Genomic DNA, 100,535 nt, shown 5'->3' with positions numbered 1-100,535 from the left:
GCGGCGGCCGGTCCGGTGGACCGGGCGGCCCCCGGAAGGGCGAAGCCCCGGCCCATCGGGCGGGGGCGAACCGCTGAAAGCGGCGGCCGGTCGGATCGAAAACCGACTCGGCCCTGCGATCACCACAGCCAACAAAAGCCGCGGGTCGTGGAAAACCGCATCCGTTGCGCTGGGCAACGGCAAAGTCCAAATGTTTTCCATTCTCTGACTTGTCACGAAAAAGAAGAACGAATGTTCTGTTCATGCGGCTGACAAGGGGCAACATTGTCAGCCAGCGGCCTTGCGCGAACAGGCGCCATGCCAGAATGCGCCCGGCGCGAAAATCAATCTTGGCTCAGCCGGCCTTGGCGGGGGCGCTTGGCTTGTCTTTGCCTGCGACGGCGGCGACATGGCGATCATCCCGATCCTGTAATCTGCAAGGAAACGATCATGAAACGCATCGCAACCGCCATAACAGCGCTTATCTTGATGACTGGTACGGCTTGGGCCAATCTTGGCCCGCTGGTGACGACGGCCGATCTGACGGGCGCGCTCCAGACCGATCCGCCCATCATCCTCGACATCCGCGCGCCGCGCGCCGCCGAGGGCAAGCCCAATGTCGAAACCTACACCGCCGGCCATATTCCCGGCGCGATCAACGCGCCCTATGGCCGCTTCCGTGGCCCGGCCGAAAACCCCGGCCAGCCGCCCTCCGAGGCAGATCTGACCACGCTGTTGCGGGAATTGGGGCTTGAGGCCGACAGCCGCGTCGTCATTGTCCATCAGGGCAAGGACGAAACCGATTTCGGCGCCGCCGCCCGGGTTTACTGGACCCTGAAATCAAGCGGGCTCACGCAGCTTTCCATCCTCAACGGCGGGCTGAACGCCTGGGTCGCGGCCGGTCAGCCGCTGTCGACCGACGGCGCGACAGCCCAGCCCAGCACGATCAGCGTCGCCTTTTCGGACCAGTGGACGGCCAGCGCCGACGACATCCGCGCCATTCTGGCCGGTCAGGATCAGGCCCTGTTGCTCGATGCCCGCCCCGAGGCCTTCTGGTCGGGCGAAACCAGCCATGCCGCCGCCGCCCGCCCCGGCACCTTGCCGCAGTCGCGCTATTTCGAACATGCAGGCTGGTTCGGCAATGGCCCGGCGATCATCGATGCCACGGCGGCGCGCGCTCTGGCCGAGGCGCAAGGCTTCAGCACGCAAGAACAGCTGGTCAGCTTTTGCAACACCGGGCATTGGGCCGCGACCAACTGGTTCGCCTTGTCGGAGCTTGCCGGTCTGGAAAATGTGAAGCTTTACCCGGAATCGATGGTCGGCTGGTCGAATGCGGGCGGTGAGATGGCCAATGTGCCCGGACCGATCCGCAACCTCTGGATCCAGATCAAGAATATCTTCTGATGTTGATCGCAGCACAAACGCCGGCCCGCGCCGGCATCGCAACCCGCGCCGCCCTGATAGGGGCGGCGCTTGTCTTGGCATTGGCCGTGGCGGCACTTGCGGGTGCGCGCTACGGCTTGTTGCTGCTGGTGGGTCTTGGCTTTGGGATCGCTCTGGAAGGTCTGCGGTTCGGCTTTGCCGGGCCTTGGCGGGCGATGATCCTGCGCCGCGAGGGGGGTGGGATCTTGGCCCAGCTTCTGGCCATCGCGCTGGTGGCGGTGGTGGCCTTTCCGCTGCTGGCGTCCTTTCCCGATGAGATCTTGGGCGCGCATGCCCCGGTTGGCTTTGCCATGATCGGCGGGGCCTTTGTCTTTGGCGCGGCGATGCAGATCGTGCTGGGCTGTGGCTCGGGCACGCTGGTCAACGCAGGCTCGGGCAATGCGGTCAGCCTTGTGGCCTTGCCGTTTTTCGCCATCGGCTCGTTTCTGGGCGCAAGCCACCTGTTCTGGTGGACAGGGCTTGGCAGCTTGCCTGTCGTGGCCCTGGCCGGGGGATCGGGTCTTGGCGTGACGCTGGCCGGGCTTGCGGGTCTGGCCGCTTTGGTCTGGTGGCGCGCGACACCCGAGGGTCGGGTGCTGCCGCGGCGTCTGATGCTGGCGGCACTGGCCGTGGCGGGGCTTGCCGTCTTGAACCTGATGATCGCTGGCCAACCCTGGGGCGTGGTCTATGGGCTTGGGCTTTGGGTCGCCAAGGGCGCAAGCCTTGTGGGCGCCGATCTGGCCGCAAACCCCTTTTGGGGCGCGGCGGGCAATCAGGCGCGTCTGGCCCAAAGCCTTTTGACGGATGTGACATCGCTGACCAATATCGGCATCATCGGCGGGGCCTTTCTGGTGACGGTCTGGCGCGGTGGGCTGTCGCAGCCCTTGCAACGATTGCCGCGACGGGCGTGGGTCGCCGCCGTGATCGCGGGGCTTGCGCTGGGCTATGCGTCACGGCTGGCGTTCGGCTGCAACGTGGGCGCGTTCTTCAGCGGCATATCGACAGGCAGCCTGCATGGCTGGGTATGGTTCGCGGCGGCGTTCCTGGGCTCGGTGGTGGGTGTGCGACTGCGGCGATCCTTGGGCTTTGAAGGGTGATGGCATGCTGACCAGACGACTGACCGCCACCGCCACACTGGCGCTGATCACCGCGATCATCATCGCCGATCTGGCGACCAGCCTGCCGCTTGATCCGTTCCGGGCCCCCCCCGCGATTGCGCTTGGCTCGGGGCAGGCCGCCAGCGGGGCGCATTGCGCGGCCCTGCCGGGGCGCTGATCTGCGGGCGGCACACAGACACAAGCCATGGGCCCCACGGGCGGCCCATGAGCCCACCCTAGCGCATCGGCGCAAACAGCGCGTCGCGCAGGCGGCAATCACGCGCCACATCGGGGGCGCAATCGCGCGGTTCCAACGCGCGGGTCAGGCAGATGCGCACCTCCTGCACCCGGCCCTCGCGGCAGGTGACGGTCAGCATGGGATGCGTCAGATCGGGGTTTTCCTCAAGAAAGGCCTCTTCGACCATGGCGGCAGACAGCCGGACCACCCGGTCGATCTGGCGCAAGATCGCGGGTTGCTGCACCCGCTGATAGGCCCGCCGCGACAGGTCGAAATACGCCCCGGCCGAAAGCCCCGAACAGGTGCCGTGCTTGCGCCACTGATGCCAGGCCAGGCCCGATGACCCCATGATGTCGACCATACCGGCGGTCATCGCACGCGACGGCGGGCGCGCTGTGGTCGGGCAGAAACTGGGCCAACCCTCCTCGTATTGCGGCCATAGCCCATGCAGGGTGAACCCATATCCCTGTCGTGGCTCACATTGTGGCGCGGCGCGCGCATCGCCTTCCAGCGCACACCATGTGGGCGTCCAGCTCAAGGCCAGCACATAATAGTCAAAATCGCCCGATCGCTGGCCCTGGGCCGATGCCATGCCCGCCAGCCAGATCATGCAAAGCACCAAAACCCGCATTTCCTCTTCCCTCAGCGGCCATGGGCGCCTATATACCCCGCAACTTCCCCGAAATCGAGGAATGGCGGACTGGCTCCGCCGCCGGCCCGCCCGGCAGGGGATGAGGCGTATCTGAAGGACGGATGACGATGAACAAACCGATCATGGCCAAGGCCACCGCTGTCTGGCTGGTGGACAATACCACGCTCAGCTTCAAGCAGATCGGCGATTTCTGCGGCCTGCACGAGCTGGAGGTTCAGGGCATCGCCGATGGCGACGTGGCGCAAGGCGTCAAGGGCTTCGACCCGATCGTGAACAACCAACTGACCCAAGACGAGGTCACAAAGGCCGAAGCAGACCCTTCCCATATCCTGAAACTCAAGTTCAACGCTGCCGCCGTAGGCGAGGAAAAGCGCCGCGGCCCGCGCTACACGCCGCTCTCCAAGCGGCAGGACCGCCCGGCGTCGATCTTGTGGCTGGTGAAATTCCACCCCGAGCTGACGGATGGTCAGATCTCCAGTCTGGTGGGCACCACCAAGCCCACGATCCAGACGATCCGCGAGCGCACGCATTGGAACATCTCCAACATCCAGCCCATCGACCCGGTGGCGCTTGGGCTGTGCCGCCAGTCGGAATTGGACGCCGCCGTTCAAAAAGCCAATGCGCGCAAGACCAAGGATGGTCGCGTGATGACCGATGATGAGCGCATGAAGCTTGTGTCGACCGAAACGAGCCTTGGCATGGATACCGAACCGCGCTTGCCCGGCAAGCTTGCAGGTCTGGAAAGCTTTACCCTGTCGCGTGATGACGAGGATGAACCGCGCCCGCGCCGCGATCTGGACGCAAGCAACCTCTTCAACCTTCCTGCCGCCGACGAAGACGACGAGGACGAGGACAACGACAAGCCCCGCCGCCGCTGATCCGCACAGCACAGCGACGATCCCCCCGGAATGACACAGGCCCCGACCGCAAGGATCGGGGCCTGTGTCTGTCATGCCAGCCCAGGCCGCACCCCGGTCAATGCGCGGGTGCCGCGACCGGGTCCAACAGGCTGCGGCCGCCATCAACGGTGATGATCTCGCCCGTGACAAATCCAGCCCCTTCGGAAGCAAGGAATTGCACCGCGCCCGTCACCTCGCGGGCGGCGGCGATGCGGCCCATGGGCGTGCGGTTGCGGATTTCGTCGCGCAGGCCATCGGTCTCGGCCAGCGCCGTCTTGAGGCTGTTGGACATGACCGAGCCAAAGCTGACCCCGTTCACCCGGATCCGGTGCGGCGCCAGCGCCAGCGCCAAGCTGCGCGTGGCCTGCTCAAGGGCGGCGGCGGCGATGGAATAGCCCATCAGATCGGGATGGCTGCGAGGCGTCGCGATGGTCGAGATATTGATGATCGACCCGATTGCACCATCGCCCGCGCGGCCCTCGGCCTCGGCACGCGCGATCATCCGCCGCGCAACCGCTTGGCTCAAGCGCAGCGCGGTCATCATGTTTTGCTCCAACAGCGTTTCGACAGAGCTGTCGGCCGCATCCAGCGGATCGGTCGGCAAAAGCTGGCGGCTGGCGTTGACCAGAATATCGATCCCGTCAAAGGCATCGACCGTGGCGGAAACCAGATTTTCAACCGTCAGTTTCTGGCGCAGATCGCCCGAGAACCAGCAGATCTGCCCCTGATCCTCCCTGATTTCGCCGCATTCATCGGCCAGCCGCGCCTTGTCGCGGTCGGCAAACATCACATTGGCGCCCCGGTCGATGAAATGGCGCGCGATGGCAAGGCCGACGCCATTGGCCGCACCCGTCACAATCGCGGTCTTGCCCTGAATGGAAAGGGTCATCTGTCGTATCCGGCCCCCAGCTATCGGCGTTCAGCGCTTCGGCTTTGCCGCCTCGTATATCTTGTAACCTTCCAACTCGCCCAAAAGCCGACCGGTCCCAAAGGCAGCCTTCAGAGCGTCTTCATAGGGCAGATGGCGGTTTGCGACCATGAAAAATCGCCCCCTTGGGCTGAGCATGCGCGCCGCTGCCGCGATAAAGCCGCGCCCCAACGCCGGATCGGCCTGTCGCCCGATGTGAAAGGGCGGGTTTGACACGATGGCGTCATAGGCCGCTTCGGGCTGAAACAGCGTTACATCGGCCCAATGAAACCGCGCGCGGGGATCGTCAATATTGGCCACCGCCGCCTCCAGCATGGCGTGATCGGCTTCGATCAGGTCAAGGGTGTTGATCCCCGCCTGCTCGGCCAGAAGTTCGCCCGCGACATAGCCCCATCCCGCACCCAGATCGGCCACCCGCCCCGTCAACGGCGGCACGAGCGCCACCAGCAACTCCGACCCGCGATCCGGGCCATCGGCGGAAAAGCCGCCCGGCACGGTCACATAGCCCTCTTCGGTTTCAAAGGGCGCGGCCAACCAGCCCAGCACCGCTTCGGGCAACGCCGCGGGGCGGATGAGCCAGATCAGCTTGCCATGCGATTTTGAAAAGCTGCCCGCGATGTCAAACGCGGCGCGCAGCAGCTTTTGGATTGCGTCGATGCCTTCATCCTTTTGACCATCGACCATCAAAAGCCCGCCGGGACGCAGCGCACCCAGCGCGTCGACAATGGCCCCCATCGTGCCAGCCTTGGCCTTGACGATCTGCACCAGGGCTGCTGCGTAGCTTTCGCCCTCGGGCAGATCGGGGGCCACGGGCAGACCGCGCGCGGCCAAGCGGTCGTGATCGGGGGCAAATCCCTGGATGCACTGCACCGCCCCCAGGGCTGCGAAATCCGCATCGCCGCGCGCGCCCATCACCAAAACAGCACCATCCGGCAGGCTTATGTCACCCGCCTCAAGCGCAAGGGTCCAACGATCAGGGGTCATGGCATGGTGCGAGAACGATCTAGTCCTCTTTCTCCATCGTGCATTGCAGGGGGTGCTGGTTGCGCCGGGCGAAATCCATCACCTGCGCGACCTTGGTTTCCGCGATCTCATAGGAAAACACGCCGACCACGGCCACACCCTTTTTGTGGACGGTCAGCATGATCTCGACCGCGTGGCTGTGGCTGATGCCAAAGAAGCGCTCAAGCACCAGCACGACGAATTCCATCGGCGTATAGTCGTCGTTGAGCAGCAGCACCTTATAGAGGGGCGGGCGCTGGGTCTTTGGTTTGGTCTTGGTGATGACAGTGGCGTCGCCCTCGGTCTTGGGCTTGTCCGCCATCATCTGCCAGCGGTCGATCTGCATCGCGTCTCCATTCCGCTTCGGTCTGCCGGCTGTCCCTTGCATGGCTGCACTATATAAGGCGCAAGGCGATTCCGCAAAGAGGGGGTTTAAGCGATGGCAGCCCATTTGACCACCATCGGCTTTGATGCCGATGACACGCTGTGGCAGAATGAAAGCTTTTATCGGCTGACACAGGACCGCTTCAGCGGCTTGCTGGCCGATTATGCCGACCGCACCGCGCTTGAGGCGCGGCTGCTCGAAGCCGAGCGGCGCAACCTTGGCCAGTACGGCTACGGCATCAAGGGTTTCGTCTTGTCGATGATCGAAACCGCCATCGAGGTGACAGATCGCAAGGTTCCCGCCACAGTCATCGCCGAACTGCTGGCCGCAGGTCAGGACATGCTGCGCCATCCCATCGAGCTTTTGCCCCATGCGGCCGAGGTTGTGGCCGAACTTGCATCGCGTCACCGCCTGGTGCTGATCACCAAGGGCGATCTTTTGGATCAGGAACGCAAACTGGCACAGTCGGGTTTGGGCGATCTGTTCCATGCAGTCGAAATCGTCTCGGACAAGAGGCGCGACACCTATGCGGATGCCTTTTGCCGGCATGGCGATGGGCCTGAGCGTGCCATGATGGTGGGCAATTCGATGAAATCCGATGTGCGCCCGGCCCTTGATGCGGGGGCCTGGGGGGTGTTTGTGCCTCATGGCTTGAGCTGGGCCTTGGAACATGCCGAACCGCCCACGGGGCATGTGCGGTTCCGCGAACTGCCCGATCTGGGCGGGCTGCCCGCGCTGGTGGCCGATCTTGCACGCTGACGACCAGATGCGCAGCAAGCGATTGACCCGCCGGGGCACAGGCACCAAAGCTGTCGCATGATCGACGCCGCCCTTTTGCCTTTGCAGCGCCGGCTGCTTGCACCGCCCGGCCGGTTTCTGGCCGCGCGCGGGGTGCGTGCCGATCAGATCACGCTTGCGGGCTGTGTGATCGGGCTGGCGGCGGCGGGGGCGGCGGCGCTGGGGCTTTACGGGTTGGCACTTTTGGGGCTGATCATCAACCGGCTGGCCGATGGGCTGGACGGGGCCGTGGCGCGCATCAGCGGTCCGACCGACCGTGGCGCATTTCTGGATATCGCGCTTGATTTCGTGTTCTACGCGGCCTTTCCGCTGGGCTTCGTTCTGGCCGATCCGGGGGCCAACGCGCTGGCAGGCGCGGTCTTGATCGCCAGCTTCATCTTGTCGGGCACATCGTTTCTGGCCTTCGCCACGGTGGCGGCCAAGCGCGGGATGGTGGCACCGGCCTATCCCTCCAAGGGCATCCACTATCTTGGCGGCCTGACCGAAGGGGCCGAGACCGTCGCCCTTTTCGCGCTGTTTTGCCTGTTTCCGCAGACCTTCCCGGTTCTGGCGCTGATCTTTGCCGCCGCCTGTACGGTCACCGGCGTGACACGGCTGATCGCAGGCTGGCAGAGCTTTGGGCGCGAGCCGGTTTCCACACAGACGGCGGGCGGGAAAACGCAAGTTTTCCCGGATGAAAACCGATAGGTTTTCCGTGCGGAAATCTTGAGATTTCCGCCCCCGCCCCTCAGCGCCGCCAACGCCCCGGCAGATCGGCGGGCGCGGCACCCGGCGCCTTGATGCGGGCGGCCAGCCAGTCCGGGCCAGCCATCAGCGGACCCAGGATCTTGCTGTCGCGAAGCGCCTTTTTCGCGCGCTCGATCTGCATCACGTCATCGATCCGGCGATCCAGAAAGGCCCAGCTTGCACCATGACCCATCGATTGATCACCCAGCCAATAGAGCACCGTGGCCGAATACACCCCTGAAAGCGTCGCGCGTTTGGTGTACCAGTTCAAATCATCGGATGTGTCGCCCAGCGCGGTCCAGATGGCATCGGCCGTCTGCCACAGGGCCTTGGCCCCATCGGCCGCATGCAGGGGCAGCGCAAACAACGTCACGCCCCGGCGCACCGCTTCCTTGTCGTGTTCCACCAATTCCAGCCGGGTGCGAATCGCAAAGGCCACCCGGTCGGAATAGCGCAGCGCGCCCAGATCGGACTGGGCCAAGCGGACCAGCATGGCGGCATCGCCTTGCGCATGAAAGGCCAGCGCCAGATCGACCGCCCCACGCGGACAGAGCGCGCGCGCCTCGGGCAGGGTGAGCCCCGCATCGGCAGCCGCCGCACGAAAACTGGTCTCTGACCAGCCATCAAAGGGCACATGCATCAAGGCGGCCGCGATCAGCCGGGTCTTTGGATCAGTGCTGTCAGACATGAGATGGGCCTTTTCTGGCGGTCGTTTCGGGAGCGATGGACAAGATAGGGGGGATTTGCTAATGGGCCAGTTCCTGCACTCAAACGCAACTCTAACTTAGGAAGGTGGTGACACCAGAATGCAGGTCAGTGTTCGCGACAACAATGTCGATCAGGCGCTCCGGGCTCTGAAGAAAAAACTTCAGCGCGAAGGCGTTTTCCGTGAAATGAAGCTCAAGCAGCATTACGAAAAACCTTCGATCAAGAAAGCACGCGAGAAGGCTGAAGCCGTCCGCCGCGCCCGTAAGCTGGCGCGTAAGAAGGCGCAGCGCGAAGGCATGCTTTAACGGCCTGTCCGATCGGTAACGCGATCCATAAGAAACGAACCCCCGCGGCCTGGCCACGGGGGTTTTGTTTTTGGGGGGCTTGTTTTGGGACTGTCGTCTGCCGGCGGTATCGCGCGCTCAGTTGGTCGCGGCCACCTGTTCGGCCGCACGCTGGCGGCCCAATTCGGCCCGGGCCTGGGCTTGCAACAGTTCCAGATTGTCGTCTGCGTCGTCATCATAGATCCGGCTTTCGCGCACACCGGGCAGCCGGGCGAAGCGCTGCATCATGCGGGCCGGAAACAGGTTCGTGCCGATCGCCTCGAAGCCGGGCGTGGCAGCAAGAACCCGGCTGATCGAAAAGGCGCAGCGCGCGGGTGGTACCGGGCCCGCGCGTTCGACCGCAGCGATCAGGCTGGCGGCCACCTCGGGGGTGACATCCACCGCCTGCACGACGATGTGAAAGGTCTCGCGGGCGTGGTAATCATTGTAAAATCCCAAAAACGGCTCCCGCATGCCGTAAAGCACGTCGTTTCGCTCGGGGATCATCGGGTGAAACCAGCTGCCCGCCGGATCGAACAAAACCCGTTCGGCCCCGTCGATCATGAGGGCCGAATGACCGCCTGTCCCGTTGGTGTTCGAGATCATGGTCATCAGCGTCACGGTGGTGGGCCCGCCGGGGCTATAGCTCGCGGCGCTGACGGCTGTGTCAGGCGCCCAGACCTCTTGGGCGACGCAACCGCCCAGCGCGCTGACCACTGCCAGCGCGCCCGCGATGCGCCGCAAGGCATTCATCGCGCGAAAATTGCCAGAAAGACAACGATGCCGATGCTGATCAGGGCAATGTTCACGCTCCAGCGCATGAACCCGTCAAAGGTCTTTTGCTGTTCGGTGATGTCCATATCGCCATGCTTGTGCTGCTTGTCGGCCATGTCGTTTCCCTCCGGTTCGGGTCTGTCTGTGCTTTGATCGGGCCATAGCGCATTCCGCCTGTGCTGTCAGCCCTTTGGGCATCGGGCACGGCGCCGCAGGTCAGCGCGCCAGATGATAGGCCCAAGCCCCATCCGCGCGACGCACCCGCGCGACCGCGCCTTGCGCCAAAAGATGGTTCAGATGCGCCACCGCCTCGACCAGGGCAAGGCCATAGCTGCTTTCGTCGATCTCGCGCTTGAAGAGCGGTGCGAAACATTCGACCGCGCTGAACGGCCCGTTCGCCAGATGATCGCAAAGCCGTTGCAGCGCGCCATGATGATTGTCGATCAAGTGGCGCAACCGGTCGGGCAGGCCGGTAAAGGGCAGCTTGTGACCCGGCAAGACCAGATGATCCGCTCGCGCCAAGGGCTGAAAGCCTGCGCAGCTTTCCAACCATTCGCCCACCGGATCGGCGCCGGGTTCGGTCGCATAAACGCCCAGATTGGGGGAAATCGTGGCCAAAAGCTGATCGCCCCCGATCACCAGATGATCGTCGCGGCTCCAGAATGTGGCGTGATCGGGGGCGTGACCCTGGCCAAAGCGGATGTCCCAGTCGCGCCCGCCCATGCGGATGGAACCGCCATCGTGCAGCCGGGTGAACCCCAGCGGCAAGGGGTGGACCACATCGCAGAAATTGAACGGCCGCTCGGCCCGGCGTTTGTCCAAAAGCGCCGGGTCCATCCCCGCCCCTTGCCAATGGGCCAGCGTTTCGGCGGACGGCAGGGGCTGTTCATCAAGCACCAGCATCCGCGCCATCAACCACGCGGTGCGCGGCATGCACACTTCCGCCCCGCGCGCCTGAAACCAGCCCGCCAGCCCGACATGATCGGGATGGTGATGGGTCACGATCATCCGCCGCACCGGCAGCCCGGCCAAGGGTCCGGCCAGCGCCGCCTCCCACAAGGCGCGGGTGCGGCCGGTGTCAAGCCCGGTGTCGATCAGCGTCCAGCCATCCGCGTCGCGCAGCGCATAGGCATTCACATGGTTCAGCACCATGGGCAGCGGCACCCTGAACCACAGCACATCCTCGGCGATACGGGTGGCGTGCCCCGGTTCGGGCGGGGTGTCATGGGGGGTGTGGATCATGCCGACAGATCGTCGGGCGACAGGTCATAAAGCCCGGCCGCCCCCTGCTGCGCCTGAGCCAACAAGCCGCCTGCCTCGGGCAAGAGCCGGTCGATGTAGACGCGTGCCAAAGCCACGCGGGGGGCATCGCCCACCGCCGCCGCGCGCAAATGGTAAAGCCCGCCCAGACTCCGCGCAAAACCCATCAGATAGGGCACGGCGCCCCCGAAGCGGTCGTTGAGGTCCATCGCCAGCATCGCGGCCGTTGCCCGGCGCAAGGCCTCCGCCATCTGCGCCAGTGGCGCGCCCATGGCATGAGCGCGGGCCTCATGTTCCACCGCATCGATCAGCGCATGGATCGCCGCGCCGCCATCGGCCATCTTGCGGCCCACCAGATCCATCGCCTGAATGCCATTGGTGCCTTCGTAAATCGCCGAGACGCGCACATCACGGGCGAATTGCGCCACCCCGGTGTCTTCGATAAAGCCCATGCCGCCATGCACCTGAATGCCCAGATTGGCCAGCTTGATCCCCGTTTCGGTGCAAAACGCCTTGGCGATGGGGGTCAACAGGGCGGCGCGCGCCGCCTGATCGGCATCGCCCGCATGGCCCAGATCGATCGACATTGCCAGATCCAGCGCCAGCGCCCGCGCGGCAAGCGTTTCGGCCTTCATCTCTGCCAGCATCCGCCGCACATCGGCATGATCGATGATCATGCCCGTGCCACCCGCGATCAGGGGCTGGCCCTGTCGGCGGGCCGCCGCATAGGCGACGGCAGCCTGCGTTGCAGCATCAGCGATCGACACACCATGCAGCGCCACACCCAGCCGGGCATTGTTCATCATCGTGAACATCGCGGCCATCCCCCGATGAGGTTCCCCCACCAGCCAGCCCGTGGCCGCCTCATACTGCATCACACAGGTGGGCGAGCCATGCAGCCCCAGCTTGTGCTCAAGGCTTACCACCCTCAGGCTGTTGGCCCGTCCGGGATTGCCATCGGCATCGGGAATGCGCTTGGGCACCAGAAACAGCGATATCCCCCTTGTGCCACCGGGCGCATCCGGCAGACGGGCCAACACCAAGTGCACCACGTTTTCGGTGAAATCATTATCGCCCCAGGAGATGTAGATCTTTTGCCCTGTCACGGCATGGCTGCCATCGCCATTGGGCACCGCCCGGGTGCTCAATGCCCCCACATCCGAGCCCGCCTGTGGTTCGGTCAGGTTCATCGTGCCGCACCACTCGCCGCTGGCAAGCTTGGGCAGATAGAGCGCCTTGATCGCATCCGACCCGTGATGGGCCAGCGCCTCGATCTGGCCCTGGGTCATCAACGGGTTCATCTGCAACGCCAGACAGGCCGCGCCGGTCATGTCGTTGACACAGGCCGCCACCGTCTGCGGCAGACCCAGACCGCCATGGGCCGGATCGGCCGACATCGCGGTCATCCCCGCCTCGGCCATGGCGCGATAGCCCGCGGCAAAGCCCGGCGGCGTGCGCACCACCCCGTTTTCCAGCCGCGCGGGGTGACGGTCGCCCACCCGGTTGAGCGGCGCCAGAACCTCCTGGCTGATGCGCCCCGCCTCGGTCAGGATCGCGCGCACGACATCGGGCGTTGCCTCGGCATGGGCGGGGGTGGCGCGCAGGCGCTCGAAACCCACCACATGGGTCAAGAGAAACTCGAATTCTTGCACGGGCGCCTGATAGGGCATGGGCCGGCTCTCCGTCGTGATGGTGTTGCCATGTGATTGCATGGGCGCGCCCTTCGCGCTACCCCCACACAGCTAGGCGCCGCGCCCGGCCCGGATCAACCCCAACGTCACGTCAAAGCGATGCCCGCCGCAGACCTTCTTTTGCCAGACGCCACCGGCATCGCCCGCGCCGCAGCCCTGTTGCGCGCGGGCCAACTTGTCGCGCTGCCCAGCGAAACGGTCTATGGGCTGGCCGCCGACGCCACGCAAGACGCCGCTGTGGCGGGCATCTACACCGCCAAGGGGCGGCCCGAATTCAACCCGCTGATCGTGCATCTGCCCGATCTGGCCAGTGCCATGGCAATCGCCGATTTTTCCGGCCCCGCGCTGGCGCTGGCCCGTGCCTTCTGGCCCGGCCCGATGACGCTGGTCTTGCCGCTGAAACCGGGCCATGGGCTGTCGCCACGCGTGACGGCGGGGCTGAGCACGGTCGCGATCCGCCTGCCCGCCCATCCGGTGATGCAGGCGGTGTTGCGCGCCACGGGCCGCCCGCTTGCCGCACCCTCGGCCAATCCGTCGGGCCAGATCAGCGCCACGACGGCCGAGCATGTGCGCGCGGGGCTGGGCCATCGCATCGCCGCGATCCTTGATGGCGGCCCGACCATGGTGGGGGTCGAATCCACCATCCTCGCCCCATCCGATACCGGCACCCGCCTGCTGCGCGAAGGCGGCCTTCCACGCGAGGCGATCGAGCCTGTCACCGGCCCGCTCATCGCCGACACCACGCCCGGTGCCCGCATCGAAGCGCCCGGCCAGCTTGCCAGCCACTACGCTCCGCAAACGCCCCTTCATCTGGGCGGTGCGCCCCGCCAGGGCGAGATCGTGATCGGCTTTGGCGCCAACACGCCGGGCGATCTGACGCTGTCGGCCAGCGGCGATCTGACCGAGGCCGCAAATCGCCTGTTTGCCACCCTCCACGCCGCCGACGCCCTGGCCCAGGCGCGCCATGCCCCCGCGATCCGCATCGCAGACATCCCCGACACGGGCCTTGGCCGCGCGATCAACGACCGGCTCCGCCGCGCCGCGGCCCCGCGCGACTGATCGCTTCATCTTTCCCAAATACGCATGCCGCGCAGTCGCGCGGTTCAGTCGGGACAGATCAGCGCTCCATCTCGGCGCGCACTTGCTGGCGCAACACATCGATCGGCACGGTCTGCCCCTCACGGCGGAAATGCCAATAGGTCCAGCCGTTGCAGGATGGCGCGCCTTCCAGCATCGCGCCCACCTGATGGATCGATCCCTTGACCGCATCGGCGATCAAGGTGCCATCCACCCGCACCTTGGCCATCTGACCACGCGCATTGACCAGCATCTCGCCCGGGCGCAGCATCCCGCGCTCGATCAACTGCCCAAAGGGCACGCGCGGTTCGGCCCGTTTCGACCCCACAACCTCCAAGGCGCTGCGATCAAAGCGGCGCACCTTGGCCAACCGCGCTTCGGCAATCGCGCGGTAGCTGTCCTCGCGCTCGATGCCGATGAAATCGCGCCCCAGCATCTTGGCCACGGCCCCGGTCGTGCCGGTGCCAAAAAACGGGTCCAGCACCACATCGCCGGGATTGGTCGATCCGACCAGAATCCGGTGCAACAGCGCTTCGGGCTTTTGCGTCGGATGGGCCTTGTCGCCGTGGTCATCCTTCAGCCGCTCGCCACCGTTGCAGATCGGGATCACCCAATCCGACCGCATCTGCACGCCGTCATTCAGCGCCTTGAGCGCCTCGTAGTTGAAGGTGTATTTGCCACCCTCGCCCTTTGAGGCCCAGATCATCGTCTCATGCGCATTGGTCAGCCGCTTGCCCCGGAAATTCGGCATCGGGTTCGCCTTGCGCCAGACCACATCGTTGAGGATCCAGTAGCCCTGATTTTGCAATTCGGCCCCGACGCGAAAGATGTTGTGATAGCTGCCGATCACCCAGATCGCCCCATCGGGCTTGAGCAGACGCCGCGCCGCCGCCAGCCAGTCACGGGTAAAGGCGTCATAGGCGGCAAAACTCGCGAACTGATCCCAATGGTCGTCACAGGCATCGACCAGCGTGTTGTCGGGCCGGTGCAGGCTGCCCTTGAGTTGCAGGTTGTAGGGCGGATCGGCAAAGATCAGATCGACCGACGCCTCGGGAAGCCCGCGCATCACCTCGATGCAATCGCCGGCCAGAATCGTGTTGAGCGGCAGCAGGGCTGCCTCGGGATTTGTCTTGGTTTTCATCTCTGCCTCTGTTCCGCGCCTCTGACGGGCGTTCGCGGTGTTCGCGGGCAGAATCGCCTAAAGGTGATTCGCAGTCAATTTATTTTTTGGAATCAAGGATTTGCAAGCCACCCGATTGCAAGATGTTGTGTACCGGACGGAACGAACGTCTATGGTGGGGTGTTACCCCCATATCTTGTAGGGCGGCCAGATGGGCCGCCGTTGGGTAGCCTTGATTGACCTCCCAGCCATAGCCGGGATGCGCCCGGGCCAGCCCCGCCATCAGCCGATCACGCGCCACCTTGGCAATGATCGAGGCCGCCGCCACCGACAGGCTTTTGGCATCGCCCTTGATCAAGGTGACCCCGGGGCAGGGCAGACCCTCGGGGCAGGCATTGCCATCGATCAGCGCGGCATCGGGAACAAACCCCAACCCCAGAACCGCGCGCTGCATCGCCAACAGCGATGCGGCCCGAATGTTGAGCGCATCAATCTCTGCCACGCTGGCCCAGCCAAGACCAACATGGGCTGTGGCATGGATCACATCGAACAACGCGGCCCGCCGCGCGGCCGACAACACCTTGGAATCATTGAGCCCGTCGGGTATGCGGGCCAGATCCAGCACCACCGCTGCCGCCGCCACCGGTCCTGCCAAGGGGCCACGCCCCGCCTCATCCACCCCCGCCACACGGGTGCCAAGGGCCATTTCATGGGTCAGATCAGGGGTGGGTCGGGTCATGATGCCACCATCCCATGGCGTGGCGGTGCATACAAGATCGGGCGGGGTGAACCGGTTCAACGTCTCTGTTTCAAACCTGTCCCCGCCAGAGGCACAGACCCTGAGCCGGGCCCGCAGGGGGCCGGCGAGGCAAAGAAAACGCGCGGAACGCGCACCTTTGGATCACGGATCAATCGGCGCGCGTCTCGTCCTTGGCGGGGATCAGCCCATAGCGCGCGGCGACCCGCCAGACATGCGACGGCACCATGTTCTTGACCCGCGCGGGATGGGCGCGGCGCAGATGCACAATCGTCTCGATCGCCTTCATCTCGATGCGCGCACGGGCAAACTCGAGCCCCCTTGGACCGATCCGGGGCTGCAGGAAGCTCACGATGGGGCGCAGCCAATCGGGCATGGCACGCAAGGGCATGCCGCCCGCGGCGCGCAGGGTATTGGCCATGAAGCCCTTGACCGCGCCCTCGCGCTTGCCGCGATCGGTCAAGGGCCGTTCCGCCAGACGCCCCGCAAGTCCCGCCAGCATCTCGGCGCCGCGATGGTTGCGGGTGATCACCCATTGATCACCGTCACCGCCCATGTAGCCCACCGTGATATCGGCCAGCCGGTTGGTGTAATCCACACAGGTCTTGCAGGTGATCGGAAAGAAATCGGGCCGCAGTTTTGAAATCGGCAGCTTCAGGAACGGCACGACCCGCGCGGGCCGCCCGTCATCGAACCGCAATTCGACACGGTAATCGGCACGAAACTCCAGATAGGACACCGTCTGAGGTGCCGTATCGAGCAAGGCCAGGAACTCATGAAAGTTTTCTGTCGTGGTGTTGTCGGAACATGGCGTTCCGATGACATAAATGCGCGCAAATCCAAGCTCTGCCTCGATTGCGCGCAAAGCGTAGACCTGACAGGGAATGCCGATGACCGCGATGCGCTTGTGGCCCGCCGCTGCCGCCGGTTCCAGCGCGGCCAGCGTCGGCGCATAGCCCATGCGCATGCCGCGGCATTGGGCCAATTCGGCCGGGTCGGTCACGATCACGGGTTCCGGTCGCCAGCGATCCTCGGGATGGGCGCGCACGGCCAAAACCGCATCGACCCGTCCGCTTTCCAGCAGTGCGGCCGCCAAAGCGGTTGTGATCCCGCTCCACTGCGCGCCGGGGGCGGGGGGCGACAGCCGCAGGCGCTGCATTGCCAATGTGACCCCAAAAAACGCCTCATCGCCCAGATCGGGGTCGGCCACCCGGCCATGGACGCGATGCTCGGCCGTCTCGTAATCGGGTTGGATGAATTGACAGGCCCGCCCACAGGCCCGACCATCGCCGATCCGGCTGATGCCGCAATCGGTGCAAAGCCCGGGTCGCGCGGCGCCCGTGATCACGGGCACGTTCAGGCCAGGCAGGGAATGATCCTTGGGCATAGGAATGGGTCCGATCCACAGACACCCGTCACTATCTGACGCGCCATTCAAGCTGTCAATTTAAGTTTACACACTTTGGAGCGGCGGCTGCCCTTCACCTCGCCCATTGCATCCCGGACCAGACCCGGCCAAAGCTTGTCCCGGAACAAACATCGCAGCGGAAAGCGGATGAAGCACCAGCAGCCATCACTCGATCTGTCGCCCAAGACCGGCGACAGCATCGCCAAGACGACCTGTTACATGTGCGCCTGCCGTTGCGGCGTCGATGTGCACCTCAAGGATGGGCGCGTCGCCTATATCGAAGGCAATCGCGATCACCCGGTCAACAAGGGCGTGCTGTGCGCCAAGGGGTCGGCGGGGATCATGCAGGTCACCGCCCCCTCACGCCTGCGTGCGCCCCTGCGCCGCGTGGGCCCGCGCGGATCGGGCCAGTTCGAAGAAATCAGCTGGGACGACGCGTTGGCGACAGCGACAGGCTGGATGGCCCCCCTGCGGGCCCATGCACCTGAAAAGCTGGCCTTTTTCACAGGGCGCGACCAGTCGCAATCGCTCACCAGCTGGTGGGCGCAACAATTCGGCACGCCCAATTACGCCGCCCATGGCGGCTTCTGCTCGGTCAATATGGCAGCGGCGGGCATCTACACGATGGGCGGCGCGTTCTGGGAATTCGGCCAGCCCGATTGGGATCGAACCAAGCTTTTGTTGATCTTCGGCGTGGCCGAAGATCATGACAGCAACCCCATCAAGATCGGGCTGGGTCGGCTCAAGGCGCGCGGGGCGCGCGTGGTCGGCATCAATCCCATCCGGTCAGGCTACAACGCCGTCGCTGATGATTGGATCGGCATCACGCCGGGCAGCGACGGGCTTTTGATCTTGTCGCTGATCCATTGCCTTCTGCAGGCGGGCAAGATTGATCTCGACTATCTGGCGCGCTTCACCAATGCGCCCGTTCTGGTGAACGAAGACCCCGCCTCGCCCGAATGCGGGCTGTTCTTGCGCGATGCGGCTGGCAAGCCCCTGGTGATCGACCGCGCGACAGGCCAGCCGGTGGCCTATGACGCGCCCGGCATCCTGCCCGATCTGGCCCATGGCCTGCGCCGCGCGGGGATCACCCACCGCCCGGTGTTCCAGCTTCTGGCCGAGCGCTATCTTGACCCCGCCCATGCCCCGGAAGCCGTGGCCGAGCGCTGCGGCATCCCAGCCAGACGCATCCATGCACTGGCCGCCGAACTGGCCCGCGTGGCCTTTGACGAGGCGATCGAGATCAACCAGCCCTGGACCGATTTCCGCGGTGTGCGGCACGAAAAGATGGTGGGCCGCCCCGTCGCCATGCATGCGATGCGCGGCATCTCGGCCCATTCCAACGGCTTTCAGACCGCCCGCGCGCTGCATGTGTTGCAGATCCTGCTCGGCACGGTCGAAACGCCGGGCGGTTTCCGCTTCAAGCCGCCCTATCCCAAACCGCCCGAGGCCCACCCAAAACCCCATGCCACCGCCACCCCCGGCCAGCCGCTCAAGGGGCCGCATCTGGGCTATCCGCTGGGCCCCGAACATCTGGCGCTGACGCCCGAAGGCACACCCGCCCGCATCGACAAGGCCTTTTCGTGGGAAAACCCGCTTTCGGCGCATGGGCTGATGCATATGGTCATCGCCAATGCCCATGCAGGCGACCCCTACCGGATCGACACGCTGTTCTTGTACATGGCGAACATGGCGTGGAATTCCTCGATGGGCACGGGCCGCGTGATCGAGATGCTCACCGACACCGACCCCGAGACGGGGGAATATGTCATTCCGCGCATCATCTATTCCGATGCCTACGCCTCCGAAATGGTGGCCTATGCCGATCTGATCCTGCCCGACACGACCTATCTGGAACGCCACGACTGCATCTCGATGCTCGACCGCCCGATATCCGAGGCCGATGCCGCCGCCGATGCCATCCGATGGCCGGTCGTGGCGCCCGATCGCCCCGGCCATGAGGGCGTGCGCGGCTTTCAATCGGTGCTGATCGATCTGGGGGCGCGCCTGGGCCTGCCGGGTTTCGTGACCGCCGATGGCAGCCCCGCCTATGCCGATTACGCCGATTACATCCAGCGCCATGAACGCCGTCCGGGCATCGGCCCGCTGATGGGCTTTCGCGGCGACGGCACCCAGACCGGCCGCGGCGCCCCCAACGCGGAGCAGATTGCCCGCTATATCGGGAATGGCGGGTTTTTCACCCACCACATCCCCGAAGCAGCACAATACTTCAAACCCTGGAACACCGCCTATCAGGATTGGGCGGTTGATCTTGGGCTCTACGACAGCCCCCAGCCCTATGTCTTCAACCTCTATCTCGAACCCTTGCGCCGCTTCCAGCTGGCGGCCGAAGGGCATGGGGCACAGCAGCCGCCCGACCATCTGCGCGACCGCATCCGCGCCACGATGGACCCGCTGCCGATCTGGTACCCGCCCTTGGGCGACGCCCTGTCAGAGCAGGCGGCCTTTCCGCTGCATGCCCTTACGCAACGCCCCATGGCGATGTATCACAGCTGGGGCAGCCAGAACGCGTGGCTGCGCCAGATCCATGGCCACAACCCGCTCTATGTGCCGACCAATATCTGGCAAGATCACGGCTTTGCCCAAGGCGACTGGGCACGCGTAAGCTCGCCGCATGGCACGATCACCGTGCCGGTGGCGCATATGGCCGCACTCAACCCCAACACGGTCTGGACATGGAATGCGATCGGCAAGCGCAAGGGCGCCTGGGCGCTGGCCCCCGATGCCCCCGAGGCGACCAAGGGCTTCTTGCTGAACCACCTGATCCACGAGCTTCTGCCGGCGCGCGGCGACGGGCATCGCTGGTCGAACTCCGACCCGATCACCGGGCAGGCGGCATGGTTCGATCTGCGCGTGCGCATCGAAAAGGCCCCCGCCCCGGCAGAGGTTCAGCCAAATTTTCCACCCCTGCGTTCCCCATGGCCGATCACGCAACGATGACCCGGAGCCGCCCCATCTTTGCTTTCGAAATACTCTCGGGGGAGCGCGAGGGGGCAGACAGCCCCCTCGCACCGGTCGCCTGCGCCAGCGGGCGAAATCCCTGTCACGGCGAAAAGCCACGCCCATGACCACCGGCTTTGTCCCCTCCACCGATGGCACCGCCATCGCCTATCGCAGCGCCGGCAATCCGGCGCATCCGCCGATCGTGCTGATCCATGGCTGGGCCCAGGCTGGCATCTGCTGGGAGCCGCTGATCGACCGGCTGTCGGATCGCTTTCACCTTGTGGCCATGGATTTGCGCGGCCATGGCGCATCGGGCAAACCCGATGACGCCGCCGCCTATACCGACACCGCGCTTTGGGGCGCAGACGTGGCTGCGGTCATCGCCGCGCAAGCGCTGGACCGCCCCACCCTTGTCGGCTGGTCCTACGGGTCGCGCGTGATCGCGGCGTATCTTGCATGCCATGGCGACGCAGATCTGGCGGGCGTGGTTCTGGCCGGGGGCATTCTGGCCATCGGCGCCCTGCGCGAGGATTGGATGGTCGGCCCCGCCTCACCCGGGCGTGACCGCGATCTCTATACCGAGGATCTGGCCCGCCGCCTGCAAGCCACGGCGCGCTTTGTCGATGCCTGCACCCGCCACCCGCTGCCGCGCGCGCAGTATGGCGCGATGGTAGGGGCCAACATGCTGTGCCCCGCCCCTGTCCGCCGCGCACTGTTCGGCGCCGATCTCGATTTGCGGCCCAGCTATGCGGCCATGACTTGCCCGGGGCTGGTGATTCATGGAACCGAGGATGCCGTCGTCACCCCCGCAACCGGCGCGGCCGCCGCGGCGCTGATGCGTGATGGCCGCCACCTTGCCTATCGCGACATCGGCCATGCCCCCTTTCTTGAGGAGCCCGACCGCTTTGCCGGCGATCTGGCCGACTTTGTGACCACCTGCCGGAGCGTGCGCAGATGACCAGCCTTCCCACCCATACGGACCGCAAGCTTGGCCTTGTGATCGATCTTGATACCTGTGTCGGCTGTCATGCCTGCGTGATCGCCTGCAAGGGCTGGAACACCGAGCATTACGGCGCGCCCCTGTCCGATCAGGACGCCTATGGCGCGGCGCCTTCGGGAACCTTTCTCAACCGCGTCCATTCCTACGAAATCACCCCCGAAGCCGGCCCCGCACAGCTGGTCCATTTCCCCAAATCCTGCCTGCATTGCGAAGATGCGCCCTGCGTCACCGTCTGCCCCACCGGGGCCTCCTACAAGCGGGTCGAGGATGGGATCGTTCTGGTCAATGAGGCCGATTGCATCGGCTGCGGGCTGTGCGCCTGGGCCTGTCCCTATGGCGCGCGCGAAATGGATCTGACCGCGCGCGTGATGAAGAAATGCACGCTCTGCATCGACCGCATCTACAATGAAAATCTGCCCGAACAAGACCGCATGCCGGCCTGTGTGCGCACCTGCCCGTCGGGCGCGCGCCATTTTGGCGATCTGGGCGACCCTGACAGCGACGTCAGCCAATTGGTGGCCAGCCGCGGCGGCTTTGATCTGATGCCCGATCTGGGCACCAGGCCGGTCAACAAATACCTTCCCCCCCGGCCCAAGGATCAATGGGACGACACCGATATTCTTGCGCCGTTTCTCGAACCCGTCGCCCAGACACCGCAAGGGTTCCTCGGCTGGCTCGACCGCGCGCTGGAGCGTTTGTGATGCATCCCGCGCCGTCGGTCATCCTGTTTACCACACTCTCGGGATTGGGCTTTGGGCTCATGATCTTTCTGGGCCTGGGGTTTCCGCCAGTCACGGGCTGGGTGGCGTTCTGGTTCTTTGCATTCGCCTTTGGTCTGTCGGTGGGCGGGCTTTTGGCCTCGACCTTTCATCTGGGCCACCCCGAACGCGCGCTGAAAGCCTTCAGCCAGTGGCGCACAAGCTGGCTCAGCCGCGAGGCAATCGCGGCGGTGGCGGCACTTGTCGTCATGGGGATTTATGCCGTTGGGGCGGTGTTCATGGGCACAAGGATCACGGCGCTGGGCTGGATCAGCGCGGCCTTGTCGCTGGCGACCGTGATCACGACCGCGATGATCTACGCGCAGCTCAAATCCGTGCCCCGCTGGAACCAGATCGCCACGCCGCTGCATCTGGTCTCGGTCAGCCTTGCGGGGGGTGCGCTTCTGGCGGGACAGATCAGCGCGGCGCAAGTGCTGCTGCTGGTGGCCGGCGTGATCCAGATCGGCCATTGGTGGGTGGGCGACACACGCTTTGCCGAAGCGGGCCAATCCATCGCCAGCGCCACGGGTCTGGGCCGGCCCGGCCATGTCCGCGCCTTTGAAGCGCCCCATACCGGAACCAACTACCTGTTGCGTGAAATGGTCCATGTCGTGGGCCGCAAACATGCGCGGCGGCTAAGACGCATCGCCTTTGTGTCGGGATATGCGCTGCCGCTGTGCCTGATCTTGATCCCCGGTGCCGCGCATGGGCTGGGCGGGCTTGCGGTGGTCAGCCATGTTGTGGGGATCGCGGTGTCGCGCTGGCTGTTTTTCGCCCAAGCCGAGCATGTGGTGGGCCTCTATTACGGCGCGCGCGGATAAACCCCGCGCGCGCCCGGCCCGTGGGCGCGATTACTGCGCGTCCTTCCACGCCTTGTAGCGTGCCTTGGTGTCATCGTTCATCGGGTAAAGACCGGGCAACGCCACGCCACGATCGACCTCGGTCATGATCCAGGCCTCCATCCGCTCCTGCTCGGGGGCTTCGGCCACGACCTCGGCAAGAAACGCCTGCGGGATCAGCACCGCGCCGTCATCATCGACCACGATGACATCATCGGGAAACACCGCCACCCCGCCGCAGGCAATGGGTTCTTGCCAGCTGACAAAGGTCAGGCCCGCGACCGAAGGCGGCGCGGCCACACCCCGGCACCAGATCGGCAGACCGGTCGACAAGACGCCCGCCGCATCGCGCACCACCCCATCGGTGATCAGGGCCGCGACCTTGCGTTGCACCATGCGGTTGCACAAGATGTCGCCGAAGATGCCCGCATCCGTGATGCCCATCGCATCGGCCACCGCGATGCAGCCCTCGGGCATGGCCTCGATCGCGGCGCGGGTCGAAATCGGCGCCCCCCAGCTGGCGGGCGTGGCCAGATCTTCGCGCGCGGGCACGAAGCGCAGCGTAAAGGCACGGCCCACAAGACGCGGCTGTCCCGGGCGGATCGGCATGGTACCGCGCAGCCAGACATTGCGCAGACCTTTCTTCAAAAGGATGGTGGTCAGCGTTGCCGTGGATACGCCTTGAAGCGTCTTGATGAGGCTGGCGTCCAATGTCATGTCGTTTCCTCCTGTGCATGACGATCGCAATCGCGCCATCAGGGCGGCCGACATCATGCGACATCCACCCCTGTGCAAGGACGCAAATGCCACCTGTTCGGCGCCATGGCTGACTGGAATTTCTGGTCGGAGTGAGAGGATTCGAACCTCCGACCCCTGCCTCCCGAAGACAGTGCTCTACCAGGCTGAGCTACACTCCGACCGTGAGGGGCGGCTTACCCAAGGGCCAATGGCTTTGCAAGGGCCAATGGCTTTGCAAAGGGTCATCTGCGGCTACGACGGGTCGCGCGGCACGCCGGGATCCTTGGGCGCGTCGGGGGGTAGCGTGGTCATCGGCGGCACCGCTGATGACGCCGCGCGCGTCCGGCTGCGCAAAACCGGCATGGTGGCCGAACGCCCGCCCCGATCCTCGCGGAACACGATGTAAAGACCCGATGCGATGATCACCGCCGTGCCAAGAGCAGTGCTGCCATCGAGCGATTCGTTGAAAAACAACACACCAAACACGGCGGCCCAGATGATCTGGGAATACTGCATCGGCGCCACCATGGCGGCGGGCGCCAGCCGATAGGCAACGATCAAAAGCCATGTTGCGATCAAGGCGAATGCGGCGATGATGGCAGCGGCCAACAGATCAAGCCCCGGCATGGGCTTGTAGACAAACGGCAAAACCGCCCCCATCACCACGACATTGGCCATCATCGGATAAAGCAACAGCACCACCGACCGCTCGGCCCCGCCGATCTTGCGCATGATGACAGCGTTCAGCGCACCGCAAACCGCCGCCACCAGCGCCGCCAGATGCCCAAGGCTGAAATCCGTCACCCCCGGTTGCAGCACGACGATCACGCCGCACAATCCAACCAGCACCGCCCCCCCACGTCTCAGGCCGACCCGTTCGCCCAATATGGGGATCGCCAACAGCGTGATCAGCAAGGGCGCGGCAAACAAGATCGCGTAGGTCTGTGCCAGCGGCAGCACCGAAAAGGCATAAAAGGCCGTCGCGGCATTGACCACGATGATCGCCGTGCGCAGCGCCGTCCAGACCGGAAAGACAGGCTTGAGCGATGACCCCTTGCCATCGCGCATCATCAACAATGTCACCAGCGGAAAGCCGAAGAGCACACTGAAGAACACGATCTGAAACGGTGAATAGATGCCGCCCAGATATTTGATCAGCACGTCATGGGTGGCATAGATGGCAAAAGATGCCAGCGCCAGGGCAACGCCGCGCAAATGGGTCGCTTTTTCCGATGCCATGGCCTGTCTCTGCCGTCACGGGGTGTGGTGAGCGATATCAGCCCTGCGCCTTCGCGCAAGGGGGGTTGGCGGCAATCTAGCCGCCGGGCGAAACCCTCAGCCGCGCCGCAGCGCCGGAAGACCCACACCCGTGGCCTCGAACCCGCCATCGACGGCCAGCGTCTGGCCTGTGATGTAGCTGGCGCGATCCGAGCACAGAAAGGTGATCGCCTCGGCGATCTCGCGCTCTGATCCATAGCGGTTGAGCGGGATCGCATCGTGATAGGCGTCGATGATGTCTTGGGTGTGGACCGCCATGGCCAGCTTGGTGCGCACGGGGCCCGGGCAGACGCAATTGGCGCGGATGCCATGCGCGCCCAGTTCCACCGCCTGTTGCTGGGTCAACTGGATCACCCCCGCCTTTGACGTGCCATAGGCCACCCTCAGCGTCGAGGCGCGCAGCCCCGAAATCGACGCGATGTTGACGATCGCACCCCGCCCCGCCCGAAGCGCGGGAATGGCCGCCTGGCTCATCAGGAACACACCATCAAGATTTGTTTCCATCACACGCCGCCAGCGGGCAAAATCGGTCTGCTCGATCGGGCCGAAATCGGCCACGCCGGCATTGTTGACCAGCGCGTGCAGCCCATCAGCCAGCACGGGCGCCGTCATCACCTGTGCCACCTGATCGGGGATGGCCACATCGGCGGTGATCGCCACAGCATCCGAAACGCCCGCCGCCGCCTGTGTCAACTCGGGCGCGTCACGGTCGACCATGACCACCCGCCAGCCCTGCTGGGCGAACAATTGCGCCGTGGCAAGCCCGATACCGCGTGCGGCGCCGGTGACGAGCGCCGTCTTCATGTTCAGACGCCTGCCGCCAGCTTGGCCACGATGGCATCGCCCATCTGAGCGGTCGAAATAGGCTGGCCGCCGTCAGGGCCCATAAGATCAGCGGTGCGCAGACCATCGGCCAGAACCGCATTGACGGCATGTTCCAGCCGCTCGGCCTCGGCGCCCAGATCGAAGGAATAGCGCAACGCCATGGCAAAGCTCAGGATACAGGCGATGGGGTTGGCCTTGCCCTGGCCCGCGATGTCGGGGGCCGAACCATGCACCGGCTCGTAAAGCGCCTTGGGCCGCCCGTTTTCCATCGGCGCGCCAAGGCTGGCCGAAGGCAGCATGCCCAGCGATCCGGTCAGCATCGCCGCCAGATCGGACAACAGGTCGCCAAACAGATTGTCGGTCACGATCACGTCGAACTGCTTGGGCCAGCGGGTCAGCTGCATCGCGCCCGCGTCGGCATACATGTGCGACAGCACCACATCGGGGTATTCGGCATCGTGGATTTCCTGAACCACGTCGCGCCACAGCACGCCCGATTCCATCACATTGGCCTTTTCCATCGAACAGACCTTGTTGCCGCGCTTGCGCGCCAGCTCGAACGCCGACCGGGCCACCCGGGCGATTTCCGATTCCGTGTAGCGCTGGGTGTTGATGCCCACGCGCTCATTGCCTTCCTTGAAGATGCCGCGCGGCTCGCCGAAATAGACACCGCTGGTCAATTCGCGGATGATCATGATGTCGAGCCCCGCCACCACGTCCTTTTTCAGCGATGAGAAATCGGCCAGCGCGTCAAAGCATTGAGCCGGGCGCAGGTTGGCGTAAAGGTCCATCTCCTTGCGCAGGCGCAGCAAACCGCGCTCGGGCTTCACGCTGAAATCGAGGCTGTCGTATTTCGGCCCGCCGACAGCGCCCAGCAGCACGGCATCGACCGCCTGCGCCTTGGCCATGGTGGCATCGGTCAGGGGCGTGCCATGCACATCATAGGCGCAACCGCCCACCAGATCCTCGGAGACCTCGAACGTGATGCCGCGCGTGCCGAACCAGTCGATGACTTTGCGCACCTCGGCCATGACTTCGGGGCCGATCCCGTCGCCGGGAAGGATTAGCAAACTACGAGTGGTCATGGGTCTTGTCCCTCTGGAAATGCGTTGCGCACCGCCTATCCCGCGGCCCGGACAGCGTCAAGAAAGCAAAGGCGTCAGACCGCGGTCGAGCGCATCCCACACGGCTGCTATCCGGGGCTGGTGCCGCAGGCCCGGATGCGCCGTCAGCCAGACCGGCAGAACCGGAAGCCGAAGATCGGGCAGGATACGCCGAATGCCCGGCGTCCGGTCGGCCACCACCGCCTGCCCCACGCCGATGCCGCAGCCCGCCGCAACGAAGTTCCAATAGGCGACCTGGTCGTCGGTGCAGGTGGCGAACCAGTCGCGCGTCACCTCGAACCCCATCTCGCGCATTCCGCGCAACAGCTGCTCGTTGCGGTCGTAGCCCACCATCCGGTGCGCACGCAGATCCCCCGCAGTGGCCGGCGCGCCATGCCGCGTAAGGTAGCTTTCGGACGCATAAAGGCCCAGTGGCAGGTCGCCCAGATGCCGTGTCACCATGTCCAGCTGCGTCGGCCGGTACATCCGCAGCGCAAGGTCGGCCTCGTGGAACAGCAGGTTCTCGGTGGTGTCGCTGGCCACGACATCCACGTCGATCGCCGGATGGCTTTGCTGCAACCCGACCAGGATGTCGGGCAGGATAAGCGCCGTCACGAAGACCGACGCCGTCAGCCGCACGCGCCCCGCGGCAGAGTGCGATGTGCCCGCCACCTGCAACGACAGCCGCTGAACCGCGTGCCGCATGTCACGTGCCATCGGCAGGATCGTCTCGCAGAAGGGCGTGGGCCGCAGGCCGTGCGCATGGCGCTGGAACAGTGGCTGGCCCAGCAGGTCCTCAGCGCCGCGCACGTAGCGGCCCACCGTCGGCTGGCTCTGGCCCAACACGCGCGCCGCGCCCGAAAGTGACCCCGCCTCGGCCACTGCCAACACGCTGCGCAACAAGGTCCAGTCCAGATCGTGGGCAATATCCATTCATTATTAAATATCAGATGTCCGAATTTCCTCAATGCCCTTTCGATACTGAATGGATCAAGAACCGGGTCATCAACCTTGAAAGGATGCCGCGATGCCCCGCACCGCCCTTGTTCTCGGCGCGCATGGCCGTTTCGGCCGGAGCGCCGCCGCCGCGCTCGAGACCGCCCGCTGGCAGGTCCGCCGTTTCGACCGCCAGCGCGACGACCTCACCAGCGCCGCTGCCGGCGCCGCCCTGATCGTGAACGCATGGAACCCGCCATATTCGCGATGGGCGGCCGAGGTGCCGCGCCTCACCGGTTCGGTGATCGCGGCCGCGCGGGCCAGCGGGGCCGCCGTGGCGATCCCGGGCAATGTCTATGTCTACGGCACCGACCTGCCCCCGGTCCTGTCGCCCGACACGCCGCATCGCGCGACCAACCCCCTCGGCCGCATCCGGCGCGAGATGGAAGGCGCCTATCGCGAGGCAGGCGTGAAGACCTTTGTGCTTCGCGCGGGCGATTTCCTCGACACCGAGGCCTCGGGCAACTGGTTCGACCGCATCCTCGCAGCCAGGATCGCGCGCGGCCGCTTCGTCTATCCCGGCCCACCCGACATCCCCCATGCCTGGGCCTTCCTGCCCGATCTAGCCGGGGCGCTCGCCCGTGTCGCCGACCGGCTCGACGATCTGCCCCGTTTCTCCGAGTTCACCTTCGAGGGACACACCGCGGCCGGGCGGCAGATGGCCGAAGGGATCGCGCGCGTCACCGGGAGGCCGATCGCGCTGAAACGCATGTCCTGGCTCCCGATCCATCTCGCCTGGCCTGTCTGGCCCGAGGCCCGGCAGCTTCTCGAAATGCGCTTTCTCTGGAGCCGTCCGCACCGGATCGACGGCTCGGCCCTTGCCGCCCTGATCGGCCCACCCGCCGACAGGTCGCTCGATGACGTCCTGCGAGCCGCCATCGCGCCGCTGGGTCAGAACGCCAGGTCAACCCAAACCAGCCGGTGATCCGAGGCCTCAGCGGCCTCCTGGGGCGACACGCCCATCAGCAGCGCGTCCTCCGGCCAGAGCACCCCTGCGCCCCGCACCTCCAGCCCTGCCGCGGGCAGGATGTAGTCGACCCGCAGATCGCCCGGGGCCGGCTCGGCCCAGTCGGCGGTTTCGGTGCCACCACCGGGGCGCCGGGGGACGGGATCTTGCAGCCGCGGATGATCGAGCAGGGCGCGCAAGCCCACGCGCCGCCCTTGGCCCCGGTCGGGATCGACATTCAGCGTGCCCATCAGCGCAAAACGGTCCGCGTCAAAGGGCGGCCCCTCGGGGGACCAGCCATCGAGGTAAAGCTGCCAGAACCGCAGTTCATCTGCATTCCGAAACCCGTTGCGGTCTTCGGGGCCGTCGAAAACCGGAGGGCCCGCATGCAAGGTCAGGATATGGAACCGGCCATGCGGCGTCTCGATCGCCACATCCCAGGCGGCGACCGTGGCCAGCCGCAGCACCGCCAAAGCCTCGGGGCTCAAGACGCCAGGGGCCGCACTGCCCGGCAGGTCGGCCCAGAGAAACCGGCTGAAATCGCGGACCGGACCGATGGGGTGGCGCGACAAGATCGCCATGCCGCCCTGCCCGTTGAACAGGCCATAGCCATGCGCATCGCGCGCCCGGTGGCTCCGGCCATCACCATCGACATCGACCCCGGTGGGCCATCCGGTATTGGGGCGCAGCGCAAGTCGATGGGGATAGGGCGCGCCCGCCTGGGCCAGCGCCGCGGCCAGCGCATCAAGCGCGGCGGCGCGCGCATCGTAATCGATATCTTGCAACACCACCACATCGGCCCGTGCGGCCGCGATCACGGCGATGCTGGCCGCAATCGCGCGATCCTCGCCGCGCAAGATGTCGCGCAGCAATAGACCCGGCCCATCGCGGCTGAGTTGGGTGTGAAAATTGGCCAGACGAAAGGGCTCGGCCCCCACGGGCAGCGCCAGCCACAAAGCCACTGCTGCACCGATCACCCGCGCCGCGCAGCGACGCGCGCCGCACGGCACAACACCAAAGCAAGGCCCAAGACGATCCACCGTGCCACCCCCCGCCCGCGTCCACAGCGACAGGGCCGATTGCGCCCGCCGACGCGGCATCGGCCCCGGGCCCGTTAGCGGATCGTTAAGGGCGCAAATCCTAAGATTGCGTTAACGCGCGCGACGCCATGGCGGGCGAAATGCAGGCCGGGGCAGGGATCAGACCCAGGGGCGGGCTTGCGCGGCCTGCTCCTCGAAGCTTTGGATGGCTGCGGATTTTTCCAGCGTCAGACCGATGTCGTCGAGCCCGTGGAGCAGACAATGCTTGCGAAAGGCATCCACCTCAAAGCTGATGGCGCTGCCGTCCGGGCGCGTGATGGTCTGAGACTCCAGATCGACACTCAGCGTTGCATTGGCCCCGTTTTGGGCATCATCCATCAACAGATCGACCTGATCTTGGGGCAAGACGATGGGCAAGATGCCGTTCTTGAAGCAGTTGTTGTAGAAAATATCGGCAAAGGACGGCGCGATCACGCAGCGGATGCCAAAATCGAGCAACGCCCATGGCGCATGTTCCCGCGACGAACCGCAACCGAAATTTTCGGCGCCGACAAGCATCTGCGCCCTGCGATAGGCGGGTTTGTTCAGCACGAAATCGGCAATTTCCGCGCCGCTGTCATCATAGCGCATCTCATCGAACAGGTTCTTGCCCAAGCCCGAACGCTGGATGGTTTTCAGAAACTGCTTGGGGATGATCATGTCGGTATCGACATTGATCAGCGGCAACGGCGCCGCGATGCCGCTCAGCGTGGTGAACTTGTCCATCGGTCGTCTCCTCGAACCATCGGAGGTGCTTTAGCCCCTCGGCCCGCTGGCGGCAAGATGCGGGCCGCTTATCGCGGCACGCCAAAGGTCATGTTGGCCCAAAGCGTGCGCCATTCGGCGTCGCCTGCGGCTTGTGGCGTCATCGGTTCCAGCACGACCGCGTCGATCATGTAGCGATGCCCGGGCGCCACGGGCAACCGCACGATGCCCTGCCCATCGGTGCGGTGCAGCGTCACCTCGACCGCGCCGTCGGGGGCCTTGGCGAACATCTCGACCTGCACATTGGCGCGCGGGGCATCGCCCAGCCACAATTGCACGCCAAATCCACTGCTCAGATCATCGACATAGGGATTGGCCAAGGCCACGAATTCCGTGCGAAGACCAAACCGCGCGTCCGCGCCCGCACCCGGCCCCACCGCGACCAGCGACTTCGCATAGCGGATATAGACCTCGGCCACCCCCTCCTGATCGAGCCCGCGGGCGGCCTGCATCATGGCCACATCGCCCAGATCCTTGTGGTCGGCAAAAGCCACAAACCGCGCCCATTCCGACCATGTCAGGCTTTGGCCCGCCGTTTCATGCAAGATGATCGCCAATCCTTCGGCCAGCCCCCCCATGGCAAGGGCGGGAATGTCACCCAGACGCCCCTCGACCGGGTGCACCATGCCTTGCGCCATCACCTCAAAGCGCGCAAAGCCTTGGGGCAGATAGGGCATGGGGGCGCCGCGATAGGCCTCGCCCACCCGCAGATTGGCGACAACCGCCTGATCGCCCGCCACCATGAAGTCCACCGGATCGATCCAGAACTCATGCGCCAAGACCCCCTTGCCCCCGGCGGCAAATGCCACAAGTGTCATGGCCAGTGTGGTGATTTTCATCTGGTGGAGCTCCTGGTTATGGTCTTTCCAATGCTGGGTCGCGCGCTCGCGCTGTCAATGGCGCTGATGGTTACGTTTGCTGCCGATCTGCGCGCCCATGAAATCCGGCCGACCATCGCCGATATCGACATCGGCCCCGATGAGGTGACGCTGACGCTGCGGATCACGCTGGAAACGCTCTTGGCGGGGATCGATCTGGACCGGGTGCAAGACACGAATGACGCGCCCGAGGCCGCGATCTACGACAGCCTGCGCGCGATGGATCAGGGCCCGCTCGAGGCGGCGCTGCGCGCCGACTGGCCGCGCCTGTCGCAGGGGTTCTTGATCGAGGTCGAAGGCCAGCGCCTGTCGCCGGAAATCGCGGGCGTGTCGATCCCCGCGCCCGGCGAGATCGAGCTGCCGCGCGACAGCATTCTGACGATCCGGGCCGCCTTGCCGCCCGGCGAGGCAGGCGTGCGGCTTGGATTGGCGCCCGGTTACGGCAGCTTTATCCCCCGCCAGATCGGCGGCGGCGCCGATGCCTATGAGGGGTTCTTGAACGGTGGCGAGATGACACCGGAATTGCCACGGGGGGGCATCTTGACCGAAGCGGCGGGGGCCGTGTTCTTGCGCTACATCGTTGTGGGATTTGAACATATCGTGCCGCTGGGGCTCGATCACATCCTGTTTGTGCTGGGTCTGTATTTCTTTGCCAGCCGCGCGGGTGCGCTTTTGTGGCAGGTTTCGGCCTTTACGCTGGCGCATACGATCACGCTGGCCCTGGCCGCGACGGGGGTGGTCAAGATACCCGCCAGCATCGTCGAGCCGATGATCGCGGCCTCGATCGTCTATGTTGGCGTCGAAAACATTCTGGGTCGCGGCACCATGCGGGGTCGGACCGCGCTGGTGTTCGGGTTCGGGCTTTTGCATGGCTTGGGCTTTGCCAGCGTGCTGGGCGATTACGGCATCGCCTCGGGGCGCTTCGTGCCGGCGCTTTTGGGCTTCAACATCGGGGTCGAGATCGGGCAGTTGGCCGTGATCGCCATCGCCTTTGCCGTGACCGGATGGTTCATCGCGCGGCCCTGGTATCGCCGGGCTATCGCCATCCCGGCATCGCTCGGAATTTCCTTGATCGGCGCCTATTGGGTCGTGGAACGCACGCTTTTGTGACCGCCAAGGCCGGGTGTCACTGACCCGGCCCTGTCCTGTCCTGTCCGATCGCGCGCGCCTGCGCGCTTGGGCCCTGCCGCACCAAGACGTGCCGCGTGACAAGCGCACCGCGCAAGATCATCGGGCCGGGTTCAACCCCGCAACCGCGCCTTGATCTTGCGCAAGAAGAAGGCCAGAACGACCAACCCGATGCCATTGAAGATCAGTTCGATCCCCAGCAGCACGCCCAGCAGCCCCGGCGCGACTTCGAAGAAATTGGCGCCGATGTAGCCGACCAGCAGAAGTGTCAGCGCACCCGAAATCAGCATCGGCCAAAAGAATGCGGTGGCGCGCATCTGGAACGATGTGATCAGCCGCGCGATGCCGGATGCCGCGAACAAGATCGTCACCAAAAGCGTCAGCGAAAACACCCCCTCAAGCGGGTTGAAGATCAGCGAAACGCCCAGCAGCAGCATGAAAAGCCCGATCCCAAGACCGACCAGCCTGGACCAAACCCCCGCATCGCTGAACCCGACGAGCATCTGGAAACCGCCCGCTGCGGCAAAGAGGATACCCGCCATGATCGTGACCGACACCGAGGCCGCAACCGGATTGGCCAGAACAAAGAGGCCAAAGGCGACCGATAGAATGCCAAGAACAAGCCACTTGACCCACGCCTTCATCACATTCTCCAAAGTTTGTTTTTTCTCATCTTAAGAGTTGATGTGTCTCTATATGGGAATTTTCCATCCAGCCAGAGGTTCCGTGGCCGGGAGATGAAAAAGCCCGCCCCTCGGGGCTGAAATGGCCCGGATCCGGCGTCATGGGCTGGCCATCCAGTGACACCGCGCGCATGTCTAGGCGCCGCGTGTGACCACCATCGGCGCCGCGGTCAGGGGTCAGGGGTCAGGCCATGGCGCGGCTGCAGGGTACATGGGCATGGCGATCCGGGTCTGGCTGGCGGATGCCGCAATCGGGGCGTATGGGATGGCGAACCGCATCTTTCCGTGATGGCCCCCGATGCTGAGCTTTCTGGCTGATAACAGGCGCTGGCTGGCAACAGGCGTTTTGCTCGCGCTTGGTGCCTGTCTTGGACACACATGGTTCATCGCGCTGTTCGCGGGCGAAATCCGGGCAGAATACGGGCTGAGCGACGGGCAATGGGGGCTGCTTTACACAGCCGCGACCTTGAGTTCGGCGGCGCTTTTGTTCGGGCGCGGCTCATGGGCAGATACGGTGCCGCTATCGCGGCTTGCCCCGATGGTGGCCGTCGTCTTTGCCGCAGCGGCGGTGCTGATGGCGCTTGGCCATGCGATCTGGACCCTTGGGGTCGCGGTTTTCTTGCTGCGCTTTTGTGGGCAGGGCATGTTCAGCCATATCCAGCAAACGGCCATGGCGCGCTGGTTTGTGGCCACGCGGGGCCGCGCCATGGCCATCGCCAATCTGGGCTACACGACAGGACAGATGCTTTTGCCCCTGCCCGCGGTATTGCTGATGGGCTGGATCGGGTGGCGCGCAAGCTGGCTGGTTGTGGCGGCCGTCTTGTTGCTGTTCATCTTGCCGCTGCTTGTGGGGTTGCTGAAACAAGACCGCACGCCCCAACACAGCCTTGGCGGGACGGTCGGGGCACCCGGGCTTGGCGGGCGACATTGGCACCGGCGCGAGGCCATGCGCCATTGGCTGTTCTGGGCGCTGGTGCCCTTGATGCTGACGCCCGGCTATGTCGGAACAGTGGTGTTTTTCCATCAGGTCCATATCGCCGAGATCAAGGGCTGGACGCTGGTGGCGATGGCCCCGGCCTATCCGGCCTGGGCCCTGTCCGAGGTCGCGGCGGCCTTTGTCGCGGGCTTTGTCGCGGATCGCTTCGGGCCGGCACGGTTGTTGCCGGTGGCGCTCCTGCCGATGGGTGTGGGCATCGCGATGATCGGCATGGCCGAGACGCCGCTGGCGTGGATCATCGGCATCGGGCTGATCGGCGTCACCCAGGGGCTGACGAATACGGTCTGGGGCACGCTTCTGCCCGCGACCTATGGCACCGACCACATCGGGTCGGTGCGCGCGGTCGCCAGTGCGGTGCTGGTCGTCTCGACCGCGCTGGGTCCGGGCGTGGGGGGCGTGATCATCGACGCCGGCCTCCCGGTGCCAGATCAGGCCGGGGTGATGGCGATCTGGTGTCTGGGGCTGTCGCTGGCGATGTGGCCCGTGATGCGTCGCATGCTGCGCGCGCCCTGAGACGCCACGGGCGCCCCAAGGGGCGCCCGGTTCGGCCGGTTCACATCAGGTCGCGCACATCCGTCAGGCGGCCGGTGACAGCCGCCGCCGCCGCCATCGCGGGGCTCATCAGATGGGTGCGCCCGCCACGGCCCTGACGGCCTTCGAAATTGCGGTTCGATGTCGCCGCGCAGCGTTCGCCGGGCGAAAGCTGGTCGGGGTTCATCGCCAGGCACATGGAACAGCCCGCAAGGCGCCATTCGAAACCGGCATCCTTGAAGATGTCGGCCAGACCCTCTTCTTCGGCCTGAAGCCGCACAAGGCCCGATCCCGGCACGACCATGGCGCGGAGGCCGTCCTTGATCTTCTTGCCCTTCAAGATCGCGGCCGCCGCGCGCAGATCCTCGATCCGCCCATTGGTGCAAGAACCGATGAAGACCGTGTCGATCTCGACATCTTGCAGCCGCGTGCCGGGCTTGAGCCCCATGTATTCCAGCGACCGCCGGGCGGCATCGACCTTGCCACCCTTGAAATCCGCCGGGTCGGGCACGGTCGCGGTGATCGGCAGCACATCCTCGGGCGAGGTGCCCCAGGTGACGACGGGGGCGATATCCTGGCCGCGGATGGTGACGACCTTGTCCCAATGGGCATCCTCATCGGAATAAAGCGTCTTCCACCACGCGAGCGCTGCCTCGAACTGTGCACCCTTGGGGGCATGCGGGCGGCCCTTGACATAGTCATAGGTTTTTTCATCCGGCGCGATCAGGCCCGCGCGCGCGCCGCCTTCGATCGCCATGTTGCACACGGTCATGCGGCCCTCCATCGACAGCGCGCGGATCGCTTCGCCGCAGTATTCGATGACATAGCCCGTGCCGCCCGCCGTGCCGGTCAGGCCGATCACCGACAGCGTGATGTCCTTGGCGGTCACGCCGGGCGGCAACTGGCCCGTGATCTCGACCTTCATGTTCTTCGATTTCTTCTGGATCAGCGTCTGGGTGGCCAGGACGTGTTCGACCTCGGAGGTGCCGATACCATGGGCCAGCGCGCCGAACGCGCCATGGGTCGCGGTGTGGCTGTCGCCGCACACGACCGTCATGCCGGGCAGCGTCCAGCCCTGTTCGGGGCCCACGATATGCACGATGCCCTGACGGATATCGCTGACCGGATAGTAATGAATGCCGAAATCGCGGGCGTTCTGGTCAAGGGCCGCCACCTGAATGCGGCTTTCCTCGGGCATCTGGTCGGGGTTTTCGCGGCCCGCCGTCGTGGGCACGTTATGGTCAGGCACGGCGATGGTCTTTTCGGGGGCGCGAACCTTGCGGCCCGCCATGCGCAACCCTTCAAAGGCCTGTGGGCTGGTGACCTCATGGACCAGATGGCGGTCGATGTAGAGCAGACAGGTTCCATCCTCGGCCTCATGGGCGAGGTGGGCATCCCAGATCTTGTCGTAAAGCGTTTTGCCGGTCATGGCTGCGTGTCCTTTTGTTCCGGGCGTCGATGGGTTGGGCGAAAGGCGGCGCTCAAAGATCCCCCAGCCGCGACAGGCGCGCACCGAAAAAGCGCCACGGCATCCGTGCCCGATCCGCTATGTCGAAAACCCCATGCATCTTGCGTTTGATCTACTGGGCCGCCCGGGCGCGTGCAAGGGCGTGATCCAGCGGCGCGCCTGCGGCGCATTGCTTTTGTCGATTGGGGGGCGCTGCCCCCGTCCCGTTCCGAGACTCCCCAAGGATATCCGAGAACCAGAGAAGATCAGAGGGGCAGATTCCGGGTCGTGCTGAGCATCTGGGGATCAAGGCGCAATTCGATCAGATGCAGCCCCCCCCGATCGGCGGCATCGAGGGCCAAGGAAAGTTGCTCCATCGCGGTCACCAGATGACCCGTGCCGCCATAGGAGGCGGCAAGCTGGACATAGTCGGGGTTGAACAGGTCGGTTCCCGACACCCGCCCCGGGTAGTGCAGTTCCTGATGCATGCGGATCGTGCCGTAGCGGCCGTTATTGGCGATGATCACCGTGATGTCGGCGCCATATTGGCGGGCAGTCGACAGTTCTTGCAGTGTCATCTGAAGACAGCCATCACCGGCGAAACAGATCACCGGGCGCTGGGGATATTCCAGCTTGGCGGCGATTGCGGCAGGCAGACCATAGCCCATCGAACCCGATGTGGGGGCCAGTTGGGTCTTGTAGCCGTGATAGCGCGCATAGCGATGGACAAAGGCTGCATAATTGCCCGCGCCATTGGTGTAGATCGCGCGCCCGGCATAACGATCCGAGATCGTGCGCACCACCTGTTCCATCTTGACCGCACCCGGCGTTTCTTGCGGCTGTTGCCAGCTTTCGTAATCGGCACGCGCCTGCAGGGTCCAGCTTTGGTCCCTGATCCGGCCCTTGGCGCCGCGCAAGGCGGCCAGCACCGCGGGGGCGGGCGCGGCAAGGCTGGCGGTGGGCTGGTAAACCGTGCCGATCTCATCAGGGTCGGGATGGATGTGGACGATCATCTTGGCGGGATTGGCCGGGTCAATCAGCGTATAGCCGTTTGTAGCGCTTTCCCCCATGCGTGCCCCAAGGATCAAGAGCGCATCGGCCTGACGCAGGCGGGCGCCGAGCCTGGGGTTCATCCCCACGCCCAGATCACCGATGAAACCGGGATGCGCGTTGTCGATGTAATCCTGCCGTCGAAAGGTGACAGCGACGGGCAGGCCCGTGGCGCTGGCCAGCGCCTCGAGATCGGCCTGTGCGGCCTGTGTCCAGCCCGGACCACCCGCCACGATCAGCGGGCGATCATGGGCCAAGAGCCGATCCAGAAGCGCCTGTGCGATCAGCGGATCGACCGCAGACATCGGCGGGCGCGCGGGCCCCAGATCGGGCACATCGGCCATCGCCGACAAGATATCTTCGGGCAGCGCCAGAACCACCGGGCCAGGCCGGCCCGAGCGCGCGACATGAAAGGCACGCGCGATGTATTCGGGCAGACGCGCGGTGGTTTCCACCTCGGCCGCCCATTTCACCAGCGGCGAAAAGAAGCGGCGGTAATCCACCTCCTGAAAGGCCCCCCGGTCGCGGTCGGTCAGCGCGATCTGGCCCACAAAAGCCACCATCGGTGTCTGGTCCTGCATCGCCACATGCAGGCCCGAAGCGGCATTGGTGGCGCCGGGCCCGCGCGTGACAAAGATCACGCCGGGCTGGCCTGTCAGCTTGGCATGGGCCTCGGCCATCATCGCGGCGCCGCCTTCCTGACGGCAGACGATGTTCTGGATCTGGTGATCGTAAAGCCCGTCAAGTGCCGCCAGAAAGCTTTCGCCCGGCACCGAGAACACACGCCGCACGCCGTTGATCGCCAGCTGGTCGGCCAGAATTCTTCCCCCATGCCGCTTGGACATCGCGCGCTCCTGCGTTAGCTCCGTTGCCAGAGGGTTTGACCGGAGGGAACGGGAAATGTCCAGCTTGAGGCTGCTTGGAATCTGTGGCTCGCTGCGGGCGGCATCGTGGAACCGCAAGCTGATGCTTGAGGCCGCGCGGCTGTTCGACCCCGCAGAGTTCACCGAAGCCAACCTGCGCCTGCCGCTGTATGACGGCGATCTGGAGGCGCTGGGCATCCCGCCCGAGGTGCGGCTTGTGGCCGATCAGATCCGCGCTGCCGATGCGGTGGTGATCGCGGGGCCCGAATACAACAAGGCCATGTCGGGTGTGCTGAAAAACGCGCTCGACTGGATCAGCCGGGTGCCGGGCGGGGTCTGGCGCGACAAGCCGGTGGCGATCTTGTCGGCCGCCGCGGGCCGCGCGGGCGGCGAGCGCACGCAGATGACGCTGCGCCATGCGCTGTCGCCGTTTCGGGCGCAGGTTCTGCCGGGGCCCGAGGTGATGATCGCTGCCCCCGAACGGGAATTCGATGCAAACGGGCGGCTGACGGGCGAGAAGCCGGTGCAGCTCCTGACCGAGTTGATGGGCGATCTGAAGCGCGCGGCGGGCTAGAGATTGGCCGCGACCCGGAAGCTGTCGGGGATCGCGTCACGCCCTTCAAGGACCAGATCGGTCATCAGCCGCGCGACCATCGGCGCCATGCCAAAGCCGATCTTGAAGCCGCCATTGGCGACATAGGCGCCGGGCCGCGTGGGGTGCGCCCCCAGCATCGGCGCGCGCGACAGCGTGCGCGGGCGCAACCCCGCCCAGCGATCCAGCAGCGCAGCATCCTGCAAGGCCGGGCAAAGCCGGCGCGCGGTGGCGATCAAGGCATCAAGCTGGGCATCGGTGGTATCGGCGGCGTCATAGTAACGTTCCGAGGTAGAACCGATGGCCACAGTGCCATCCGCATGAGGCACGATATGCAGCGCCTCGGCGAAAAGCTGCGGCGCGGTGCGCAGATCGGCGCGCAAAAGCGCAGCCTGTCCCTTGACGCCGTTGCCAACGGCCCGGCCCAGATCGCGCGACAGATCGTTCAAACCGGCGACCCCGGTGGCCCAGACCTCGGTCGCGGCGCCGTCGGAGGCCGCCGCCCGGATGCGCCCACCCTGTGCCGTGATGGCAGCGGCAAGTGCCGCACAGGCGCGGCGCGGGTGCAGCCGTGCGGTCAGCGTGTCATGCACAAGCCAGCCCGTCGGACTGTCGAGCAGACCGGGGAAATCGGTGACAGGCACAAGCGACCAGTCATAGCGCCCCTGCCACAGATCGCGCGCCGTGGCGCCGCGCTGACGGGCCAAGGCAAGGCCGGTTTCATCGATCACGGGTTGCAGCCGCCCGGTCCGGGCATAGCCGGGATCGACCCCGCCCGCCATCGCCACGCTGGCCCAAAAGCCATCGGCCATTTCCAGCGCGTCGAATTGCACCTGTTTCTTGGCGGTCCAGTCATCGGGCACATGCGGGGCCAGCGCACCAACCAGCCCACCCGAGGATCCGGCCCCGATTCCATAGGGGTCCACCACTTCGACCGACGCGCCGCGCCGGGTGGCCTCCCATGCGATCGACAGGCCAAAGACGCCCGCGCCGTATATCCGAAGCTCTGCCATTGCCAATCCCCCGGCCCTGCCGCAGTGTCGTGTCGCTAGGGCCCCGCGCAACATGACGCTACGGCCGGAGCGCAGCATTAGACGAGCCGCAGGGCATGGACCAGCCAAGACATCAGATCGATTGGCGCGACACCGCGTCAGGTGGCCGGGTGCCTGTCTCACAACGCTTTGACGACCCCTTCTTTTCGCTCGATGACGGGTTGGCCGAAACGCGCCATGTGTTTCTGGCGGGCAACGACCTGCCCATGCGGTTCCAGCCCGGCTTTCATATTGCCGAGCTGGGTTTTGGGACGGGTCTGAACCTGATTGCGGCTGCGCTGTCCTGGTCGGAGGCGGGCTTGCGGGGGCCCTTGCATTTCACCAGCTTCGAGGCTTTTCCCCTGTCCCCGCGCGATGCACGCCTGGCACTTGCGGCTTTTCCCGAGGCAGCCCCCTTTGCCGATGCCATCGCCGCCGCGTTGGAGGGATCGGGCCAGATCGAGACGCCAGAGCTATCGGTGCGGATCGTCTTTGGCGATGCGCGTCAGACCGTGCCGGCGTGGGGGGGGTGCGCGGATGCGTGGTTTCTTGACGGGTTTGCCCCCGCCCGCAATCCGGAATTATGGGAGCCCGCGCTGTTGCGTGCGGTGGCCGACCATACGGCACCGGGGGGCAGTTGTGCCACCTATTCGGCAGCGGGGTGTGTGCGTGCCGCACTGGCCGAAGCGGGCTTTGCGGTTTGTCGCGTGCCGGGCTATGGACGCAAGCGGCACATGACACGAGGGCGGCTTTAGTGGCGGTTCAGAATACGAAACTGGGCATCTGGCTGATGGTGGCAACCAGCTTTGTCTTTGCCATGCAAGACGGGATCAGCCGGCACCTTGCGGGCGAATACAATGTGCTGATGGTGGTGATGCTCCGCTATTGGTTCTTTGCCGCCTTTGTCATGGCGGTGGCCGCGCGCAAGGCGGGCGGATTGCGGGCGGCTGCGGCGACCAGCCAGCCGGGCGTGCAGATATTCCGGGGCGTTCTGTTGGCGGCCGAGATCTGTGTCATGGTGCTGGCCTTTGTGCTTTTGGGATTGGTGGAAAGCCATGCGGTCTTTACCTGCTACCCGCTGTTGGTGGCGGCACTCTCGGGGCCGATCTTGGGCGAAAAGGTCGGCTGGCGGCGCTGGACGGCGATCGGTGTAGGGTTTGCGGGTGTCTTGATCATCTTGCAGCCGGGTTTCCGGGTGTTTCAGGCAGAGGCGCTGATCGCGCTTGCCTCGGCGCTGATGTTCGCGCTTTACGGCTTGATGACGCGGTTTGCCGCGCGCAAGGACACGGCGGCGACCAGCTTTTTCTACACCGGCACGGTGGGGGCGGTGGTGATGACGGCCGTGGGCATCTGGTTCTGGGAACCGATGACGCCGGTCGACTGGGCGTGGATGGCGCTTTTGTGCGTCACCGGCGCCACGGGTCATTGGCTGTTGATCAAGGCCTATGATGTCGCCGAAGCCAGCGCGGTGCAGCCCTTTGCCTATCTGCAACTGGTCTTTGCCGCAACGCTGGGGATCACGGTGTTCGGCGAGGCATTGGAATGGAATGTGGCCTTGGGCGCGGCGATTGTGGTGGCCGCGGGGCTGTTCACGCTGCTGCGGGCGCGCGCCAAGGAACGGGGTCAGGCGTAAGGATGCGCTGTCTGGTGCAGCTTTGGCGCGGATGGTGCGCCTGAAGGCACACCCGAGCCATCATGATTTGGGCGTGTCATCGTAATCATCGCGCAAGATGCGGTGGGCATCGCCATCGGGGTCGTCGAACTGGCCCTTTCTGAGCATCCACCAGAAAGCGCCAAGCCCAACGGCGCCCAGAAACAGGCTGACCGGGATCAGAACCCCCAGGATATCCATCGCGTGCTCATTTCAGCCTCATGGCGTTGAGCGCCACCGTAACGGAGGAGGTCGACATCGCCAAGGCCGCGATCAGCGGCGAGCACAGGCCCGCCACCGCAAGCGGCACGGCGAGAATGTTGTAGGCGGCGGCGATGGCAAAGTTCTGGCGGATGCGGCGCGCGGCGATCACGGATGTCACGCTTGCCTCGGCGATGGGTGCCAGCGAACGGCCCATCAGCACCATGTCGGACGCCGTGCGCGCGGCATCAAGCGCGGAAGCGGGCGACATCGAGACATGGGCGGCAGCCAGCGCCGCGGTGTCGTTGAGCCCGTCGCCCACCATCAGCACGCGCGCACCGCCATCGGTCAGCGCCTTGATGCGCGCCAGCTTGTCTTGCGGCAGCGCCTCGGCCACGACCTCGTCTATGCCGATGCGCGCCGCGAAGCGGTCGACCGCGCCCTGCGTGTCGCCCGAGATCACGATCACCCGCTTGCCCGATGCCCGCAGCGCGGCGACGGTTTCGGCCGCGCCTTCGCGCAGCGTATCGGTGAAGCTCAGCGCGCGCGGCGGCGCATCGTCTCCGAGGGAGAGAAAGGTCGCGGTCACGTCAAGCGGCGCGGCCCCGACCCAAGCGGCACGGCCAAGCCGGACGGTGTGGCCGCGCCACTGCCCTTCGATGCCGTAGCCCGGAACCTCGGTCAGGGCGGTGACGGTGGCGGGGCGCAGGCCGCGCGCGCGCAGGCCGCGCGCCAGCGCCTCGGCCAGCGGGTGGGATGAGCCCTCGGCCAGCGCAAGCGCCACGCGCATCTCGGCCTCGGGCTGTGCCGCGAGGTCGACGGGTTCGGGCGTACCGGTGGTAAGCGTGCCGGTCTTGTCGAAGACGACGGTATCGACCTCGGCCAGACGTTCAAGGGCGGTACCCGACTTGATCAGCAGGCCACGGCGGAACAACCGCCCCGAGGCCGCGGTGGTGACGGCGGGAACCGCCAGCGCCAGCGCGCAGGGGCAGGTGATGATCAGCACGGCGGCGGCGATGTTGAAGGCAAGCCGGATGTCTTGCGTGTGCATCCACCAGCCGATGGCCGAGACCGCAGCAAGCAGGTGAATGCCCGGCCCATAGAGCCTTGCTGCCATCTCGGCGCGCAGGCTGTAATTGGCACGGCCCGATTCCGCGACGGCAACCAGATCGGCGATCCGGTGCAGCGCGGTGTCGCGGCCTGCGGCGATCACCTCGACGGTCAGGGGACCGGTCAGATTGACCTCGCCCGCGCTGACGGCATAGCCAGGGCCCGCGAAGGCGGGCAGGCTTTCGCCGGTCATCAGCGAGCGGTCAAGCTCGGACTGGCCCGCGCGCACCACCCCATCGACCGGGATGCGCCCACCGGGGCGCACCAGCACATGGTCGCCCGGGACAAGCGCCCCTGCGGCTACGGTCTGTTCGCCTGCGGGCGTCAGCAAGATCGCGCGCGGCACCTCGAGGGCGGCCAGTTCCTGCGCCGCCGACCGCGCCGCGGCGCGCGTGCGATGGTCGAGGTAACGCCCGGCCAGCAGGAAGAAGCACAGCATCACCGCCGCGTCGAAATAGGCGTGATGGCCCGAGAGCGCCGTTTCGACGATCGAGGTGCCCAGCGCCAGCAGCATCGCCGTGGTGATCGGCACATCCATGTTGATGCGCCACGCCCTGAGCGCCCCCCAGGCCGAGACGTAGAAGGGCCGCGCGGCAAAGATCACGGCGGGAACCGCGATCAGCCCGCTGATCCAGTGCATCATGTCGCGGGTCGCGCCATCGGCGCCCGACCAGACCGCGACCGACAAGAGCATGACGTTCATCATCGCGAAAAAGGCGACGGCCAGCCGCATCAGCAGATCGCGGCCCGCGCGGTCGGCATCGGTGGTGGCCAGCGCGCCGGGATCAAGCTCATGGGCTTCATAGCCCGCGCGCTCCAGCACGGCGGCCAAGGCATCGGCCGTCACGTCGGGGCCCGCCTGAACCGACGCGCGGCGCAGCGTCAGGTTCACCCGCGCCTCCCGCACGCCCGGCACCGCCATCAGCGCGCGCTCGACCCCCGATATGCAGCCCGCGCAATGGATGGCAGGCAGCGACAGCATCACGGTGGCGTCTTTGGGCGTATCGGCCAGATATTCGGCCGCAGGCGCCGCATTGCAGGCCGGACAGGCCGAAGGGCGGATATGCTCAAAGGTGGCGACCATGATCGGGCTCACTCGAAATGGCGAAAGGTGATGTTGTGGCGGTATTCGGTCCCGTCGCGCGCCACGCCCGTCAGGCGCAGCCGCCATTGCCCATCCGCCAGCGCGACTGGGGCGACAAAGGCGCCGTTTTCGCGGCGCAACTCGAGCAACTGATCCTGTTGCCGGTTGGTGGGCCGGGTCAAGAGCGCGGTCAATTCGGCGGGGGCCACCAGCGCGCCATCGCGGTCCAGCAGATGCAAGATCAGCGTGCCGTCGCCCGGCACCTCGACCCGCGCGCTCCAGCCCAGCGCGTCTTGCGCATCGCGCCGCAGATCGAAGCTTTGGCTGTCAGCATAGCTCGAAGACACCTCCAACCCCGGAAAGGTCGACACCGCGCTGTAGGCCATGAAGGCATTCACCGCGAAGATCAGACCGAAACCGCCGACAAAGATCGCCAGCACATGGCGCCCGGTCAGCTTGCGTCCGGGATCGGTCGTGGGTGCGCTGTCGCTCATGGGGTAGGTCTCCCGAAAAAGGTGGTGTCGCGATGGGCACGCCCGGTGCCGGCCTCATCCTCGATCCACAGGCGGACATCGGTGCGCTCGCGCCCGGCGGCCGGGCTGCCTGCGGGAGCGACCAGATACACCCGCTGCAACAGCGTGCTGTTGAGCGGCACGGTCACGCTGGCGCCGGGCTGACCCTCGAGCATCACCTCGAACGGCTGATCGGAGCCGAGCGAAATCGTATAACGGCTGTCGGCATGCGACATGTTGCGGATACGCACGTCATAGGTGTTGCGGATCGACCCATCGGACAGAACCACGAATTGCGGGTTGCGCACCGGGGCGACCGTCATGTCGATATCGGAGCGGATGAACAACAAAACCGTCAGACCCACGCCGATACCCGCCCAAAGCGCGGTGTAGATCATCGTGCGCAGCCGAAAGATATGGGCCCAGACCGACACCTTGGGCTTGCCTGCGCGTTCATGCGCCTCGTCGGTCAGGGCCATGTAATCGATCAGCCCGCGGGGCTTGCCGACCTTGGCCATGATGTCATCGCAGGCATCGATGCACAGCGCGCAGGTGATGCATTCCAGCTGTTGACCATCGCGGATGTCGATGCCCACCGGGCAGACAGTGACGCACGCGTTGCAATCGATGCAATCGCCCATCCCCTCGCGCTCTTTGCCGCGCCCGCGCGGCTCGCCCCGCCAATCGCGATAGGCGACCGTGATGGAGTGTTCATCCATCATCGCGGCCTGAATGCGCGGCCATGGGCACATGTAGATGCAGACCTGTTCGCGCATGAAGCCGCCGAACACAAAGGTCGTGGCGGTCAGGATCGCCACCGTGACATAAGCCACCATCGCCGCCTGCCCGGTGAACAGATCCACAAACAGCGTCGGCGCATCGGCGAAATAGAACACCCAAGCCCCGCCCGTGGCCATCGCGATCAAGAGCCAGACCAGCCATTTGGTCAGCCTGAGCCGCCATTTGTGGACATCCCACTTGGCGTTCCATAGCCTGAGCCGCGCGTTGCGATCGCCCTCGATCCAACGCTCGACGGTAAAGAACAGATCGGTCCAGACCGTCTGGGGGCAGGAATAACCACACCAGACCCGCCCCAGGGCCGAGGTGAACAAGAACAGCCCCAGCCCCGCCATGATGAGCAATCCGGCCACAAAGTAAAACTCATGCGGCCAGATCTCGATCCAGAAGAAGAAAAAGCGCCGGTGTGCCAGATCCAGCAACACGGCCTGATCGGGCAATTCCGGCCCGCGGTCCCAGCGGATCCAGGGCGTGACGTAGTAGATGCCCAGCGTCACGAACAAGATCAGCCACTTGAGGTTGCGAAACCGGCCCGAGACCCGCTTGGGGAAAACGGGTTCGCGTGCGGCATAGAGCTTTTGTGGCGCGCCTGTGACGCTCATGATCGTGTGCCCCCGGGAAGAAATGCTGTCCTGCGCCCCCATCGTGTAGAACGGATGGGGGAGCGGCCTCCTTGACGTGGATCAAATGCGGGCTTTGCTGCGGGCGGATGAAAACACAGCCCGCGCGCCCCGTCTGAGGAAGGGGGCGGGCTGTGATGACGACACCGGTCCCGCGGGAAACGCGCGAACAGGCGCGGGACCGGTGCCATTCCGCCAACCGGGAGGGGTTGGCGGACCCGTGACCCAAGGCGGCCTATTCGCCGCCACCCAGGGAGTGGACATAGATCGAAACGGCGCGCAACTGATCCTCGGACAGACGCCCCGCGCTTGAGGCTTGGGCCGACCAGGGCGGCATCACCCCAAATCGGGCAAAGCGCACGCTGTGTTCGATCGCCGCCTCGGACCCGCCATAAAGCCAGATCGCATCGGTCAGATTTGGCGCGCCCAGAAAGCGGTCGCCAGCCCCGTCATCGAGATGGCACGCCGCACAGTTTTCCAGATAGACCGCCTCGCCCGCCGCCGCGAGCGTGACATCGGCGGCTTGCCCCGAGACATTGCGCAGATATTGGACCACCGCCGCGATATCCGCATCGCCAAGCAAATCGCCAAAGGCCGGCATTTCCGAATAGCGCGCATCGGGATCATCGGCATTGCGGATGCCGTGGCTGATCGTGAAATGGATCTCGTCGACCGTGCCACCCCAGAGCCAGTCATCGTCAAGCAGGTTGGGATAGCCCGCCGCCTGAACACCGGCCGCCCCCGCACCATGGCATTGCGAACACCATGTGGCAAACACCGCCGCCCCGCCCTGAATGGCGTAGTTGTAGAGGTCGGGATGCGCGTCGAGCGTGATCGCGGCCAGTTCCACCTCGGTCAGACGGGTGCGGATATCGGCGTTCATCGCGTCGAATCGCTCGATATCGGCGGCGACATTGGCGCGGGTCGAAAAGCCCAAGATCCCGGGCGTGGCCCCGTTGATCAGCGGCCAGGCCGGATACATCACCGTATAGGCGATGCCCCAGACGATCGTGGCGTAAAAGGTCCAGAGCCACCAGCGCGGCAGCGGGTTGTTGAATTCCTTGATCCCGTCCCAGCTATGGCCGGTCGTCTCGGGGTCACCCGCCAAAAGCCTTTGCTCTTCGGGATGGGGTGTCTTGTGGTCGCTCATTGCCGCGCCTCCTTGGTCTGGCGGGTCTGGGCCTGTGGCGTGTCCCGGGCCGGCCGGTCATCATGACGAAACGGAATGTTCGCGGTGTCGCGGTGGATCTTGCGGCTGCCCGGTCGCAAGGTGAACACGATCACGCCAAGGAAAAAGAGCAGCATGAACATCGCGCCCCAACTGCGGGCGATGACCTGCAGCACGGTATAGGTGTCTTCCATCGTTCAGCCCCCCTTACCGGCTTGCAAAGGCTTGGTCGGGCATGAAGGTCGAGAAATCGACCAGCGTGCCCAGCATCTGCATATAGGCGATCAGCGCATCCATTTCGGTGACCTCGGGCTGCCCGTCGAAATCGCGCTGCTGCGCGCCGGGGTAGCGTTCGAGCACGCCCGGATCACCGAAATCGGTGGCCTGCTGGATGAAATCGACCCGCGCGTTTTCCAGCATCTCGTCGCTGTAGGGCACGCCCACCATCCGGTGGGTGCGCATCAGATCGACGACATGGGTCGGCTGAAGAACGGTATCGGCCAGATAGGCATAGGCCGGCATGACCGATTCCGGCACCACGGATTGCGGGCTGGTGAAATGATCCACATGCCATTCATCCGAATACCGCCCGCCCACACGCGCCAGATCGGGGCCGGTGCGCTTTGACCCCCACTGGAACGGGTGATCATACTGGCTTTCGGCGGCAAGGCTGTAGTGGCCGTAGCGTTCCACCTCGTCGCGCATCGGGCGGATCATCTGGCTGTGGCAGACATAGCAGCCTTCGCGGATGTAGATTTCGCGCCCCGCAAGCTCCAGCGGCGCATAGGGGCGCATGCCATCCACATCCTCGATCGTGTTCTCAAGATAGAACAGCGGCGCGATTTCCACGATGCCCCCCACCGTGACGGCCAGAAAGCTGAGCGTCAAAAGCAAGGTGGCGTTGGTTTCGATCTTCTTGTGACCTTCAAGTGCCATCTTTCGGGCCCTCCTTATTCGGCCGGGGCCACAAGCGGCGCGTCACGGCGGACGACACCCTTGCGGACCGTCATGTAGAGGTTCCAGGCCATGATCAGCGCACCGGCAAGGTAGAGAACCCCACCCAAGCCCCGCACCACATACATCGGGAACTTGGCGGCGACCGTGTCGGCAAAGGAATTCACAAGGAACCCCTGGGCATCGACTTCGCGCCACATCAGGCCCTCCATGATCCCCGTCACCCACATCGAGGCGGCGTAAAGAACGATGCCGATGGTGGCCAACCAGTAATGCCAGCTGACCGCGCGCAGACTGTAGAGCCGCTGCTTGTTCCACAGCTTGGGGAACAGGTAGTAGAGCATCCCGAAGGTGATCATGCCGTTCCAGCCCAGCGCGCCGGAATGCACATGGCCGATGGTCCAGTCTGTGTAATGCGACAGCGAATTGACCGCCCGGATCGACATCATCGGCCCCTCAAAGGTCGACATGCCGTAAAACGCGACCGAGGTGACCATCATCCGCAACACCGGATCGGTGCGCAGCTTGTCCCACGCGCCCGACAGCGTCATCAGCCCGTTGATCATGCCGCCCCAGCTGGGCATCCACAGCACGATCGAGAACACCATCCCCAGCGTCGAGGCCCAGTCAGGCAGCGCCGTGTAATGCAGATGATGCGGACCCGCCCAGATATAAAGAAAGATCAGCGCCCAGAAATGGATGATGCTGAGCTTGTAGGAATAGACCGGGCGCTCGGCCTGTTTGGGGATGAAATAATACATCATCCCCAGAAAACCGGCGGTCAGGAAAAAGCCCACGGCGTTATGGCCATACCACCACTGCGTCATGGCGTTCTGCACGCCCGACATGACCGTGACCGACCGCGACCCGAACAGCGACACCGGGATCTGCAGGTTGTTGACCACATGCAGCATCGCCACCGTGACGATGAAGGACAACAAGAACCAGTTGGCGACGTAGATATGGGGTTCCTTGCGCTTGATCAGCGTGCCCAGGAAGACCGCCAGAAACGCAACCCAGACGATGGTCAGCCACAGATCGGTCAGCCATTCAGGCTCGGCATATTCCTGGCCCTGGGTCGAGCCGAGGATATAGCCGGTCGCGGCCATCACGATGAACAGCTGATAACCCCAGAACACGAACCAGGCCGTGTTCCCACCCCATAGCCGCACCGCGCTTGTGCGCTGGACGATGTAGAAGCTGGCCGCCAGAAGCGCGTTGCCGCCAAACGCAAAAATCACCGCCGAGGTGTGCAGCGGCCGCAGCCGCCCGAAATTCAGATATCCCTGCGCCCAGTCGAAATTCAGCACCGGATAGGCCAGTTGAAAGGCGATGAAGGTGCCCGCCAGAAAGCCCACCACCCCCCAAAAGGCGGTGGCGATGGCGGCGGCCCTGACCGGGCCGTCCATGTATTCGTTGGCCGGCACCGGGGCCTTGGGCTCATCGGCGCTGCGCAGCACGATCACGAACGTGATGGCGGCGGCCCCCATGATCAACAGCGCATGGACCAGATAGGCCAGATCCCGCGCGTAATTGGCCGCGATGGCAGCACAGACCGCCACTAGGCCAAGGATCAACAGCTTTACATAATCAAGCATCGATCGTCCCTTCGTGAGGCGCCGGTTCCGACACGCATCAAGCCGCCCGGCGCTGTTCCATCTGCCCCCACATCATCCAAGGGGCGGCGGCTGGCCTTGATCCATGTCAAACGCAACCGCCCGTCCCGTTGACGCAGGTCAAGGTGCGGCGTCCTGCCCCGGTCTAGATGCAAAAGGAGCCGACCGAGGAGGTATCCATGGCCTATAAATCCATCCTGACCATCCTGACCGACCCCAAGGAGGTGCCCGCCGTGCTGGGCGCGGCGGTGCCTTTCGCGGAAAGCCAGGGCGCGCATCTTGACGTGTTGTGTCTTGGGATCGACCGCACGCAGACGGGGTATTATTTCGCCGGTGCGACGACGTTGATGCATGAGGAAACCATCATGCAGGCCCAGACCGAGGCGAATGCGATCGAGGCTGCGGCGCGCACCGAATTGGCGCGCAGCGCGATCTCATGGGGCGTCGACGCGATGGTGGCGCAATCGGCCTCCGTGATGGGGCTGGTCGCACGGCGGGCGCGCTTTGCCGATCTGGTGATCCAGCCCAAGCCCTATGGCGAAGGGCAGTATTCCGATGCCCCGGTCATCGTCGAAGCGGCGATCTTCAATGGCAATGCCCCGGTGATCGTTCTGGCCAAAGGGGTGGCCCCGTCGGGCAGGCCCGACCGCATCGTGATCGCCTGGAACGAATCGGCCGAAGCCATGGCCGCTGTGCGCCACGCGATCCCCCTGCTGAAAGCCGCGCGCGAGGTGGACATCTGCATCATCGCCCCCGAGCGGCATAGCCCCGAGGTCGCGGACCCCGGCGCGGAGTTGTCGCGCATGCTCAGCCGCCATGGGGTCAAGGTCTCGGTCTCGATCCTTGCCCAGACATTGCCGCGCGTATCCGAGATGATCGCGCGCCATGTCAGCGACAGCGACGCCGATCTTCTGGTGATGGGGGCTTATGGGCATTCCCGCTTTCGCGAAGCGATTCTGGGCGGGGCGACGCGCAACATGCTCGAACATGCAACGGTGCCGGTGTTCATGGCACATTGAGGCGCGAGCGATGCTGTCGGTCGTCATGGAACCGTAATCCGGTCGGGGTATCGCGCCATGGCCGGAACCACGGGGTGTGATGGATGCCGCTGCCGCTTGCCACTGTCACCGTCGAGATGACGGACACCGCTCGCGACCATGACGCGGTCGCGCTGATCGTTCCCTTGGGGATCGACACCGAGTTCCAGCGCCTCGAACGGGTCGACCTGCCGGAGGGATGGAACACAAGCATCCTGGGTGAGGCGCGCAGCGGGCAGCTTGCCGCCCTGCTCACCCCGCCCCATCCCGACGCGCCCGCACGGCTTGGCCATGTTGTCTCTGGCCGGCCGGGAACGCTTGCCGATGCGGCCTGGCACCCGGAACCGGCCGCCCGCCGCCGCGCGGCGCAGGATCTGGCACAGGATGCGCGGCGCATGGCGCAAGACGCCGGGGGCGGTCGGCGCGGATTGGAGGCGATCGTCCTCGATACGGCCAAGCGCTTTGCCTACGGCGCGATCGAAGGGCCCGACCGCTGGTATACGGGGCACGACGCCATCCCGGCCGTCGCCTGCGCGGTGGGCGATTGCATCGACATCAACACCTATCTTGTGGCGGCGCTGCGCACGGCTGGATACGACACGGCCTATCTCACCTGCTATTTCTTCGACGACGATCCCGACGGTATCGCGGCGGGCATGCATTGCTGGGTGCGCACCCGGCACGAGGGCCTGATCGAGGATTGGGATATCGCCCATTTCAAGAAGGATGGGCGGGCGGATGTGCATGCGGCCCTGAACCCCGTGCCGGGCCTGCGGGTCGCGCTGGCGCATGGCCGGGATCACGTCTACCGATGGAACGGTCTGGACATCCGCCTGCCGATCCCGTCGCGACCGAACTGGGTGCTGGCGGATGGCAGCACGATCTGGGGTGCGCCGCCGGTTGTCACGCTGTCCCGCGACTGAGCCCCGACCGGCGGACACTACGGGCGCGCGCGGTGCGGCCGATCAGTAGACGCCACCATCCGCGTCGTCGCCCGTCTCGTGCATCAGCGCGTCGAAATCGGGCACGATGATCCGGCGTTTGTCCTCTAGCGCGATCACCCCGTCTTTCTTCAGGCTCGACATCTGGCGGCTGACGGTTTCCAGCGTCAGGCCCAGATAATCCGCCATCGCCTCGCGCGTCAGCGGCAACTCGAATGCCACATGGCCGCTTGGCCTTTTTGCCTGCAGCGTCGCGTTGCGCCGGGCAATGATCGACAGGAAGCTTGCGATCTTTTCGCGCGCGGTCTTGCGCCCCAAAAGCAGCATCCATTCCCGCGCGGCATCCAGTTCATCAAGCGTCATTTCCAACAGCCGCTGGCTGACAGAGGGCGTGGTGATCAACATCTCCTGGAACGGCATGCGGCGGAAACAGCACAGCTGCACATCCGTGGTTGCCGTCACATCATAGGACGCACGGTCGCGGTTGGGTCTGCCGATGAAATCGGACGGCAACAACAACCCCACCATCTGGCGGCGGCCATCCTCCATCGTCTGGCTCAGCGCCGCCACCCCATGCACGACCGAGGCCACGAAATCCATCTTGTCACCCGCCCAGACGATGGTCTGGCCGGCCTCGTAGCTGCGGTAATACTTGATCGCCTCAAGCTGCTCGAGCTCGTCGGTCTCGCAGCGGGCGCACACCGCGCGATGTCGGATCGGGCATTGCGCGCAGTCGACCTGTGGAAAGGCATGTTGTCTGTGCGGCATGATCTTATCCCTTTTACCGGGCGGCGGACCGCGCGCGATTGATCCAGATCAAGGTCAAACGGCACGATCTGGTTCTAGCGGTAATCCAATGGAACATGTCAATCAACTCCGCCGGTTGGGGCTTTTCGACGCGAAAGTCCCGCGTTACACCAGCTACCCACCGGCCACGAAATTCTCGAATGACGTGACGGGTGCTGTCTTTCTTGACTGGATCGCGGCGATCCCGCAGGGGGCGCGCATCTCGCTTTACCTGCACGTGCCTTTCTGCCGAAGGTTGTGCTGGTTTTGCGCCTGTCGCACCCAAGGTGTGCGAAGCGATGACCCGGTTCTGGCCTATGTGGCAACATTGACCCAAGAAATCGGGGCTTTGGGGCGCGCATTGCCACAGGGGGTCACGGTGGCGCGGCTGCATTGGGGGGGCGGCACGCCCACCTTGCTGGGCGCCCCGGTGATGCGTGATCTGGCCCAAAGCCTGCGCGCGGCGATGCCCTTTGCCCCGGACGCCGCGTTTTCGGTCGAGATCGACCCCAACGAGATCGACACCGCCCGCATCGATGCGCTGGCAGAGGCGGGGATGACCCGCGCCTCGATCGGGGTGCAGGATTTCGACCCCGACATCCAGCAGATCATCGGCCGCGTGCAAGGCTATGAGGTGACACGCGCCGCCGTCGAAGGCTTGCGTGCGGCAGGCATTCGATCGCTCAATGCCGATATCTTGTTCGGCCTGCCCGAACAGACCATGGCGCGGCTGTCGGATTCGGTTCAGATGCTGATGTCGCTCAACCCGGACCGGGTGGCGCTTTATGGCTATGCCCATGTGCCATGGATGGCCAAGCGTCAGGCGATGATCCCGACCGAACTGTTGCCCTCGCCCGAGGCACGGCTTGACCTGTTTGACACCGCGCGGCGCCTGTTTCTGTGGGATGGCTATCAGGAGATCGGCATCGACCATTTCGCCAGACCCGAGGACAGCATCGCCGTGGCCGCGCGCACCGGGCATTTGCGGCGCAATTTCCAAGGCTATACCGACGACACCTGCGATGTGCTGATCGGTCTTGGCGCATCCGCCATTTCGCGCTTTCCGCAAGGCTTTGCGCAAAACGCCAGTTCGACCGCCGCCTATCAAAAAGCCGTGCGCGCGGGCCAGATGGCGACCGGGCGCGGCCATGTCTTCAAGGGCGAAGACAGGCTCCGGGCGCGGATGATCGAGATGCTGATGTGCGATTTCCACATCGACAGCGCGGCCCTGATGCGGGATTTCGATGTGCCGCACGAAAGGCTGGCCGCCATCTATGCCAAGGCCGCCGATCAGTTTGCGGGAATGCTGACCATCGACGCCAAGGGGCTGGGCATCCTCCCCCAGGGACGGGCTCTGACCCGCATGATCGCGCGCACCCTTGACGCCTATGAGACGCAGGGCCAGGGACATTCCTCTGCGATCTGACACACCCCATGGCTGGGATTTCGCGCGCATCACGCGGCAACAGGCCGTGGGAACCAAAAAAACCATGAACCGACGGTTGCATATGTTGCCTACAAGGACAACTGCTGACCGTTACAACCTTTTCAGGGCACGCCGATGTCACCAAAGGCCGCGCGCATCAATTCGCGGGTGTAGTCATGTGTCGGGTTGGCAAACAGGCGGGCGGTTTCGCCGGTCTCGACGACATCGCCGTTGCGCATCACGATGACCTTGTGGCTGAGCGCGCGCACCACCTTCAGGTCATGGCTGATGAACAGATAGGCGATGGCGTGGCGGCGTTGCAGATCGCGCAACAGATCGACGATCTGCACCTGCACCGTCATGTCGAGCGCGCTTGTGGGTTCATCCAGCACAACCAGCTTGGGTCGCAAGATCATGGCGCGGGCAATGGCGATGCGCTGGCGTTGGCCGCCCGAAAACTCGTGGGGGTAGCGATCCATCATCAGGGGGTCGAGGCCCACCTCGGTCAGGATCTCGGCCACCTGCGCGCGCCGGTCAGCGCGACCCACACCATGCACGGCCAGCCCTTCGGCCACGATCTGTTCCACGGTCATGCGCGGGCTAAGGCTGCCGTAGGGATCCTGGAACACGATCTGCATGTCGCGTCTGAGCGGGCGCATATCGCGCGAATGCAGGCCCTGCACATCGCGCCCCATGAACATCACCGGCCCCTGCGAGGCGATCAAGCGCATGATGGCCAGGGCCAAGGTCGTCTTGCCCGAGCCGCTTTCACCGACGATGCCCAGCGTCTCGCCCGCACGCACGCTCAGGGTGGCGGCATTGACCGCCTTGATATGCCCGACCGTGCGCCGCATCAGCCCGCGCGTGATCGGGAACCAGATGCGCAGATCGGTGGTGGTCACGATCTCGGGGGCATTCGCGGCCACGGGTTCGGGCGTGCCGGTGGCCGCTGCCGCCAAAAGCTTGCGGGTATAGGGGTGCTTGGGGTCCGCGAAAATCTGCGCCGTCGGTCCCTGTTCGACGATCTCGCCATTCTGCATCACACAGACCCGGTCCGCGATGCGCCGCACGATGGTCAGATCATGGGTGATGAACAACAGGCTCATCCCCATGTCGCGCTTGAGATCGGCCAGAAGATCAAGGATCTGCGCCTGAATCGTCACGTCAAGCGCGGTTGTCGGTTCATCCGCAATCAACAGCTTGGGGCCGTTGGCCAGCGCCATGGCGATCATCACGCGCTGACGCTGCCCGCCTGACAATTGGTGCGGATAGGCCCCCAGACGCGTTTCGGGATCGCGGATGCCGACCTTGTGCAACAGCTCGATCACCCGCGCGCGCGCGGCGGCACCTTGCAGACCCTGATGCAAGGCCAGGCTTTCGGTGATCTGCTTTTCCAGCGTGTGAAGCGGGTTCAGCGACGTCATCGGTTCTTGAAAGATGAAGCTGATGTCGTTGCCCCGGATCCGGCGCAGCGTGGCGTCATCGGCGCCCACCATGTCCTGACCATCATAGGTGACCGACCCGGTGATTTCCGAAGCGCCGGGCACCAGCGCAACGGTGGACAAGGCGGTAACCGATTTGCCCGATCCGCTTTCGCCCACAAGGGCCACGGTTTCGCCCGGTCCCACGTCAAACGACACACCGCGCACCGCCTGCGTGGCGCCAAAGCGAACCGACAGGTTGCGCACGGCCAGAACGCTCATCGAAACGTCTTTCTGGGATCGAAGGCGTCGCGCACCCCTTCGAAGATGAACACCAGAAGCGACAGCATGATCGCAAAGGCGAAAAACGCGGTAAAGGCCAGCCAAGGCGCCTGAAGGTTGTTCTTGGCCTGAAGCGTCATCTCGCCCAAGCTGGGTGCCGAAGACGGAAGGCCAAAGCCCAGAAAATCAAGGCTGGCCAGCCCGCCAATGGTGCCCGTGACGATAAAGGGCAAAAAGGTCAGCGTCGCCACCATCGCATTGGGCAAGACATGGCGGAACATGATCGTGCCGTTCGACACGCCCAGCGCGCGCGCCGCGCGCACATATTCGAAATTGCGCGCCCGCAGAAACTCGGCCCGCACCACCCCCACAAGACCCGTCCAGCCAAACAGCACCATCAAGAACACCAAAAGCCAGAAATCCATCACGAAAATCGCCGAGACGATGATGATGATGTAAAGGCTCGGCGTGGAGTTCCAGATCTCGATGATGCGCTGAAAGACCAGATCCAGCCAACCGCCATAGAAACCCTGTGCAGCCCCCGCCGCGATGCCGATGACCGAGGTCAGAAAGGTCACGACCAGCGCAAAGGTCACCGACAGGCGAAAGCCATAGATCACCCGCGCCAGCACATCGCGCGCGGTGTCATCGGTGCCCAGCCAATGGTCGCCATCAGGCGGTGACGGGGCGGCGCGGCCGATGTCATTGACGGTGTTGTAGGCATAGGGAATGAGCGGCCACAGCAGCCATCCCTCATCCACCGTTTCGCCGTTGAAGGCGCCGGTCGCCTGCACCGTCTCGATCACGGCGGCGGGATCATCCCAGCACGCCTCAAGGCCGCCCGACACGATCAGGCATTGCACCTCGATGTCGCGGTAAACGGCTTCGGTTCGGAAATCGCCACCAAACTCGGTCTCGGGGTAGAAAGCGAAGATCGGCATGTAGTAGGCGCCACGGTGCTGCACCAGAATGGGCCGGTCATTGGCGATGACTTCGGCAAACAGGCTCAGCCCGTAAAACACCGCAAACACCCACAAGGACCAATAGGCGCGGCGGTTGGCGGTAAAATTGTGCCAGCGGCGCCGGTTCAGCGGCGACAGCCACCCACGCCGCAAGGGCGGTGGACGCACCGCGACGGGGGGATTGGTCTTGGCGGGGACAGGATCGGGCATGGCCATCGCGATCAGGTCTCTCGCGTGTCGAAATCGATGCGCGGATCGATCCAGACATACATCAGGTCGGACAGGATATTGACCACCAGCCCGATCAGACCAAAGACAAAGAGCGTGCCGAAAATCACCGGGTAATCGCGACTGACCGCCGCCTCAAAGGCCAGCCGCCCCAGACCGTCGAGAGAAAAGATCGTCTCGATGATCAGCGAACCGCCGAAAAACACACCCACGAACACCGCCGGAAAGCCCGCGATCACGATCAGCATGGCGTTGCGGAACACATGACCGTAAAGCACGCGCCCCTCGCCCAGCCCCTTGGCGCGGGCGGTCATGACGTATTGCTTGCGGATTTCATCCAGAAAGCTGTTCTTGGTCAAAAGCGTCAGCGTGGCAAAGGCCGAGATGGTCGAGGCCAGAACCGGCAAGGTGATGTGCCAGAAATAATCGCCGATCTGCCGGATCAGGCTCATGTCCTCCCACCCGTCCGAGGTCAGGCCGCGCAGCGGAAAGATCTGGAAATAGCGCCCCCCCGCAAACAGCACCAAAAGCATGATGGCAAACAAGAACCCGGGGATCGCATAGGCCACGATGATCACGCCGCTGGTCCATGTGTCGAATTTGGTGCCATCGCGCGTGGCCTTGGCGATGCCCAGAGGGATCGACACCAGATAGGCAATCACCGTCGACCACAGCCCCAGCGTGATCGACACAGGCATTTTCTCGATCACCAGATCGATCACCGAGATGGATCGGAAATAGCTTTCCCCGAAATCAAAGCGGACATAATCCCACATCATCAGGCCAAAGCGTTCCAGACCCGGAATATCCTCGGCCGCACATTGCGCAGCCCGCAGGCTCGGCGTGCCGGTGAACCCATCTTCGCATACGATGCGGGCAAAATTGAACTGCACCCGCAATTCATCAAGAAATTGCGGCGGCAGACCGCGCGCGCCTTCATAGCTGCTGCCTTCGATCTCATCCGCGCCCATCGTCTCGGACCCGCCACCCGAGATACCGGCAAAGACATCGCCCTCTCCCTCAAGCTGGGCGATGACCTGTTCGATCGGTCCGCCCGGCACGAATTGCGTCAGCGCGAAATTGATCACCATGATCCCGAACAGCGTCGGGATCATCAGCAAGATGCGTCTGAGGATATAGGCGCCCATATCCCCTTACAGAACGCCCTGATCGCGCAGCGCCTGTTCGGCCACCGGGTCCACCCACCAGAAATCGAGAAACCCGATGCCATAGGGCGGCAGCGTTTCGGGGTAGCGGTAGTGGTTGTAATAGGCCACCCATGCATTCTGGTTGAACCATTGCGGCACCCGGATGCGAAGGCTGCGCAGCACCCGGTCCAGCGCGCGGGTGGCGGTTTCCATCTCGTCGCGGGTTTCGGCGCGGATCACGGTTTCAAGCAACTCATCCACCGCCGGATCAGCCAGACCCGCCACGTTGAACAGCGATTCGCTGGCGCCGAGCGACCCGAAATATTGGCGCAGCCCGGTTCCCGGCTCATACCCCATCGGGAAATTGCCGGTCAGCATGTCGAAATCGGCGTCGCGCTGGCGCTGGCTCAACTGTGCGCCATCCACCCGGGTAAGACGCGCATCGATCCCGATGGCGCGCAGGTTTTCGACATAGGGGTTGATGATCCGGTCAAACAGCGGGCTGGCGTTGAGGAATTCGACCTCAAGCGCCTGACCGGCGGCATTGCGCAACAACCCGTCGCTGCCCGGTGTCCAACCCGCTTGCTCCAGCAGGCTGGACGCGCGCCGCGCCTGTGCGCGGTCAAAGGTCCGCTCCACATCCGACGGTGGCGTGGCAAAGGGCGGCTCGGCAAAGACCGCGTCGGGCACACGCCCGCGCAAGGGCTCCAGCACCGCCAATTCGGCCCCTGATACGATCCCCTCTGCCTCCAGATGGGTGTTTTCCCAGAAACTGTCGATGGGCGCGTAAAGCCCGTAAAACAGCGTCTGGTTGGTCCATTCAAAGTTGAACATCAGCGCGACGGCTTCGCGCACACGCGGGTCTTGAAATTTCTCGCGCCGCAGGTTGAACACAAAGCTCTGGCCCGAAGCGATCACACCTTGCGGAATTTCCTCGCGGATCACGATGCCATCGTTCAGGCGCGGAAAGTTGTAGCTGTTGGCCCAATTCTGAGAACTGTTTTCCTGACGGAACAGATAGTTTCCAGCGGTGAACCCCTCAAAGGCGGCAATGGCATCGGCGTAGTATTCGACCCGGATGCTGTCGAAATTGTGCCGGCCGCGGTTGATCGGCAGATCACGGCCCCAATATCCGGGGTTGCGCGTGAACACGGTTGAGCGGCCCGGATCGACCGTGCCCAGCACATAGGGGCCCGAGCCCACGAGCGGCGTCAGGCGGCTGTCCGAAAAGGGCAGGCCGCTGGCCTCGTGGCTGGCACGGCTGAAGACGGGCAAACCGCCCGCCGCCTCGATCCGGCCGCGCAGCTGGCTGTCGGGGTTGAAATCGAACCGGATGCGGCGCGCATCCAGCACTTCGGCCCCGGCCAGCGTCAGCGGAATATTGGCGCGGAACGACGGTAGCCCTTCGTCCCGCAAGATTTCGTAGGAAAACAGCACATCATCCGCCGTAACCGGCGTGCCATCCGAAAACCGCGCCGCTTCGTGCAGGGTAAAGATCACATAGGACCGGTCCTGAGGATAGGCGATGGTTTCACACAACAGGCAATAGCTTTCGCCGATCGTGTCGAGTGTCGAATCCAGAAGTGATTCGAAAAAGATCGATGCCAGCACCGCCGGGTTGCCCTGATCGGTATAGGGATGCAGGGAATCGAACGTGCCCCCCCCGCTTGACCAGCTCAGCGACATCTCCCCGCCCTTGGGTGCGTCTGGGTTGACATAAGCGAGATGCGGAAAATCCGCAGCATATGTCAGATCCTCAACCCCAAAGGTCGCGACAGCATGGGTGACGATCAGCTCTGGCTCTTGCGCCGACACCTGCGGCGCAATCAGCGCAAGTGCGGCAGCCAATGAAAGCGATGACAGGCTGGGGTGGTGCAAGACGGACGGGCGAATGGCCATTCGGATCTCCGGGCTTCTGCGCTGATGGAACCTGATCAGTATCTGGGTCACAACAGGTTAGAGACCAGCCCCCGCGCAGGTTCAAGTTGCGATTGCGTGATTGTCCATGCCACCCGGGCTTGACCAAATGAAAAGGACCGCCCCTTGGGGCGGCCCCAGACATGCCGTGCGTGACGCTTATTGAAAGGTCGCGAGATAGGCGATCAGGTTTGCGCGGTCGGTGACTTCACGCATGCCATTATACGACATCGAGGTGCCGGGCGCATAGCCGCGCGGATTTTCCAGAAACCCCGACAGGTTTTCCGGCGTCCACTCGCCACCCAATCCTGCAATCGCGGCGGAATAGTTGAACCCTGCGGCCGACCCCTTGGGCCGGTTCACGACCCCATGAAGATAGGGGCCGACGCCATTGGCACCGGGGTTGAGCTGATGGCAGGCACCACACTGGCGCCACAGCCGCTCACCGGCGGCCGCATCGGCGGTGGCATAGACATCGGCAAAGGCCACCTCGACCACTTCTTCGGCGGGGGCTTCTTCGGCGCTGTCGTCATGCACAAGAATGGCATAACCCGGGACGTGATCGTCGCCGTGCTTTTCGATATTATAGAGGCTTTCGGCGGCCCAGCCACCCAGCAAAAGCACCAACAGCGCGCCACATACGGACGCGAATGCCTTGGTGATGGTCATGGTGTCGAACATGGTATTCCCATCCATCTCGCGAATTTGAGGGTATGTATGGGGTTTCACCGATCCATGGCAAGGTGTAGGGAGCGCGACGAAACGCCCACATGGGACCGCAAGAGATGACCGATCGCATCGCCTTTCAAGGTGAGCCGGGTGCCTATTCGCATCAGGCCATCCATGACGCCCGCCCCGGAATGGAGGCGCTGCCCTGCGCCACATTCGAGGACGCGATCGAGGCCGTGCAATCGGGTCGCGCCAGTCAGGCCATGCTGCCGGTCGAAAACACCACCTATGGCCGGGTGGCCGACATTCACCGGCTGTTGCCGTCGTCGGGGCTGCATATCGTCGATGAGGCCTTTGTGCGGGTGCATATCAACCTGTTGGCCGTGCCGGGCGCACAGCTGTCCGACATCCGCGAGGCATGGTCGCATCTTGTGCTCTTGCCGCAATGCGCGCGGTTCTTGCGCGCGCATGATCTGAAGGGTCAGGTCAGCCCCGACAATGCGCGCGCAGCCCGCGATGTGGCGGCCTGGGGCGACCGCAGCAAGGCGGCGCTTGCATCCGAACTGGCCGCCGAGATCTACGGGCTGGATGTGCTGGCCCGCCACATCGAAGATCACGACACCAACACCACGCGCTTCTTGATCATGTCCCGCGATGCCAATATGGCGCGGCGATCCGATCACATGATGACGACCTTCGTGTTCCGCGTGCGCAACATTCCCGCCGCGCTCTACAAGGCGATGGGCGGTTTCGCGACCAATGGCGTCAACATGACCAAGCTGGAAAGCTACATGGTCGATGGTTCGTTCACGGCCACACAATTCTACGCCGACATCGAAGGCCACCCCGAGGATGACAACGTCAAGCTGGCGCTCGAGGAACTGGCCTATTTCACCAGCTTCCTGAAAATCCTCGGCACCTATCCGGCGGCCTCTGTCAGGGACTGAACCCGGTGTGGGGCGGCAACCGCTTGAGCGCGGGGTGCGGGAAATTGCGCGTCGCGGTGATGGCATAGAAATTCTCGACGATGCCCAGATCGCCCGGCGCCTGCATCAAGATGCCGGCCCCGATTTCATCTTGCACCACGACCAACGGCGCCAGCGCCACGCCCACATCGTGGCGCACCAGCAAGCGCACCATGGCCATGTCGTCCACCTCGGCCACGATGTTGGGCGTGATGGTGCGACGCGCGCAAAGCGCATCGAACCCGGTGCGGATCGAGCTTTCGGTGGGCAAGATCAAGGGTTGATGGCGCAAAAGCCAATCGGCATCGCGCCCGCGCATGCGGTCGATGGTGCCGACCAGCGCCACGGGCTGTGCCGCGATCCGGTGCGCGGTCAGTTCGGGAAAGGCAGCGCGATCATGCGGTTCGGTCGAAAGCACCACATCCAGCGCCAACCCCGCAAGACGCGGCAACAACATGCCGCCTGACCCCGAAACCAGGGCCAAGGGCACGGCATCTGGCCCCTCGCCCAGGACCGGGCGCAAAAAGCGCATCTGGAAATTGCGCGACAGCGTCGAGATCGCCCCCACCCGCAAGGGCCGTGCCCTATGACCCCCATCGCCCAAGGCGGCCAGCAATTCCGCGCCGGTGCCAAAAATCCGCTCAGCATGGTCAAGCGCGATCCGCCCGGCTTCGGTCAGGATCAACTGTCGCCCGCGCCGTTCGAACAGCGCATGACCCAGACGATCCTCCAGATGGCGGATCTGCGCCGACAGCGCGGATTGCGACAGGTTCAACCGCTCGGCCGCGCGCGTCAGATGACCTTCGCGCGCAACCTCGCGGAAATAGCGCAGATGATGGTAATTCAGCCGATCCATGATGCGTTAAATTAGAACGATTGTTTCTGTTTTACAGATAAATCAGATCATGCGCCGATCAGCCAGTCGGCCAGCGCGATCCAGACCGGGATCGACAAGATCGCCACCGGCGTGCCGATCCCCGTCGATGTGCCGACATAGGCGCTTGGGTTCGCCTCGGGCAAGGCCGCGCGCAAGGTGGGCGGGCCCGAGATGTCCGAACTGGACGCAGCCATCACCGCCAACAGCACCACGCCGCCTGCGGAAAACCCGGTCAGGTGATGGGCGACCAGCCCCGCGCCAAAGCCCAGCGCGCCATGCACAAAAGGTGCGGCGACGCCATAAAGGACATAGGCATGCGCCACTTTCCGCATTTCGCCCAACCGCGCCCATGCCTCCATGCCCATGATCAGCATCAGGATCGACAGGAGGCCCCGGAACAACGGCTCATAAAAGCTGGCGTAAACCTGTTCGGGCCGACCGAAAAGACCGATGGCAAGCCCCAGAAGCAAGGCGGAAATGGCCGGGCTTTTCAGCGTGTCGGTCAGGATGTCCTTGACAATGCCATCGCCCGCGCCGCCACCCGCAGCCAGCGTGGCCGTGCCACCACCCGCAGGCCGGGCAGTGGCCGCGCGCAGCGCGCTCATCTTGGCCAGAAGGATCGCCGTGACCAGCGCCGCAATATCCATGAAGGGGTAAAGCGCCCCGATAAAACCCTCGTAGGCGATGCCTTCGGCGTCCAGCATCACCATGCCCGCCGCCAAGGTCGAGGCAGAAACCGCGCCGAAAAGCCCCGCAGTCGCCATGCCATCCATCCGATTGACGCCCCGGGTCCGCGCCAGCGTGCCCGCACCCAAGACCACGATGGCCACACCCACCAAGGCCGCCGCGATCGCAGGCACGGCCAGCGCGATCACATGGGCCTCGCGCACCGAGATGCCAGCCCCAAGCCCCACCTTGAGCAACAAGACCAGAACGATGAATTTGTAAACCGGGTCTGGCACGGTCAGCTTGCTGCCCATCGCCGCCAGAACCATGCCCCCGATCAAGAAAGCCAGAGTGGGTTTTTGCAACTGCGCGACCAGTGTCGCCGCCATGTCGAACAGAATATCCATGGTCCGATCCCTGACCCAAAGCCAAAACATCGGGGGGATATGCCGCGCAGAAAGCACAAATAAAAATACAGGTTTTGTTGTTTTGGTTCTGAATAATCGAACAATCAGGCCAAGAGCCAGCCCAAACCCCAAAGGCTGGCCATGCCCGCCACAATCGCCCAGATGGCGTTCCTTGTCCAAAGCCCGACCGCCAGCGCCAAACTCGCCGCCGCGATGCGGCTGATGTCCAACTGGCCACCCGTGGCCTGAGGCCAGAGCACCAGAGGTGTCACCATCGCGGGCAATATGCCCACCGCCGTGTAGCGCAGATGCCGCAACAGCCATGCAGGAAGCGCGCGATCGCCCGGAATGCCAAGGAAGGAAAACCGCACCAGAAAGGTGCCAACGCCCAACGCCAGAATGATCAGCCAAATCTCGGTCGCGGTATAATTCATCGGCGCGCCTCCATCCGGCGCTCGACCTCGGCGCCGACGATCATCGCCGCCAAACCCGCGGCCAAAAGCCACAAATTCCACGGCAGGAAGCTCAACGCGATGGCCATCACGATGGATGTCAGCGCAGCGGCCACATGTGCCAAGGTGCGCAAGGCGGGCGCGATCAGCGCGATGAAGGTGATGGGCACCGCGAAATCAAGGCCAAGCGCGGGCGGGATCGCCTCACCCACCACGATGCCAAGCGCCGATGCGCCGATCCAGACCGGGATGGTGGGCGCGGCTGTGCCAAAGAAGAACGCGACCTTTTCGGCGGTGGTTTGCTTTGGTGCGGCCTCATATTCGCCATTCGCCAGCGCATAGGTCTGATCGACAGTCATGTAGGCGATCAAGGCCCGCTGCCAGATCGGCGCAGCCCCCAGATGCGGCACGAAAGACGCCGAATACATCGCCATGCGCAAATTGACCGCCAAGGCCGATGCAATCACGATCAGTGTCGGCGCATTGTCATGCATCAGTTGCAGCGCGGTGAATTGCGACGCGCCCGCGATCACCAGCACGGTGAAGCCCATCACCTGACCCACATCCAGCCCCGCCTCGGTGCCGACGACCCCGAACAATAGACCAAAGGGGCCAAGCACGATGAGAAAGGGCAAAGCGGCTGTCAGGCCACGCCAAAAGGCGGCTCTGGGGCTGGATACGGGCATGGGGGCAGGTTAGCCTGAGTTTGTTTGCGGGCCAGCCATAGGCGAGGCGCGGCTGGGATGCAATTCGGCGCAGGCCGCCGCAAGGGCCATACGGCACATCCAGAGGGGGCGGCGATGGACATCGATACGGTGATCATGGTGGATTGGTCGGCGCGCTCGGCCCCTTCGCCCGCCAAGCGCACCAAGGATGCGATCTATGTGGCCGAACGCACGGCCAGCGCGGGCCATGTCACCTATTGCCGAACTCGCGCAGCAGCTCAGGCGCATCTGATGGCGCGGCTTGAGGCCGCGCGCGCCGAGGGGCGGCGGGTGCTGGCAGGGTTCGATTTTCCCTTGGCCTACCCAAAGGGCTTTGCCCAGGCGCTGACCGGCAGCGCCGATCCCTTTGCGGTCTGGGATTGGATGGCCGGGACCATAAAGGATGACCCGAAGAACGCCAACAACCGGCTCGATGTGGCCGATCTAATCAATGCTCGCTTCGACGCGCCGGGCCCGTTCTGGTCGCACCCGGTGGGCAAGACGCCCGCGCATGTGCCGTTTCGAAAACCGCCCCACAGGGGCTTTGCCTTTGCCGAACGGCGGCGGGTGGAACAGATGGCACCCGGTGCCAGCACCTGTTTTCAACTCTACGGCAACGGCGCGGTGGCCAGCCAAACCCTGCTCGGGCTGCCCCGGCTTTGGGCGTTGCGGCAGCATTTCGGCGATGCGCTGGCCGTGCGCCCCTTTGAGGATCGCGATGCGCCGATCCTGTTGGCCGAGGTCTATCCCGCGATCCTGTCGGCCGAGATCAGGCGCCGCCAGCGCCCGGGCGAGGTGCCCGATGCCGCCCAGGTGCGCGTTCTGGCATCAGCTTTCGCGGCATTGCCGCCCCGGCATCTGGACGCGATCCTGCGCGAGGGCTGCCCCGAAGAAGGCTGGATCGCGGGTTTGGGCCATCAGGCGGCGCTGATTGCAGCGCTGGAGGCTTGAGGGGCCGTTTTCCGCAAGGAAAACGGGCGGGAAAACTCGAGTTTTCCCCTGTGGCTTCCGCAAGGAAGCCACCCCCCCCCTCAGTCAAAGGTGCCCGCCGCCCGGCTCAGAAGCATAAAGGCCCGCGCGGTCCGCGTGTCGGTCAGATCCGCGATCTGCGCATCATCGGCAATCGTTTCAAAGGCCGTGAAGCTGCGGTCGAACTGGCGCAGGAAATGATGTGCCGCATCCCTGAACACCAAGTCTGTTTTCATCCGCCCCGCCACAATGGCAAGGCTGGAGCGGTCATGGATACCGCCCAGCACCGCGACCGCGCGGCCCCGTTCGCCTTGGGCAAAGCGGCGCCAGACCTCGGGGCGGGCGCGATCGGGGGGCAGGTCATCCATATAGATGCCATCCTGGCTCAGCAGCGTCAGCACATCTTGACTGGCGCGGATCAGCCGTTCGGTCGCGCGATCCTCGAGCGCGCGGCGCAAGGCACGAAACCCGTCCTTGTCATGCTGGTTTTCGGGGAAATCCAGCGCCTTGATGAAATCGGCCAGCGCAATGGGTGCTTTTTCGACAGGGGCCGACAGCGCCAAAGCGGGCTGAGGGTGGTCCGGGTGCGGCGGCACCGTGGCAGGCGGCTCTGCCACCGGGGGGGCAAGACGCTGAGACGAAAAGACGGGCGTGCCAATCGGGGGCCCACCACGGTGGCCTTGCGCCAGTTCCTCCAGTTTTTCGACCAGCGCCGGCTTCACATCCGGCGCGATGCGCTGTTGCTGATCACCATAGGCCGCGCGCATCGCGTCGATGGCGGCCTGAAGGCGCGCCGCTTCTTGCCGCAAGGCGCGCGCGGTCCGCGCCGCGCCGATTGCAACCCAGAGCAGGGCAATCGGCGTCAGAATGGCCAAACCGTTCATCACGCGGGCGATCAGGCCGCCGCCTTCTGCGGCTGCCCCCCAATTGAGGACCACCACCACCCCGATCCAGACCACGCTGAGCAGCCCCGCCATCACCTCGATCATGGTGACGCGAAAGGCGGGACTTTCCCGGGCAAAGACCCCCGGATCAAGCGGGGATTGTTTGGGGTCAGCGCGCATGCGGGCCAAACCATTCCACCACAAAAGGGTGCGGTTCAGACATAGGTGATCGAGACGATCTCGTAATCCTTGTCCCCACCCGGTGTCTTGACCTCGACGCTGTCGCCTTCATCCTTGCCAATCAAGGCACGCGCCAGGGGCGAGTTGATGTTGAGCATGCCTTTTTCGATGTTCGCCTCGGCCTCGCCTACGATCTGAAAGCTCTTTTCGACGTCGTCTTCATCGACCAGCACCACGGTGGCGCCGAACTTGACCGGGCCCGACAGGGTTTTGGGATCGATCACATTGGCCCGCCCGATCAGCCCCTCTAGCTCCTTGATGCGGCCTTCGATGAAGGACTGTTTTTCCTTGGCGGAATGATACTCCGCGTTTTCCGACAGGTCGCCATGTTCGCGCGCCTCGGAAATGGCCTGAATGATGGCCGGGCGCTCCACGCTCTTGAGCTGCTTGAGCTCGTCGTTCAGGGCCTTGTAGCCCCCGGGGGTCATCGGAATCTTGTCCATGGAAAACGCCTTGATCTGTGCGGGCACTGAACGGTTCGAGCGCCCAAGGTTAGGGCCGAACGGCCCTGTGTTCAACGGTGTTCATGCGGGGGTCAGCCGCTTGTGGCAACAAGCGGTGCAGCCCCTTGCGCGCCGGGGCGCGCTTCGGGTCGTTCGGGGGCGCCATCGGCGCCACAGGCCGCAAGCAGGGCCAGCGCAAGGGCGGCACCAAGGCGTGAAAGATGGGTCATGCCAGCAGCTCTTTCCAACGGGCGATCTGGGCGCGCACCTGAGCGGGCGCCGTGCCGCCATATGACATCCGCGAGGCGACGGAATTATGAACGCCCAGCACGGCAAAGACATCGGATGTGATGCCCGGATGCACCGTCTGCATCTGCTCAAGGCTCAATTCCGGCAGATCGACGCCCAGACCCTCGGCCATGGCCACAAGGCTGCCGGTGACGTGATGGGCCTCGCGGAACGCAAGGCCCAAGACCCGCACCAGCCAATCGGCCAGATCGGTCGCGGTGGAAAAGCCCGATCCGGCGGCGGCCTCCAGCGCGGGGCGGTTGGCGGTCATGTCACGCACCATCCCCTCCATCGCGGCCAAGGCCAGCATAAGGTTATCGGCCGCGTCAAAGACCTGTTCCTTGTCTTCCTGCATGTCCTTGGAATAGGCCAAGGGAAGCCCCTTCATCACCATCAAGAGCGCGACATTGGCGCCGAAAATCCGCCCGATCTTGGCGCGGATCAGTTCGGCGGCATCGGGGTTCTTCTTTTGCGGCATGATCGAGGAGCCGGTGGTGAACCGGTCCGACAGCCGCACAAAGCGGAACTGGGCCGAGGACCAGATCACCAGTTCTTCGGCAAAGCGCGACAGATGCATCGCACAAATCGACGCGGCGGCCAGATATTCCAGCGCGAAATCGCGGTCGCTGACGGCATCGAGCGAATTGGCCATGGGCCGCTCAAAACCAAGCGCCGCGGCCGTCATGTGCCGGTCAATGGGAAAGGACGTGCCCGCCAGCGCCGCCGCCCCCAAGGGGCTTTCGTTCATCCGCGCCCGCGCATCGCCAAAGCGGCCCCGGTCGCGCGCCAGCATTTCGACATAGGCCATCATGTGGTGGCCCCAGGTGACGGGCTGGGCGGTCTGCAGATGGGTGAACCCCGGCATCACCCAATCGGCACCCGCTTCGGCCTGTGCGACCAGCGCACGCATCAAGGCATCGATCCCCGCCATGGTGGCATCGCATTGCTCACGCACCCAAAGCCGGAAATCGGTCGCCACCTGATCATTGCGCGAGCGCGCGGTGTGCAATCGGCCCGCAGGGTCGCCGATGATCTCTTTCAGCCGGGCTTCGACATTCATGTGGATGTCTTCCAGCGCCGTCGAGAATTCGAACCGCCCCTCGTCGATCTCTGACAAGACCGTGAGCAACCCTTTGCGGATCGCCGCAACGTCGCTATCACTCAAGATACCCGTGGCCGCCAGCATCGCCGCGTGGGCGCGGGATCCGTCGATGTCTTGCCTGGCCAGTCGCTTGTCGAACCCGATCGAGGCGTTGATCGCCTCCATGATCGCGTCGGGTCCGGCGGCAAAGCGGCCGCCCCACATGGCGTTGGTCGTGGTCTTTGTCATGGGTATCGGCCCTTGGAGGAATTTCGGATGATGCGCCTGTTGCGTTCGATGTTGATCTACCTTGCCGCAGGCTTGGGTGCAAATGCTGCTGTGGCGCAAGACCTGTCCGCCTATCTGGTGGGCGAGATGCGGGGGCTGGTGATCCATGAGGCGCCGGTTGCGGTCTCTGCGCTGCCCTTTTTGCGGATCGACGAGACCCAGGGCCAGCTTGCCGATTATGCCGGGCGTCATGTGGTGCTGAATTTCTGGGCCACATGGTGCGCCCCGTGCCGCGAGGAAATGCCGTCGCTTCAAAATCTGCAAACGGCGCTGGGGGGTGAGGATTTCACCGTGGTCACGCTGGCCACGGGGCGCAATCCGCCACAAGCCATCCGCCGTTTCTTCGAAGAGATCGGCGTGACCGACTTGCAGCAACACCGCGACATCAACCAGCAGATCGCCCGCGAGATGGGGGTGTTCGGCCTGCCCATCACGGTGATCTTGAACCCCGAGGGGCAAGAGATCGCCCGCCTGCGCGGGGACGCCCATTGGGACAGCCCCGAGGCAATTGCCCTGATCGGCGCGCTGATCGGCCAGCCGGGCGGCTGACCGATCGCACAAGGGGCGCCCTATTCGGCGGCGTCCAGATAGCTGTCGAGCGGCGGGCAGGTGCAGATCAGATGCCGGTCGCCATGCACATTGTCGACCCGGTTGACGGGTGGCCAATACTTGTCGACCCGAAAGGCGCCGGGGGGGAAACAGCCCTGTTCGCGCGAATAGGGGCGATCCCAATCGCGGATCAGGTCCTCCATCGTGTGGGGGGCAAAGCGCAGCGGGCTGGTCTCGATCGGCATGCGGCCGGCCTCGACCTCGGCGATCTCGGCACGGATGGCCAGCATCGCCTCGCAAAAGCGGTCGATCTCGGCCTGTGTTTCGCTTTCGGTGGGTTCCACCATCAAGGTGCCCGCGACGGGCCAGCTCATTGTCGGGGCGTGAAAGCCGCAATCCATCAGCCGCTTGGCGATGTCATCGACGCTGACGCCCGCCTCCGCAAAGGGGCGGGTGTCAAGGATGCATTCATGCGCGACGCGCCCACCCTTGCCCTTGAACAGCACCGGAAAGGCGCCATCGAGCCGCCTGGCGATATAGTTGGCGTTCAAGATCGCCACCTTGGTCGCGCGTGTCAGACCCTCGCCCCCCATCAGACGGACATAGGCATAGCTGATCGGCAAGATCGACGCAGACCCATAGGGCGCCCCCGAGACAGGGCCGGTCGCCCCACCGGTTTCGGGATGCCCGGGCAGGTATGGCGCCAGATGCGCCTTGACCCCGATGGGGCCCATGCCGGGGCCGCCCCCGCCATGCGGGATGCAAAATGTCTTGTGCAGGTTCAGATGGCTGACATCGGCGCCCACATCGCCCGGCCGCGACAGGCCCACCATGGCGTTCAGATTGGCCCCGTCCAGATAGACCTGCCCACCAAAGGCATGGGTGATGTCACAGACATCGCGCACGGTTTCCTCGAACACGCCATGGGTCGAGGGATAGGTGATCATGCATGCCGCCAGATTGTCGCCCGCCGCTTCGGCCTTGGCGCGGAAATCGGCCAGATCGACATCGCCGTTTTCGGCCGCGCGCACCACCACCACCTCCATCCCGCACATCTGGGCAGAGGCGGGATTGGTGCCATGCGCCGACACCGGGATCAGGCAGATGCGCCTGTGCCCCTGACCGCGCGCGGCGTGATAGGCGGCGATGGTCAAAAGGCCCGCATATTCGCCCTGCGCGCCGGAATTGGGCTGCATCGACATGGCGTCATAGCCCGTGATCTCGCACAGCTTGGCCGACAGATCGGCCAGCATCTCGGCATAGCCCTGTGCCTGATCGGCGGGGGCAAAGGGGTGGATCGCATTGAACTCGGGCCAGGTCACCGGCATCATCTCGACCGCGGCGTTCAGCTTCATCGTGCAAGACCCCAAGGGGATCATCGCCCGGTCAAGCGCAAGATCGCGATCCGACAGGCGGCGCATGTAGCGCATCATCTCGGATTCGGCGCGGTTCATGTGAAAGATCGGATGCGTCAGATAGGGCGTCGTGCGCAGCATCGCCTCGGGAATGGCGGGGGCGCTGACGGGGGGAAGAAGTGCCACGTCAAAGGCCGCGCAGACGGCGGCCAGATGGGCCTCGGTCGTGGTCTCATCGACCGAGATGCCGATCCGGTCGCGGCCCACATCGCGCAGGTTGATGCCGCGCGCGACGGCGGCCGCCATGATCCGGCTTTGCCGGTCGCCCACCGCCACCGTGATCGTGTCGAAATAGGCCGCCGCCCCGGGCGCGAAACCGCCAGCCGCCAGCGATGCCGCCAGACGCGCCGCCTTGAGATGCACGGCCTGCGCGATGGCACACAAGCCTTCGGGGCCATGAAACACGGCATAGAAGCTGGCCATCACCGCCAAAAGCGCCTGAGCCGTGCAGACGTTCGATGTGGCTTTCTCGCGGCGGATATGCTGTTCGCGGGTCTGCAGCGACAGGCGATAGGCCTTGTGGCCATGGCTGTCGATCGACACACCGACGATTCGGCCCGGCATCGCGCGCTTGTGCGCGTCGCGACACGCCATGAAGGCTGCATGCGGCCCGCCATAGCCCAAGGGCACGCCAAAGCGCTGCGCCGATCCAACAGCGATATCGGCCCCCATCGATCCGGGGTCACGGATCAGCGTCAGCGCCAGAAGATCGCTTGCGACAATGGCGATGGCCTTTTGGGCATGCAGCGCCGCAATCTGTGCGCTGGGGTCCGCCAGCCCGCCAAAGCTGCCCGGCACCTGAAAGATCGCGCCGAAAACAGCCGCCGGGTCCAATGTGTCGGGCGCGCCCACGATCACCTCGATCCCGAGCGGTGCGGCGCGCGTGCGCATCACGGCAATGTTCTGCGGATGGCAGTTTTCATCAATGAAAAACGCCCGCGCCTTTGATTTGGCCACCCGTTCGGCCATCACCATCGCCTCGGCACAGGCCGTGGCCTCATCCAGAAGCGAGGCATTGGCGACCTCGAGCCCGGTCAGATCGGCCACCATGGTCTGGAAATTCAGCAAGGCCTCAAGCCGGCCCTGGGCGATCTCGGGCTGATAGGGGGTATAGGCGGTGTACCAAGCCGGGTTTTCCAGCACGTTGCGCTGGATGGCGGGAGGCGTGTGGGTGTTGTAATAGCCCTGTCCGATCATCTGGACCATTGGCTTGTTGCGACCAGCGATCGCACGCATATGCGCCAGCAATTCGGCCTCCGACATCGGCGCCCACTCCAGCGGATGTGCCTGTCGGATCGCGGCGGGCAGCGTCTGATCGATCAAGGCATCGATGCTCGATGCCCCCACCACCTTGAGCATCGCGGCGATCTCGGCGGGCGAAGGGCCGATGTGGCGGCGGTTGGCGAAATCGGTCGGATCGTAGGGGGTCTGGGTCCAGGCCATGTCTGTCATCCTCTCGGGGCGAAGGCACAGCGCTTCTCCCTGGTCATCTTTGCTTGAGAAATACTCCGGGGGGGCCGCGCCAAAGGCGCGGCGGGGGCAGCGCCCCCATCGGCGCGGTCACTCGCCGATGTGATCCTTGTAGTCTTCCTCATCCATGTATTCATCAAGCACCGAGGGATCGTCGATCTTGACCTTGAAGAACCACGCAGCCCCGGTGGGGTCGTCATTGACCAAGGCCGGGTTGTCGACCAAGGCCTCGTTGATCTCGACGATCTCGCCATCGAGGGGCGCCACAATGTCGGATGCCGCCTTGACGCTTTCGATCACCACGATCTCGTCGCCGCGCGCGATCTGCGTCTCGACTTCGGGCAATTCGACAAACACCACATCACCCAATTGCGTTGCGGCGTATTCGGTGATGCCCACGGTGACGATGTCGCCCTCGAGGCTCAGCCATTCATGATCTTCTGTGTATTTCATAGTGTCCTCATCTGGAGGGGGTGATCAGCGTTTGTATCCGGGTGGCACGAAAGGCAGCGGCACTTGCCGCGCAAGCAAGCGCTTGCCGCGCAGCTCGCCAAAGATCGGGGCTTGGGCAGGGGTGGCGGCATCGATCAGTCCGATGGCGATGGGCGCGCCGACCGAGGGGCCAAAACCGCCCGAGGTGATCACGCCCACAGGTGCGCCGCCCTGTGCATCGGCAAACAGCGGCACGCCCGCACGCATCGGTGCGCGGCCTTCGGGGCAAAGCCCCACGCGGCGGCGCGGTGCGCCATGGGACAATTGATCCAAAATGACACCGGCCCCGGGAAAACCGCCCGCGCGGTCCCCGCCCGCACGGCGCGCCCGCCCGATCGACCAGGCCTGTCCTGCCTCGATCGGGGAAATCGTCTCGTCCATCTCCTGGCCATAGAGCGGCAAACCCGCCTCGAGCCGCAAGCTGTCACGCGCGCCAAGCCCGATGGGCGCCACGCGGGCATCGGCCAAAAGCGCCCGGGCAAAGGCTTGGGCATGGTCCACGGGCACCGAGATTTCGAACCCGTCCTCGCCCGTATAGCCCGAGCGGGAAATCCACAGCGCGCCGCCCTGCCACGTGCAGACGGCAACATCCATAAAGCGCATCTCGGCCACACCTGCCACCAAGGGGGCCAGAACCGCTTGGGCCATCGGCCCCTGAAGCGCCAGAAGCGCGCGGTCGCCCACCGGCTCGACGCCCGCGACATGGGCGCTCAAATGGGCAAGATCATGGGCATGGCGGGCGGCGTTGACGACCAGCAACACATCGCCCGCACGATGCGCGATCATCAGATCATCCAGCACGCCGCCGGTGTCATTGGTAAAGACGCCATAGCGCTGGCGCCCTTCGGGCAGACCGATCAGATCGGCCGGGATCAGACCCTCAAGGGCTGCCAGCGCCGTCTTGGGCAGGCGCACCTGTCCCATATGGCTGACATCGAACAGCCCGGCCTTTTGGCGCGTCCACAGATGTTCGGCCATCACGCCATCGCCATATTGCACGGGCATGGACCAGCCCGCGAATGGCACGAATTTCGCGCCCAATTCGGCATGCAGCCCTGCAAGCGGCAGCGTGTTCAGATCCTTGTCGACACTGTCGGCCATCATTCCCCGTCATCGGTTTGGGCATAGGGCCCGGCATCGGTGATCGCGCCCCGCCTGAGCCGCGATAGTGATGCCCCCTCTGTCCTGTGGCCTGAGATCGTTATCCCGTCGGCGGATGCGGCGGGCCGCATCACTCTCCAGAGTTGTCGTGCCGGCACAGGTCCTTTTGCCTGAGAGTTTACCGGGGCGGTTGCTCCTTCGGCCCTGACCGGATCGGGTCAGCGTCTCCCTGCGTCGACAGGGTCAAAATATCAGGCTTGCGGCAACCCGCAAGGGGCCTTGTGCATCTGCGGCGCTTTCGTCATCAAAACCGACATGACCCCAAAGCCTGACCCATTTTTCTTTGGCTACGGCAGCCTTGTGAACCGGGCCACCCATGCCTACCCGAACGCAGCGCCCGCACGCGCCCGTGGCTGGGCGCGCATCTGGCAGGCCACGACCGTCCGACAGATCGCCTATCTGTCGGTGATCGAGGCGCCCGGCACCCAGATCGAAGGGCTGATCGCATCGGTGCCGGGGGGCGATTGGGCGGCGCTCGATGCGCGCGAACATGCCTATGCGCGTCACGCGCTGCGCGATGTGCACCATGACCGGCCCGCCGCGACAGCGGTGATGATCTATCAGGTCGATCCGCGCCACATCGCGCCGACGGGCCGCCATCCGATCTTGCTCAGTTATCTTGATACGGTGGCACAGGGGTTCTTGCGCGAGTTTGGCGAAGCAGGCGTGGCGCGGTTTTTCGAAACGACGCAAGGATGGGAGGCGGGCATCCGGAACGACCGCGCCGCGCCGCTTTATCCGCGCGCCCAAGTCACGACTGACCGCGAAAGGGCGCTGGTCAACGCAGCCCTGCGCGATCTGGGCATTTCTGGCTAGGTGTTCAGGCGCAGCTTTCGGTTACAGCGTCGGTTTTTTCCGCAAGAGCCGCATCACATCGGCCATCTCGGGGCCCTTGTCTTGCCCTGTCACCGCCTTGCGCAGCGGCATGAACAAGGTCTTGCCCTTGCGCCCTGTCGCGTCTTTCACGGCATTGGTCCAGTTGGCCCATGTGGCGCCGTCATAGGGCGGATCGGGCAACATGGCAAAGGCCGCCGCGACAAAGGCGCGGTCTTCGTCATCGACCACGGGCACGGCACCATCGCGAAACAGTGCCCACCAAGGCGCCAGATCGGCCTTTGTGGTGATGTTGGCACGCGCCACCGCCCAGAAATCGGCGGCCAGCGCATCGGGCACGCCCAAGGCCGCGATCTCGCCCGCCACCGCCGACAGGGGGGTTTCCTGCAAGATGCGGGCGGTCAGCGGGAACAGATCGGTTTCATCGAATTTGGTGGGGGCCGATCCGAATTGTGACAGATCAAAGCCTTCGGCCAATTCGTCGATGGAGCCTGCCAGCACGACGGGCTGGGACGACCCAAGCCGCGCCATCAGGCTCAAAAGCGCCATCCGCTCGACCCCGGCCGCGCGCAGATCGCGCAACGACAGCGTGCCAAGCCGTTTGGACAGCGCCTCACCCTGCGCGCCGGTCAGAAGCGAATGATGCGCGAATGCCGGGTGGCCCGCGCCAAGGGCCGCCATGATCTGGATCTGGGTCGCGGTGTTGGTGACGTGATCGGCGCCGCGCACCACATGGGTGATGCCCATGTCGATGTCATCGACGACCGAGGCAAAGGTATAGAGCACCTGACCATCGGCCCGGATCAGGACCGGGTCCGAGACCGAGCCTGCATCGATCGACAGCGGCCCGAGGATGCCATCCACCCATTCGATGCGTTCCTGATCAAGCTGGAAACGCCACACGCCTTGCCCGCGTTCGGCGCGCAGACGCGCCTTGTCATCCGCCGACAGCTTGAGGGCCGCGCGGTCGTAAACCGGGGGCTGGCCCATGTTGAGCTGTTTCTTGCGCTTGAGGTCCAGTTCGGTCGGGGTTTCCCACGCCTCATAGAAGCGGCCCGCCGCGCGCAGCCGGTCGGCTTCTTCGGCGTAGCGGTCCAGCCGGTCGGATTGCCGTTCGAGCCGGTCCCAGGTCAGGCCCAGCCATTCCAGATCTTGCTGAATGGCGTCGGCGTATTCCTGTTTCGAGCGTTCGGGATCGGTATCATCGAGCCGCAAGATGAACGTGCCGCCCGCCTTGCGCGCGATCAGGTGATTGAACAGCGCGGTGCGCAGGTTGCCCACATGGATATAGCCGGTGGGTGAGGGCGCGAAACGGGTGGTGACGGTCATGACAATGCCTTTTTCAACACCCGCGTGGTCTTTCAGATCGGCGCGGAATTGTCCATATCAGGGGCCATGACCCAAAACACGCCCCATCACGATCTGGTCGCCCCCGGTCTCGAGGTTTTCGAGACGCTGGCAGAGGCCGCCCTGGCCGCCATCCCCGCGCCCTATGCGGTGGCCGCGCGCCGCATCGCGATACGGATCGAGGATTTCGCATCGCCGGACATGCTCGCCGGGCTGGAGATGGACGACCCTTTTGAGCTGACCGGGCTTTATGAGGGCATCCCGCTGACCGAGAAATCGGTGATGGACCAACCGATGGGGCCCGACACGATCTGGCTGTTCCGCCGGCCCATTCTGGATGAATGGGCCGATCGCGGCAATGTCAGCCTGGGCGAGATGGTGGCCCATGTGCTGGTCCATGAACTGGCGCATCATTTCGGCTGGTCGGATGACGACATCGCCCGCATCGATCCATGGTGGGAATGACGGCGTAACGAAAGGGCCGCGCTGGATGCACCGGCGCGGCCCTCGTGATGCGATCCGAATGGCTCAGGCCAGCTTGGCGGCCATGTCGACAAGGCGCTTGGCCTGATGGCGGATGGCGGCCTCGGCCTCGGGGGTCACCTTGCCCGCGACGGCCACGGTGCCATAAGGGTTGCCACCAGCGGCGAAAACGGCCGGATCGGTATAGCCCGGCGCGACGATGACAGCGCCCCAATGCATCATGGTGGTGTAAAGACCGATCAGGGTCGTCTCCATCCCGCCATGCGGGTTCTGGGCCGAGGTCATGGCGCTGACCGCCTTGTTGGCCAGCGCACCGCTGAACCACTGGCCGCCCAAGCTGTCGATAAAGGCGCGCAACTGGCTTGCGACCGTGCCAAAGCGGGTGGGGGCCGAGAACAGATAGGCATTGGCCCATTCCATATCGGCGGGGGTTGCCACGGGAATGGCGGCCATCTTGTCGGCCTGTGCCTTCCATGCATCCTGGGTGGCTATGACCTCGGCGGGGGCGGTTTCGGCCACGCGCAACAGGCGCACCTCGGCGCCCGCGGCGCGCGCGGCGTCGGCGGCGATCTCGGCCATGCGGTGATTGGTGCCATAGGTCGAATAGAAGACGATGGCGAGCTTGACGGTGGACATGCGGACAATTCCCTGTGCGTGAAGTTCTATCTCAAACGGCAGATGGACCTGCGCCCCACCGTCCTCAATTCCGCGCCGCCGCAAGCATCCTGTTCGATTTTACACAGTGGAGCCAGACTACCCTATCTGAAAGGCGCGCCATGGCACCAAACGGTCAGCGAGTGGCGTTCGCCCACCGTAACCGGCGTGACGCGGTGCAGCACAAAGGACGGAAACAGCGTGGCGGTGCCGCGCGCGCGGTCGGCGCTGATGATGTTGGCGCCCGGCATCACCTCCAGATCGCCGCCTGTGTAGGCGTCGGGCTCCGAGAGTTGCACCACGATGGTCAGCTTGCGCCGTTCAGCCACCGCCCCTCGCCCACATCGGAATGCCAGCCGAAATGCCCCTCGCGCTCGGCGCCATAGCGGGCGACCTGCGGGCTTTCGGCGAAATCGGTGATGTCGAAATCAAAGACATCGCGGTTGGCCGCACGCACAAGGTCGATCACACGGTCCATGACCCAGGATGTGCCATCGACATCATCAAGCCAGACCAGATCGGCGCGGCGCAGATTGTGGTCGCGGGCTTGGCGCACAAGACCCGCATCCCGGCTTGGCGCTGCGGCCACGCAGTCGAGGATCCGGGCGCAATCCGCACCGGAAAAGGCGTCGCTCACGGAATGAACGGCGATCATTTCTGATCTCTCCAGAAAGAGGCATGTGCGGGCCTTGGACCATCTCGGGCCGGCCACGCCTGCGGGTCAGATTGCCCAGCGCGCGGCGCCGGTCAAGCGGGCTTACACCGGCGCACTGCGATCCAGCCGCGCCAAGAACGCATCGGCGCTGTCCAAACTCGCCTGCCGCCTGTCATCGGACATCGCCATCCATGTGCGATACATCTGTGCCATGCGCGGGTTGCGCCCAAAGCGGTCGCGGTGCCGGTGCAGGAACGCCCAGTAGAGATAATTGAACGGACAAGCCTTATCCCCAGACTTTTCCCCAACCTCATAGCTGCAACCCTTGCAGTAATCAGACATCTTGTTGATGTAGTTGCCGCCCGAGACATAGGGCTTTGACCCCACGATGCCGCCATCGGCAAATTGGCTCATGCCGATGACGTTGGGGGCTTCGACCCATTCATAGGCGTCGGCATAGACAGCCAGATACCACTCATGAACCTGATGCGGATCGATCCCCGCCAAGAGCGCAAAATTGCCCGTTACCATCAGGCGCTGGATGTGGTGGGCATAGGCCTCGTCGCGGGTCTGTTCAACGGCGCGCGACACACAGCGCATCGCGGTGTCGGCGGTCCAGTAGAATTCGGGCAGCTTGCGGTCATGGCCGAGCGCGTTCATGCGGGTATAATCGGGGCCCTGGCGAAAATAGATGCCGCGCATGAATTCGCGCCAGCCGATGATCTGTCGGACAAAGCCCTCGACCGCGTTCAGCGGGGCCTTGCCCGACCGCCAGGCGCCCTCGGCCGCCTCGCAGATCTCGCGCCAGCCCAAAAGCCCGGCGTTGAGATACATCGAGATGACAGAGTGATAGAGAAATCGGTTCCCGTCGAGCATCGCATCCTGAAAATCGCCAAAACGCGGCAGGGCATGGGCGATGAAATGGTCCAGTGCCGCCAGCGCGCCGTCGCGGTCGGTGGCAAACCAAAAGGGGTCAAGCGTGCCGAAGTTGCCCGCAAAACGGGACGCGACCAGCGTCAGCACCGCCTCGGTGCCCGCGTCGGGGCGGTGCCGCAGCGGGCCGTTGAACCCGATGTCGCCGGGGGCGGGCTTGCGGTTGTCATGGTCATAGTTCCACTTGCCGCCGGCGGGCTGGTCGCCCTCCATCAACAGGCCGGTCTTGCGGCGCATCTCGCGGTAGAACCATTCCATCCGCAGCTCTTTGCGCCCCTCGGCCCATTGGTCGAATTCGGCATGGGAACACAGGAACCGGTCGTCGGGGAATTGGTGGACCGGGATGGGGCACTCTTCGAGTGCGGCGATCAGGCGGAATTCACCCGGTTCGGTGGCCAGCACCTCGACCGCGCCGGTTTCGGCCGCGCCGCGGATCAGCTCGCCCGGGATGGTGTGGGTGTTGTCAGGGTCATCGAGGCGCGTGTAGCGCACCCGCCAACCCTTTGCTTCCAGATGGGCCGCGAATTTGCGCATGGCGGCAAAAAGAAAGGCGATCTTTTTGGGGTGGTGGGGAACATAGGACGCCTCGCCCATCACCTCGGCCATGACGATGATGTCGCGCGAAGGGTCCCCCTCGCGCAGCGCGGAAAGTTCATCGGTGAGTTGATCGCCCAAGACAAGGATCAGGCGGCCTACCATGGCAGGTTGTGACCGGCATAATCGAAAAACCCGCCCGTTTGCGCGGGGGCAAGGCCCGCCATCACATCGCAGAGCGCGCGCGCGGCCTGTTCGGGGGTGGTCTTGCCGTAAGCGGGATCATAGCCTTGGGTAAAGGGCGTGGCGACGGTGCCGGGGTGAAGGGCTGCGATCACCGCCTCACGGTGGGAGCGCGCAATCTCGATGGCCGCGCCATGTACGATCTGGTTCAGCGCCGCCTTTGAGGCGCGATAGGAATACCAGCCCCCCAGCCGGTTGTCGCCGATCGAGCCAACCTTGGCCGTCAGGACCCCCGTGACCGAGCGCCCCTTGCGCGGCAAAAGCCGCGGCAGATGGGTCAGGATGGTGGCCACACCGATGGTGTTGACGGCAAAGACCCGCGCCATGGCCGCAGGATCGATCTGGGCCAGTTGCTTTTCGGGGGCTGATCCCGGCGGGGCAAGGATGCCGATGGCCACGAACACCGCATCATAGGGCCCGTCAAGCGCGCCCATCACGCGCGCCACGCTGGCCGGATCGGTTACATCCAAGCCATCGGCGGCCCGCGAAAGCCCCGTCACCACAGCGCCCCGCGCGCGCCATTCTTCCGCCACCGCGCGGCCAATGCCGCCCGAGGCCCCGATCACCAATGCCTGTTCCATGACAGGCCAGTTATGGCGCGCACGGGTTCGGTCAATGGCGCTGACCCGAAAGGGGGTTTTCAAAGCCGCAAGGATCGGTATTTTCGCCCCCATGACCATGCAGGCCCATATCATGACCCTTGCCGCGCCCGGTGCGCGGATGTCGGCTCTTGGCCTGCTGCTGCTTAGCCGCCTCTGAGCGTGCCCTTCGGCGCGACCGCTCAGAGGAGGGACAGCGCCGGAGACCTCCAAACAGGTAGTAGCCCCACGGCTAAGGACAGATCGACATGAGCACTGACAGAAATCGCGTCTTGATTTTCGACACCACGCTGCGCGACGGCGAACAATCACCCGGCGCCACGATGAGCCATGATGAAAAGCTCGAAATCGCCAGCCTGCTCGACGAGATGGGCGTCGATATCATCGAAGCCGGATTTCCCATTGCCTCGGAGGGCGATTTCGCCGCCGTTTCCGAGATCGCCAGGCAAACCCGCAACGCCACCATCTGCGGTCTGGCACGCGCCAGTTTCAAGGATATCGACCGCTGCTGGGAAGCGGTGCGCCACGCCAAAAGCCCACGCATCCACACCTTCATCGGCACCAGCCCGCAACATCGCGCCATTCCCAACCTGACCATGGATCAGATGGCCGAGCGCATCCACGAAACAGTCACCCATGCGCGCAACCTGTGCGACAACATCCAGTGGTCGCCCATGGATGCAACGCGCACCGAATGGGATTACCTCAGGCGCGTGGTCGAGATCGCCATCAAGGCGGGCGCCACGACAATCAACATCCCCGACACGGTCGGCTATACCGCGCCTGTGGAAAGCGCTGCCTTGATCCGCCGCCTGATCGCCGAGGTGCCGGGCGCCGCGGATGTGATCTTTGCCACCCATTGCCACAATGATCTGGGCATGGCGACGGCCAACGCCCTGGCCGCCGTGGCAGGCGGCGCCCGCCAGATCGAATGCACGATCAACGGGCTGGGCGAACGCGCGGGCAATACCGCGCTGGAAGAGGTGGTGATGGCGCTCAGGGTGCGCCATGACATCATGCCCTACACCACCGGCATCGACACGACCAAGATCATGCATATCTCGCGCCGGGTCTCGACCGTTTCGGGGTTCGCTGTGCAGCCCAACAAGGCCATCGTCGGCAAGAATGCGTTTGCGCATGAATCCGGCATCCATCAGGACGGCATGCTGAAATCGGCGGACACCTTTGAAATCATGCGCCCCGAAGATGTGGGCCTGTCGGGCACCTCGCTGCCGCTGGGCAAGCATTCGGGGCGCGCGGCGCTCCGCGCCAAGCTCAAGGAACTGGGCTTCGACATGGCCGACAACCAGCTCAATGATCTGTTCGTGCGCTTCAAGGCGCTGGCAGACCGCAAGAAAGAGGTTTTCGACGATGATCTGATCGCGCTTGTGACCGATGCGGCGGCGGCGGGCACCAAGGATCATCTGGAGCTGAAATTCCTGCGCGTGATCTGCGGCACCGAGGCGCCGCAATCTGCCGACATCACGCTGCGGGTGGGCGACAAGGATCGTCAGGCGAGCGCACAGGGCGACGGGCCGGTCGATGCGGCCTTCAACGCGGTCAAGGCGCTTTACCCCAATGAGGCGGTGTTGCAGCTTTATCAGGTGAACGCCGTGACCGAAGGCATGGATGCGCAAGCCACCGTCACCGTCCGCGTCGAAGAGGGCGGGCGCATCACCACCGGGCAGGCGGCCGATACCGACACGATCGTGGCCAGCGTGAAAGCCTATGTCAATGCGCTCAACCGCCTGATCGTGCGGCGTGAAAAGCTGGGCTCGGACCGCAAGGAAGTGTCTTACAAGGACGCTGGCTGAGGCGGGGTGGCGAAAAACCGGAGTTTTTCGCACTGGAAAACTCCGGTTTTCCTGTGCGGAAATCTTGCGATTTCCGCCCGGGGTGCAAGCGAAAAGACGCTGATTGGCCGCGGTGCAAGGCCTTTACGGCGCTCGATCGCCAAGCCTATAACAAAATTTCAGGGGTCGGACCGAGTCTTTGTGCAAGATGCGCTCTTTGCCCTTTTGAAATCGCGCAAAGGGCACAACAGATGGCGATGTGGGGCAATCTTTTTTCGTCGGATATGGCGATCGACCTCGGCACGGCCAATACGCTGGTCTACGTCAAGGGGCGCGGCATCATCCTCAACGAACCCTCGGTCGTGGCCTATCAGGTCAAGAACGGCGTCAAGACGGCGCTGGCCTTTGGCGAGGATGCCAAGCTGATGCTGGGGCGCACACCGGGCAGCATACAGGCGATCCGGCCCATGCGCGACGGCGTCATCGCCGATTTCGATGTGGCCGAAGAGATGATCAAGCATTTCATCCGCAAGGTCCACAAGCGCACGACATTCACCAAACCCAAGATCATCGTCTGCGTGCCGCATGGGGCGACCCCGGTGGAAAAGCGCGCAATCCGGCAATCCGTGCTGGGCGCAGGCGCGCGCAAGGCCGGTCTGATCGCCGAACCCATCGCGGCGGCCATCGGCGCTGGCATGCCGATTACCGACCCCACCGGGTCGATGGTCGTCGATATCGGCGGCGGCACCACCGAGGTGGCGGTTTTGTCCTTGGCCGATATCGTCTATGCCCGCTCGGTGCGAGTGGGCGGTGACAGGATGGATGAGGCGATCATCAATTATCTGCGCCGCCAGCATAACCTGTTGATCGGGGAAGCCACGGCCGAACGGATCAAGACCTCGATCGGGACGGCACGCATGCCCGATGACGGGCGTGGCGCATCGATGCGCATCCGCGGGCGCGACTTGTTGAACGGGGTGCCAAAGGAAACCGAGATCAGCCAGGCGCAGGTGGCCGAGGCGCTGGCCGAACCGGTGCAGCAGATCGTCGAGGCGGTGATGAGCGCGCTGGAGGCAACGCCGCCCGATCTGGCCGCCGACATCGTGGATCGCGGCGTCATGCTGACAGGCGGTGGCGCGCTTTTGGGTGATCTCGATGTTGCGCTGCGCGAACAGACGGGGCTGGCCATTTCGGTGGCCGATGAATGCCTCAACTGTGTGGCCGTCGGCACCGGCAAGGCGCTGGAGTATGAAAAGCTCCTCAGTCATGCGATAGATTACGATAGTTGAGCGCCCAGAGATCGCCACATGCGCGCCGATCTGAAGGAACGGTATGGCACGCGACCCCAATGACCAAAGTTACGCCCGCCCGATCCGCAGCCTATTGGTGACGGTGGTGGTGCTTGCGCTCTTGGCGCTTGTGCTGGTCTGGCGGATCGACAATCCGCGCGTCGAACGCATGCGCGCGGCCATCATCGACCGGGTCGTGCCGAACCTCGAATGGGCTTTGGCCCCGGTCACCGGCATGGCCCGCATGATCGATGATTTCCAAAGCTACACGCGGCTTTACGAACAGAACGAGGAATTGCGCCGCGAATTGCAACAGATGCGCGCATGGCGCGAGGCGGCCTTGCAGCTGGAGCAGGAAAACGCCCGGTTGCTTGATCTGAACCGGGTGCGTCTGGACCCGGAACTGACCTTTGTGACAGGCATCGTCATGGCCGATGCCGGAAGCCCGTTTCGCCGCTCGGTGCTGATAAATGTGGGTGCGCGCGACGGCATTCTGGATGGCTGGGCCACGATGGACGGGCTGGGGGTGGTGGGGCGCATCTCGGGCGTGGGGGATCAGACAAGCCGCGTGCTGTTGCTGACCGATGCCAACAGTCGCATTCCCGTGACGATCCAGCCCTCGGGGCAGCAAGCCCTGCTGATGGGCGACAACACACAAGCGCCGATGCTCGATTTCATCGAAGCCCCCGAAGACATCAGCGCAGGCGACCGTATCGTGACCTCGGGCGATGACGGGCTGTTTCCACCGGGGCTTCTGGTCGGTCAGGTGGTGGAAACGACCGATCGCATGCTGCGCGCACGGCTTGCGGCCGATATGGCGCGGCTGAATTTCCTGCGTGTGATGCGCAGCCATCCGGGCACCACGCTGGCAGATCCCGGAGCGCTGATCGGCCCGCCCTGGCCCCCGCCAGAGGGATTTGTGCAGGGTTCCGGACAACGCAGACCCGGGGTGGCACCCATCACCCGGCCCGAACAGGGCGGGGATCTGTCACAGGGCGGGGTGCTGCGATGAGCGCGCCGCGCTCGGCCCGGCATCTGTGGGGCTACAGGGCGCTGTTTCTGGCGCTGAGCGCTGGTGTGATGATCAGCAAGATGTTGCCTTTGTCGCTTGGTGCGACGGGCTTGCCGGGGCCTGATCTGTTGCTGGCCCTGACATTGGCATGGCTCTTGCGCCAGCCCGCCCTTGTTCCGCTTGGTTCGATCCTTGTGGTGTTCTTGTTGGCGGATTTCCTGTTTCAACGCCCCCCCGGGCTTTGGACGCTATTGGTCGTCTTGGCTTCGGAAAGCCTGCGACGGCGGCGTCTGACCATGACGGAGTTCACCTTTTTTCTGGAATGGTCCGCCTTTACGGGTGCGGTCTTTGCGCTGATCTTGCTGGAGCGTTTGGTGCTTTGGCTGCTGATGGTTGATCTGGCGCCGCTTGGGCTTAGCCTTGCTCACGCCATTGTCACCGCCGCGATCTATCCCATCGTCGTGGCCGTCTCGAAATTCCTGTTCGGGCTGCGTAAGATCGGCGCAGCACAGGCCGAGGCATAGGCACCATGAGGCGCACCCCCAAGGACACCGAAGACAGCCACCGCCAGATCGGACGGCGCAGCCTGTTCGTGGGTGGGCTGTTTGTGGCGACCAGCGCCGTGCTGAGCGCGCGGATGCGCTACCTTCAGGTCGAGCGGGCCGAAGATTTCCGGCTTCTGGCCGAAGAAAACCGCATCAACATCCGGCTGCTGCCCCCGGCGCGCGGGCTGATCTTTGACCGAAACGGCGTGTTGGTGGCGGCCAATGAACAGAATTACCGCATCACGCTTGTGCGCGAGGACGCGGGCGATATCGATGCGGTTCTCGCCCAGCTCAGCCAGATTGTGGCGCTCGATATGGTCACTTTGGAGCGTGCCCGCACCGAAATCGCCCGCCGTCCGCCCTTTGTGCCGGTGACCATCGCCGACCGGCTGAGCTGGGCCGAACTGAGCGCGGTCGCGGTCAACGCCCCTGCCCTGCCCGGCATCACACCCGAGGTCGGATTGTCGCGCCTCTATCCCATGGGCGCGGATTTCTCGCATGTGGTGGGATATGTCGGCCCTGTCTCGGATTACTATCTGGAACAGACCGGCGATACCGATCCGGTTTTGCAGATCCCCGATTTTCAGGTCGGACGCTACAACATCGAGGCGCGGATGGAACAGCTGCTGCGCGGCCGCGCCGGCACAAAGCGGGTAGAGGTAAGTGCCGGCGGGCGCGTGATGCGCGAGATCGATCGCGACCCGCCCGATCCCGGGGCCGATGTGCAACTGACGATCGATGCCGGCCTGCAAAATTACGTCGAGGCGCGCCTGTCGGGCGAAAGCGCAGGTGCGGTGGTGATGGATTGCCAGTCGGGCGAAATCCTTGCGCTGGCCTCTGCGCCGACCTTTGATCCCAATCTGTTCGTGCGCGGCATTTCCAGCGCGGCTTGGAATACGCTGAACACCGACCGCTACCGACCACTGGCCAACAAGGCGATACAGGGGCTCTATCCACCCGGTTCGACCTACAAGATGATCGTGGCCCTTGCCGCGCTGGAAGCCGGCGTGATCACGCCCGAGGAAACGGTGAACTGCCCCGGCCATCTCGATGTGGGCGACCGGCGTTTTCACTGCTGGAACCGTGGCGGCCATGGCCGGGTCAATCTGGTCGAAAGCATCAGCCAAAGCTGTGATGTCTATTATTACGAACTGGCTCAGCGCGTCGGTATCGAAGCGATGTCGGCCATGGCGCGCCGCTTTGGCTGTGCGGTGCGCCATGACTTGCCGCTTTCGGGTATCGCCGAGGGGCTGGCGCCCGGCATGCAATGGAAGATGCAAAACCGCGGCGCGGCCTGGGTTGTGGGCGATTCGCTGAATGCAGCCATCGGGCAGGGCTTTGTGCTGGCCTCGCCGCTGCATCTGGCGGTGATGACCGCACGCCTTGCATCGGGGCTGGACATCACGCCCGCGATCATCCGCTCGATCGACGGCATCAGCCAGCTTCCGGGCAGGGCGCGGGACATGGGGCTTGATCCCGGGCATCTGCGGCTGGTGCAGCGCGGCATGTGGCAGGTCAACAACGACCGTCGTGGCACCGCCTATTCCAGCCGGGTCGACGTTGCGGATTACGCCATCGCCGGCAAGACCGGCACCAGCCAGGTGCGCAACATCACCGCCGCCGAACGGGCCTCGGGCGTGATTTCAAACGCCGATCTGCCATGGGAACGGCGCGATCATGCTCTCTATGTGGGTTATGCGCCCTATGACAATCCGCGCTACGCGTGTTCGGTGATTGTCGAGCATGGGGGCGGTGGTTCGACCATGGCGGCCCCCATCGGGCGTGACATCTTGCTGCGCGCACAGCTTGGCGAGGTTCCCCCACCAGACTTGTACCCCGCCAGCCAGCGCCGCGACATCGAACGGATGCATCGCGACTTGCCGATCCTGCCCACGCCGCCCGTTCCGACAGGCCGCACGGTGCGGAGCCAAGCATGAGCTTTCTGGAATATAACGTCAAATACACGCCCTCGGGCTGGCGCAAGATCTTGTATCTGAACTGGCCGTTGATTGTGCTTGTTCTGGCCGTTGCAGGTGTCGGGTTCTTGATGCTGACCTCGGTGGCAGGGGGGCGTGTCGACCGCTGGGCCGAACCGCAGATGCAACGCTTTGCGATGGGCTTTGTATTGATGGTGATCGTGGCGATGGTGCCGATCTGGTTCTGGCGCAACATGTCGGCGCTGGCCTTTGCGGGGTCGCTGGTCTTGCTGCTGCTGGTAGAGGTTGTCGGCACGGTCGGCATGGGCGCACAGCGCTGGATCGATCTGGGATTCATGCGGCTGCAACCCTCGGAACTGACGAAAATCACGCTGGTGATGGTGTTGGCGGCCTATTACGACTGGCTCGATGTGGCCAGGAAATCGCGCCCTCTTTTCGTGCTGATCCCGCTTTGCATCATCGCCGTGCCCGTTGCACTGACGCTGCGCCAGCCCGATCTGGGCACCGCGCTGTTGCTGTTGATCGGGGGCAGCGCGGTGATGTTCGTGGCGGGCGTGCATTGGGCCTATTTCGCCGCTGTGGTCGCGGCGGGGATTGGCGCGGTCGTCGCTGTCTTCACCACACGCGGGACGCCATGGCAGCTGTTGAAGGACTACCAGTATCGCCGCATCGATACCTTTCTTGACCCAAGCAACGATCCGCTTGGCGCGGGCTATCACATCACCCAAAGCCAGATCGCGCTGGGATCGGGCGGCTGGACCGGACGGGGCTTTATGGAGGGCACGCAAAGCCGGCTGAATTTCCTGCCCGAAAAGCATACCGATTTCATCTTTACCACCTTGGCCGAAGAATTCGGTTTCGTCGGTGCAGCGTCGCTTCTGACGCTGTATCTGCTGATCCTCGTGTTCTGCATTGCCATCGCGATGGCCTCACGCGATCGCTATGCCGCGCTGTTGGTGATGGGCATCGCGGTGGCGTTCTTCCTCTATTTCGCGATCAACATGGCCATGGTCATGGGGCTGGCGCCGGTGGTGGGGGTGCCCTTGCCGCTGGTCAGCTATGGCGGATCGGCAATGCTTGTGCTGATGGTTGCATTCGGGCTGGTGCAATCGGCCCATGTCCATCGCCCGCGCTAGCCCGACACGACAGGAGGCCCCCTTGCCCACCATCCTTTTCGCCGCCAAATCCGAACGCTGGACCACATATGAACCGCATCTGCGCACGGCCCTTGCCGAACAGGGGCTCGATCACGCCCATCTGACGACCGAGGCCGATCCGGCGGATGTGGATTACATCATCTATGCCCCCAACAGCGGTCTGTCGGATTTCACCCCCTATACACGGCTCAAGGCGGTCTTGAACCTGTGGGCCGGGGTGGAGGATGTGGTGGGCAACCCGACCCTGCGCGTACCGCTTGCACGCATGGTCGACGAAGGGCTGACTGACGGCATGGTGGAATATGTCACTGGCCATGTGCTGCGCCATCATCTGGGCATGGACACCCATATTCACGGGCAAGACGGGCGCTGGCGCGATGACAGCACGCCGCCCCTGGCGCGCGACCGCAGCGTTGCGGTTCTGGGGCTGGGCGTGCTGGGGTCCGCCTGTGCGCAAAGCCTGGCCGCGCTCAATTTCCGCACCCATGGCTGGTCGCGCAGCGCCAAATCGATCCGCGGCGTGACCTGCCACCACGGCACCGGCGGGCTGGATGGTGCCTTGCGCGCCGCACAGATCGTGGTGCTGCTTTTGCCCAACACGCCCGCCACCGACAGCACGCTGAACGCATGCAGCCTCGCGCTGTTGCCCAAGGGTGCCGTGATCATCAACCCCGGGCGCGGCGCGCTGATCGATGATGAGGCACTTCTGGCAGCGCTCGATGCGGGCCATATCGGCCATGCCACGCTCGACACCTTTCGGGTGGAACCCCTGCCTGCCGATCACCGCTACTGGTCCCATCCGCGCGTGACTGTCACACCGCACATTGCGTCGGCCACGCGGCCCGCGTCGGCGTCCCGCACGCTGGCGCGCAACATCCGCCGGGCCGAAAAAGGTGAGACGCTGCACCATCTCGTCGATCGCGATCTGGGCTACTGATCGCCTTCATCTTTCCCCAAATACGCACGCCCCATGCCGCAAGGCGTGTGGGGCGCATGTGTTCGGACCATCCCGCGCCACAGGTCCATGGCAATGCGCCGCAAGGATCGCTCCGGCAGGAGCGTGACGCGCGGCGCCGCCCCCTTTCAGCGCAGGCGCGGCGGGGCGTCGGGGTTCATGCCGGGGGCCGTTCCGGGCAGGGGCTCGGGTTTTGGTGCCTCGGGCAGATCAAAGCGCAGACCCACCCGCGCCAGCCGCGCCGCAACGGGATCGGCGGCCCGGAAGAACCCCACATCCAGGGTTCCTGCCTCGATCCCGGAAAATGTCAGCGCCGCGGCCACCGCGCGCGCAAGCGCCGGTTCCGCCCCGGGCAGCGGATCGACAAACGCCATCAGATGCCCGCGCCGCCCGCCGGAATAGACCGTGCCCACCAGATAGGCCATGCGCGCCATGCCTTCGGCGGCGGCCAGGCGGGCATCGAGTGCGCTCAACACGGCTTCGGGCAGACCAGCGGGGGCCGTGATTTCCTGCGCGCGTTCTTCGACCTCTTCGGGGGCCTCGGCCAGCGTCGCGGCCAGCCAATCGACCGATGCCCCTTCGATCAGGATCGACGATGGCGCGACACCCAGATTGACACCCAGGCCGATGTCCTGGCCTGCCAACAGCTCGGCCAGCCGCCGCCCCGACAGCGCGGCATAAGGCGCTTGGGCGCCCACAAACTCCGTCAACCGGTCTTCGCGGTCGAACACCAGAACAAAGCTCTGTCCCTCGACCGGGAAAACCTGCGGACGGATGCGGTCACCCTCTGCCTCGGCCTCGAGCAGCAAGAACAGCTCGGATGCCGCCAGCCGGTCATAAAAACGCAACCGCGCGGCATCGTCGGCGGGTGCGGCCTCCATCGCCGCATGGGCGTGATCGAGCGGCGTCATCGGGTCAGCACCTCCTGCACCCGCGCGCGCAATGCCGCCACCCGCTCGGGCGCGAACCACGGGTCTTTCTGCACCCACGCGGTAGTGCGCCACGAGGGATGCGGCAAGGGAAAGACGCGAGGCGCATGGTCGCGCCACGCCGCCACGCGCGCCGTGACGCTTTGCCTGTCACCCAGATGCCAGCGTTGGGCATGTGCCCCCACCAGCATGACCAGGTCCGGCTGACCCAAGGCCGCCCCAAGGCCGCGTTGACATCGGCGCGCCAGGTCGCGGCACACAGGGGCGGCGGCGGCAGATCGCTGCCCTTGGCATCATGGCCCGGAAAACAAAACGCCATGGGAACGATGGCGATCTTGTCGCGGTCGTAGAACACCTCGGGCGAATGCCCCATCCCGTCACGCAGCCGGTCCCCCGAGAGATCGTCAAACGGCCGGCCCGATCGGTGCACGCGCATCCCCGGCGCCTGGCCCGCGATCAAGACCCGCGGACCGGGGCGAAACCAGATCACCGGGCGCGGCACATGGGCGGTGGCGGTTGCAGCGAAACGCGGCGCGCAAAGACGGCAGGCGGCGATTTGCGTGGTCATAGGGGATATGGGCGCCACCCGAACGCCGCATCGCACAGGTGCACAGGCAGGCTGGACAACGGAATAAGCTTCTATGATGATAGAAATATGGAATCAAAACCCTTACCCCTTTCGGAACTGACCCTGGCCGCGACGGCCTTTGCCGCCCTCGGGTCCGAGCATCGTCTGGCGATCTTGCGCCGCTTGGTGCGCGCGGGGCCTGTGGGTCTGCCGATCGGCGATCTGGGGGCGGCGGTGGGTGTCACGGGATCGGTTCTGACCCATCACCTGAGGCAACTGGTTTCGGCCGGGATGGTGCGCCAAAAGCGCGATGGGCGGCGCATCTTGTGCCGGGTCGATCACGCGGCGGTGGCGGCGTTGTCGCGGTTTTTGGTGGCCGAATGCTGCGCCGATATGAGCAGACAAACCCCTTGCGACACGGAGCATGATCTTGGCTGATCTCACGCAATCCCCCCGCCCCATCGGCGATGTCTGGGCGCGCATCGACAAGGTGGCGCTGACAGGTGCGCTGATCGTGCTGGTTCTGGCGGTGTTCGACCGGGGGGCGGTGGTGCCCATCCTGGGCACGGCGCTGGATCATTTCATGGGCACGCTGCCCTTTATCCTGGTGGCGGTCGCCGCCATCGCCGCGATGAAGGCCAGCGGGTCGGAGCGGTTGCTTGACGGGGTCTTCAAGGGCCGCGAGGTGCGGATGATCTTGATCGGGGCGCTGGTGGGCGGGCTGTCGCCCTTTTGTTCCTGTCAGGTCATTCCCTTTGTGGCGGCCTTGCTGGCGGCGGGCGCCCCCTTGAGCGCAGTGATGGCATTCTGGCTTGCCTCACCGCTGATGGACCCGGCCATGTTCGCCATCACGGCGGGCGGTCTGGGGGTGGATTTCGCCATCGCCAAGACACTGGCCGCGCTGGGCTTGGGCGTGGCGGGGGGGCTGATGGTCAAGCTGATGGCCGCAAGCCCGGTTTTCGCCGATCCCCTGCGGGTGGCGCCCAAGATCGGGGGCTGCTGCCGGGCCAGAAAAAAGACCGTGAACTGGCGGTTCTGGACCGAGGCTGAGCGGCGGCAAAGCTTTGTGCAAAGCGGGGCAAGCAATCTGGTATTTCTGGGCAAATGGCTTGCCTTGGCCTATGTGCTGCAGGCCGTGATGATCGCCTATGTGCCCGCCGATCTGGTGGTGCGGGTGATCGGCGGCGACGGGGTCGGGCCGATCCTTTTGGCGGTTCTGGTGGGGGCACCGGCCTATCTGAACGGCTATGCCGCCGTGCCGCTGATGGCGGGGCTCTTGAGCCAGGGGATGAACCCCGGCGCCGCCATGGCCTTTGTCATCGCAGGTGGGGTCAGCAGCATACCGGCCGCGGTTGCGGTCTGGGCGCTGGTCAAGCCACGGGTCTTTGCCGCCTACTTGGGCTTTGCGCTGACCGGTGCGATGATCGCGGGCGTGCTCTGGTCGGCCATCGCGTGACCCGAGCGCCGGCCACGGTCCAAGGTCGATAAAATTTGCCTTACCAAAGGCGGCCTTTGCCCGGTTTGGACATATTCCCGCCCCAAATCGGCGCTAGCCTTTGCGTCGTGCAAGATGGCCGCAATTCCCACACGATGAGGCGACAAGACAGCACGGACCCTGCAACAACGGCAGACAAGGACATGTTGGAATTTGTCGAGGTTTCCAAATCCTACTGGACCGGGGAACGCCGCAAGGTGATCTTGGACCGGGCGTCGTTCAAGGTCGAATTGGGATCATCGCTGGGCATTCTGGCGCCCAACGGCACGGGCAAGACCACCCTGATCAGCATGATGGCGGGGCTTGAAAAACCTGACGAGGGACGGATCAACCGCAGCGCGCGGATTTCCTTTCCGCTGGGCTTCATGGGGGGGGTGATCCAAAAGCTTTCGGCCTGTGAGAATGCCCGCTACATCGCGCAGCTTTACGGGCTTGATCCCGATTATGTCGAAGCCTTCTGTCGCTGGGTCTGTCGGATCGATGAATATTTCGACATGCCTGTGGGCACCTATTCGGCCGGGATGAAGGCGCGGTTCAACTTTTCGCTGCTGCTGGCGCTCGACTTTGATATCTATCTGATCGACGAGGGCATGCCGGTAACCACCGATGCCGAGTTCAATCGCCGCGCCGGCGGTATTCTTGCCGAGCGGCTGAAACATGCGACCGTGGTGATCGTGTCTCATCAGGCGCAGACGCTCGAGAAATTCGCACGCCGTGCCGCCGTGCTGTTTGACGGGCAATTGTACGAGTTCGACACGCTGGAAGAGGCCAAGCAGCTTTATGACTACCACACCCAAGGCGCGTAAGTTCCGCATCCGCATGAGCGATGCGCCGCGCCCGGCGTCGGATGCGGGCGGCGTGCCATTGCAATTGGCGCCAACCCCCAGCCGCCACCACCCCACAGCCGAAGAGCTGATGGCTGCCCCAAGCGAGGTCGAGGACGGGTTTGGCGATCTTGCCCTGCCCGGTTCGGCCGCCGCCGCCAAACGCGCGGCAGCGGACCCGGCCCCCGGACAGGCCGATGGTGAAACGCAACCGCAACAATCGCCCGGCCGCGACCCTGTGGCCGAGACTGACGCGATACGCGCCGAAGGTCTGACCGGCCGACAGCTGCGCACGGCGCGGCGTTTGGCGCAAAAGCATGGGTTGAGCCCCACCTCCGATTTCGATGCGGTCCGGCTGTTGCGCGCCCGTGGGCTGAACCCGTTCGGGCCGACAAACATGCTCGACATGGTCAGCAATGAGATCCGCGACGACGTGGCACCGCAAGACGCCCCGATCGTGAATTTACCCGCCACATCGACGCCGGTGCAACCACCCGCCAAGCCCACGCCCAAACCCCTGCCCCGCTTTACCGCCGACGAGCGCGCCGCCGAGATCATCAAGATCCAGCGCGACATCGCGCGGCGGCGGCGGCGGCGGCTTGTGCTTTTGGCAAGCCGGCTGTCGCTATTCGTGCTGTTGCCCACGCTTCTGGTGGCGTTCTACTATTTCCGTGTGGCCACCCCGCTTTATGCCACCAACACGGAATTCGTGATCCAAAAGGCCGAAAATGGCTCTGGGGGGTCTGGTGGCGGTCTGGGCGGGCTTATGGGCGGGTCCAGCTTTGCCACAGTGCAAGAAAGCATCGTTGTGCAGAGCTATCTGGAAAGCCGTGAGGCGATGTTGCGGCTGGATCAGGATCTGGATTTCCGCGGGCATTTCTCATCGCCCCGGATGGACCCGCTGATCCGGCTGGAGCCCGATGCCGCCGTGGAAACCATGTATGCCACCTATCGCGATCAGCTGACGATTGGCTACGACCCGACCGAAGGCGTGATCAAGATGGAAATGCGGGCGGCCGATCCCATCACCAGCCAGACCTTTTCCGAGGCGTTGATCCGCTATGCGGAGGAACGGGTGGATCAGATGAGCCAACGCCTGCGGGAGGATCAGATGTCGGGCGCGCGCGACAGCTATGAGGACGCCGAACGCCGCATGATCGAGGCACAGATCCGTGTGCTGGAGCTTCAGGAACGGCGCGGCGTTCTGTCGGCCGAGGCCGAAGTTTCGACCGTGTTCCAACAGATTTCCAGCTTCGAGATGGAAGTGCAGAATGAACGCTTGCGGTTGGCGGAAATTCTGGCCGCACGCAGCCCCAACGCCACGCGGGTGGCAGTAGCGGAAAACAACATCGCGCGGCTTGAAACGTTGATCGCCAGCCTGCGCAGCGGGCTGACCGCAACCCAAACCGGCGGCGTTTCGCTGGCGCGCATCCAATCGGAACTGGTGATCGCACAGGCGGATCTGCAAACCCGTCAGGCGATGCTGGCCCAAGCCATGCAACAGATGGAAACCGCCCGGATGGAAGCGAACCGGCAATCGCTCTACCTGTCGATGGGTGTCTTTCCCGTAGCCCCCGACCAGGCAGCCTATCCGCGCGCGTTCGAAAACAGCTTGCTTGCGTTCCTCGTGTTTTCGGGCATCTACCTGATGGTGTCGATGACCGCATCGATCCTCAGAGAACAGGTCAGTTCCTGATCTGACGCCCAGACCCGACCGGAGAAAGCGCATGCAAACCGTTGAAACAGGCCGTTTGGTCATCGGCAATGATCGCCCCCTGACCGTGATCGCCGGGCCATGCCAGTTGGAGGGCCGCGACCACGCGCTGATGATCGCGCGCATCATGGCCGAGGCCTGTGACAAGGCGGGGGCGGGCTTTGTGTTCAAGGGCAGCTATGACAAGGCCAACCGCACCAGCCTGTCGGGCAAGCGCGGCTTGGGCATGGACGAGGGGCTGCAGGTTCTGGCCGATGTCAGGGCCGAGCTTGGCTGCCCGGTGCTGACCGATGTGCATGGGCCAGATCACTGCGCGCCGGCCGCTGCGGTGTGCGATATCATCCAGATCCCGGCATTCCTGTGCCGCCAGACCGATCTGTTGCTGGCCGCCGGTGAAACCGGGGCGGTGGTCAATGTGAAAAAGGGCCAATTTCTGGCGCCCTGGGACATGGCCCATGTCGTGGCCAAGATCGAATCGACGGGCAACCGACGGATCTTGTTGACCGAACGCGGCGCAAGCTTTGGCTACAACACGCTTGTCACCGATATGCGTGCCCTGCCCGAGATGATGAAAACCGGCTATCCGGTGATCATGGATGCCACCCATTCGGTGCAACAACCCGGCGGCCAGGGCGGCAGCTCGGGTGGCCAGCGCGAATTCGCGCCGGTCATGGCCCGCGCGGCCGTATCGCTTGGCATCGCAGGGGTTTTCATCGAAACCCATCAAGACCCCGACCGCGCGCCATCGGACGGGCCCAACATGATTCCGCTGGCGCAAATGCCGGCGCTGGTGGCCAGCTTGATGAATTTTGACCACTTGGCCAAAGCCGACCCGATCCGCCTGTGAAAAAGCCCCGCGCGCCGGGCAAAGCGACGACAGAATTGTCGAAACGGGGTCTTGATCCCTCGTCGCTCACCGCGTAACTAGCGCGGCACGGTTGGGGTGTAGCCAAGTGGTAAGGCAACGGTTTTTGGTACCGCGTACCGTAGGTTCGAATCCTACCACCCCAGCCAGTTTCCAGACATGACAGATGCCAGACAAAGCGCCCGCCGGGCGGGTCTGTTGCTTTGGCACGCGCTGCATGGCGGTTGTTCCCGAAACGCCCACCCTTTGCCCAGCCGGCGCTTTCGGCTGGCAAGTTGGACTTGACTTGGCCTTGCGCGTCCGATCCAAAGATCGAAACTTTGGCGGGAAATCTTTCTTTCGATGCGATCAAACCCTCTCTTTCAGGCAGCCTTCCTGACGAAGAACGAGCTGTTGATACATGCGGATCAGTCGACGCTGACCGATGGCGTGACCATTCAGGCACAGGGTCAGAATATCGCGCTTGCCGCGATCGATGACCCCGCCGGGTTGAACGCCAACCTGACGTTTCGTCGGACGCTGCACTACCCGACCGACGGACTGAAGATCAGCGAAACCTTGCCGGACGGCACGCCCGTCAAGCTTGGCACCGAAGTTCGGGTGAATGCGCTGACCGATTGGGCGGTCGAGAACGGCCAGACCCTGCAGATCCGTCTGGCCGAGATGGAACAACCCCATGAGATCCACATGGGGCGCCATTTGCAGCTGCCCCCCAGCGTGCAGCCCCGCCACTTCGAAGCTTTGGTGGCAACGCATCGCTGCGAGGTGATGTTGATCGTCCGTTTCGATCCCGGACCGGGCGGCAAGGTCGAGGCGACCGAGATCGTGATCGACCCAGAGCATGGCGGCGGCAGATCGGCGGCGAGCTATCAGCGGGTCAAGATCCCGGTGCCCGTCGTGCAGACACCGTTGAGCGTCAGCCTGACGATCCGATATCTGCGATATCGATCCACGACTGAAGAAAATTATCCCTATGTTTTCATCGCAAACGCGAAGGTCGTGAAAGACAGCTTGTCGCCATCGGCCCTTGAACCCCGGCAAAACATGACCGACGGGGTCGCGGCAAACAGGTGGTACCGCGCTCATGTGCCCACGTTCCGTCGCGAAACGGACCCCCCCATCAGCCTGTGCATCGGCAAGAAACGTATCGATTTGTTCGCGCCCGAACGCAACAGCGTCACGCTGGTCGAGGATTACGGTCATAGCTTGACGCTCACGGCGCGTCATCCGCAAAGCCTGATGCTGTTCGTCGATGGTGAGCCGATACAAGACATCCATCTGCGCCCCGAACCTACGGTTATCAACCTGCCTGCGGCCTGTTTGCGCGGCGAAATCATCGATCTCTCGATTCGCGATCTGTCAGGAAGCCAGATCTTCTTGGAATTGTCGGTGCTGGCACCGCGGACACTGACGCCGCATGATCTGATGGTGCGTGAATCGCGCCGCCCCTTTCCCACCGATCTGACGCTGCGCACAAACCATCGCTACCGGGCCTTGCGCGCCCATCTGGACGATCGGCTGAGCGCGGTTGCACCGGCATCGCTGGCCACGGCCTTTGCGACGCTCGAGGGCAGCTACGAGACCGTGACACTCAAGCCCATCGCCTTTCCAGTGGTCAATAACCCGACCGTCAGCGTCATCATCCCCGCCCATAACAAGGTCGAGGTGACCTATTACGGGCTCTGCGCGCTTCTGGCGGCCCATAACAAGGCAAGCTTTGAGGTGATCGTGGTCGATGACGCCTCGACCGACGACACCGCCCGGCTGGAGGAAATCGTCTCGGGCATCACCGTCATCCGCAACGCCGAGCCACAGCGCTTCATCCGCGCCTGCAATGCCGGGGTTGCGGCCGCACGCGGCGACTATGTGGTCTTGCTCAACAACGATACCGAAGTGACCGTGGGCTGGCTTGATGCGCTGCTTGATGCCTTTGGACGGTTCGACAAGGTCGGGCTTGTGGGTGCGAAGCTCCTCTATCCCGATGGCAAGCTGCAAGATGCCGGTGGCATCATCTGGGGCAGCGGCAATCCATGGAATTACGGCAACCGCGCCAATCCCTGGGAGCCGCGCTTTTCCTACGCGCGACAGGCCGATTACCTGTCGGGCGCGGCGATGATGACGACCAAAGCGATCTGGGATCAGATCGGCGGCCTGTCAGACTATCTGGAGCCGATGTATTTCGAAGACACCGATTTCGCCTTCAAGGTGCGCGCGGCGGGATACAGCACTTGGTTCGTGCCCGCCTCGATCGTCTATCACTTCGAAGGCATGACCAGCGGCACCGATACCGCCAGCGGCTTCAAGCGCTACCAAGAGGTCAACCGCCCGAAATTCAAGCGCCGCTGGGCGCGCGACTTTGCCCGCTTTGGCACCGAAGGGCAAAACCCCGATCTGGAAAAGGATCGGGGCATCATCGGGCGCGTCCTGTTCATCGACTACACCACGCCCGATGAAGACCGCGATGCCGGCGCCTATGCCGCGCGGCGCGAGATCGAGCTGGTGCAATCGCTGGGCTACAAGGTCACGTTTTTGCCCCAGAACATTGCCCATATGGGGGCGCTGACCGAAGACCTGCAAAACAGCGGGGTGGAGGTGATCACAGCCCCCTTCTACCTGTCGCTGGCCGCGTTCCTGGAACAGCGCGCGGCCGAATTCGATGCTTTCTACATCACCCGCTATTACGTGGCCCAAGACACGGTGCGCCACATCCGGCAACACGCGCCCAAGGCCAAGATCCTGCTCAACAACGCCGATCTGCATTTCCTGCGCGAATTGCGCGCCGCGATGAGCGAAGATGACCCCTCGCGGCTGGCGGCCATGCAGCGGGTGCGCGACGAAGAGCTGACGATGATGCGCGCGGCCGATCTGGTCTTGAGCTACAACGAGGTGGAACACGCCGTCATCGCCTCGCACACCGATGGCAAGGTGCGGGTGATGAGCTGTCCCTGGGTTGTCGCCATCCCCGACCATGTGCCGCCGCTCAAGGGGCGGGCCGGGCTGTCCTTTCTGGGCAGCTTCCGCCACCATCCCAATGCCGAAGGGCTCCGCTGGTTCGTGGCCGAGGTGATGGCGCGGCTCACGCCGCCAGCCGCGCATCTGACGATCTATGGCTCCAACATGGGCGCCGACATCAAGGCGCTGGCCAGTGATCAGATCGACCCTGCGGGCTATGTGGAGGATGTGGCCGATGCCTATGGGCGCCACCGCGTCTTTGTCGCGCCGCTGTTGTCGGGGGCGGGGATCAAGGGCAAGGTGCTGGGCGCGATTGCCCATGGCATCCCGTGCGTGCTGACGCCGGTGGCGGCCGAGGGGATCGGCCTGCGCCATGGGCATGACTGCCTGATCGCCGAAACGCCACAGGCCTGGGCCGAGGCGATCACGCGGCTGATGCACGATGATGCGCTCTGGTCCGCCATGTCCGGGGCCGCCCGCGCCTATGCCGCCGACCGCTTCTCCTTTGCGGCCGGCCGGGCCAAGATGAAAGCCGCCTTCGAGGCGGTGGATTTGTTTGGGGCGGAGTGATCGGGATGGGTGTTTCGACACTGCCGCTTAGTACAAAACAGTTGAGGGAAAGCCAAAATGAAGCGCGCTGGGAAGATTCACTTCGTTCATCATCTCGAAAAACGTTATGTGCCAGCGAACCTTGGCGATTGGATTTGCAGCCCATACTATTATTTCACAGACTACTTTTCTCAGTATACTTGCGTTTTGCACTCTGATTGGGCCGTTTTGTGGCATGAGATAGAACGCACCGATATTGTGATATTTGGCGGTGGCGGACTTCTTGATAACTCCGATGAGTTGAATCGTGTCCTTAATCGACTTATCGAGAACTGCGACAATGTGATAATTTGGGGCGCCGGGACCCATAAGTACACCGAGAATAACATTTTCGGCAAGAAAACAGCTTCGGAAGAAATCAAATACGATCAAGCTGCACTTGTAGGCGTACGTGACTACCAGCATCCCTCAGGGCTGCCATACTTGCCCTGTGTCTCATGCATGAATCCGGCATTCGTGGTGATGCAAGACGAGGTCAAAGTTACAAGGAATGTCGGTACGATAAAGAGTGCACTTGAAGCTAATTTTGCTGTTCAGGGCCTTCCTTCCTTCGTAACGAACGCCGAACCAATCGGCACGGTTGCAAATTACATTCTTGGGTCTAGTGTAATTTTGGTAAGTTCGTACCACGGTGCATTCTGGTCGATGCTCCTTGGAAAAAAAGCAATTCTACCAGCAACCCGATTAGGGGTAGACAAGTATAAGTACTTCCGCCACCCAGTAGGATTTTATGATGGGAACAAATTTGATGAGATTGCAATTCTTGATTTTGCGGCAAAGCTGCCTGAAATACCAAACTTCCTAGAAGAATCCAGAAATTTGACAAAAGAGTTCTTTCAAAAATGTAAGCGTTATATTGAAGATCGCATTGCACCTGCCGAAGAAAACGAAACTCTGCAGATCATTGCAAAGAGAAATGCACAGCTTGAGTTTACTATGGTTGACATGTGGAACGAAATCAGACGTCTGAATGGAAGAATTACTCAGTTAGAAAATTCAAGGAAATCGCAGTAAGGTGCGAATGGTTAGATTCAAAATTAATGGTGGGAATTTATGGAGATAGAAAAGAACTTAGCACCCCTTGATGCCTTGCGCCTATCGTTCAGAGATATGGATGAATATGCTGATTATCGGCATGAGCACAAAGCGCAATTAGCAGCCATTTGGCAGTATCAGGCAGCTTTAGGCAATCAAGAGAAACCATTTACCTTAAATGGCTTTTGCGAGGTATGCAATTCAGCTACAAAATTCTATGCAAGGCCCGTTACGAGATTAGATGATCCTTCCAATTTTCATGTAAAGTGGGCTAGTTTACGCTGCAAATGTGGACTTTCCGCGAGAGAACGTAGGGTGGCATCCTTAGTTCCGATTGGTAAGAATGCCTCAATTTATCATGTCGGTCATTTCTCGAATCTTGCGAAATATTTTTTGGATAACCATCCGAATGTAACAACCAGCCAATTCAAGGAGGGTTACAAATCTGGATTTATTGATAACGAAGGCGTAAGATACGAAGACCTAACGCAGCTATCATTTCCTGAAAGCTCTTTTGATTTCATAATTTGCACCGAAGTTCTCGAACACATACCTAGCTATGAAGCTGGACTACGGGAAGCCAAGCGATGCCTTAGAGAGAGCGGCGCGGCGATCTTTACTTTTCCGTGGCTTGGGGGGAACCACTTCAAGCATAGAGTTCGCGCTGAATTAACAGACGATGGGCAAATCCACCATCACTTGCCGCCATCTTATCATGGCGATCCCGCAAGCCCAGAAGGAATCCTATGTTTTAGGGATTTTGGATGGGAGATACTCGATGAGTTACGAGCAAATGGATTTAGAGATGCTTTTGCATACTTTATGTTCAATCCGTTACTGGGGTACATGACACTAAACGAGCCGGTCATTATCGCAAAGAAGTGAACTCCCCTCACCCTCTCCCATACCCATCCTCATACCTGACGATATCATCTTCCCCCAGATAGGCGCCCGTCT

General features: G+C 64.1%; 100 protein-coding genes, 2 tRNA genes, 1 pseudogene and 1 riboswitch. Of the genes and pseudogenes, 44 read left to right on the top strand and 59 right to left on the bottom strand.

What is annotated here, in order from left to right:
• Positions 1-429 precede the first annotated feature (429 nt).
• Genes Q0094_RS01080 through Q0094_RS01070 form a run of 3 tightly spaced genes read left to right on the top strand, consistent with a single transcriptional unit; the run spans position 430 to position 2,676 of the window.
• Positions 430-1,383, top strand: a complete 954-nt coding sequence (locus Q0094_RS01080) for a sulfurtransferase (RefSeq protein WP_297614318.1) — start codon at positions 430-432, stop codon at positions 1,381-1,383.
• The gene (locus tag Q0094_RS01075; RefSeq protein WP_297614316.1) at positions 1,383-2,498 is read left to right on the top strand and encodes a YeeE/YedE family protein; all 1,116 of its coding nucleotides are present in this window, start codon (positions 1,383-1,385) and stop codon (positions 2,496-2,498) included. Before Q0094_RS01080 ends, Q0094_RS01075 begins: the two co-directional genes overlap by 1 nt.
• A 4-nt stretch (positions 2,499-2,502) precedes the next feature.
• Positions 2,503-2,676, top strand: coding sequence for a hypothetical protein (locus Q0094_RS01070; protein ID WP_297614313.1), 174 nt, complete (start codon positions 2,503-2,505; stop codon positions 2,674-2,676).
• Positions 2,677-2,734: 58 nt separating this feature from the next.
• On the opposite strand, the gene Q0094_RS01065 is transcribed toward Q0094_RS01070, so the two are convergent.
• The gene (locus tag Q0094_RS01065) at positions 2,735-3,367 is read right to left on the bottom strand and encodes a ribonuclease T2 (RefSeq protein WP_297614311.1); all 633 of its coding nucleotides are present in this window, start codon (positions 3,365-3,367) and stop codon (positions 2,735-2,737) included.
• Between the two features lie 128 nt (positions 3,368-3,495).
• Here Q0094_RS01065 and Q0094_RS01060 point away from each other — a divergent pair, with 128 nt between their 5' ends.
• On the top strand, positions 3,496-4,266 hold the full coding sequence (locus Q0094_RS01060; protein WP_297614309.1) for a cell cycle transcriptional regulator TrcR: 771 nt from the start codon (positions 3,496-3,498) through the stop codon (positions 4,264-4,266).
• A 97-nt stretch (positions 4,267-4,363) separates the two neighbouring features.
• Here the strand turns inward: Q0094_RS01060 and Q0094_RS01055 are convergent, their stop codons facing one another.
• The 3 genes from Q0094_RS01055 to clpS are packed head-to-tail and all read right to left on the bottom strand — an operon-like array spanning position 4,364 to position 6,563.
• On the bottom strand, positions 4,364-5,176 hold the full coding sequence (locus tag Q0094_RS01055; RefSeq protein WP_297614307.1) for an SDR family oxidoreductase: 813 nt from the start codon (positions 5,174-5,176) through the stop codon (positions 4,364-4,366).
• Positions 5,177-5,206: 30 nt separating this feature from the next.
• Positions 5,207-6,199 (bottom strand): methyltransferase, encoded by a 993-nt coding sequence (locus tag Q0094_RS01050; protein ID WP_297614305.1) that lies wholly within the window; start codon positions 6,197-6,199, stop codon positions 5,207-5,209.
• A gap of 19 nt (positions 6,200-6,218) precedes the next feature.
• The gene (gene clpS / locus Q0094_RS01045; RefSeq protein WP_297614303.1) at positions 6,219-6,563 is read right to left on the bottom strand and encodes an ATP-dependent Clp protease adapter ClpS; all 345 of its coding nucleotides are present in this window, start codon (positions 6,561-6,563) and stop codon (positions 6,219-6,221) included.
• A gap of 93 nt (positions 6,564-6,656) precedes the next feature.
• On the opposite strand from clpS, the gene Q0094_RS01040 reads away from it, so the two are divergent.
• Both Q0094_RS01040 and Q0094_RS01035 read left to right on the top strand, forming a co-directional pair.
• Entirely contained in the window at positions 6,657-7,361 is a 705-nt protein-coding gene (locus Q0094_RS01040) for an HAD family hydrolase (protein ID WP_297614301.1), read from the top strand.
• A 57-nt stretch (positions 7,362-7,418) separates the two neighbouring features.
• Entirely contained in the window at positions 7,419-8,087 is a 669-nt protein-coding gene (locus Q0094_RS01035) for a CDP-alcohol phosphatidyltransferase family protein (protein ID WP_297614299.1), read from the top strand.
• Positions 8,088-8,127: 40 nt separating this feature from the next.
• On the opposite strand, the gene Q0094_RS01030 is transcribed toward Q0094_RS01035, so the two are convergent.
• Entirely contained in the window at positions 8,128-8,814 is a 687-nt protein-coding gene (locus Q0094_RS01030) for a COQ9 family protein (RefSeq protein ID WP_297614297.1), read from the bottom strand.
• Positions 8,815-8,932: 118 nt separating this feature from the next.
• Between Q0094_RS01030 and rpsU the strand changes: the two genes are divergently transcribed.
• Positions 8,933-9,139, top strand: a complete 207-nt coding sequence (rpsU, locus tag Q0094_RS01025) for a 30S ribosomal protein S21 (RefSeq protein ID WP_297614295.1) — start codon at positions 8,933-8,935, stop codon at positions 9,137-9,139.
• A 117-nt stretch (positions 9,140-9,256) separates the two neighbouring features.
• Here rpsU and Q0094_RS01020 read toward each other — a convergent pair whose 3' ends face one another.
• From Q0094_RS01020 to Q0094_RS01005, 4 genes are all read right to left on the bottom strand, one after another.
• Positions 9,257-9,910: a hypothetical protein gene (locus Q0094_RS01020; protein ID WP_297614293.1), complete on the bottom strand. Its 654-nt coding sequence runs from the start codon at positions 9,908-9,910 to the stop codon at positions 9,257-9,259.
• Positions 9,907-10,047, bottom strand: coding sequence for an aa3-type cytochrome c oxidase subunit IV (locus Q0094_RS01015; RefSeq protein WP_297614291.1), 141 nt, complete (start codon positions 10,045-10,047; stop codon positions 9,907-9,909). Before Q0094_RS01015 ends, Q0094_RS01020 begins: the two co-directional genes overlap by 4 nt.
• 100 nt (positions 10,048-10,147) lie before the next feature.
• Positions 10,148-11,173: an MBL fold metallo-hydrolase gene (locus Q0094_RS01010; RefSeq protein WP_297614289.1), complete on the bottom strand. Its 1,026-nt coding sequence runs from the start codon at positions 11,171-11,173 to the stop codon at positions 10,148-10,150.
• Entirely contained in the window at positions 11,170-12,861 is a 1,692-nt protein-coding gene (locus tag Q0094_RS01005; protein WP_297614324.1) for an acyl-CoA dehydrogenase, read from the bottom strand. The genes Q0094_RS01010 and Q0094_RS01005 overlap by 4 nt, the downstream gene beginning before the upstream one ends.
• Positions 12,862-12,981: 120 nt before the next feature.
• Between Q0094_RS01005 and Q0094_RS01000 the strand changes: the two genes are divergently transcribed.
• Positions 12,982-13,941, top strand: coding sequence for an L-threonylcarbamoyladenylate synthase (locus tag Q0094_RS01000; RefSeq protein ID WP_297614286.1), 960 nt, complete (start codon positions 12,982-12,984; stop codon positions 13,939-13,941).
• 58 nt (positions 13,942-13,999) lie between these two features.
• Here the strand turns inward: Q0094_RS01000 and Q0094_RS00995 are convergent, their stop codons facing one another.
• The 3 genes from Q0094_RS00995 to Q0094_RS00985 all read right to left on the bottom strand — a co-directional run bounded on the left by Q0094_RS00995 (position 14,000) and on the right by Q0094_RS00985 (position 17,190).
• Positions 14,000-15,100, bottom strand: a complete 1,101-nt coding sequence (locus Q0094_RS00995; protein WP_297614284.1) for a site-specific DNA-methyltransferase — start codon at positions 15,098-15,100, stop codon at positions 14,000-14,002.
• Positions 15,101-15,179: 79 nt separating this feature from the next.
• Positions 15,180-15,818, bottom strand: a complete 639-nt coding sequence (locus Q0094_RS00990; RefSeq protein WP_297614282.1) for a ribonuclease HII — start codon at positions 15,816-15,818, stop codon at positions 15,180-15,182.
• Between the two features lie 169 nt (positions 15,819-15,987).
• The gene (locus Q0094_RS00985; RefSeq protein WP_297614280.1) at positions 15,988-17,190 is read right to left on the bottom strand and encodes a Coenzyme F420 hydrogenase/dehydrogenase, beta subunit C-terminal domain; all 1,203 of its coding nucleotides are present in this window, start codon (positions 17,188-17,190) and stop codon (positions 15,988-15,990) included.
• A gap of 201 nt (positions 17,191-17,391) precedes the next feature.
• Between Q0094_RS00985 and Q0094_RS00980 the strand changes: the two genes are divergently transcribed.
• The 4 genes from Q0094_RS00980 (at position 17,392) to Q0094_RS00965 (ending at position 22,787) form a co-directional block, all read left to right on the top strand.
• The gene (locus Q0094_RS00980) at positions 17,392-20,205 is read left to right on the top strand and encodes a molybdopterin oxidoreductase family protein (protein WP_297614278.1); all 2,814 of its coding nucleotides are present in this window, start codon (positions 17,392-17,394) and stop codon (positions 20,203-20,205) included.
• A 124-nt stretch (positions 20,206-20,329) separates the two neighbouring features.
• Positions 20,330-21,166, top strand: a complete 837-nt coding sequence (locus tag Q0094_RS00975; protein ID WP_297614276.1) for an alpha/beta hydrolase — start codon at positions 20,330-20,332, stop codon at positions 21,164-21,166.
• On the top strand, positions 21,163-21,909 hold the full coding sequence (locus Q0094_RS00970; protein ID WP_297614274.1) for a 4Fe-4S dicluster domain-containing protein: 747 nt from the start codon (positions 21,163-21,165) through the stop codon (positions 21,907-21,909). The genes Q0094_RS00975 and Q0094_RS00970 overlap by 4 nt, the downstream gene beginning before the upstream one ends.
• A complete protein-coding gene (locus tag Q0094_RS00965) occupies positions 21,909-22,787 on the top strand; it encodes a DmsC/YnfH family molybdoenzyme membrane anchor subunit (RefSeq protein WP_297614272.1) in 879 nt (292 codons plus the stop codon). The genes Q0094_RS00970 and Q0094_RS00965 overlap by 1 nt, the downstream gene beginning before the upstream one ends.
• Positions 22,788-22,817: 30 nt before the next feature.
• On the opposite strand, the gene Q0094_RS00960 is transcribed toward Q0094_RS00965, so the two are convergent.
• The 6 genes from Q0094_RS00960 to Q0094_RS00935 all read right to left on the bottom strand — a co-directional run bounded on the left by Q0094_RS00960 (position 22,818) and on the right by Q0094_RS00935 (position 27,682).
• Positions 22,818-23,522, bottom strand: a complete 705-nt coding sequence (locus tag Q0094_RS00960; RefSeq protein WP_297614270.1) for a ribonuclease activity regulator RraA — start codon at positions 23,520-23,522, stop codon at positions 22,818-22,820.
• A 123-nt stretch (positions 23,523-23,645) separates the two neighbouring features.
• Positions 23,646-23,722, bottom strand: a tRNA-Pro gene (locus Q0094_RS00955).
• 73 nt (positions 23,723-23,795) lie between these two features.
• On the bottom strand, positions 23,796-24,782 hold the full coding sequence (locus Q0094_RS00950) for a DMT family transporter (protein WP_297614268.1): 987 nt from the start codon (positions 24,780-24,782) through the stop codon (positions 23,796-23,798).
• Between the two features lie 96 nt (positions 24,783-24,878).
• Positions 24,879-25,625 carry an SDR family oxidoreductase gene (locus Q0094_RS00945; protein ID WP_297614266.1) on the bottom strand — a complete coding sequence of 249 codons (747 nt, stop codon included), beginning with the start codon at positions 25,623-25,625 and terminating at the stop codon, positions 24,879-24,881.
• Positions 25,626-25,627: 2 nt separating this feature from the next.
• Positions 25,628-26,731 (bottom strand): 3-isopropylmalate dehydrogenase, encoded by a 1,104-nt coding sequence (gene leuB / locus Q0094_RS00940; protein WP_297614264.1) that lies wholly within the window; start codon positions 26,729-26,731, stop codon positions 25,628-25,630.
• Positions 26,732-26,788: 57 nt separating this feature from the next.
• Positions 26,789-27,682, bottom strand: a complete 894-nt coding sequence (locus tag Q0094_RS00935; protein ID WP_297614262.1) for a LysR family transcriptional regulator — start codon at positions 27,680-27,682, stop codon at positions 26,789-26,791.
• 94 nt (positions 27,683-27,776) lie between these two features.
• Here Q0094_RS00935 and Q0094_RS00930 point away from each other — a divergent pair, with 94 nt between their 5' ends.
• Positions 27,777-28,670, top strand: coding sequence for an epimerase (locus tag Q0094_RS00930; RefSeq protein ID WP_297614260.1), 894 nt, complete (start codon positions 27,777-27,779; stop codon positions 28,668-28,670).
• Here Q0094_RS00930 and Q0094_RS00925 read toward each other — a convergent pair.
• From Q0094_RS00925 to Q0094_RS00915, 3 genes are all read right to left on the bottom strand, one after another.
• On the bottom strand, positions 28,637-29,791 hold the full coding sequence (locus Q0094_RS00925) for an endonuclease/exonuclease/phosphatase family protein (protein WP_297614258.1): 1,155 nt from the start codon (positions 29,789-29,791) through the stop codon (positions 28,637-28,639). The two genes, Q0094_RS00930 and Q0094_RS00925, sit on opposite strands and share 34 nt — an antisense overlap.
• A 99-nt stretch (positions 29,792-29,890) precedes the next feature.
• Entirely contained in the window at positions 29,891-30,496 is a 606-nt protein-coding gene (leuD, locus tag Q0094_RS00920; protein ID WP_297614256.1) for a 3-isopropylmalate dehydratase small subunit, read from the bottom strand.
• A 68-nt stretch (positions 30,497-30,564) separates the two neighbouring features.
• Positions 30,565-31,374, bottom strand: a complete 810-nt coding sequence (locus tag Q0094_RS00915; protein ID WP_297614254.1) for a DUF4198 domain-containing protein — start codon at positions 31,372-31,374, stop codon at positions 30,565-30,567.
• A gap of 66 nt (positions 31,375-31,440) precedes the next feature.
• Between Q0094_RS00915 and Q0094_RS00910 the strand changes: the two genes are divergently transcribed.
• Entirely contained in the window at positions 31,441-32,523 is a 1,083-nt protein-coding gene (locus Q0094_RS00910) for a HupE/UreJ family protein (RefSeq protein ID WP_297614252.1), read from the top strand.
• A 131-nt stretch (positions 32,524-32,654) separates the two neighbouring features.
• On the opposite strand, the gene Q0094_RS00905 is transcribed toward Q0094_RS00910, so the two are convergent.
• Entirely contained in the window at positions 32,655-33,185 is a 531-nt protein-coding gene (locus Q0094_RS00905; protein WP_297614250.1) for an HdeD family acid-resistance protein, read from the bottom strand.
• A gap of 187 nt (positions 33,186-33,372) precedes the next feature.
• Here Q0094_RS00905 and Q0094_RS00900 point away from each other — a divergent pair, with 187 nt between their 5' ends.
• Positions 33,373-33,513: a hypothetical protein gene (locus tag Q0094_RS00900; RefSeq protein WP_297614248.1), complete on the top strand. Its 141-nt coding sequence runs from the start codon at positions 33,373-33,375 to the stop codon at positions 33,511-33,513.
• Between the two features lie 9 nt (positions 33,514-33,522).
• Positions 33,523-34,734: an MFS transporter gene (locus tag Q0094_RS00895; protein WP_297614246.1), complete on the top strand. Its 1,212-nt coding sequence runs from the start codon at positions 33,523-33,525 to the stop codon at positions 34,732-34,734.
• 40 nt (positions 34,735-34,774) lie between these two features.
• On the opposite strand, the gene leuC is transcribed toward Q0094_RS00895, so the two are convergent.
• Together leuC and Q0094_RS00885 are read right to left on the bottom strand one after the other, a co-directional pair.
• Complete coding sequence (leuC, locus tag Q0094_RS00890; RefSeq protein WP_297614244.1) at positions 34,775-36,181, bottom strand: 3-isopropylmalate dehydratase large subunit; 1,407 nt, start codon at positions 36,179-36,181, stop codon at positions 34,775-34,777.
• A 284-nt stretch (positions 36,182-36,465) separates the two neighbouring features.
• Positions 36,466-38,094 (bottom strand): thiamine pyrophosphate-dependent enzyme, encoded by a 1,629-nt coding sequence (locus Q0094_RS00885; RefSeq protein WP_297614242.1) that lies wholly within the window; start codon positions 38,092-38,094, stop codon positions 36,466-36,468.
• Positions 38,095-38,149: 55 nt separating this feature from the next.
• On the opposite strand from Q0094_RS00885, the gene Q0094_RS00880 reads away from it, so the two are divergent.
• A complete protein-coding gene (locus Q0094_RS00880) occupies positions 38,150-38,686 on the top strand; it encodes an NAD(P)H-dependent oxidoreductase (protein WP_297614240.1) in 537 nt (178 codons plus the stop codon).
• On the opposite strand, the gene Q0094_RS00875 is transcribed toward Q0094_RS00880, so the two are convergent.
• Entirely contained in the window at positions 38,683-39,717 is a 1,035-nt protein-coding gene (locus Q0094_RS00875; protein WP_297614238.1) for an FAD-binding oxidoreductase, read from the bottom strand. The genes Q0094_RS00880 and Q0094_RS00875 overlap by 4 nt on opposite strands.
• A 95-nt stretch (positions 39,718-39,812) precedes the next feature.
• On the opposite strand from Q0094_RS00875, the gene mnmD reads away from it, so the two are divergent.
• A complete protein-coding gene (gene mnmD, locus Q0094_RS00870) occupies positions 39,813-40,490 on the top strand; it encodes a tRNA (5-methylaminomethyl-2-thiouridine)(34)-methyltransferase MnmD (protein ID WP_297614236.1) in 678 nt (225 codons plus the stop codon).
• The gene (locus Q0094_RS00865; protein WP_297614234.1) at positions 40,490-41,368 is read left to right on the top strand and encodes a DMT family transporter; all 879 of its coding nucleotides are present in this window, start codon (positions 40,490-40,492) and stop codon (positions 41,366-41,368) included. The genes mnmD and Q0094_RS00865 overlap by 1 nt, the downstream gene beginning before the upstream one ends.
• Positions 41,369-41,428: 60 nt before the next feature.
• Here Q0094_RS00865 and ccoS read toward each other — a convergent pair whose 3' ends face one another.
• From ccoS to ccoN, 8 genes are all read right to left on the bottom strand, one after another.
• The gene (gene ccoS / locus Q0094_RS00860) at positions 41,429-41,587 is read right to left on the bottom strand and encodes a cbb3-type cytochrome oxidase assembly protein CcoS (protein WP_297614232.1); all 159 of its coding nucleotides are present in this window, start codon (positions 41,585-41,587) and stop codon (positions 41,429-41,431) included.
• A 7-nt stretch (positions 41,588-41,594) separates the two neighbouring features.
• Positions 41,595-43,781 (bottom strand): heavy metal translocating P-type ATPase, encoded by a 2,187-nt coding sequence (locus tag Q0094_RS00855; RefSeq protein WP_297614230.1) that lies wholly within the window; start codon positions 43,779-43,781, stop codon positions 41,595-41,597.
• A gap of 8 nt (positions 43,782-43,789) precedes the next feature.
• A complete protein-coding gene (locus Q0094_RS00850; protein ID WP_297614228.1) occupies positions 43,790-44,275 on the bottom strand; it encodes a FixH family protein in 486 nt (161 codons plus the stop codon).
• Positions 44,272-45,693 carry a cytochrome c oxidase accessory protein CcoG gene (gene ccoG, locus Q0094_RS00845; protein WP_297614226.1) on the bottom strand — a complete coding sequence of 474 codons (1,422 nt, stop codon included), beginning with the start codon at positions 45,691-45,693 and terminating at the stop codon, positions 44,272-44,274. The genes Q0094_RS00850 and ccoG overlap by 4 nt, the downstream gene beginning before the upstream one ends.
• A gap of 253 nt (positions 45,694-45,946) precedes the next feature.
• Complete coding sequence (gene ccoP, locus Q0094_RS00840) at positions 45,947-46,861, bottom strand: cytochrome-c oxidase, cbb3-type subunit III (protein WP_297614224.1); 915 nt, start codon at positions 46,859-46,861, stop codon at positions 45,947-45,949.
• A complete protein-coding gene (locus Q0094_RS00835; RefSeq protein WP_297614222.1) occupies positions 46,858-47,073 on the bottom strand; it encodes a cbb3-type cytochrome c oxidase subunit 3 in 216 nt (71 codons plus the stop codon). Before Q0094_RS00835 ends, ccoP begins: the two co-directional genes overlap by 4 nt.
• A 13-nt stretch (positions 47,074-47,086) precedes the next feature.
• Positions 47,087-47,815 carry a cytochrome-c oxidase, cbb3-type subunit II gene (gene ccoO / locus Q0094_RS00830; protein WP_297614220.1) on the bottom strand — a complete coding sequence of 243 codons (729 nt, stop codon included), beginning with the start codon at positions 47,813-47,815 and terminating at the stop codon, positions 47,087-47,089.
• 14 nt (positions 47,816-47,829) lie between these two features.
• Positions 47,830-49,431, bottom strand: a complete 1,602-nt coding sequence (ccoN, locus tag Q0094_RS00825) for a cytochrome-c oxidase, cbb3-type subunit I (protein ID WP_297614218.1) — start codon at positions 49,429-49,431, stop codon at positions 47,830-47,832.
• Positions 49,432-49,628: 197 nt separating this feature from the next.
• Here ccoN and Q0094_RS00820 point away from each other — a divergent pair, with 197 nt between their 5' ends.
• Entirely contained in the window at positions 49,629-50,468 is an 840-nt protein-coding gene (locus Q0094_RS00820) for a universal stress protein (RefSeq protein WP_297614216.1), read from the top strand.
• Between the two features lie 116 nt (positions 50,469-50,584).
• Positions 50,585-51,409 carry a transglutaminase domain-containing protein gene (locus Q0094_RS00815; protein WP_297614214.1) on the top strand — a complete coding sequence of 275 codons (825 nt, stop codon included), beginning with the start codon at positions 50,585-50,587 and terminating at the stop codon, positions 51,407-51,409.
• A 42-nt stretch (positions 51,410-51,451) separates the two neighbouring features.
• Here the strand turns inward: Q0094_RS00815 and fnrL are convergent, their stop codons facing one another.
• Positions 51,452-52,195, bottom strand: a complete 744-nt coding sequence (fnrL, locus tag Q0094_RS00810; protein ID WP_297614212.1) for a transcriptional regulator FnrL — start codon at positions 52,193-52,195, stop codon at positions 51,452-51,454.
• Between the two features lie 88 nt (positions 52,196-52,283).
• Between fnrL and hemN the strand changes: the two genes are divergently transcribed.
• A complete protein-coding gene (hemN, locus tag Q0094_RS00805) occupies positions 52,284-53,639 on the top strand; it encodes an oxygen-independent coproporphyrinogen III oxidase (RefSeq protein ID WP_297614210.1) in 1,356 nt (451 codons plus the stop codon).
• Positions 53,640-53,761: 122 nt separating this feature from the next.
• Here the strand turns inward: hemN and Q0094_RS00800 are convergent, their stop codons facing one another.
• The 5 genes from Q0094_RS00800 to Q0094_RS00780 all read right to left on the bottom strand — a co-directional run bounded on the left by Q0094_RS00800 (position 53,762) and on the right by Q0094_RS00780 (position 60,278).
• Complete coding sequence (locus Q0094_RS00800) at positions 53,762-55,342, bottom strand: ABC transporter ATP-binding protein (protein ID WP_297614208.1); 1,581 nt, start codon at positions 55,340-55,342, stop codon at positions 53,762-53,764.
• Positions 55,339-56,514 carry an ABC transporter permease gene (locus Q0094_RS00795; RefSeq protein ID WP_297614206.1) on the bottom strand — a complete coding sequence of 392 codons (1,176 nt, stop codon included), beginning with the start codon at positions 56,512-56,514 and terminating at the stop codon, positions 55,339-55,341. The genes Q0094_RS00800 and Q0094_RS00795 overlap by 4 nt, the downstream gene beginning before the upstream one ends.
• Positions 56,515-56,525: 11 nt before the next feature.
• The gene (locus tag Q0094_RS00790; protein ID WP_297614204.1) at positions 56,526-57,680 is read right to left on the bottom strand and encodes a microcin C ABC transporter permease YejB; all 1,155 of its coding nucleotides are present in this window, start codon (positions 57,678-57,680) and stop codon (positions 56,526-56,528) included.
• A 6-nt stretch (positions 57,681-57,686) separates the two neighbouring features.
• Entirely contained in the window at positions 57,687-59,579 is a 1,893-nt protein-coding gene (locus Q0094_RS00785) for an extracellular solute-binding protein (protein WP_297614202.1), read from the bottom strand.
• 177 nt (positions 59,580-59,756) lie between these two features.
• The gene (locus Q0094_RS00780) at positions 59,757-60,278 is read right to left on the bottom strand and encodes a cytochrome c family protein (RefSeq protein WP_297614321.1); all 522 of its coding nucleotides are present in this window, start codon (positions 60,276-60,278) and stop codon (positions 59,757-59,759) included.
• A gap of 104 nt (positions 60,279-60,382) precedes the next feature.
• Between Q0094_RS00780 and Q0094_RS00775 the strand changes: the two genes are divergently transcribed.
• The gene (locus Q0094_RS00775; protein WP_297614200.1) at positions 60,383-61,213 is read left to right on the top strand and encodes a prephenate dehydratase; all 831 of its coding nucleotides are present in this window, start codon (positions 60,383-60,385) and stop codon (positions 61,211-61,213) included.
• Here Q0094_RS00775 and Q0094_RS00770 read toward each other — a convergent pair.
• The 4 genes from Q0094_RS00770 to Q0094_RS00755 all read right to left on the bottom strand — a co-directional run bounded on the left by Q0094_RS00770 (position 61,203) and on the right by Q0094_RS00755 (position 64,319).
• The gene (locus Q0094_RS00770) at positions 61,203-62,087 is read right to left on the bottom strand and encodes a LysR family transcriptional regulator (protein ID WP_297614198.1); all 885 of its coding nucleotides are present in this window, start codon (positions 62,085-62,087) and stop codon (positions 61,203-61,205) included. The two genes, Q0094_RS00775 and Q0094_RS00770, sit on opposite strands and share 11 nt — an antisense overlap.
• Before the next feature lie 47 nt (positions 62,088-62,134).
• A complete protein-coding gene (locus Q0094_RS00765) occupies positions 62,135-63,181 on the bottom strand; it encodes a sodium-dependent bicarbonate transport family permease (RefSeq protein ID WP_297614196.1) in 1,047 nt (348 codons plus the stop codon).
• Positions 63,182-63,285: 104 nt separating this feature from the next.
• Positions 63,286-63,615, bottom strand: a complete 330-nt coding sequence (locus tag Q0094_RS00760; protein WP_297614194.1) for an AzlD domain-containing protein — start codon at positions 63,613-63,615, stop codon at positions 63,286-63,288.
• On the bottom strand, positions 63,612-64,319 hold the full coding sequence (locus Q0094_RS00755) for an AzlC family ABC transporter permease (protein ID WP_297614192.1): 708 nt from the start codon (positions 64,317-64,319) through the stop codon (positions 63,612-63,614). Before Q0094_RS00755 ends, Q0094_RS00760 begins: the two co-directional genes overlap by 4 nt.
• 114 nt (positions 64,320-64,433) lie before the next feature.
• Here Q0094_RS00755 and Q0094_RS00750 point away from each other — a divergent pair, with 114 nt between their 5' ends.
• Positions 64,434-65,288 (top strand): molybdopterin guanine dinucleotide synthesis, encoded by an 855-nt coding sequence (locus Q0094_RS00750; protein ID WP_297614190.1) that lies wholly within the window; start codon positions 64,434-64,436, stop codon positions 65,286-65,288.
• Between the two features lie 80 nt (positions 65,289-65,368).
• Here the strand turns inward: Q0094_RS00750 and Q0094_RS00745 are convergent, their stop codons facing one another.
• From Q0094_RS00745 to argH, 4 genes are all read right to left on the bottom strand, one after another.
• Positions 65,369-66,370, bottom strand: a complete 1,002-nt coding sequence (locus tag Q0094_RS00745) for a hypothetical protein (protein ID WP_297614187.1) — start codon at positions 66,368-66,370, stop codon at positions 65,369-65,371.
• 35 nt (positions 66,371-66,405) lie between these two features.
• Positions 66,406-66,873, bottom strand: a complete 468-nt coding sequence (gene greA / locus Q0094_RS00740; protein WP_297614185.1) for a transcription elongation factor GreA — start codon at positions 66,871-66,873, stop codon at positions 66,406-66,408.
• A gap of 92 nt (positions 66,874-66,965) precedes the next feature.
• Positions 66,966-67,103 (bottom strand): hypothetical protein, encoded by a 138-nt coding sequence (locus Q0094_RS00735; RefSeq protein WP_297614183.1) that lies wholly within the window; start codon positions 67,101-67,103, stop codon positions 66,966-66,968.
• Positions 67,100-68,491 carry an argininosuccinate lyase gene (argH, locus tag Q0094_RS00730; RefSeq protein WP_297614181.1) on the bottom strand — a complete coding sequence of 464 codons (1,392 nt, stop codon included), beginning with the start codon at positions 68,489-68,491 and terminating at the stop codon, positions 67,100-67,102. The genes Q0094_RS00735 and argH overlap by 4 nt, the downstream gene beginning before the upstream one ends.
• 30 nt (positions 68,492-68,521) lie before the next feature.
• Here argH and Q0094_RS00725 point away from each other — a divergent pair, with 30 nt between their 5' ends.
• A complete protein-coding gene (locus Q0094_RS00725) occupies positions 68,522-69,079 on the top strand; it encodes a TlpA disulfide reductase family protein (RefSeq protein ID WP_297614319.1) in 558 nt (185 codons plus the stop codon).
• A 20-nt stretch (positions 69,080-69,099) separates the two neighbouring features.
• On the opposite strand, the gene gcvP is transcribed toward Q0094_RS00725, so the two are convergent.
• The 3 genes from gcvP to gcvT form a co-directional block, all read right to left on the bottom strand.
• Complete coding sequence (gene gcvP, locus Q0094_RS00720) at positions 69,100-71,937, bottom strand: aminomethyl-transferring glycine dehydrogenase (RefSeq protein WP_297614179.1); 2,838 nt, start codon at positions 71,935-71,937, stop codon at positions 69,100-69,102.
• Positions 71,938-72,054: 117 nt separating this feature from the next.
• Entirely contained in the window at positions 72,055-72,417 is a 363-nt protein-coding gene (gene gcvH, locus Q0094_RS00715) for a glycine cleavage system protein GcvH (protein WP_297614177.1), read from the bottom strand.
• Between the two features lie 24 nt (positions 72,418-72,441).
• A complete protein-coding gene (gcvT, locus tag Q0094_RS00710; protein ID WP_297614175.1) occupies positions 72,442-73,557 on the bottom strand; it encodes a glycine cleavage system aminomethyltransferase GcvT in 1,116 nt (371 codons plus the stop codon).
• A 148-nt stretch (positions 73,558-73,705) separates the two neighbouring features.
• Positions 73,706-73,798: riboswitch (glycine riboswitch) on the bottom strand.
• Between the two features lie 74 nt (positions 73,799-73,872).
• Between gcvT and Q0094_RS00705 the strand changes: the two genes are divergently transcribed.
• Complete coding sequence (locus Q0094_RS00705; protein WP_297614173.1) at positions 73,873-74,433, top strand: gamma-glutamylcyclotransferase family protein; 561 nt, start codon at positions 73,873-73,875, stop codon at positions 74,431-74,433.
• Positions 74,434-74,454: 21 nt separating this feature from the next.
• Here Q0094_RS00705 and gltX read toward each other — a convergent pair whose 3' ends face one another.
• A complete protein-coding gene (gene gltX / locus Q0094_RS00700) occupies positions 74,455-75,780 on the bottom strand; it encodes a glutamate--tRNA ligase (RefSeq protein ID WP_297614171.1) in 1,326 nt (441 codons plus the stop codon).
• A gap of 66 nt (positions 75,781-75,846) precedes the next feature.
• On the opposite strand from gltX, the gene Q0094_RS00695 reads away from it, so the two are divergent.
• On the top strand, positions 75,847-76,263 hold the full coding sequence (locus tag Q0094_RS00695) for a metallopeptidase family protein (protein ID WP_297614169.1): 417 nt from the start codon (positions 75,847-75,849) through the stop codon (positions 76,261-76,263).
• Positions 76,264-76,326: 63 nt separating this feature from the next.
• Here Q0094_RS00695 and wrbA read toward each other — a convergent pair whose 3' ends face one another.
• The 5 genes from wrbA to Q0094_RS00675 all read right to left on the bottom strand — a co-directional run bounded on the left by wrbA (position 76,327) and on the right by Q0094_RS00675 (position 79,881).
• Positions 76,327-76,917 (bottom strand): NAD(P)H:quinone oxidoreductase, encoded by a 591-nt coding sequence (gene wrbA, locus Q0094_RS00690; protein WP_297614167.1) that lies wholly within the window; start codon positions 76,915-76,917, stop codon positions 76,327-76,329.
• 122 nt (positions 76,918-77,039) lie between these two features.
• Positions 77,040-77,264 (bottom strand): 2OG-Fe(II) oxygenase, encoded by a 225-nt coding sequence (locus Q0094_RS14470; RefSeq protein ID WP_366940206.1) that lies wholly within the window; start codon positions 77,262-77,264, stop codon positions 77,040-77,042.
• Positions 77,243-77,572 (bottom strand): hypothetical protein, encoded by a 330-nt coding sequence (locus Q0094_RS14465; protein WP_366940205.1) that lies wholly within the window; start codon positions 77,570-77,572, stop codon positions 77,243-77,245. Before Q0094_RS14465 ends, Q0094_RS14470 begins: the two co-directional genes overlap by 22 nt.
• Positions 77,573-77,692: 120 nt before the next feature.
• The gene (locus Q0094_RS00680) at positions 77,693-79,222 is read right to left on the bottom strand and encodes a cryptochrome/photolyase family protein (RefSeq protein ID WP_297614166.1); all 1,530 of its coding nucleotides are present in this window, start codon (positions 79,220-79,222) and stop codon (positions 77,693-77,695) included.
• Complete coding sequence (locus tag Q0094_RS00675; protein WP_297614164.1) at positions 79,216-79,881, bottom strand: SDR family NAD(P)-dependent oxidoreductase; 666 nt, start codon at positions 79,879-79,881, stop codon at positions 79,216-79,218. Before Q0094_RS00675 ends, Q0094_RS00680 begins: the two co-directional genes overlap by 7 nt.
• Before the next feature lie 34 nt (positions 79,882-79,915).
• On the opposite strand from Q0094_RS00675, the gene Q0094_RS00670 reads away from it, so the two are divergent.
• The 8 genes from Q0094_RS00670 to Q0094_RS00635 all read left to right on the top strand — a co-directional run bounded on the left by Q0094_RS00670 (position 79,916) and on the right by Q0094_RS00635 (position 88,569).
• Positions 79,916-80,059 carry a hypothetical protein gene (locus Q0094_RS00670; RefSeq protein ID WP_297614162.1) on the top strand — a complete coding sequence of 48 codons (144 nt, stop codon included), beginning with the start codon at positions 79,916-79,918 and terminating at the stop codon, positions 80,057-80,059.
• An 88-nt stretch (positions 80,060-80,147) separates the two neighbouring features.
• Positions 80,148-81,713, top strand: coding sequence for a 2-isopropylmalate synthase (locus tag Q0094_RS00665; protein ID WP_297614160.1), 1,566 nt, complete (start codon positions 80,148-80,150; stop codon positions 81,711-81,713).
• Between the two features lie 230 nt (positions 81,714-81,943).
• A complete protein-coding gene (locus Q0094_RS00660) occupies positions 81,944-82,981 on the top strand; it encodes a rod shape-determining protein (protein WP_297614158.1) in 1,038 nt (345 codons plus the stop codon).
• Between the two features lie 43 nt (positions 82,982-83,024).
• Complete coding sequence (gene mreC, locus Q0094_RS00655) at positions 83,025-83,993, top strand: rod shape-determining protein MreC (RefSeq protein ID WP_297614156.1); 969 nt, start codon at positions 83,025-83,027, stop codon at positions 83,991-83,993.
• Complete coding sequence (locus Q0094_RS00650) at positions 83,990-84,517, top strand: rod shape-determining protein MreD (RefSeq protein ID WP_297614154.1); 528 nt, start codon at positions 83,990-83,992, stop codon at positions 84,515-84,517. The genes mreC and Q0094_RS00650 overlap by 4 nt, the downstream gene beginning before the upstream one ends.
• Positions 84,518-84,522: 5 nt before the next feature.
• Complete coding sequence (gene mrdA, locus Q0094_RS00645; RefSeq protein WP_297614152.1) at positions 84,523-86,475, top strand: penicillin-binding protein 2; 1,953 nt, start codon at positions 84,523-84,525, stop codon at positions 86,473-86,475.
• Positions 86,472-87,611: a rod shape-determining protein RodA gene (rodA, locus tag Q0094_RS00640; protein ID WP_297614150.1), complete on the top strand. Its 1,140-nt coding sequence runs from the start codon at positions 86,472-86,474 to the stop codon at positions 87,609-87,611. Before mrdA ends, rodA begins: the two co-directional genes overlap by 4 nt.
• Positions 87,592-88,569 (top strand): glyoxylate/hydroxypyruvate reductase A, encoded by a 978-nt coding sequence (locus Q0094_RS00635; protein WP_297614148.1) that lies wholly within the window; start codon positions 87,592-87,594, stop codon positions 88,567-88,569. Before rodA ends, Q0094_RS00635 begins: the two co-directional genes overlap by 20 nt.
• A 146-nt stretch (positions 88,570-88,715) precedes the next feature.
• Here Q0094_RS00635 and Q0094_RS00630 read toward each other — a convergent pair whose 3' ends face one another.
• The 3 genes and pseudogenes from Q0094_RS00630 to Q0094_RS14455 all read right to left on the bottom strand — a co-directional run.
• On the bottom strand, positions 88,716-89,498 hold the full coding sequence (locus Q0094_RS00630) for an SseB family protein (protein WP_297614146.1): 783 nt from the start codon (positions 89,496-89,498) through the stop codon (positions 88,716-88,718).
• A complete protein-coding gene (locus Q0094_RS14460; protein ID WP_366940204.1) occupies positions 89,495-89,707 on the bottom strand; it encodes a uracil-DNA glycosylase family protein in 213 nt (70 codons plus the stop codon). The genes Q0094_RS00630 and Q0094_RS14460 overlap by 4 nt, the downstream gene beginning before the upstream one ends.
• Positions 89,708-89,850: 143 nt before the next feature.
• Positions 89,851-89,952 (bottom strand): annotated as a pseudogene (locus Q0094_RS14455) (uracil-DNA glycosylase family protein); the annotation flags it as partial.
• Between the two features lie 219 nt (positions 89,953-90,171).
• Between Q0094_RS14455 and Q0094_RS00620 the strand changes: the two are divergent.
• From Q0094_RS00620 to Q0094_RS00580, 9 genes are all read left to right on the top strand, one after another.
• Complete coding sequence (locus Q0094_RS00620) at positions 90,172-90,522, top strand: metalloregulator ArsR/SmtB family transcription factor (RefSeq protein ID WP_297614144.1); 351 nt, start codon at positions 90,172-90,174, stop codon at positions 90,520-90,522.
• Positions 90,515-91,540: a permease gene (locus tag Q0094_RS00615; protein WP_297614142.1), complete on the top strand. Its 1,026-nt coding sequence runs from the start codon at positions 90,515-90,517 to the stop codon at positions 91,538-91,540. The genes Q0094_RS00620 and Q0094_RS00615 overlap by 8 nt, the downstream gene beginning before the upstream one ends.
• Before the next feature lie 182 nt (positions 91,541-91,722).
• The gene (locus Q0094_RS00610; protein ID WP_297614140.1) at positions 91,723-92,385 is read left to right on the top strand and encodes an ATP-binding cassette domain-containing protein; all 663 of its coding nucleotides are present in this window, start codon (positions 91,723-91,725) and stop codon (positions 92,383-92,385) included.
• On the top strand, positions 92,360-94,099 hold the full coding sequence (locus tag Q0094_RS00605; RefSeq protein ID WP_297614138.1) for a capsule biosynthesis protein: 1,740 nt from the start codon (positions 92,360-92,362) through the stop codon (positions 94,097-94,099). The genes Q0094_RS00610 and Q0094_RS00605 overlap by 26 nt, the downstream gene beginning before the upstream one ends.
• A 31-nt stretch (positions 94,100-94,130) precedes the next feature.
• A complete protein-coding gene (gene kdsA, locus Q0094_RS00600; protein WP_297614135.1) occupies positions 94,131-94,964 on the top strand; it encodes a 3-deoxy-8-phosphooctulonate synthase in 834 nt (277 codons plus the stop codon).
• A 92-nt stretch (positions 94,965-95,056) separates the two neighbouring features.
• Positions 95,057-95,131: transfer RNA gene (locus Q0094_RS00595), tRNA-Gln, on the top strand.
• Between the two features lie 193 nt (positions 95,132-95,324).
• The gene (locus Q0094_RS00590) at positions 95,325-98,504 is read left to right on the top strand and encodes a glycosyltransferase (RefSeq protein WP_297614133.1); all 3,180 of its coding nucleotides are present in this window, start codon (positions 95,325-95,327) and stop codon (positions 98,502-98,504) included.
• Positions 98,505-98,561: 57 nt separating this feature from the next.
• A complete protein-coding gene (locus Q0094_RS00585) occupies positions 98,562-99,557 on the top strand; it encodes a hypothetical protein (RefSeq protein WP_297614131.1) in 996 nt (331 codons plus the stop codon).
• A 39-nt stretch (positions 99,558-99,596) separates the two neighbouring features.
• Positions 99,597-100,463: a class I SAM-dependent methyltransferase gene (locus Q0094_RS00580; RefSeq protein WP_297614129.1), complete on the top strand. Its 867-nt coding sequence runs from the start codon at positions 99,597-99,599 to the stop codon at positions 100,461-100,463.
• Positions 100,464-100,535 lie beyond the last annotated feature (72 nt).

Origin of the sequence: uncultured Roseicyclus sp. (genome assembly GCF_937892565.1) — a bacterium.
Taxonomy (GTDB): domain Bacteria; phylum Pseudomonadota; class Alphaproteobacteria; order Rhodobacterales; family Rhodobacteraceae; genus Roseicyclus.
Note: the sequence above shows the minus strand (reverse complement) of the source record. Positions and strands in the feature narration are given on the sequence as shown.

Bases quoted from the DNA above. Each gene is read 5' to 3' on its own strand.
- Q0094_RS01080 (WP_297614318.1), top strand. From the start codon at position 430: ATGAAACGCATCGCAACCGCCATAACAGCGCTTATCTTGATGACTGGT.
- Q0094_RS01075 (WP_297614316.1), top strand. From the start codon at position 1,383: ATGTTGATCGCAGCACAAACGCCGGCCCGCGCCGGCATCGCAACCCGC.
- Q0094_RS01070 (WP_297614313.1), top strand. From the start codon at position 2,503: ATGCTGACCAGACGACTGACCGCCACCGCCACACTGGCGCTGATCACC.
- Q0094_RS01065 (WP_297614311.1), bottom strand. From the start codon at position 3,367: ATGCGGGTTTTGGTGCTTTGCATGATCTGGCTGGCGGGCATGGCATCG.
- Q0094_RS01060 (WP_297614309.1), top strand. From the start codon at position 3,496: ATGAACAAACCGATCATGGCCAAGGCCACCGCTGTCTGGCTGGTGGAC.
- Q0094_RS01055 (WP_297614307.1), bottom strand. From the start codon at position 5,176: ATGACCCTTTCCATTCAGGGCAAGACCGCGATTGTGACGGGTGCGGCC.
- Q0094_RS01050 (WP_297614305.1), bottom strand. From the start codon at position 6,199: ATGACCCCTGATCGTTGGACCCTTGCGCTTGAGGCGGGTGACATAAGC.
- clpS (WP_297614303.1), bottom strand. From the start codon at position 6,563: ATGCAGATCGACCGCTGGCAGATGATGGCGGACAAGCCCAAGACCGAG.
- Q0094_RS01040 (WP_297614301.1), top strand. From the start codon at position 6,657: ATGGCAGCCCATTTGACCACCATCGGCTTTGATGCCGATGACACGCTG.
- Q0094_RS01035 (WP_297614299.1), top strand. From the start codon at position 7,419: ATGATCGACGCCGCCCTTTTGCCTTTGCAGCGCCGGCTGCTTGCACCG.
- Q0094_RS01030 (WP_297614297.1), bottom strand. From the start codon at position 8,814: ATGTCTGACAGCACTGATCCAAAGACCCGGCTGATCGCGGCCGCCTTG.
- rpsU (WP_297614295.1), top strand. From the start codon at position 8,933: ATGCAGGTCAGTGTTCGCGACAACAATGTCGATCAGGCGCTCCGGGCT.
- Q0094_RS01020 (WP_297614293.1), bottom strand. From the start codon at position 9,910: ATGAATGCCTTGCGGCGCATCGCGGGCGCGCTGGCAGTGGTCAGCGCG.
- Q0094_RS01015 (WP_297614291.1), bottom strand. From the start codon at position 10,047: ATGGCCGACAAGCAGCACAAGCATGGCGATATGGACATCACCGAACAG.
- Q0094_RS01010 (WP_297614289.1), bottom strand. From the start codon at position 11,173: ATGATCCACACCCCCCATGACACCCCGCCCGAACCGGGGCACGCCACC.
- Q0094_RS01005 (WP_297614324.1), bottom strand. From the start codon at position 12,861: ATGCCCTATCAGGCGCCCGTGCAAGAATTCGAGTTTCTCTTGACCCAT.
- Q0094_RS01000 (WP_297614286.1), top strand. From the start codon at position 12,982: ATGCCCGCCGCAGACCTTCTTTTGCCAGACGCCACCGGCATCGCCCGC.
- Q0094_RS00995 (WP_297614284.1), bottom strand. From the start codon at position 15,100: ATGAAAACCAAGACAAATCCCGAGGCAGCCCTGCTGCCGCTCAACACG.
- Q0094_RS00990 (WP_297614282.1), bottom strand. From the start codon at position 15,818: ATGACCCGACCCACCCCTGATCTGACCCATGAAATGGCCCTTGGCACC.
- Q0094_RS00980 (WP_297614278.1), top strand. From the start codon at position 17,392: ATGAAGCACCAGCAGCCATCACTCGATCTGTCGCCCAAGACCGGCGAC.
- Q0094_RS00975 (WP_297614276.1), top strand. From the start codon at position 20,330: ATGACCACCGGCTTTGTCCCCTCCACCGATGGCACCGCCATCGCCTAT.
- Q0094_RS00970 (WP_297614274.1), top strand. From the start codon at position 21,163: ATGACCAGCCTTCCCACCCATACGGACCGCAAGCTTGGCCTTGTGATC.
- Q0094_RS00965 (WP_297614272.1), top strand. From the start codon at position 21,909: ATGCATCCCGCGCCGTCGGTCATCCTGTTTACCACACTCTCGGGATTG.
- Q0094_RS00960 (WP_297614270.1), bottom strand. From the start codon at position 23,522: ATGACATTGGACGCCAGCCTCATCAAGACGCTTCAAGGCGTATCCACG.
- Q0094_RS00950 (WP_297614268.1), bottom strand. From the start codon at position 24,782: ATGGCATCGGAAAAAGCGACCCATTTGCGCGGCGTTGCCCTGGCGCTG.
- Q0094_RS00945 (WP_297614266.1), bottom strand. From the start codon at position 25,625: ATGAAGACGGCGCTCGTCACCGGCGCCGCACGCGGTATCGGGCTTGCC.
- leuB (WP_297614264.1), bottom strand. From the start codon at position 26,731: ATGACCACTCGTAGTTTGCTAATCCTTCCCGGCGACGGGATCGGCCCC.
- Q0094_RS00935 (WP_297614262.1), bottom strand. From the start codon at position 27,682: ATGGATATTGCCCACGATCTGGACTGGACCTTGTTGCGCAGCGTGTTG.
- Q0094_RS00930 (WP_297614260.1), top strand. From the start codon at position 27,777: ATGCCCCGCACCGCCCTTGTTCTCGGCGCGCATGGCCGTTTCGGCCGG.
- Q0094_RS00925 (WP_297614258.1), bottom strand. From the start codon at position 29,791: ATGCCGCGTCGGCGGGCGCAATCGGCCCTGTCGCTGTGGACGCGGGCG.
- leuD (WP_297614256.1), bottom strand. From the start codon at position 30,496: ATGGACAAGTTCACCACGCTGAGCGGCATCGCGGCGCCGTTGCCGCTG.
- Q0094_RS00915 (WP_297614254.1), bottom strand. From the start codon at position 31,374: ATGAAAATCACCACACTGGCCATGACACTTGTGGCATTTGCCGCCGGG.
- Q0094_RS00910 (WP_297614252.1), top strand. From the start codon at position 31,441: ATGGTTACGTTTGCTGCCGATCTGCGCGCCCATGAAATCCGGCCGACC.
- Q0094_RS00905 (WP_297614250.1), bottom strand. From the start codon at position 33,185: ATGAAGGCGTGGGTCAAGTGGCTTGTTCTTGGCATTCTATCGGTCGCC.
- Q0094_RS00895 (WP_297614246.1), top strand. From the start codon at position 33,523: ATGCTGAGCTTTCTGGCTGATAACAGGCGCTGGCTGGCAACAGGCGTT.
- leuC (WP_297614244.1), bottom strand. From the start codon at position 36,181: ATGACCGGCAAAACGCTTTACGACAAGATCTGGGATGCCCACCTCGCC.
- Q0094_RS00885 (WP_297614242.1), bottom strand. From the start codon at position 38,094: ATGTCCAAGCGGCATGGGGGAAGAATTCTGGCCGACCAGCTGGCGATC.
- Q0094_RS00880 (WP_297614240.1), top strand. From the start codon at position 38,150: ATGTCCAGCTTGAGGCTGCTTGGAATCTGTGGCTCGCTGCGGGCGGCA.
- Q0094_RS00875 (WP_297614238.1), bottom strand. From the start codon at position 39,717: ATGGCAGAGCTTCGGATATACGGCGCGGGCGTCTTTGGCCTGTCGATC.
- mnmD (WP_297614236.1), top strand. From the start codon at position 39,813: ATGGACCAGCCAAGACATCAGATCGATTGGCGCGACACCGCGTCAGGT.
- ccoS (WP_297614232.1), bottom strand. From the start codon at position 41,587: ATGGATATCCTGGGGGTTCTGATCCCGGTCAGCCTGTTTCTGGGCGCC.
- Q0094_RS00855 (WP_297614230.1), bottom strand. From the start codon at position 43,781: ATGGTCGCCACCTTTGAGCATATCCGCCCTTCGGCCTGTCCGGCCTGC.
- Q0094_RS00850 (WP_297614228.1), bottom strand. From the start codon at position 44,275: ATGAGCGACAGCGCACCCACGACCGATCCCGGACGCAAGCTGACCGGG.
- ccoG (WP_297614226.1), bottom strand. From the start codon at position 45,693: ATGAGCGTCACAGGCGCGCCACAAAAGCTCTATGCCGCACGCGAACCC.
- ccoP (WP_297614224.1), bottom strand. From the start codon at position 46,861: ATGAGCGACCACAAGACACCCCATCCCGAAGAGCAAAGGCTTTTGGCG.
- Q0094_RS00835 (WP_297614222.1), bottom strand. From the start codon at position 47,073: ATGGAAGACACCTATACCGTGCTGCAGGTCATCGCCCGCAGTTGGGGC.
- ccoO (WP_297614220.1), bottom strand. From the start codon at position 47,815: ATGGCACTTGAAGGTCACAAGAAGATCGAAACCAACGCCACCTTGCTT.
- ccoN (WP_297614218.1), bottom strand. From the start codon at position 49,431: ATGCTTGATTATGTAAAGCTGTTGATCCTTGGCCTAGTGGCGGTCTGT.
- Q0094_RS00820 (WP_297614216.1), top strand. From the start codon at position 49,629: ATGGCCTATAAATCCATCCTGACCATCCTGACCGACCCCAAGGAGGTG.
- Q0094_RS00815 (WP_297614214.1), top strand. From the start codon at position 50,585: ATGACGGACACCGCTCGCGACCATGACGCGGTCGCGCTGATCGTTCCC.
- fnrL (WP_297614212.1), bottom strand. From the start codon at position 52,195: ATGCCGCACAGACAACATGCCTTTCCACAGGTCGACTGCGCGCAATGC.
- hemN (WP_297614210.1), top strand. From the start codon at position 52,284: ATGGAACATGTCAATCAACTCCGCCGGTTGGGGCTTTTCGACGCGAAA.
- Q0094_RS00800 (WP_297614208.1), bottom strand. From the start codon at position 55,342: ATGAGCGTTCTGGCCGTGCGCAACCTGTCGGTTCGCTTTGGCGCCACG.
- Q0094_RS00795 (WP_297614206.1), bottom strand. From the start codon at position 56,514: ATGCCCGATCCTGTCCCCGCCAAGACCAATCCCCCCGTCGCGGTGCGT.
- Q0094_RS00790 (WP_297614204.1), bottom strand. From the start codon at position 57,680: ATGGGCGCCTATATCCTCAGACGCATCTTGCTGATGATCCCGACGCTG.
- Q0094_RS00785 (WP_297614202.1), bottom strand. From the start codon at position 59,579: ATGGCCATTCGCCCGTCCGTCTTGCACCACCCCAGCCTGTCATCGCTT.
- Q0094_RS00780 (WP_297614321.1), bottom strand. From the start codon at position 60,278: ATGTTCGACACCATGACCATCACCAAGGCATTCGCGTCCGTATGTGGC.
- Q0094_RS00775 (WP_297614200.1), top strand. From the start codon at position 60,383: ATGACCGATCGCATCGCCTTTCAAGGTGAGCCGGGTGCCTATTCGCAT.
- Q0094_RS00770 (WP_297614198.1), bottom strand. From the start codon at position 62,087: ATGGATCGGCTGAATTACCATCATCTGCGCTATTTCCGCGAGGTTGCG.
- Q0094_RS00765 (WP_297614196.1), bottom strand. From the start codon at position 63,181: ATGGATATTCTGTTCGACATGGCGGCGACACTGGTCGCGCAGTTGCAA.
- Q0094_RS00760 (WP_297614194.1), bottom strand. From the start codon at position 63,615: ATGAATTATACCGCGACCGAGATTTGGCTGATCATTCTGGCGTTGGGC.
- Q0094_RS00755 (WP_297614192.1), bottom strand. From the start codon at position 64,319: ATGCCCGTATCCAGCCCCAGAGCCGCCTTTTGGCGTGGCCTGACAGCC.
- Q0094_RS00750 (WP_297614190.1), top strand. From the start codon at position 64,434: ATGGACATCGATACGGTGATCATGGTGGATTGGTCGGCGCGCTCGGCC.
- Q0094_RS00745 (WP_297614187.1), bottom strand. From the start codon at position 66,370: ATGCGCGCTGACCCCAAACAATCCCCGCTTGATCCGGGGGTCTTTGCC.
- greA (WP_297614185.1), bottom strand. From the start codon at position 66,873: ATGGACAAGATTCCGATGACCCCCGGGGGCTACAAGGCCCTGAACGAC.
- Q0094_RS00735 (WP_297614183.1), bottom strand. From the start codon at position 67,103: ATGACCCATCTTTCACGCCTTGGTGCCGCCCTTGCGCTGGCCCTGCTT.
- argH (WP_297614181.1), bottom strand. From the start codon at position 68,491: ATGACAAAGACCACGACCAACGCCATGTGGGGCGGCCGCTTTGCCGCC.
- Q0094_RS00725 (WP_297614319.1), top strand. From the start codon at position 68,522: ATGCGCCTGTTGCGTTCGATGTTGATCTACCTTGCCGCAGGCTTGGGT.
- gcvP (WP_297614179.1), bottom strand. From the start codon at position 71,937: ATGGCCTGGACCCAGACCCCCTACGATCCGACCGATTTCGCCAACCGC.
- gcvH (WP_297614177.1), bottom strand. From the start codon at position 72,417: ATGAAATACACAGAAGATCATGAATGGCTGAGCCTCGAGGGCGACATC.
- gcvT (WP_297614175.1), bottom strand. From the start codon at position 73,557: ATGGCCGACAGTGTCGACAAGGATCTGAACACGCTGCCGCTTGCAGGG.
- Q0094_RS00705 (WP_297614173.1), top strand. From the start codon at position 73,873: ATGACCCCAAAGCCTGACCCATTTTTCTTTGGCTACGGCAGCCTTGTG.
- gltX (WP_297614171.1), bottom strand. From the start codon at position 75,780: ATGACCGTCACCACCCGTTTCGCGCCCTCACCCACCGGCTATATCCAT.
- Q0094_RS00695 (WP_297614169.1), top strand. From the start codon at position 75,847: ATGACCCAAAACACGCCCCATCACGATCTGGTCGCCCCCGGTCTCGAG.
- wrbA (WP_297614167.1), bottom strand. From the start codon at position 76,917: ATGTCCACCGTCAAGCTCGCCATCGTCTTCTATTCGACCTATGGCACC.
- Q0094_RS00680 (WP_297614166.1), bottom strand. From the start codon at position 79,222: ATGGTAGGCCGCCTGATCCTTGTCTTGGGCGATCAACTCACCGATGAA.
- Q0094_RS00675 (WP_297614164.1), bottom strand. From the start codon at position 79,881: ATGGAACAGGCATTGGTGATCGGGGCCTCGGGCGGCATTGGCCGCGCG.
- Q0094_RS00670 (WP_297614162.1), top strand. From the start codon at position 79,916: ATGGCGCTGACCCGAAAGGGGGTTTTCAAAGCCGCAAGGATCGGTATT.
- Q0094_RS00665 (WP_297614160.1), top strand. From the start codon at position 80,148: ATGAGCACTGACAGAAATCGCGTCTTGATTTTCGACACCACGCTGCGC.
- Q0094_RS00660 (WP_297614158.1), top strand. From the start codon at position 81,944: ATGGCGATGTGGGGCAATCTTTTTTCGTCGGATATGGCGATCGACCTC.
- mreC (WP_297614156.1), top strand. From the start codon at position 83,025: ATGGCACGCGACCCCAATGACCAAAGTTACGCCCGCCCGATCCGCAGC.
- Q0094_RS00650 (WP_297614154.1), top strand. From the start codon at position 83,990: ATGAGCGCGCCGCGCTCGGCCCGGCATCTGTGGGGCTACAGGGCGCTG.
- mrdA (WP_297614152.1), top strand. From the start codon at position 84,523: ATGAGGCGCACCCCCAAGGACACCGAAGACAGCCACCGCCAGATCGGA.
- rodA (WP_297614150.1), top strand. From the start codon at position 86,472: ATGAGCTTTCTGGAATATAACGTCAAATACACGCCCTCGGGCTGGCGC.
- Q0094_RS00635 (WP_297614148.1), top strand. From the start codon at position 87,592: ATGTCCATCGCCCGCGCTAGCCCGACACGACAGGAGGCCCCCTTGCCC.
- Q0094_RS00630 (WP_297614146.1), bottom strand. From the start codon at position 89,498: ATGACGCCGCTCGATCACGCCCATGCGGCGATGGAGGCCGCACCCGCC.
- Q0094_RS14460 (WP_366940204.1), bottom strand. From the start codon at position 89,707: ATGCTGGTGGGGGCACATGCCCAACGCTGGCATCTGGGTGACAGGCAA.
- Q0094_RS00620 (WP_297614144.1), top strand. From the start codon at position 90,172: ATGGAATCAAAACCCTTACCCCTTTCGGAACTGACCCTGGCCGCGACG.
- Q0094_RS00610 (WP_297614140.1), top strand. From the start codon at position 91,723: ATGTTGGAATTTGTCGAGGTTTCCAAATCCTACTGGACCGGGGAACGC.
- Q0094_RS00605 (WP_297614138.1), top strand. From the start codon at position 92,360: ATGACTACCACACCCAAGGCGCGTAAGTTCCGCATCCGCATGAGCGAT.
- kdsA (WP_297614135.1), top strand. From the start codon at position 94,131: ATGCAAACCGTTGAAACAGGCCGTTTGGTCATCGGCAATGATCGCCCC.
- Q0094_RS00590 (WP_297614133.1), top strand. From the start codon at position 95,325: ATGCGATCAAACCCTCTCTTTCAGGCAGCCTTCCTGACGAAGAACGAG.
- Q0094_RS00585 (WP_297614131.1), top strand. From the start codon at position 98,562: ATGAAGCGCGCTGGGAAGATTCACTTCGTTCATCATCTCGAAAAACGT.
- Q0094_RS00580 (WP_297614129.1), top strand. From the start codon at position 99,597: ATGGAGATAGAAAAGAACTTAGCACCCCTTGATGCCTTGCGCCTATCG.